The organism is Pirellulales bacterium (assembly GCA_035546535.1).
Taxonomy (GTDB): domain Bacteria; phylum Planctomycetota; class Planctomycetia; order Pirellulales; family JACPPG01; genus JACPPG01.
On record DASZWQ010000066.1, the window covers coordinates 1 to 99009 of the forward strand.

Genomic DNA, 99009 nt, shown 5'->3' on the forward strand with positions numbered 1-99009 from the left:
AACGGTCAATCTGGGGCCAGCGACGTTCGACGCCGCAACCTCGACGGCGACGTGGACGCTGAGCGCGCCCTACGCGCCGCTCGCGTCGGGCAGCTATCTGCTGGTTTTGAATGGCCACTCGGCCGATGCAGTGCACGATTCGTCCGGTACGCAGCTCGACGGAGCCTGGACGAATGGAACGAGTGTTTACCCTTCAGGAAATGGGACGCCCGGCACCGACTTTTCCTTCCGCTTCAACGTTCTTCCAGGCGACATCAACCAAGACGGGATCGCCAATAGTCAGGACCTGGCTCTGCTCAGTTCGCAATGGAACCAACCTGGTGCACCCCTGGCGGACACGAATGGCGACGGCATTATCAACACGCAGGACATTGCCACGGTCTCTGCGGCGTGGCTCAATCATCAGACCACGCCGGTCAATGTATTGGGGACAGCCGTGTCTCTGAATCCAGTGCCCGGCTCGATAACGTCCGACAAGACGGTCGCACTTTCGGCCCAGGTCGTGTCGAATCCCCAGAGCCTCATTAGCCCCAACGAAGGGACCGTGACCTTTTTCAGCGACAATGTGCCGCTTGGCACTGCCGCCGTTGTAGAGGGAACCGCCGATCTGGCGAACGTTTCCTTGCCGGTTGGCCAGCATACGATCTCGGCGGTGTATAGCGATGCCGGTGGAATCTTTGCCAGTAGCGCGACCGCCGCCATCGGGCCTGCGTCCACGATCGTCACGGCGGCCGGTGGTGGTGTCGCCGACGGTGATCCATCCATAGAGGCTCTCCTGCACGACGATCGCGGCGTTGCCGTCGATAGCCAAGGAAACGTCTACATCGCCGACACGCACAACGATCGCATTCGCCGGATCGATCATAGCACGGGCATTATCACGACCGTGGCCGGGACCGGCGACGAGGGATACGCGGGCGACAATGGCCTGGCTGTTCTTGCGCAATTAAATGCACCGAACGCCGTAGCCGTCGACGCTGCGGGCGATCTGTTTATTGCCGACGCCGGTAACGACGTGATTCGCAAAGTTGATCACGCGACGGGCATCATCACGACCATCGCCGGCACGGGCACTGCCGGCTTTAGCGGTGACAATGGGCCGGCGGTCGACGCGGACTTGGACTTCGCCTATGGAATCGGCAGTTCCTTCGCCAGTCCTACGCCTGCTGTCTTGGCGACGGATGCCGCGGGCGACGTTTTTATTCTGGACTTTAACAATGCTCGGATTCGTGAAGTGGATCATGCGACGGGAATCATCACCACGATCGCCGGAAATGGAACCCGGGGCGACACCGGTGATGGTCATCTGGCGACACAGGCCGAGATCGCTCCACTCGGCTTAGCGACGAACGCCGCGGGAGACGTGTTCTTCGCCGACGGAACCGGCGTCCGCAAGATCGATCATGCAACTGGGATCATCACCCGTGTTGTCGGCGGTGAGAGTGACGTGACTTCCGACTCGAGCTTTGCGGAAGCCGACACCATCGCGATCGACGCGGCCGGCAATCTATTCATTTCCGATTGGGCTGGATGGAGCATTCACGAAGTTGATCTTACCGCTGGCACCATGACAGTCGTTGCCGGCGGCGGAACCGAGACCAGTGACAACGTCTCGGCACTCGACTATCAATTGTCGTATCCGCTCAGCGTTGCCGTAAGTCCCGGCGGGGACCTGTTCATCGTTCAGTCCGGCTTCGCCGGGGTCAACAATGAAACGCCGACGAATAACTACTTGCGCGAGGTCAACCATGCCACCGGCCTGATCTCGACGATCGCCGGCGTTGGTTACAGCGGCGACACCGGCCCGGCTACCGACGCGGAATTGAACGCGCCGGGCGACGTTGCCATCGCCCCCAACGGCGATCTGCTGATTGCCGACACGGCGGACAACGTGATTCGCAAGGTCGATCACACGACTGGGATCATTACGACGATCGTCGGCACGGGCGCGCCAGGCGACAGCGGCGACAATGGTCCAGCAACCGCGGCCACGCTGCACGCACCCATCGCAATCGCCGTGGATGCGGCCGGTGATTTGTTCATTGCCGACGCTTTCAACCTGGCCATTCGCAAAGTCGACCACAGCACGGGCATCATAACGACGATCGCCACCACGTCCGAGACTCCGGGCTTTGTTGCCGCCTCGGCGGATGGCGATGTGTACTTTCCAGGAAATTTGAGCGTTTTGAAACTCGACCACACGACCGGCACCATTTCCACCGTCGCAGGAGGCGGGGCCAACAACGGCGATGGCGAACCGGCCACCCAGGCCCGAATTATTCCTGATGCCGTGGCGGTTGATCCGGCCGGAAATCTATTCATCGCCGACGCCAACGATTTCTGCATTCGCGAGGTCAACCACGCCACGGGTCTGATTACCACGGTCGGGCATGCCGCGGGTACGAGCATTGCGCTTGGGCCCGATGGGAATATCTTCGTCGCCAGCAGCATTGCCGGCAGCCAGGTCGTGGAGCTCAACCCGGTCACGGGGATCGCGACTCCCATTGTCGCCGATCACTTTGGCGCGCTCGGTGACAACGGGCCAGCGATTGATGCCAGCGTGTCCGTCGGTGGCGTCGCCGTGGACGCGGCGGGAAATCTGTTTATCGCCGATCCGCAGCACGATCGCGTGCGCGAGATTCTGAAGGGCGCGATCATCAACGTGACCGCGCCACTGCAAGTGGCAGCGGCGTCTCAGGCCGGAGATGAGGGAATCGCGCCGGTCAACTTAGCCGTCGATAGCCTGATGGCGTTCTCCGGTGAGCTGGCTATCGACGGTCAAGCGCCGGCCGCGCAAAGCCATCCGGCGGCGGCCTCGCTTGCCGCTTCGGCAATCGACGACGACCTGTTGGGGGTCATTGCATCCGCCAGAAGATCCGGCAGTAGCTGATAAGCGAAGTCAGAAGGCCTCCCGGCGGGATGCCGAGAGGCCTCTGGCGTGATTAGGCACCTAAGGGTCGATGAAATTACCGGCGTTCTTTTCTCGACGGCAGGCGCCTGTGAATCGTACGGCGCGTCGCGGTAGAATGCGCGCCGGGGGCAAAGGCGTTCGACAGGGGCAGGTCTGTGAGACGTTGCGCGTCGCTTAATGCCTTGTCTATCGTCCGGTCGCCCGCTGTGTTTGGCGGAAGAACTTTCGGAACCGGAATGAGGAGGCATGCCATGGACAGCTTGATTGCCGCGCGCTCGACGACGAATTTGACGAGGATCCGCAGGAGGGCGATTCGCCAACCTTGGTGCACAATGTTTGTGGCAGCGGCCATAGCCTTCGGCTCGGGCGGCATCAAAGTGGCGGCCGACGAATCGTCAGACGATCCGCAGGTTGACGACACGACGTTAGCGGCGCTCTTGGACGTGGCGCGCGAAGAGCTCGAAGCCGACGAGCTTTCGGAGAAGGAAATCCAGCTGCGTTTGAAGATTGTCGAGGATGTCGCCACGGTTAAGGCGTACTTTCCGCACGCCTATCGGGGCCGCCCCGAAATGCGCAATCCGAAGTACTGGACCCAGAATGCCGAGGGGAGCTACGTACCACGCCGAAAGCCTTCGGAAGCGATTCGCGATCTTTGGCGGACCACCAGTGGCATCCGTTGCCACAAGCTTTCGACGCTCGTGATGCTGAAGGGTTTGATCGATGTGGCCGACGACGAGCAACTGGCCGAATTGAACAACATGCTGCGAGACAAGGTCATTCCGAACGACCTGCCCCGGGAAGGATTCGGAACCTTGTTCGACGAGCCAGAGCCGCGCGAAGGGGACATCTTCCAGAACGACGAGTTCCTGCCCGGCGACAATGTATGGTTTTACAATCCGTACTTCGAGCAGCTAAGCGAAAAACTGCAGAGCAAGTACCGCGGCCAGGAAGGGCATCACGTGTTCTACATCGGCGGCGGGAAGGTCATGGATATGTACAGCCGCGAGCCGGTCTCGATCGAGGAATTTCGCGAGACCTTCCTGGAATGGGGGAGCGTGACGACAGTGGCCGACGATGAAGATCTGGAACCGAAGGCCGAGGACTTTCAGATCAAAGGAGTCCAGCGCGTGATTCTCGATGCCGATGAATCAGAATGAATCGTTGCCCAACGAACGAAGATGCAATGCGGTTTTCTGATTGTTTGCCGTGACTCGGTCAACACGGGGGCGTTCATGGACCAACCGATTCCCAACGTGTCTCGCTCTGACGTCGAGCGCATAGCCCGCCACGATTTCGGTCCAGCCGAGGCAGATCGGGCGATGGCGGTGTTGGACGAGTATCAATCAGAAAGCAGTGATCGATCCCGCGTGCAGCTGGCTGTCTTGAAGTTAGCGGCCGGCAATTTACAGCTTTTGCGCCGTCACATGGAAATCGCAAAGAACGATTATCGAGATGTGATTACCGCCGCGGAGTATCCGAGGTTCAGTCGCGAGATAGGTTTTAGCCCAGTCCCTGACTCGCTACGACAGGACGTCATTGACGACGACTGGCGCCAGTACGAGCATTGGCTGCGGCGATGACCGAGGCCCTCTTCGCTAAAACTCGATGTGCGTGACGCCGTCGACTTCGTCGAAGTGGCCGATCTTCAGCACCATGCCGCCCGAGCCGGGCATTTCGACGACGAAGGCCGGATCGCACACGACCACGGGGGGCGTTGCCACGGCCACCGCGACACTCGACAGATACGAAAGCGAGAGGGACAGCGCGATGAACCACGGAATCGTGCCCGCGGCCATCCGCACGAGCTGCTTTCGCTTGGCGCTTGAGACGTCGTTCTCGATGCAATACTGATCGATCACGTCGATGCGATCGAGCTCGCTGGTCAGGTCGAGCATCTGGTCAAAGCTGCAACCGTCGGTGCGGCACTTGCGATAGGTGTTGGCCGCCTTTAGCGCCAGCTTCCGGCGCTTGAATTCCAGGTGGGCCTGCAGTTTGTCGATGGCCCTTTGCTTGCGGGCCACGGCCAGCTTCATGATGCCGCGCGGGATTGCGAGACCAAGATTGGCGGTCGCCTCCACGGCCTGCATCGGTCGCCGATAGAGCGCCCGGCGACGATACGCGGCAAAGACCTCGGTTTGCACCTTCTCGACGGCCGCCATCAGATCGTCACGCGTCGTCAAAATCAGTTCGTCGCCGATTTCCACGCACAGCGGTTTCAGGTAATAAACCTTGGCCCCCTCTTTCATGGCGGGCCCGCTCAAGAATTCGTCGAGCCGGGTTTGCACCGACGCAGGAATCGTGTCCGTGATTTTGTCGAAGTCTTTTTGCTCGGTCACCGTAACGAAGAACTTTCCTTTCGGCAGGCGAATCGAAGCCTCGAACAGGTCGAACTCGCGCACCTGCGTGAAATCGTCGCGATGCTTCTTGACGACCGCGTCCCACCGCTTGTCCTTGGAGGCGAACGGCCGCGTCTCGCGGAGCATGGTCTCGGCCAGCGCCTTGTTCTCATCCTTCGGCGGCACCCAAACGGGCTTTCCGACCCAGGATCCGAACGGCTTGAGTTCTTGTTCCAGCGTGAACGGTTCGGCGGTCGCCGGATCCACGATCGAGGGAACGACGCGACGAGGGGCACTTCGCTGGGACACAGAGCGAGCAATGTTCCGAGGCATGTCAGGTCTCCGCAGAAAAGAGGCGACGCCAATGCCGAAGTTAGAAGTGTGCACCGTCAGGTGCATTCGCAGGTTATTGTCTCGAATCCGCCAACGGGTCGCAACATAATTTGCCGGGAGCATAGGCGTTTTCCCGCGAGATTCGATTCGCGCGCAAACCGTGTTTTCGCGCTTCCGAGTGGGACGCTAGCCACCTGACTTAGCGCGGGGGCGCCGCGTCCTTTCGTCTCATTTCGAACTGCTCGAACTGCGGTGGAAGCCTGACGGCACACGATTGCGGAGGGCAGCCGCGTTCAGTGTCCCAACAGCTGCAATTGGTAGCGCGAGGATAAGTCAGCGACCCATTCCGCGGAGTAGGTCACTCCGTATTTCGTGGCGAGCGCCTGGCGTGCTTCGGGATCATCGGATTCGGCCAGCTCGAGGAAATAGGCTTCGAAGCCAGCGGGTGAGATCACCTCGAGCAATCGCGCGGGAGCGGGGCCGGGATTCCAGAACGTGTGCATCAGTCCGCGCGGCTTGATCAGATAGCTGCCGGGCCCGGCGATGAACTCCCGGTCACCAACGCGCGCCCCGACGGTTCCCTCCAAGACGTAGGAGTATTCGTCTTCATTCTGGTGAACGTGCGGCAGCACCAATCGGCCGGGCTCGATCGGATGCTCGACGATGGCAAAGGCCCCGCCCGTATCCTGGCCCGACACTTTGAAGACGACCCCCATACCGCCGAGCGATACGGACCGCCCTTCACCTGGTTTCACGGACAAATGTGGAGCGCTCATCGCTTAGCCTCCCATGCGAGTTCATCGCTTTGCCCTGCTTGGATTATACCCGTGTGAACCACGACCAATGGGCACGGCTAGGACGCCGAGCGGCGCTTCGAGCAGTTCGTGTCGCGCAGGCACTTGACAGGCGATATACTGGGGCGAGACTTTCTGGGCAGGAGAATCATGTATGAATCCGAACAAGGCCTTGTGGGAAAAGGGAGACTTCACGCGCATCGCCGAGAGCATGCGCGAGAGCGGGGCGGCGCTCGCGGAAAGTTTTGGGATCACGCGCGGGTTGGCGATCCTCGACCTGGGCTGCGGCGACGGAACGACCGCGCTTCCTGCGGCGAAGCTGGGCGCGAAGGTATTGGGCGTGGATATCGCCCGCAACCTGGTCGAGGCCGGCAATCGGCGCGCTCAGGAGCAGGGGCTGGACAACTGCAAGTTTCAAGAGGGAGACGCCTGCGATCTCGGCGGGCTACCGGATCAGACATTCGATCTGACCGTGAGCATCTTCGGAGCGATGTTCGCGCCGAAGCCGTTTGACGTCGCGAAAGAGACCGTGCGCGTGACGCGGCCCGGCGGACGGATCATCATGGGTAACTGGATTCCCAACGATCCGACGCTCGTGGCGCAAATCTTGAAGATCTGTTCCGCGTTTACACCGCCGCCGCCCGAGGGCTTTGTTAGCCCCATGACGTGGGGCATTGAGAGCCACGTCGTCGAGCGCTTCGTCAGAGCGGGCATAAGCGCCGATCGCATTTCCTGCACGCCGGATACGTTCACCTTCAACTACGCAGGTTCGCCGGCGGCGTATGTCGAGGAGTTCCGAAGGTATTACGGCCCCACGATGAACGCTTTCGAAGCGGCGGAGAAAAACGGTCGGGCCGAGGAATTGCAGCGAGAACTCGAGGCGCTCTTTATCAGTCAGAACAGAAGCGGGCGCGCGGACAGGACGTCGATTCCGGCGACCTTTTTGCGCGTGACCGTCGCGCGGTGAATTCGCGCGCAGAATTACGGACGGACAATAAAAACGCCCCGCCGGTGAGGACGGGGCGTTGCGTTTGATTGCGATGGGGGTGCTCTTTCGCGTAGCGAACAAGCATGTTAAGCGCTGGCAATCATGGCCGCGAGACCTGCTTATGCGCCCTCACCCGAAGAGCATGCCACTTAAGCATGCTTATTCCGCCTGTCGGCGGAAACGGCATGGCACACATCTTTACGGCGAGGGCAGCAATCAGCTGCGCGCCGCGAGGGCTTTTTGCCGCTCGGGCACGTCGCGCACCAGGTTCCAGGCCAGGCCGAGCTTTTCCATCGCGACGATCGCGGCGTAAGTGATATCGAGTTCCCACCAGCGGTGCCCGTGACGGGCCATGCGCTGAAAGGCGTGGTGGTTGTTGTGCCAACCTTCGCCGTAGGCGAGCAAACCGACCCACCACAGGTTGCGGCTGTCGTCCGTGGTTTCGTAATTCCGGTAGCCCCACATGTGCGTGGCCGAATTCACGAACCAGGTGACGTGCAGCACGTACACCAGCCGCAGGAACATCCCGTACGCGACGAACGAGCAGGCCGTGTACAAATCCCAACCGAAATAGCCGACCGCGAACAAGGCGAAGCCCAGCACGAAATGCCAGACGATGAACGTCTTGTCGAGGAAGCGCATCACTGGGTCCTTGTACAGGTCGGGCGCGTAGCGCTGGATCAGTTGCCGATGATATTCGCCGCCGCGGTTGGGCGCGAGCCACAGCATGTGGCTCCACCAGAAGCCGTCGCGCGGCGAGTGCGGATCGCCTTCGTGGTCGCTGAATTCATGGTGCTTGCGGTGGACGGCCACCCACATGATGGCCGAGCCTTCGCCGGCCAGTCCACCGACGAACGCCAAAGCGCGGCGCACCCAGGGATAGGTGGAAAAGCTGCCGTGCGTCAGACAGCGATGGAAACCGAGCGTGATGCCGAAGACGCCGGTGATGAATCCGAGGATTAACGTCAGAGCCACGCCCTTCCAGGTGAAGCAGAACAGGGCGCCGATGGCCCCCAGGTGCAGGGCGCCGATCCACAGGATCACGGGCCAGTCGTAGCCGCGCTTCCAGCGATTGGCTTGCGATTCGATGGCCGCCGCTTCGCGCGCCACGCTCGAGCGACGCGCTTGCCCTGAACGAGCTCGGGCCTGATCACGCTTCTTCTTCAGTTTCCGTTTGTGCTTCAGTATCTCGACAGGTGTCACGGACGATTCCCCTTGAATGGTCTGTTGCGGGGCAGGCAGCCCGATGGCGTTTTGCGGCTCAATCGGTGCGGCCGCATCTTGTGGCCGCGCGATCCTACCTGCTTATTCGACGAATTCTAGGAAGGCTTCCGTTTGCGAGTGTCACGTCGCCGTCCGCCGAATGTAAAAGATTGGTAACAAGCGCCGTACATGTCGAAAAACAAAGATTTCCCGGCCCGCGCGGCGCGCAGAAATGCTCTTGACACCACTTTTGGGGAGGAACATGAGCAAGGCTTGAGCCACGGACCGACGTCTCGTCAGGCTGCATTACCGGCCGGAAGGGGCCGATGGCGGCGTCACGCGTGCGTTGCAACGCCGAGCACCAGCGGGTGCTCCAGCTCATAGAAGTCGCGATACTTCATGCGGATCGCCTGCTCGTGGCTGTTGCCCTCGAAGACGATCTCTTCGGCCCAAGTCAGCGACTCGTCGACGATCGTCTCCATGCCATGTTGCGATCCGAAAGGAGGCAACGCGCCGACTTCGCAATCACGGCAGAGTGCCGCGATTTCGTCTTCCGTGGCGAGCTCGATGTCGACCACGCCCATGGCCTGGCGCAATTTGTCCAAGTCGACGCGCGCCGAGGCGGGCACCACGATCAAGTAATAGCAGAATCCATGCGCCGCTTTGAGGACGACGCTCTTCGCGACCCAATCGCCCGAGACGTGTACTGCCTCGGCAACACGTTGAGCGCTGTATGCCGCCGGATGGTCGATGACGTGGAATGTCGCCTGATGTTCCCGCAAGTATTCTTGCACGTTCATGGTGCTCCCCTCCGACAACCAGGCACCCTTTCCCATGTGTCATTCTACCGAGTTGGGCGCCGGGCGTCCTTCGTGAAGTCGCCCGAAGCGGAGCTGTTACACCGAGAAACGCCTGTCCTTGTCGACACAGCCGACAAAAGGCATCGGCCGATGGTTGCGGGCGCGTAACCCGCGAAGACAATTTGCCAGGTGGACAGACCCGTAAACGAATCGGCCGGCGAGCCGGACCTCCGCGACGACCGCTCGGTGCAGCTGCAAAACCGGGCGCGTGGGCGCTCTTCGGGCCGGGCAGCACGCCCGATCCCCGTGGGGGAGCTACACCTGGAAGGTGTTCAAATGCTGCCGGGCGAGCACTTCTTCGACGGCCGTTTCCCAGATTTGGCGTATGGTGTCGTCCTGCAAAGTTGCCAGTTGCGGCGCCTTGCGCAGTTCGTCGGCGAACTTCTTCGGATTCCGAAAGATGGCTGGCGTCATGCTGCAGGGAATCACCTTGGCTTGCTCTTCCGCCCAGACGAAGACGGTGATCCGCTGGTCGATCGAAACCTTGTCGAGTGTATGTGCCATCTCAGATAAAATCCCAAAAGTATTGTCCGTAAAAGCCCCAGGGCGTGCGAGGCCGGGAATACTGACTCTACCCTCCGAAAGAAAAGAGTCCATACGGGTGGACCCGGGGGAGCCGGGGTTCGCCTGCACTTCCCCGTCACGACCCAACCGATCCGGCATACCCGGCATCGCCAGCCACGCACGACTATCGTAGCTTACCCCGCGCTTCGATGGGCCAGACGACTTCCAACCGCCCGTCACGAAAACCGTACAGCTCGTCATGAAAAACGGTCGTCAGATCGGCGTAGCCGGGGATCAATTCCAGTCGGTCGCCGATCTTCAAATCGCGGGCCGTGGGGCCTAATTCCAGTGTCCCGTGCTCGGCCGACAGGCCTTTTACGCGAATATCGTCGCGACCGGCCACCAGGGGCATGGTCAGTTCCATACTCAGTGATTTGCGACCCGCATCGATGATCGCCCGTTCGGGCGCCGGCCGGCTGACGACCGTCGTGAGCACGGTAAGGGCATACTGCAGGTCCGGTATGCGGCAGCGTTTGCGATAAAAGGCATCCATGAAAATGGCGCCGCCGGCCTGAATTTCGGTAATGCCCGGCTGTTCGATGGCGTACAGATACGAACCGGTGCCGCCGCAGGAGACGATCTCGCAGGGCAACCCGGCCCGGCGGATGGCGTCGGCCGTTTCGGTAAGGCTGCCCAGCGCCGCGCGAATGGCCGAGGCCTTTTCGTGCGCGTCACTGACCGTGAGCAGATGCCCTTCGTAGCCCATGATTCCCGCGAGCTCCAGGCCTGGGCTTTCCGCAATCTGACCGGCCAAGGCCAGAGTTGCCCGGCCGGGCAAGGTGCCCACGCGCGAGAGGCCGATATCGACCTCGATCATCGTGCGCAGTTTCAGGCCCGCCTGCGTCATGGCGTCCGAGAGCGGCGTTACCTGGTCCATGTGATCGACGCACACGATCGGGTCGGCGATGCGGCGTAGCTCGACCAGCCGCGCGACTTTGATCGGCCCCACGATCATGTTGGCGATCAAGATGTCGCTGATGCCGGCGGCCGCCATCACCTCGGCTTCGCCGAGCTTGGCGCAAGTAACGCCGATGGCGCCGGCAGCCAGCTCGCGCTGCGCAATGGCCGGAATCTTGTGTCCTTTCGAGTGCGGCCGCCAGGCGACGCCATGCGCCCGGCAGGCGGCCATGACCGCCTGGATATTTGCGTCCATCACATCCAGGTCGACACACAGTGCAGGCGTGTCGAGGGCATCTTTGGCGCAAGCGGCCAGCGCAGGCATTGGCTCCGTCATGCTCATCGGTGGGCACCTTCGTCGGGGGCTGCTGAGCGGGGAATACGCGAGGCAGGCTCGTGCAGGGCTGCGGGCGCCCTCTGATCTTAGAAAGGCCACCCCGAAAGTGCAAAAAGAAAGGTGCGGACATCGTCGAAGCAAGCAACGACCCGCCCCTCTCCAGTGTCACTGCTTCGGTCGACGGGGTGCCACGGGCTGGCTCGTCCGCCCGTGGCCCGTTACGGGTCCGCGCATTCCCGAGCTTGTTGACCCGCTTACCCCTTTTCCGCCGGAATCACGCGCAGTTCGCGCAGCTCCCCGTCCCGGATGACCTGCATCGGCCAGCCCATCCCGATCCGCTCTTGCGTGAGCACGGCGTGCAAGTCGTCGATGCTGGCAATCGACCGGCCAGCGAATTCGACGATCAAATCCCCTTCGGCCACGCCGGCCTGGGCCGCGGGGCCATTGGGCTCGACGCTCATCACCAGCACCGTGGTGTCCTGCAGGATGTCGTGCCGCCGCGCCAATTGCCTAGGCAGCTCGATATTCTGACCGGCCATGCCGATCACGCTGCGCCGCACGCGACCGTAGGCAATCAATTGCGTCGCTACCAGCCGGGCCGTGTTTACGGCAATGGCGAAGCAGATTCCCTGCGCCGGCAGGATCATCGCCGTGTTGACGCCGATCACTTCGCCGTGCGAATTGACCAAGGGGCCGCCCGAGTTACCGGGGTTCAGCGCCGCATCGGTCTGGATGATGTCGTCCATCAGGCGCCCGCTGCCGGCGCGCAGCGTCCGTCCTAGCGCACTTACGACGCCGGCGGTGACCGAGCAACTGAAGCCGAGCGGATTGCCGATCGCGATTGCCAGTTGGCCGACGCGAATCGCTTGCGAATCGCCCAGCGCCACGGCTGGCAGATCCGAGGCGTAGGCCCGAATCACGGCCAGGTCGCTGTCGGGATCGTCGCCGACGACGTCGGCGGCCACTTTCTGGCCGTCGGAAAACATCACGTGAACCTTGCTCGCTCCCGACACGACGTGGCTGTTGGTAACGATCAAGCCGTCGGGCGTAATAACAAATCCCGACCCGCTGCCGCCGCGTCCTTCGACATTCTGACCCTGGGTATTGCGCCGCGCATGCCGCACGTCGATTTTCACGACCGAGGGGCTGACCACTTCGGCGGCGCGTGTCACGGCTTGCGAATAAGCATCCAATAGCGCGTGATCGTCGACCGTCGTGCGCTTCGTCGGTATCGGCAAATAACCGGGAGTGTCTTCTTGACCCGTCCATTCCAAAAAGCTGGGCATCTGACTCCTCCGTTTCTTCTTCCTCCCTGCATGCGGCAAGCCCGAGCAGGGGGTTAAAAATGCTATGCGCGGTGGCAAGGTCCGGCAAGGAAGGCGCGATGTTGCGGCCGGCCGCCGCGCGTGGCTCGGCTGCGGCCCACGGGCTATCATGGCCGCAGACATGATGCGCCCGCCACAAACGGCGTGGGCGCACGACAACCCGGCGCGAATCAGCGGGAGTAGCAAAGCGATGACCGATGCATCACACGACGCGAACGGACGCCGACACTTCCTCAAGACGGCCGGCGTTGGCGCTGCTGCGCTAACGGCCGGTTTCACCGCCACGGCCCGTGGCTTTGCCGCCAATGAAACGATCACGGTCGGCCTGATTGGCTTCGGCGGTCGCTGCCGGCAACTGTACGGCGCGCTCAAACGTGTTCCCGGTGTCACGGTCAACGCCGTGTGCGACGTGTGGGACAAGAACTTGCAAGCAGGGCGCGAGGCCGCCGCCGAGGGGGCCTTTGCCACGAAGGATCATCGCGCTCTCTTGGATCGGAAAGATATCGACGCGGTGCTGATCGCCACGCCCGACCACTGGCACGTGCCGATCACGATCGACGCCTGTGCCGCCGGCAAAGACGTCTATGTCGAAAAACCATTGACGCACGAGCCGTCTGAAGGCGCGGCGGTGATCGAGGCCCAGAACCGGCACAAACGCATCGTCCAGGTCGGCACGCAGCAGCGCAGCATGCCGCAATTCCAGAAGGGTTTCGAGATCGTCCGCAGCGGCCAATTGGGCAAGATTCACAAAGTCCATCTGACCTGGAACCGCAACACGCCGCGCCATAATCCCAAGCCCGAGGATATCGATCCGGCCACGGTCGACTGGCAACGATTCCTCGGCGGCGCTCCCGAGCAGCCGTTCGATCCGTATCGCTTTCGCAATTGGCGCTGGTTCTGGGATTTCGGCGGCGGCATCCTCACGGATCTGATGGTTCACCACCAGGATATTGCCAACTGGTACTTGGAACTCGACGAGCCGGAGACGGCCGCGACGATTGGCGACCATTTTCAGGCGGCCGGCCTGTGGCAAACGCCCGACACGGTGCAGACCCTATTGCGTTATCCCGAGCAGGGCGTGCAGGTGTACTTCGAAGGGACGTTCTTCAACGCTCGCAACGCGGCCATGCTGGAATTCATGGGGAGCGAGGGAACGCTGTATCTCGATCGCGGCCGCTACGAGGTGATTCCCGAGCGGCGTAGCAAGCTCGAGGCCAGTGAGATGGTCATCGGCGAAGGGCCACGCGGCGCCGATTTTTACGGGCAGCCCGAGGGCGAGCTCTTGCACCTCACGAATTGGGTCGAGTGCATGCGCAGCCGCCAGAAGCCCAATGCTCCGGCCGAGGCCGGCGTGGTGGCCGTGAAGGGAGCGCACCTGGGCAACCGGGCGTTACGAAGTGGCCAGGTGGCCCGCTGGGATGCGGTTTAACCGGTTGCAATTCTGCAAAAATCCCGTGCGCCCGCGTGGTTTAAGCCTATCGGCCTGAACCGCCGCGCGCCGGCCGACCGTAGAAAGGCTAAAATGGCGAAGAGCCGCCCGGGGCGAGGGAGTGCCATGAAACCGTCGATGCCGAGCAAGGAGAAGGGCATGCAAAAGCCAATTGCTTTCACCGTGCTGGTTTGTGCCAGCCTGATCGCGCCGTGGACTGCTTACGGACAGGAGGAGTTGCCGGCGCCTCCGGCTGCGCCGTCGCGGCCTGCAGCGCCCCGACCCGCTCCGGCCGCAGCGCCGCGATCCGCGCCCGTTCCGGGTGCCGTGCGTCCCCCGCTGCGGCGACCGCTGACCGATGACGAACGAGCCCAGCGGCGCGAACGGTTGCTGAACCTGGGCGGCCAGGTGCTCAATTCGCTCGTGCCCGCCGATCCGAATGCGCCGGGCGCCGCGCCGATTGACATGGGTCGGCTCAATGGCGCGCTGGGCCCTCTGGTCACGGCGCTACTAGGCGGCGGACGGGACATCGAATCGCTGCGGATCGGCTTCGACCCGCAGGCGACGAACTTTGCCGAAGATCGGGCGCGATTGTCGTTCGACGCCTCTCTGCGCCGCACCGCCTGGGACGACGCTCCCAGTCGCATTAACGGCACCATCGGCGCGAACGTCGCGCAGCGGGATACCGGCGGGCTGGTGGCCGTGATCGACGGTCGCGTTCACATGCAAACATCGACCGTGGCTCTGGCCAACTATGCGCTAGTTGAATACAAGAAGCGTTCGGCAGAGCGCACCCCACAAGTCGCGCCCGCGCCGGCCGATGCCGTTGGTGCACCGGTTGGCGCTCCTGCGGCAAGTACCACGACTGATGAAATCTTCGGCCAACTGCTCGACGAGCGGCTGGCCCGCTTCGACCGCTTCGAATCGCTCGATGACGTGGCGGACATGCTGACGGCGATCTCGGGCTTGCGCCTGACGGCGGCCGATCAGCACATCGAACAGTTGCGCAACGCCGTGCGCGCGGAGAAAGACCCGGCCGCGCGGCAAGAACTGTCAGAACAACTGACCGCCACGCGTGCCGAGCGTGATCGCCTCTTGGACGTGCGCCCGCGCATCGAGCGCGGCTCAAACGGCGTTGTCCACACGATCTCGCTCGACATGATCGGATCGGAAATCTTCCCCGGTGCCGACCTGCGGCAGTTGGAATGCCGGATTCAAGAAAACGAGATCTGGATCCAAGCCTCGGGCGCGATGACGCGCTGGATGGAACTGTACCCGGTTTTCAAGCCACTCGTCATGGGCGTGCTGCAGCGCATCCAAAGCGGCGACCCGCGAGCGCTCGACGGCGTCCGTCCGTTCGTCGATGGCCCGATCGGCCAAGGCCGCGCGATCATCATTGGGCGACCGTAGGTTCGAGATCGCGCTAGTTCAGGTGACATCCAATGTCGCCCCTGCGGGGCTTGCGACGATTTTTTGGGGAATCGTCACCGTGGACTCGCGTCCACGGCTACACGACTCGGCCCCTTCGGGGCCAAATCCCTCGACAGGATGTCCGCAAGCTGATGCACAATTTTGGTTGCTGGGCTGGATTCTTTGACGCGTACGGCGTCATGAGATGCAGCGACGAGAGATCGCACTAGTTCTGCTCGCGATGTTTGCCGGCCAGGCGTAATTCTTTGATCGTCTTGTCGAGGCTGTGCTCAAGCACGCGCAAGCGAACCCGATGAGCCTGGATTTGTTCGGCAGTTTTCTCCACCGTTAAGTTTGGAATCTCTTTCTCAATCTTTTCAATTTGCAGTTCGAGAGTTTCCCGTTGGGCGACAAGAGCGTCGCGTAGCGCGCCCGCGTCCGCGATCTGGTCCTGCAACGCCAGCAGTTGTTGCTGGTACAAATCCAGCTCCCGTACCAGCAACGGAAGCCGCCGTACCTGATACGTTTTCGCTTGTTCCAGCCGCTCGAGTTCTTGCTGTTCTTCGATCAGCAATGCGGATTTCTCGAGATATTGCCGTAGGGACGGCTGGTTGCCCTCGCTCGTAAGCGTCGCCGTAGAGGCGTTGGCGCTCAGTTGCCGCGTCGCCGGTCCTACCATGATTTCGGCCTGCACGACTTTGCCGCGACGCACAATCGTGAGCCTGGTTTTTCCGGCCGATTCGTCGGCGCGGTCCAAGGCGCGCAGTGCCGTGTTGAAGTCAGGGACGTTTGATTCGTCGATGAGCACGATCGCGTCACCGACGCGCAGACCGGCCACCTTGGCGAGCGGGCCGGTCACGAGGACGACGAAAAGTCCCCCGCGATATTTCCTCAGCGGCGGACGCGCGTTGATTTGGTGCGCCTCGGCCACCGTGACCTGAACTCCCAGTCGCTCGGCAATGATCACTTTGGCCTGATCGCTGTCGACAGGCTTTTCGTCATCGATCGAACCCGCATCTCGTGCATCGCCCCGAGCCGCCCATGCGAGCAATAGAAAAGCGCATGTGAAAAGCGTCTTAGCCCGATCCATGGATTGCCCTCCGTTCGTCGTAGCGCTAGCGATCTGTAAGCTGGGCCGATCGTCAGGTGGCAACTGCATTTTAAAAACCTCGCCGCCCGCAAGGCAAATTCAGGGGCGGCGGGCAGGGTGAACCGCAAAGTCTGTAGCCGGCGCCTGCGATCTCGGAATCGGTAGGGTGCCCTGCGGGCACCGTGACCCAAAAACTTCGTTCGTGGTGCGCAAGAGCGCACCCTACGGTCTCGGCCGCAAGGTGGCCGCCTACAGAAGGTGGGAGGCCGATTTCCTGCGTTTCTCAGCGTTTTCTTGACTCCCGGTCCCTAAGGATTACACTCGCAGTTCCATGCATCTCCTGGTGAGTTTCGTGTAACGGGGGATGCACCTTCGCGGAGCAACGCCACTGAGCGTTTTCTAAAAGCCGGGCTTGCCAGGTCGTGGGTAGCGACCTTGCGCAGATTCTCACCGGCTGCCTTCCGTGCGCTCCCTCGCGGCGATATTTGTCGTCCCAACGCCGCGCTCGATGCGCGTCCTACTCGGAACTACAGAAAAGAGGCCAGCTAATGGACACAAAGAATATATATCTGCCCGCGGCGCTCTTCGCCGCCCTCATCTTCTCAGCTCATCCCGCGCAGGCGGTCACACTCAAGCCTGGCGATATCGTCGTCGCCGCAAATATCGGCGGCACGCCGCTTCCCAATGACGTCCTTGTTGTCGTCGATCCGACAACCGGCAACCGCACCATCTTGTCAGGTGGTACCGTCGGAACTGGTCCGGCGATCACTGGTGGGTATTCTATGTCGTTCGCGTCTGACGGAAGCTTGTTGCTTGCCGAAGGTGACGGGTTGATGCGCATTGATCCCGCGACGGGAAACCGAACGGTCATCAGCGGGAGCATCTCTGATTTCAACTTCCTCGGAACAGGGCCGACGAACGGCTGGTACAGCAGCGTGCAGTTTGGCAATCAGATCGTCCTCGGCGGTGGCGCCCTATTGTACGTCGATCCGACGACCGGCAATCGCACCAACGTGCTGGGCGGCGAATCGATCGCATCCAAGGACGTCATCGCAAGCGGAAACGATCTCATCGTCTCCTCGAGCGGCAGTTCGTTCAGTGGAATCGTCAAGTTCGACCCGGCGACAGGCACCCAGACAATCATCTCAGGCGGTGGGGTCGGCACAGGACCGGCGATCATCCTACCGACCGGAATCGTATTCGACGGATTGGGGAACATACTTGTGTCGACGATTCCCTCGTTGCCGTCGGGCGAGATCTTGCGGATCGATCCGCTCACCGGCGATCGCACGATCGTATCCGGAGGAGGGGGCGGCACAGGGCCAAGCCTCGGCGGCTTTGGTGATCAAATTGCCGTAGAACCAAACGGCATGATCCTGGCCGTAGACGGGGGCTACGCTAATCTCTTGCAAATCGACCCGACGACGGGCGACCGTACCATCCTATCGGGCCCCGGTTTCGGGACCGGTCCCGTCTGGCCTGCCACCGGTCTGGGCATTCCCTGTATCGTCGTGCCTAACGTCCCCGAGCCGTCGTCAATCGTGCTGCTGGCTTTCGGCGGCGCGGGGCTGGCGACCGCAGCGCGGCGCCGATCGCGTGCCGGCCGTCGACTAAGAAACGCAAAAGCCCCTATTTTGATCTTGGGGCTACTTGCCGTTGTCATCTTCGCATCTAGTCCCGCTCTGGCCGCGCCGCTCCAACCGGGTGACATCGTCGTCACCACCGAGTTCAACAGCACCGATCTTGGATTGATGATCGTTGATCCCGTGACCGGAGACCGCACGATCTTTTCCGACAACACCCATGGCACGGGTCCGGACTTTGTCGGGCCCGAGGGTGTGTCGGTTCTTCCCGACGGCAATCTGTTGGTCGGAGACGGGCACGTTGATCGATTTGGCCAGCGGACGAACCGTCTCATCGAGGTCGATCGAACGACCGGCGATCGCACCATCATTTCCGGCTCCGGGGTCGGCAGCGGTCCTGACTTCCAGACCGTCATCGGCGGGCTGAGTTATGGCAATTCGATTGTTGCCGTCGATCAAGGCCTCGACGCGCTTTTGAATGTCGATCCGGCCACCGGAAACCGCACGATCATTTCAGGTAGTGGTGTTGGGTCGGGGCCTGCGCTGTCGATTCCGGCGGGGACAGCAATCGTGGGCACCAGCGCGATCGTGGCGAATAACGTGACTAATCAACTCTTGTCCGTTGATCTGACCACCGGCAATCGCACGGTGCTTTCCGGACCCGGAGTAGGGACCGGGCCGGCCTTCGACTTGCCTAACGACGTGGTGCTGGGTGCGGCTGGCAACTTAATCGCGGACGACACGCAGGCGATATTTAGCGTCGATCCAGCGACCGGCAATCGCACGATCATTTCGAGTGCCACGGTTGGCTCAGGCCCGATTTGGGGAGGTCTTGATCCATGGGGAATCACGACCAAGGCCGATGGCACCATCCTCATGGCGGCGCTATTTTCAGGCGCGCTCTACACCATCGATCCGGTTACGGGCAATCGTACGATCCTCGCTGACGCGACCCACGGCACCGGGGCTAGTTTCGTGGCCGTGCTGGATCCGGTGGTCATTCCGAATGTGCCCGAGCCGTCGACGATTGCGCTCCTGGCCATCGGCGCGATGGGCGTCCTGGCCGCGGCTCGCCGCGCGAGACGATTGAAGCGGTAGTGTGCGCGTCGCTCAAAGCTCCAACGATCGGCAAAAATAGTCGCTTGGTACGCGTGGGCATGCCGGCGATTTTGCATCCCTCCGCCGCGCGCGTTATGCTTTGGGCCAACCTGCCTGCGGTTCCCGCCTTCCGAACATTCCCAAACGCCATCGGAGGTTTCGATGACCTTCCTTCGCACGCTTTCTGCTCTGGCACTGACTTTTGCGGCCCTGGCCTTGGCAACGATCACGTCGATCACCGGCGCGGCCGAGCCGGTGACGCTCGAAAACGTTGTCGCTCCCACCGCCAACACGCCGGACGAGCCGTTGGCGGGCTACTCGCTGGAGCGGGCGACGGCGTTTCTCGACTCGGCGGCGCTCGACTGGCAGAAGTCGCGCGGGTGCATGACGTGCCACACGAATTACGCGTTCCTGATGGCCCGGCCGGCGATCTCAGCCGATGCGCCGGCGCATTCAACGGTGCGCAAGTTCGCCGAGGAGTTGGTCACCGAGCGCTGGCCCGACAAGGGGCCGCGCTGGGACGCTGAAGTCGTGGCGACCGGCACCGTGCTGGCCTTTAACGATGCGGCAACTACGGGCAAGCTGCACCCGGTCACGCGGCAGGCGCTCGACAAGATGTGGACGCTGCAGCGCGACGACGGCGGGTGGACGTGGCTGAAGTGCGATTGGCCGCCCATGGAATCGGACGATCACTTTGGCGTATCGTTCGCCGCGATCGGCGCGGGCGTCGCCCCCGAAGGTTACGCGGATACGCCGGCGGCCAAGGCGGGGCTCGACAAGATTCGCGCGTACTACCGCGAGAATCCGCCGCCGACCTTGCATCACAAGGCGATGATGCTGTGGGCCGCGACCTATGTGCCCGACTTGCTGCCCGCGGCGCAGCGCCAAGCGTGCATCGCCGAGCTGCGCGCCCTGCAGCATGAAGACGGCGGCTGGGCCATCGCTTCGCTGGGCGACTGGAAGCGTGGCGACGGCTCGCCGCAAGACACCGCGACCAGCGACGGCTACGGCACCGGCTTCACGATTTACATTTTGCGCCGCGCCGGCGTGCCCGCCGACGATCCGCAGGTCGCCCGCGGCGTGGCCTGGCTGAAGAGCCATCAGCGCGACAGCGGCCGCTGGTTCTCGCGCTCGCTGCACGCCGACAGCAAGCATTACATTTCGCACGCGGGCACGGCCTTCGCCGTCATGGCGCTCGCGGCGTGCGACGCGGCGAAGTAGGTTGTTCGGGATGCTTACGCGACCGCGTGAGGTGTTCCCGGTAGTTGTTCCGTCTTAGACGCCAAAGGCGTCGAGGAGAATAGCCCAAGGCATTCAATGCTATGCGTCAGTTGGCGGGTTTCCTTGCGCGGGATTTGGCCCCGGAGGGGCCGAGGAGTGTAGCCGTGGACGTGAGTCCACGGTAACGGTTCCAAAAAAATCGTCGTAAGCCCCGACGGGGCGACGTTGAATGCTTCCTAAAATTGATGTCGCCCCGTCGGGGCTCCCGGCGTTTTATGCGACGTTTTTCCGTGGGCTTGCGCCCACGGCTACACGAATTCGCCCCTCCGGGGCTCGATGTCAATTACCGGAATCTCTCACGTTCATGTGAGCATGTCGCCCGATATCTCCCCCGTTCTGCATGGCCACGGCGAGCGTGGCCATGGCACCCAACCGCGCGGATCGCGGATCATTTCGCCCACGGGATGTGATATCCCTCCGCGTTGAGCGTGATGCGGTACAGGCTCTTGTCGACCGTGACATAGAGCGTGTGCGCGTCGGCGCCCGTGCCGAATTCACAATTGCTGGGTAAGCCCGTGGGCTGCGCTGCATCGGGCTGCGACGGGCCGGTGGCGATGTAGGCCAGCTCCTTGCCTTGCGGGTCGAGGACCAACAGGCCGGGGCGCTTAGCGCTGCGGGCCGTGAGATACAAGTTGCCGCGCGCGTCGACCGTCATGCCGTCGCAGCCGTCTTCCGCGCCAAAGTCGATGATCGTGCGGCGCGGTCCAGCGACCGCGCCGTTTGCGTCGAGCGGGAAAGCATAGACTTTCATCGCTCCCTTTTTCGGTTTCGGTCCGTCGGGCGAGATGCGGTCGCTGCCGTTATTCGTGTCGGCCACGTACAGCGTCTTTTGATCGGGGCTGATCGCGATGCCGTTGGGCTTTTCCACGTCGCGCGTCAGCTCGACCAGGTGGCCATCGGGATCGAGGCGGTAAACGGCCCGCGCCTCCAGCTCGCGCGGCTCGCTGCCCAGGTAGCGCGGGTCGGTGAAATAGATGCGGCCGCGCTCGTCGATCGTCAGATCGTTCGGCGCGTTGAAGCGTTTGCCCTCGAAGCGATCGACCAGCGTCGTTCGCTCTCCCGTTTTGACATCCCACCGCGACAAGCGGCGCCCGCCTTCGTCCGAACCTTCGCACGCCACGAGGCCACCGCGGGCGTCGAACGCGAGGCCATTCGCCTTGCCGCTGTCGGTGGTGAAGATGCTCGTTTTCTTGGTCGAGGGGTCGTAGCGCACGATCAGCCCACGGTCCGCCCCCTCGGGGATGTCGGTGAAATAGATGCTGCCATCGGGCGCCGCGGCAGGTCCCTCGGTCAAACTGCCCTGAATGGGGAGCGAGCGCGTGTAGAGAAGCTCGAGGCTGGCCCCGGCAGGCACGATCGTATTCTCGGCGGCGGACGATACTGGCGAATTTGTAACCGCTGTGGCGAAGATTGCGGCGGCGGTAAGCGCCGCGGGAATTTGATTTCGCATGACACATTTCCCCCCGGTGCGGTGTTGGATCGTTGGGTGATACCACGTGCGCCAGCTTGTGTCACGCGCGTGGTGAACCATGAACCCGCTGTGCCCCGGGTGGAAATTTGCACGCCCCCGTGCGGTTGTGTCTAATACGAACAGCCACCAGCGGCTGCCGGCCGCGAATAGAATTCTTGACCCGCCTCGTAAGCCCAAACGTTTTTATTGGGAGAGCCCGCCATGACTCGCGATCGTCACTCGTGCCCGGATTGTGACTCGGCCGACCGCATCGAAGCCATCTCGCCGGTGAACCGCCGAGATTTTTTGCGTACCGCGGGGGCCGTGGGAGCGGCCGCCAGCGTCGGTTCGCTTGGCTTGTGGACGCCCGATCGCGCGTTGGCCGCGGCGCCGGCGGTTTCGAGCGGCGCTACGCCGGAATCGCTCGTGAAGGTGCTGTACGAAATGCTCAAGCCCGAGCAGCGGTCGAAGGTCTGCTACGAATGGGATTACCAGGACCCGAAGCGCGGCCTGCTGCGGACGCACGTCGCCAACAATTGGAACATCAACGACCAGCAGATCAACGGCGACTTCTATACCGACGATCAAAGGGCCGTGATCCGTTCGATCTTCGAAGGGATCATCCAGCCCGAGTGGCACAAGCGGATCTACCAGCAGCTTTCGGACGATGCCGGCGGCTATGGCGAAGATCAAAGCCTGGCGATTTTCGGGACGCCGGGATCGGGCAAGTTCGAGTTCGTCATGACCGGCCGGCACATGACGCTGCGCTGCGACGGTGATTCGGCCGATAGCGTGGCCTTTGGCGGACCGATCTTCTACGGACACGCCGCCGACGGCTTTAACGAAAAGGCGGACCACCCGGGCAACGTCTTCTGGCCGCAGGCCGTGGCCGCCAACAAGGTTTACGCGATGATGGACGAGAAGCAGCGCAAAGCCGCGCTCGTTCAGAAGCTGCCCGCAGAGAACAAGGTCGGCTTCCGCGGCAATGCCGGTGGATTCCCGGGCATTCCGGTGACCGAGCTGTCGAGCGATCAGCGCGAAGAGCTGCAAAAAGTCCTGCAGGTTCTGGTCGAGCCGTACCGGCAGAGCGATCGCGATGAAGTGATCGCATGCCTCAAGGCGCAGGGCGGGCTCGACAAGTGCTCGCTGGCCTTCTACCAGGACGGCGACATCGGCAAGGACAGCGTGTGGGATTGCTGGCGCTTGGAAGGCCCGTCGTTCGTGTGGTATTTCCGCGGCGCTCCGCACGTCCACGTGTGGGTGAACGTAGCCAGCGACCCGTCGGTGAAATTGAACGCGTAGCGGCGCGCCCGTTGCTGACGCGCGTTGTAGGGTGCGCTGTGCGCACCGGACGCGTGTGTTCGCGCAAGTGCTCGGACGGGGGTGGTACGCGAATCCGCGAGTCTGGTGCTCGCAGAGCACCCTACGATCGGAACGTTGCTTTACCCGAGCGCCGCGACCAGCGTGGCGACGTAATCCCCCAGCTCGCGCAAAACCTGCTCGCGCGGCCTGGTTGCCGCCTCGGCCACGCGCCGCACCACGGCCGAGCCGACGATCAGTCCGTCGGCCACCGGCGCAAGCATGCGGACGTGCTCGGGCTGGCTGATGCCGAAGCCGACGCAGACGGGAAGGTCCGTCTCGCCGCGCAGCCAGCGCAGGTTGTCCAGCAAATCTTGCGGCAGCTCGGTGCGCTCGCCCGTGATGCCTGTCACCGAGACGTAATAGAGGAAACCGGTCGACGTCCTGGCGATGCGTAGCACGCGCTCGCGCGGCGTGGTGGGGGCGACGAGCTGGACGAGGCTGAAATCCTCGCCCCGGCAAATGCGCGCTAGCTCTTCCGATTCATCCGTGGGCAGATCGGGAACGATCATGCCGGCCATGCCCGCCGCGCGGGCGTCACGCACATAGGCGGCCGGGCCATGACGCAGGACGATGGCGTAACTGACCATGCTGACGACCGGCGCCGGCAGTTTCGGTTTTGCCTGCCCGACCGCCGCGAAAATTTGCGCGAGCTTGATCTTCTTATCCAGCGAGCGGGTGTAGGAAGCCTGGATCACGGGGCCGTCAGCGATCGGGTCGCTGTAGGGAATCCCCAGTTCGCACAAGTTCGCGCCACGCCGCATCATTTCGGCCAAGGCCTGGGTCGTGAATTCCAGGTCCGGATCGCCGGCGGTCACGAAGGGCATGAACGCCTTGCGCTTTTCTGTGCGAAGCTGGCGAAATAGATCGTCAATCGCGGACATTGATTCTCCGGCCAGTAAAACCAAGTTGGCGGCTGTGCCGCACGGACAACAGGTTGTCCGTGCCACGCGGAATTCCTTATAGCTGTCTCACGCGATCGATTCGCCGCGCAAGCGCGCGATCTCGAAAGCGTCTTTATCGCCGCGTCCCGACAAGCACGCCACGACGACCTGATCCTTCGGCCGCTGGCGCGCTTCTTCGATCGCCTTGGCAATGGCGTGCGAACTCTCGAGCGCCGGCAAGATCCCTTCGCTGCGGGCCAGCGTGTCGAATGCCGTCAGGGCCTCGCCGTCTTGCGCGAACGTGTAGCGAACGCGGCCCGAATCCTTCCAATAACTGTGCTCGGGACCCACGCCGGGATAATCGAGGCCTGCCGAGATCGAATGGACGTCGCTCGTCTGACCATCCTCGTCCTGCATGACGTAGCTATAGCTGCCGTGCAGCACGCCCGGCGCGCCGAACGACAGGGGCGCCGCGTGATCGCCCGGTTTTACCGACCGGCCGCCGGCCTCGACGCCCAGGAGTTCGACCGATTTGTGCTCGACGAACGGATAGAACATGCCGGCTGAATTGCTGCCTCCGCCGACGCACGCTACGACCAGGTCGGGCAGGCGGCCGAGTTGGGCCTGCGATTGCTCGATCGTTTCGCGGCCGATCACGGATTGGAAATCGCGCACGATCACGGGAAACGGATGCGGCCCCACGACCGACCCCAGGATGTAGTGGGTCGTCTCGACCGAGCTCATCCAGTCGCGCATGGCTTCATTGATCGCGTCGCGCAAGGTGCGCGAGCCGCTACTGACCGGCCGGACCTCGGCCCCCATCATCCGCATGTTGAAGACATTCAGCTTCTGCCGGCGAATGTCTTCTTCGCCCATGTATACGACGCAATCCAGCCCGAAATGGGCGCAGGCGGTGGCCGTGGCGACGCCATGCTGGCCGGCGCCGGTTTCCGCGATCACGCGCTTTTTGCCCATGCGAATGGTGAGCAGGGCCTGGCCCAGCGTGTTGTTGATCTTGTGCGCGCCGGTGTGATTCAGGTCTTCGCGCTTGAGATAAATCTGCGCGCCGCCGCACTGCTCGCTGAGCCGGGCCGCGTGATACAGCGGCGAGGGGCGACCGACGTAATTCTTGAACAAGTCGGCCAGCTCGGCCTGAAACTTGGCGTCCCGCTTCGCTTCCTCATACGCCGCGACAAGCTCTTCCAAGGCCCGCATGAGTGTCTCGGGCACGAAGCGGCCACCGAACGCTCCGAATCGTCCCGCTGCGTCGGGCACATGGGAACTGGCCGGACCGCTGGCCGATCGACCGGCGGCTGGAGTGGAAGCGGGCATGCGGAATCCTTGGAAGTTTTACGCGAGCATTGTCATTACCGGCTATCCGAGAACCCTCTCCCGCCGGGAGAGGGCAGGGTGAGGGCCGGGTATTTGGATAGGCTCTTTGGCGGGGCCGCGGCCACCGCCGAAACGTCGATTGTCAGCCGCCTGCCGCGAGGGGTCAAGGGTGGCTGCGCGCGCCCTGACCCGGCTAATGAGGCAACCGTGATCCTTGTTCGGCAGCCACCGGCAGCGCTACAATTGCTCTCCCTTGTTTCGTACCCTCCATAATCCTTCAGCGCTACGCATCGGCATCATGCCTGAATTGCCCGAAGTCGAAACCATGCGTCGCGGGATCGCGTCGATCGTCGGCGGAAAGATCGTGGCGGTCGAACGCTGCCGGCTGCGCGCACGCCCCATTCAGTTCACCCCTGCCGGCGGGAAATTCGATCGCCGCGTCCTTGACAAGAAAGTCATGGCTGTTGACCGGCTCGGCAAGCGTGTGGTGGTGCGGCTGGACGACGGAATCGCGCTGGTGTTCGAGCCGCGCATGACGGGGCTTGTGCTCTTGGCGGATCCTCCCTCGCGCGACCACTTGCGGCTGCGTATTCATCTGGAGAATCGCCGCGGCAAGCGACAGGAGCTTTTGTACTGGGACCAGCGAGGGCTGGGGTTGGTTCGCGCGCTCGATGAACAGGGCTTGGAAAAGCTGTACGGGCCCGAGCGGTTGGGGCCCGACGCTCTGACGATCTCGGTCGATCAAATGCGCGAGAACCTGGCCAAAAGCCGCCGCCCGATCAAAGTGGCTCTGCTCGATCAGCGAGCCGTGGCCGGGATCGGTAACCTGTACGCTTCCGAGATGTTGCACCTGGCCGGGATCCACCCGGCCCGGCCGTGCGCTCGCTTGCGGCCCGAAGATTGGCAGCGCTTGCACGCCAGCATGCTTAGCGTGCTGAACGCGGCGATTCGCTACGAAGGGTCGACCCTGTCCGACGGCACGTACCGCAACGCGCTCAATGAGCAGGGAGGCTATCAAAACCATCACCGGGTTTACGATCGGGCGGACAAACCGTGCCCCAAGTGCCGCGGCGCGATCGTGCGCATCGTGCAAGCGCAACGTTCAACGTTCTTTTGTCCGACGTGCCAGCCGAAGAAGGCGGCGGGGCGTTGACGGTGGCGAGCGGCAGGCCGATGGCCTATCGCCACGAGAACAAATACGTCCACAGATTTCGCAGATTCCACAGATTTGCGGAATGCAGAACGGCCAACCGCGTGAGGCGCAACGCTCCATGGGCCTCGATAACTCGTTTACTCTTATCTGCGAAAGCTGTGTAATCTGCGGATGGATTACTGAATTTATTCCGCGGGTCCCACGCTTACCCAAAATTGAATGGCCCTCGGTTACGGGAGCGATTTCCTAGAGCTAATCGATTCCAATTGAATCCAAAGTGGCTCATAGCGGGCTAGCACGTATTTCGCGTTTGTGCTGCTCCGATCGAGTCGTTCTAGGTACAGCTTGCGTTCTGCCTGAAGGTAATAAGCATGCCGATGTTCGTTCATCTCCCCAACGAGCGAGGGGAGGTTATGAACATGGTCGGCTTCGATCGCGCACTGTTCACAAGCGCCGCTGAGGGCTAGATCGCGTATCCGACACAAAGCGACCTCAAGAATCTCGATGTAGATTTGGTCTCGGTCGTTCATCAGATCGGACCCACAACAACAAGGCAATCTGCAAGAAGACCTTTAAAACGACCGCGCGGTGCTCGCTTCGGCCTTTTCCAGTTCTTCCACGGCCGCGAGGAGCCGCGCGCGGATTTCGTCCATGCGCCCCACGTCCGTCACTTTCTGGCCGGCAGCGTCCGTGACGTAGAAGACGTCGACGACCTGGTCCAGATACGTACCGATCTTGGCCACCGCAATCGACAGGCCCAGTTCGAACAAGGCGCGGGTGATCGTGTACAACAGTCCCATGCGGTCGGCTGCGAAGAACTCGATGACCGTAAAGCGGTCCGAGGTGCTGTTGTCGAAGCGCACCTGCGTCGGTAATGGGCTGAGCGCGAGCGGGCTTTGTTTGCTGCCCGGCCGCCACACGCGGCGAAACGCCGGGCGACTGTCGGCGGGGCTTTTCAGCGAGTTCTCGATCGCGCGCTCGATCTCGGCGATGCGGCCGGCCGGCGGCTCGTGCGCGAAATCAGGGTCGAGCACCCAGAAGCGGTCGAAAACCAGCCCGTCGGCCAGCGTGTTGATTTCGGCCGACAGGATTTGCAAACCCTGGCTGGCGAGCGCCCCGCACAGCTTGTGGAAAACGCCGGGCGTAATCGCTTCGTACGTGCCGATTTTGAATTCGACGGTGTGGGCGTCCTTCAGATATTGGGCTTGTACAGCGACATCTCCCGGGGCAAGTCGATGTAGTTGCTCGAAGTCGGTTAGGATCTGATCCAGCTCGGTTCTTTCCAGATAAGGCGCGGGGGCCGCGGCCAGTTGCCGGCCCCACCAGGTGCGATAGTCTTCGTCCTTGAGCCGGCCCAGGACGTCTTCGCGCCGCTGGCGTAAAACGTCTTCGTTGCGCAAGGCCGGCGCGTCGCCCGCCAGATGGACCATGACCGCGCGGTAGACTTCGGTCAGTACCTGCACCTTCCAACCGTTGAGCACGCCAGGGCCAACGGCCTCGAAGTCGGCCGCCGTAAGCACGAACAGCATTTGCAAGGCCTCGGGCGAGCCGACCTCGACCGCAAAGCGGACAATCAACTGCGGATCGCTCGTGTCGCGGCGAAACGCCAGGTGCGCCATCTGCAGATGCTTGTGTACGAGGAACTTGAGCGTTTCCGTGTCCGCCTCGGGCAAGCCCAGTCGCTGCCCGATTTTATCGGCAATGTCGCGGCCGACGTCGCTGTGGTCCTCGGGAAACCCTTTGCCCAGATCGTGGATCAACAGGGCCAGGTGCAAGAGCCACTTGCGTTTGATGCGCCGATAGACGCGTCCCAGCGGCCCTTTATCGTGCCAGAAATTCGTGGCCGCTTCGACGGCGCGCAGGCAATGCTCGTCGACCGTGTACTTGTGATATTCGTTGAATTGCAAGAGCGACCGGGCGTGCGTAAAGGCCGGAATGATGATCTCGAGCGCGCCCATCGCGTGCAGATTCCGCAATAGCTCGCCCAGCCGCGCCGGATGGTCCATCAGTGACAAGAAACGCGAGGCCACCTCGGGCGTGACTTCGTCCGGCAGGCTGGGCACCGCCTGGCGAATGGCCTCACTCGTGGCATGCGCGATCTGCTTATCGTACCGATTGGCTACGTCGGCCAGACGCAGGATCTGCGCCAAGTCGGTCCGCATTTGTTCCAGGCTGCGCGGATTGACCGACACGTAATTGCGGCTCACGCGAAAGTCGTGCTCGAACCGATGGCTGTAGAGCGGGCTCAGCACTTCCAGCCAGCCAGGAGCCGAGCGGGCGGTCGTCACGAAGCGCGAGACGATATTGCTCACGCCGCTGGTCATGCGAAAATATTCCTGCATGAACTGCTCGACCGGCAGCAGACCGGCCGAGCCTTCGTGGCCGCAAAACTGGGCCAGGCGCATTTGCTCGGCGCGGTCGAGCACGTCGCTCGACTTGCCGGCGTGGAAATGCATTTCGTTGCGAATCCGCAACAGGAACTCAGCCGCGCGGCGGATATGATCGTGGTCGGGGCGCGACAGCTCGCCCGCCAGCCGCAAGCCGTCGGGCTCTGTCACGCCATGCCGCGCGAAACCGACCCACCGTAATAGCTGTATGTCGCGCAAGCCTCCTTGCGAGCGTTTGATGTTCGGCTCGAGCAAATAGACGGTCTCGCCGTATTGCGAGCGTTCTTCGTGGCGGGCTTCGTCGATCTCGGCGATCAAGCGGCGAGCCCGGCGGCGCGTCTGCCGTTCGAAGCGATGGGCGAACTGCGTGTACAGGCCAACGCTGCCGGACAGGTAGCGCGATTCGATGAGCGACGTGCAGATCGTGGCGTCCTGGCGACCGAGCGCGCAGGCGTCGCGCACCGTGCGCACGCTTTGCCCCAGGTGCAGACCGACGTCGAACAGATCGCGCACCATGCGCTCGGCCAGCGGTGTCACGCGTCGGGTGGCGCCGGGTGAGTGCAGAATCATCAAGTCGACGTCGGAAAACGGCGCGACGTCCCGGCGGCCGTAGCCACCGTGCGGAACGAGGGCGATTTGCGTGCCCAGTCCGTGTGGACCGGCTTCGCCGATATCCGCAAGCGCCGCCTCGTAAAGTTCGAGGACGATCGTGTCGAACAGGTCGGTCATCGCCGCGCAGATTTGCGAACCGAAGGCCCCACGCGCGTGCCGCTGGCGGAGTTTCTCACGTCCTTCGACGAGCCGCTGCTTGCTGGCGAGAATGATAGGTCGCAATGTCAAACGCTCGATCAAATTAGCAACGAGGGTACTAGTGCTTTGTCAACACTGAGAATTATGGTTGGCAAAGCACGACCGCCGAACACGCAAGTGGTTCGGCGGCAAACAAATAGCTAGTGCTCTGCCGATCGGCCTCAACTCCAACTTTTAGCTGTAACAGAGCACTAGACCGCTTCTTCGCCAGTTTCGCCGGTCCGAATCCGCACGGTCTCGTCCAGGCTGACGACGAAGATTTTTCCATCGCCGATCTGACCCGTTTGCGCAGCCCGCATGATGGTGTCGATGGCCCGGCGGGCGCCGTCGTTGGGCACGACGATTTCGATCTTCACCTTGGGCACGAAATCGACGGTGTATTCCTGCCCGCGATACATTTCGGTATGCCCCTTCTGGCGCCCGAAGCCGCGGACCTCGGAAATCGTCATCCCCTGGATCCCTTCGGCGGCCAGCGCATTCTTGACATCCTCCAGCTTGAAGTGGCGGATGATTGCCTCGATTTTCTTCATCGCTCAACTCCTGGTTAGCCCCGCCCGCACCGCGCGGCGGTTGGATCGCGCCGCGCGGCCGGCCACAAATAAGTATTGGATTGCGGACGCTGGAATCAAATGAATATATAGCCTTCCTCGCCATGTTGGCTGAGGTCCAGGCCCTGGATTTCTTCGCGTTGCGAGACACGCAGTCCCATCGCGACGTCCAAGACCTTGAGAATGACAAACGTCCCTACGGCGGCCGCGACCCAAGTGACGCCTGCCGCGACGGCCTGGGCAAGGATGCCGGGATGAGCCATCGATGCCGGCGCGGCGCCGGCCTTCATTTCCTCCAGCAGGCCCAAGGGGACGGCTCCGCCACCGACAATTTTGGTGGCAAAAATGCCCGTCAGGAGAGCGCCGAGCGTGCCTCCCACGCCGTGTACGCCGAAGGCGTCGAGCGAGTCGTCATAGCCGAGCCTGGTCTTGAGCGTGGTACACGCCAGAAAGCAGATGACGCCGGCGGCGGCTCCCATGGCCAAGGCCGGCATCGGCTGCACGAAACCCGACGCGGGCGTAATACACACCAAGCCCGCCACGACTCCGGAGCAGGTCCCCAGGACGCTGGGCTTCGCGCGCGTGATCCATTCCATGACGGCCCAGGCCAGCCCCCCGGCCGCGGCGGCAAAATGCGTGGCGGTGAATGCGGCAGCGGCCTGTTCGGTCGCGGCCAGCGCGCTACCGGTGTTGAAGCCGAACCAACCGACCCATAGGAGCGCCGCCCCGGCCGTCGTGTACGTCAGGTTGTGTGGCGGCATCGGTTCGGCCTTGAAGCCCAGGCGTTTGCCCATCACTAGCGCGCAAACAAGCGCCGAAACGCCCGAGCTGATATGCACGACGGTCCCGCCGGCGAAGTCGAGGGCGCCGACCAGGGCGCCGTCAGTCTTCGTGCCGCCCGGAATATCCCAAGCCAGCAATCCGCCGTCCCATACCCAATGGCACAAGGGACAATAGATCAGCGTCCCCCACAGAATCATGAAGACGACCATGGTGCTGAACTTCATGCGCTCGGCGAAGGCACCGCAGATCAGGGCCGGCGTAATGATGAAGAACATGCCCTGGAACAGCATGTGCGTCAGGCGCGGGATCGTGCCCTCGACGGGATAGATGACGGCGCCGTCCTTTTCGAAGGGCTGCACGTTGCGCATGAACAGGAAGTCGGTATTGCCTATCCAGGGGTTGTAGTTCGCCTCACCCGGCACGCCGCCGAAGGCGAGCGAATAACCCCACAGAGCCCAGATCACGGTCATCAAGGCCATCAGGAAAACGCATTGCATCATGACGCTGAGCACATTCTTCTTACGAACCAGCCCGCAGTAGAAAAGGGCCAGGCCGGGCGCCGTCATCATCAGCACGAGCGCCGAGCTGACGAGCATCCAGGCGTGATCTCCCTTGTCGATCGGCTGTGGAGGAGGCTCGATGTGCGAGCTTTCCGGCGTTTCATTGATCACGGCCGGCACTTCGGCCGCGGCCTCGGGCGTGATGGCCGGCTGTGCGACCGCCTGCTCGACGACGACGGCTGCCAGCCAACACGCGCAAACGAGCGTCGCGAAGAACCTCGTTGCCAACATGCTACGCCCTCCCCGGTAAGGAACGTTCCAAGACGCCAGCCGAATAACCGGCCCCGGATCGTCCGCCTGAAATTCGAATTCCGTGTGTGATGGCTGGTGGGCGGTTGATTGCGACGGAATATAAGCAACCACAAGCGCGCTCACCCTGGCATTTGGCCTCCCCCCGACGAAAGCGCCCACAAGGTACCGAAGAGAAGCACGATTAGTAAAGCCGATCCTTGCGCCGGTAGTGGATGATCAGCGTGTGATGTCTCGGCCGAGCAAGGAGGTTCCCTCTACCTTCGGGAGAGGGTTAGGGTGAGGGTATTCGAGGTCGAATCTGATTCCGTTCCCCTCACCCCGGCCCTCTCCCGGAAGGGAGAGGGAGTTCACGGCGACCGGGTGACAGTTTCTCACCGGTTACGTGGGCGACTTTTGCCAGGGGACATCGGCACGACCGGCGGATTGATTCGTAGCCCGGGCCAGGACAAAGAGCAGATCGCTGAGCCGATTCAGGTACACAAGCAGCGTCGGACCGATTTGCTCCGTGGCCGCCAGGGTGACCAGGCGTCTCTCCGCGCGCCGACACACCGTGCGCGCCAGGTGCAAAAGCGCCGCTGCACGCGTACCACCCGGCAGAATGAATTGCCGCAAGGGAGCCAGCTGAGCTTCGTGGCGATCGATGGCCTGTTCCAGCGCCGCGATGCTGCCGGCGTTCAACATGGCCATGCTCTTCGCCTGGGGATCGGGCGTCGCCAGCTCCGCGCCCAGATCAAACAGTTCGTTTTGAATGCGCGCCACCAACAGGTCGATATCCGAGGGCAATGCCTCGGCGCGGGCAAGCCCCAGCACGGCGTTCAGCTCATCCACCGTCCCGTAGGCTTCGATCCGCGGCGCATCCTTGGGAACGCGCGGGCCGCCGAACAAACCTGTCTCGCCCGTGTCACCGGTCTTCGTATAAATCTTCATCTGCTTCTCCGAAAGATCGCGATGAGCGGCCAAGGTGCGGGGCCGGGGGCGCGCGTCTATAATCGGTCAAGCATCTTACCAAAGTGCCCCTCGATCCGGGAGAAAACCGCTTGAGTATCCGAGCTCGTTATCGCACGTCGACCATACGGCCGAAGCAGAACCTGCCAGGACGAATCGCGCTTGCGCTGCTCGTGGGTTGCGTCTGCGGCAGCCTGGTTCACGAACCTGCAAACGCTCAGGAATCGATCGAAGGAAAATTCCTGACCGGCGTTCAACAAGTGACCGACGGTTTCGTGAAGGCGGGTGAAGGCTATTTTTCGCCCGACGCCAAGGAGATCGTCTACCAGGCGGTGCCCAGGGATTACCCCTTCTACCAGATTTATCGCCAGTCGCTCGCCGGCGGCGCACCGCATCGCATCAGCACGGGGCGCGGCCGCACGACGTGCGCCTATTACCGGCCGGATGGCAAGAAGCTGATTTTCGCGTCGAGCCACCTTGACCCGCAACTCGAAAAAACCGAGGACGCCGAGCGACAACAACAAGCCGACGACGCCAAGACCGGACGCCGCCGGCGCTACGAGTGGAACTTCGACCCGTTCATGGACATCTTCGAGTCGAACCTCGACGGTGGCGAGTTACGGCAGTTGACCGATTCGCCCGGCTACGATGCCGAAGGATCGTATTCGCCCGACGGCAAGCAGATCGTGTTTTGCAGCACGCGCGACGGCGATCCGGACATTTACCTGATGAATGCCGACGGCTCGAACGTGCGGCAACTCACCAATGCCCCCGGCTATGACGGTGGGCCGTTCATCTCGCCTGACGGTAAGTGGGTGGTTTTCCGCAGCGACCGCGACAAGGAAGGCTTCTTGCAGATTTACGTCATCGGTATCGACGGCGCGCACGAGACGCCGCTGACCTCGAACCCGAATTCCGTGAACTGGGCTCCTTACTGGCATCCGGCAAAGCCGTATATCATCTGGACCGGCGCCGATCACACCGATCCTCAGGCCCGGCCGAACTACGATCTATGGCTGATGCGCTATGAGAAAAGAGACGGGCAGATCGCGCCCGGTCCGATCACGCGCGTCACCGACAATCCGACGGCCGACGTGTTGCCGGTGTTTTCGCCCGATGGTAATCGACTGATGTGGACGTCGAATCGCACCGCCGATCATGCCAGCCAGTTGTTCCTGGGGAGCTTTCGGCTGCCGGAATGAAGCGCGCGACGGAATCGCGCATCATGAATCGCGAGGGCTACGGCCTAACCTCGATTTTCATCTTGCCCAGCACTTGCGCAACCGGCAGAAAGCTGGCCAGGGCGGTGGATTCTTTCAGGTTCGTGGCGGCCAGCTTCAGATGCCCGGCGCCGATGCCGCCAAGGCCCAGCGTGCCATCCAGGCCGATCCATTGCCCGGCGATAAGAGCTTCGGTCCACATATGAAAGGCGAAAGCGTGCTCGGTCGGGACATAGACCAGGCCGACCGCGACGCGCGCCGGGATGCCACGGGCACGTAGTAGCGCCGCCAGCAAAACGGCATGTTCGGTGCAATCCCCTTCCAGACTCTGCGCCACTTCGGCGGCTGTGGCAAAGGTCTGCGAGTAATTCTTTTCGGCCACTTTGTCGTGAACGTAGCGCTCGAGCGCCACGGCGGTACGCCACGGATCCTGCTCGGCGCCGGCCGCGTCGCGCGCCATCGCGATAATCTTCGGATCGTCGCTTTGAATAAAGCTGTTGGGCTGCCGGTCATCGTCCGTAGGAGCAGTCCTCTCGGGCGAGTCCTTGGCCAAACCTCCCGGGCGGACAGCGCGCACCAGCACGTCGGCCGTATGCGCATCCACAGCGGTGACGCGTTGGCTGTCATCCGAAACGAAGACGGTCGCCGGGTCACCGCCGTCGAGGTGGACACGGTACACGATCTGTTTCGCGTGGTGCGGATCGGCCGGCGGCCGCGCCAGCCGCACCAGCGAGGACAGACCAAGGTCAAGCACCTGGGCGTCGGATTTGCGCAACGCCTCCTCTTTCGTGGTGCGATAAGCGACCTGATCGAGCCCCGTGACGACGGTCTTCAGCGTAACGCCGTCGGCATCGGTCCATTGAACGCCGTCGATCGGCTTGGCGCCCGGCAGCGTCGTGATTGTCTCGATGCGCAGCAGCTCGCGCTTTCCTTGAAGCAAGCTCGTCGACTCGAGCTGTTTGGCGCGTAGCTCGATTTTGCCGACCTGGTTAAAGACCGGCATCAAAGTCGACAGCGTACGCGATTCGCCAGGCTGCATGGGGCGCAGTCGCAGGCTTTCTTCGACGGCGAAATAGCCGCGCGCCTCGCGCGGCCACGGCATCGAGCTGCGGCGTTTCTGACCTCCCGAGCTGATCGTGATCTCGATCGTGCCATCGCCCACGCGGCCCGCGACGATGCCGGGCGTCGGGCCCATCTTCGTATCCGACGTGAAGCTCTGCACTTCGCCGGAGAGCGTTTCAACGACCGACATCTTCACTTCCGAGGTCGATTCCTCGCCGAAGCGCTTGACCGATAACCGCAAGGCCCCTTGGGCCTCGATCAAATCCGCTTGGCCGGGAAGCGCCTTCCAGCGCGTCACGGCGTAACCAAGCCGGGCACCGCCGAGGTAATACACGTCCCATTGTTCCTGCCCCACCAGCGCACTTAGCGACCTGGCGAGAGCATCGCTAGCGGGTTTGCCGTTGGCGGACTTTGCCGCCTCGGGCGCGGCGGGCTCCGCACCGTCGGTTTGCGGCGGCGGCCCGGAAATCGCCGTGCTACAACCACTCAAGGCCCATGCCAGCAGGGACGGAACGAACCACGACCTGACGGATTTCTGGATTCTTCGGCCGATCCGCGTACGATTCATCGTGGGCATAAGGGGAGTATGACTCGATCGGAGGGTACGCAGCCTCGGAGCGTCAAACCCGTCCGAATCGCGGTTCGTGTCGTAGCGACGGTGAGGCGCAGGGCACGGTGCCCTGCAAAACGATCCGAACGAAATATACTCAGCACGCGTACCGTAGTGGTAGCAGCCGAGAATGGTCGGGGGAGAAGGATTCCTCAGACGCGTGTAACGTTTGAATGTCGAGGGAGCTGATTGCAGCGCCCCGCCAGGACGTTACACCACAACTGACTGACAGAACGACTCAGGGAAGTCTTTTTTCACGCAGGTCCGCGTGAGAGAGGCTTCCTTTTTTTGTTGGCGTTTTCTTGTCGGTGTGGGCGACCGCCTGACAGAGTTTTTGGCGTACGAAACCTGGGACGAAGCCACATCCTTCACAACACGCACGTCTCACCAAGGAAGGCATGAATTCTTCGCAGCGCGGCCGGTCGATTGGGCAACCAAATTCAGGCCGGGTGCTAGACTAAATTTCGAGGAACCATTGCGCGACACGACATGGTCGGTCTCGTTTGAGTTTTCAGCCCTAGGGCCGTCCAGCGCAGGCGTTAAAGGACGCACAGGCGCTGGCCGGCAGCGGTTTTGCCTGTCAGTCGGATCGTACCGTTTCTGCCGCCGCCCGCGGGCCAGCGACCACGAAACCGCACCCGGGGGGCCTTGTGTGAGAAGTATGTGACCTAGTGTTTTTTGAGGATCGGTCTTTCGCCGGCCGCGTCAACGTATTGCTGCCCAAACAACTGACTCGGGACCCTTAGATCCATGGGCTTTTTGAAACGCTTCTTCCGCAATGTTTTCCGCGATGGCGCGGCGCCGACGGGCACCAGCAGCTTCGAGCAATTGAGCGAGGCCGACTTGGAAGCCCACCTGGGCGTTTCGCGCTATGGCAACTTCACGCTGACCGACGCCATCCGGCCGTCGTACGACTTGCAGGTCGTACCGCGGCAGGGCTACCGGCATGACGTGTATAACGATGCCGATAACCGTTGCTCGGTGCCGGTGCTGATGGGCGCCGCGTCGCGCGAGGAACTGTTCGAAGTCTTCATGGAGTTGCTCGATCCGCTCGGTTCGGAAGTCGACGTCGTGCTGGAAACGAGCCACAACCGCGAAGCACGCGGACACGTGGACCTGTACCGCGAGCACATCGACATGCCGGTGCTCAAGAGCATCCTGTGGGATTACGAAGACCTGCTGTTGAACGACGGCTGCGTCGGCATCGCCGTCTTGAACCCGGCGGTTCCGCAGGAAGTGCAATTCGACGAACACAAGCTGCTGATCGTCTACGGTGAAGACCTGACGCAGTTCGAGAACGTCTTCCGCGATCGCCAGGTTCCGTGCGACGACCAGATGAAGTTCATCACCGAAGCCGAGCACGTGCATTCGTCGAGCGACAACTACTTCCGCGAGTTCGAAGAATTGCGGACGCGGTTGGGCATGGACTCGATGTGCGACCAGGATGCTATTCCGGGCGTCGGTTAGGATTGGCCGGTGCCGAGGGTGAGACTGCAAACCCCTGGAGTCTGGCACAGGTGCGCTAGCCGCCTGTACGCATCGCAGCGCGAAAAAATTCTTAAACCGCTCGGCCGGCTGCGAGATCACTTCTGCCCGCTCAGCGATTCTAGCCAGGCCTGATCCTCGCGTAGCACTTCGAGCGTCTCTTCCAGCCCCACGAAGTGCCGACGGAAACGCAGCCAGCCCAGCCCGCCGACGACAACGGCCGCGACGACGAGGCCGGCAAACCATATCAACAGCCACGCCGTGCGATCGAGCCCCCACGTCCCGTCCAGGGCCGTAGCGGCAGCCACGACCAGGACTGGTAGCGAAACCAGCGCAAGTAGCCCTGCCACGGCGAGAGCGACCACCAATCGCCGCACGTCCCCCACGGCTACGCCCAATTCGAATCGGGCCAGTTGCCAACGAGCCGCGACGGCAGCGCGCAGCTCGTCGCGGAGCCGATGGATCTCGGCCACCGTGGGAGCAAACAGCGTTTCGTCTTGGTCGGCCATAATTGCTGGTGGTTAACGCGGTCGTCAGTCGGGACCGGGCCGGTCCCCCGAGGAGCGGAAATTGGTCCACACGTCGAGCAGATCCCCCAGGATCCGGCTCCGCGCCGAGGCGACGCCCCATTGAATCAGGTTCGTGGCCACGGATCGTGAAATCTGTCTTCCCGGGCGCATCGCGGCCAGCCACAGGCCGACCCCGAAAACCGTCCCCAGCGAAGCGATCGGAAATCGCCGCACGTACGTCTTCCAAGAGGTCAAGCGGCGCTGTTCGTGCTTGAGTGCGGCCAAGGTGGCACGGGTGGACGTGCGGGTGCGCGCGATCTCGGCGCGCAGTTGCCGCTTGCGAAACAGCACATCAGCATCTACGACGCGACGCACGGCCATGAGCGGCCTTCCCTTCCGGATCCAAGCGCAACGGCGGACGCCGTGCGTTCATTCCCTACCGCCGGAATATCCGGCCGCACAACCATCCGCAGGCGAGCGCCAACAGGACGCCAGGAGCCGGGTACTTGCGTACCATCTCCAGGACGGCCGACAGCCAATCGCCTGAGTTGCTGCGGCGCGCCTCGGCAAAGTTCTCGGCCGCCTGGTGGCGAACGTCTTGGTATTGCGACAGGGCGCGTTCAAGCTGCTCCTGGGCCGCGCGCAGCGCCTTTTCGGCCGCGCGCACTTCGGGGCGCTCGTCCAGCTTGCGACCTAGATTTTCGAAGGTTCCGGCAGCCGCCGGACGTGGTTCTGGGTGTGAATCGGTCATCGGTCGAGATCCCTCACTTTCTGGCGGACTCTCCGGGCGTTTGGTGCGGCGTGTGCCGGCTACGATCGCCTGTTTGAACGTAGCTTACAGGGGGAGGGGTCACAATCGACCGCCGGTGCCCGGGCGGGCTGCAAAAGCCGCATATTTGATGCCAAAGGAGCGGTTGTGTCGTCCTCCTGCGCAGGTGCGACGGGGCGGCGCGGATGGGCGCGCGGAGGCGTGGCTTCGTTGTGGGGGCAGGCCGCTTGGATACAATGCACTCGGCGGCGTAATCTCCTTTCACATGGCCGCATGCGAAGGCCTTTTCGGGAGCGCGCGCACGAATCGCGCGAGAACCACTCGTGGCCAAGTTCTTTCAAGATCCGCCGGTTCTGGCCAATCAATACGACGACGACCACGTGCTGCGCCGCTACCTGATGCGGCGGCTGCCGCGCGACGTGCTGGCCGAGATCGAGCCCGACCTGCACCGCTTCGGCGGGCGGGTCGTCACCGACATCCTGGCGATGGGCGAAGACGCGCACGCCCATGAACCCGAGCTCGTGCAATTCGACCCGTGGGGCCGCCGCATTGACCACATCGAAACCGCGCGCGGCTGGCAAGACCTGGAGCGCGTGAGCGCCGAAGAGGGGCTCGTGGCGATCGGCTACGAGCGGAAGCTCGGCCCGTTGTCGCGCATCTATCAGTACGCCAAGCTGTATCTGTTCAATCCTTCGTCGGCCACGTATTCCTGCCCACTGGCTATGAGCGACGGTGCGGCGCGGCTGATCGAGGTGATGCGCGACGAAGAGTTGAAGGCCGGCGCCTATCGCCGCCTGACCACGCGCGATCCGGCAACGTTCTGGACCAGCGGACAGTGGATGACCGAACGCACCGGCGGTTCGGACGTCGGCCGGACCGAGACCGTGGCCCGACACGAGGGCGGTCCCTGGTACCGACTGCATGGCACGAAATGGTTCACCTCGGCCACCACGTCGCAAATGACGATGACGCTGGCGCGGATCGAGGACGGGGCCGGTAAGTCAATCCCCGGCAGCCGCGGCTTGAGCCTGTTCTATCTCGAGACGCGCGGGTCCTCGGGCGAGCTGAATCACATCGTGATTCATCGCCTGAAAGACAAGCTCGGCACCCGCAGCTTGCCGACCGCCGAATTGAGCATGGAAGGCACACGAGCCAAGCTGATCGGCGAGCCCGGCGACGGCGTGCGGAACATCACAACGCTCGTGAACATCACGCGTTTGCACAACGTGATCGGCGCCGTCTCGGGCATGCGCCGTGGGCTGGCCTTGGCGCGAGACTATGCGCAGCGCCGCGAAGCGTTCGGCAAGTTCCTCATTGATCAGCCGCTGCACGTGGAAACTTTGGCCGACCTGGCGATCGAATTTCAGGCCGGCTTCCAACTCGCCTTCCGGGCACTCGATCTCTTGGGCAAGGAAGAATGCGGCGCGGCAAATAGCGACGAGTCGGCCGTGCTGCGGTTGCTCACTCCGCTGGCCAAGCTCTACACGGCGCGGCAGTCGGTGGCGAGCGCGAGTGAAGTGGTCGAAGGGTTTGGCGGCGCCGGCTACGTGGAAAACACCGGTTTCCCGCGCATTTTGCGCGATGCCCAGGTGCTGTCGATCTGGGAAGGGACCACGAACGTACTGAGCCTCGACGCGCTGCGGGCGATCGAAAAGAGCGACGCCTTCGGCCCGTACATGGCCGAGATCGACGAGCTTTTGGCCGGCATCACGCTCGACGAATTGAGCCCTGCCGTAATGCAAGCTCAGGACGCCGCCCGCCAAGTGCGCCAGTTTTTACCGGCGGCGCTTGCCGAAGGGCGCGATTTCCAGCAAGCCGGAGCGCGCTCGTTCGCGTTTAGCCTCGCGCGACTTATGGCCGCGGCGCTTTTGCTCGACGATGGGCAGTGGAATCTGCAGAACCACGGCGACGGGCGCGGCGTCGCCGTCGCTCGACGCTGGTGCGGGCGCAACCTCGCGCCGCTGGTCCATGCGGATCGTCAATGGCGAGCCGAGAGCGAGGCACTGGCGCGCGATTTGACGCTCACCGAGCGTCCGGCAGCTACGGCGCCGCGCAAGTCGTGAGCTCGGCGTTTCGAGCGCAGGCCATTCCTGCAGCCGCGCATCCCAGAACTTGGATCGAAAGTTGGAACTACTAGGAATCTCCCTATGAAAGCCGTGCAGATTTCTGCGTTCGGTCAGCCCTTGGAAGTGGCGCAATGCGTCGAGTTGCCCGATCCGGCCGCGCCGGCCGCAGGCCAGGCGATCGTGTCGCTCGAGGCGTCGCCGATCAATCCTTCGGATGTGCTGACGCTGTCGGCGCAATATGGGATTCTTCCGAAGTTGCCCGCGGTGCCGGGGAACGAGGGCGTGGGGCGCGTGCTGGAGGTGGCCGGCGACGTCAAGAACGTGAAGCCGGGCGATATCGTGCTCTTGCCTGCCGGCGCCGGTACCTGGCGCGAAAAGCTCGCGGTACCTGCCGCGCGATTGTTTCCCATGCCGCCCGGCGCGGACCGGCAGCAATTGTCGATGTTGACCGTCAATCCGCCGACGGCGCTACTTCTCTTGCGCGATATCGTGGACGTCAAGTCAGGCGAGTGGGTGATTCAAAACGCGGCCAACTCCGGCGTCGGCTCGTACCTGATCACGCTCGCCGGTTTGCGCGGCTTGAAAACCGTGAATGTCGTGCGGCGTGAGTCGCTCGTCGCGCCGCTCAAGCAACTGGGGGCCGATGTCGTGGTGGTCGATGGGCCTGATTTGCACAAGCGCGTGGCCGAGGCGACCGACAAAGCCGCGATCCGACTGGCGATCGATGCCATCGGCGGTGACGCGACGGCGCGCCTGGCGCACTGCGTGGCGCCCGGCGGCACGGTCGTGAATTACGGAGCGCTTTCCGGACAGCCGTGCCAGGTCGCGCAACAAGATTTGATCTTTCGCAATGTCACGTTGCGTGGCTTCTGGCTGGCCCACTGGTTCAACCAGGCGACGCCGGCCGATCAGATGGCCGTTTTCGCCGAATTGATCAAGCTCGTTGCGACCGGCAGGCTGAAGACCAACGTCGAGGCCACCTATCCGCTCTCGCGCATCAAGGATGCCCTGGCCCACGCCATGCAGGCCGGGCGCGATGGCAAGATCTTGCTCGTGCCAGGCTAGACGTTTCCTACCTGATCAAAGCAATGGCCACTCTGCGCGCCGTTCTCGTCATCGTCTGGGCTTCTCCTGCGACGATCCTGGGTCTCGTCGCGGGCTTGCTCGGCCTCGCGAGTGGCGGAAATATTTGCCGCCGCGGCCGGGTGCTGGAATGCTCGGGCGGCGCGGTGACGTGGCTGTTGCGTCATACGCCACTGGTGCGCGGAGCCGCGGCCCTCACGCTCGGGCACGTGGTTCTCGGCCTGGATCAGCAGGCACTCGAGGACACGCGCGAGCACGAACTTGTCCATGTCGCGCAGTACGAACGCTGGGGCCCGGCGTTCCTGCCGGCGTACGGCCTATGCGCGCTCGCCCTCTGGCTCACCGGACGGCAGCCTTATTGGGACAACCCCTTCGAACGCGAAGCGTATCGCCGCGCGCCGTAAACGCCCGGCGGCCGCCAGCGATAGTGTCCGCGTCAGGCGTTCTTCTTCTGATCCAGAGGCGCAAAGCGAATGAGCGTTGCGGGCGCATCAAGGCAAAACCGATTATTTGCCACGATCCATGGCACCTTTCGACGTTGCCATTTTTCCGGGAGGAGGCAAAAATATAACAGTGGCACGGCGCACAGGTCGTGCCGATGAGACGGCTCGCCAGCGTGGCGGACACTCCCGGCGAGCAGAGGAGAGCCAGGTATGGACCGAAGCCGCTCGCAGGCGTCTTTGTACCAATTCTTCTCCGGTTTGACCGAGTACGTGTTTCAAACGCGGCTCGGCGTCGCCGATCCTCCGTTGGTCGATTACATCTCGACCCTGCTGGCCCGGTTCACGCACACCGACGCCATTTACAAGATTCGCAGCCTCTCGGGCCGGCGGCTCGAGGAGGTGGCCACGATGCTCGTCGAGGCCGAAGCCCGTGCCGGTGACGCGCGCCGCGAGGTACATCGCCACATCGGCGACTTCACCCTCTTCTGGACCGGCGTGTATCCCGAGTTCCTCAAGCGCATGGAGCGCGAGGGACGCAGCGATCGATTGCTCGATTACCGGCAGCAGGGCAAGCGGGCGTACTATATTGCCAGCACCATCGAGCACGATGCCCACCGCAACGAGAACGAGATCCTCGAACGGCTGAGCCATGAGTTCGAGCTGTGCGCCTACGGTCTTGGCGAGTTGCGTCGGGAGTGGGAACGCCGCGAGCCCACGACGGGCGAGGATCGCCTCGGCCCGTTTCTGATCAATTGAGAAGCGGCCATTTCGCGACATTCCGCGAGGCTTTTGCCCGCCCCCGAGGTCGCAGCTAGCGACTGCTCTTGGAGATTCCGCCCCGGCTGGGCTACGATCGCTCTGGCTCGCGTGCGCGCCCTTTTGGGGACCCGTCGGGCACTAGGGCGCGCGAAGGATCGCGAGCACGGCGACAAGCAACAGCGAAACGGAATTCGATCATGACGAACCCCTTGCGCCTCGTGCTGGTGCTGCACCAGCATCAGCCGGTCGGCAATCTGGAAGCGGTCAACGAGGAGATTTATCGAGACAGCTATCTCCCTCTGTTGGAGACGCTCGCCGAATATCCCTCCTTGCCGGTGAACTTGCACGTCAGCGGTTCGCTCGTCGATTGGCTGTCCGCGCGGCATCCGGAGTACCTGCACCGGGTGCGCGAGCTGGTTACGGCCCAACGCATCGAGATCTTGGGCGGCGCTTATCACGATCCGATCCTGCCGATGCTCTCGCACACCGACCGGCGCGGGCAGATCGACACGTTCGGCCGCCGGCTAGGCCAACTGTGCGGTGTCCGCCCGCGCGGCATGTGGCTTGCCGAGCGGATTTGGGAACCTTCGATCGCGGCCGATATGGCCGCTTGCGACATCGAGCACACGGTGCTCGACGATTACCACTTTCACGCGGCCGGCCTCGCGAACGATCGCTTGCGTGGGTACTACTTGACCGAAGCGGCCGGACAACTCGTGGCCCTGTTTGCCGGCGACGAGCAGTTGCGCTACCTGATTCCGTTTGCCGAGCCGGAAGAAACGATCGCCTATCTGCGCGGGATCGCGCAGGCCACGCCGGGCGCCGTGATGGTTTACGCCGACGATGCCGAGAAGTTCGGCTCGTGGCCCGGCATGCGCGAGCGCGTGTACGAGCGGCAATGGCTGCGCCGCTTCCTGGCGGCGCTCACGGCCCATGCCGATTGGCTGCGCGTGACGACGCTGGGCGAAACGATCGATCACGTGCCCCCCTTGGGCAAGGTTTACGTGCCCGAGGGGAGCTACCGCGAAATGGATACCTGGTCGACGCTGTCGAGCGGAAGTTCTCGGCCGCAGGGCACCTGGCGCAATTTCCGCGTGAAGTATCCCGAAATCGACGAGATGTATTGCCGCATGTTGGCCGTCAGTCGGCGCTGCGAAGCGGCCGCCGCCGAAGCTGATGACGACCCGACGGTCGCCGTCGTGCGCGAGGCGCAGCAGGCTCTCTATCGCGCCCAGTGCGGCTGCGCGTATTGGCATGGCATCTTCGGCGGCGTCTACGTGCCGCACTTGCGCCAGGCGGTTTATCAAAACCTGATTGAGGCCGAAAAGCATCTCGACACCGCCGCCGGCCGCAGTGAGCCGTGGCTGTCGGCCACGATCGATGATTTCAATCTGGACGTCCACAAGGAATTACAGCTGGCCAATAGCAAGCTGTCACTTTTTCTCGCGCCGGAAGCCGGTGGCAGTCTGTACGAGCTTGACGTCCGTGAGACAGGCTCGAACTTACTGGCCACGCTAGCCAGACGCCCGGAACCGTACCACCCGCAGCCTTCCGCAACAGCGACAAGCGACAACGAAGCAACTACCCAGCCATTGGTCTATGACGCGCACTGCCGCAGAAGCCTGCTGGATCACTTTTTCGATGCCAGTGCCACGCTCGATGAGGTTGCCATGAATCGCGCGATCGAGCGTGGCGACTTCGTGCAGGGGCGCTACCGCGCGCGATTGCGCCGCACCGGCGAGGGCGTCTGCGCGCAGCTTGCGCGGGCGGGCCACCTGTGGGGACGCGGCGTTACGGTCACGAAGGAAGTTACGCTGTGGGCCGAGCGCGCCACGATGAACGTTCATTACGAGCTGACCGGGCTGCCGCCGGGGCAACCTTTGCAGTTCGCCATTGAGTTCAATTTTGCCGGCTTTCCGCCCGGCACCGCCGACCGTTACTTTGTCGACGCCCGTAACCAGGTGCTCTCGGACCTGGGGCGGCGCGTCGATCTGCCGGCTGCCCCTTCACTACGGCTGGTGGATCGTTGCCAGGGGCTCGATGTCAGCCTGGCCGTGTCCGAGCCGGCCGGCTTTTGGGCGTTCCCGATTCTCTCGACGAGCCGGTCGCAGCGCGGCCTCGAAACCATCCAGCAATCGGTCGCCGTCATGCCGCATTGGCGGATCGTCGGTGATGCGACGGGGCGCTTCGCTGTTGATTTGCAGTTGTCGGTCGTTACCTCGCCGGCTGGTTCCCATCCCGCGCTCGCGCTGCGCCCCGTGCCTCAACAGGCGGTCGCTGCCGCTGCGCCGCGGACGGCCGACAGTACGGTGCGGTACGTGATCGATTCGGCCCACGAGCAGATCGCTCCGAAATCGGCCACCGCGACACCGACGCGATATATGTACGGGCTGTAGGGCAGGCCTGACGAAAAGGCGGCGGCGGGCTTGAGAAGGCCCCGTAGCACGCGATAACTACCTCCGATTCTTGCCAGAACATCTGACAACGACACGCGTTACGCGAATTTCGCCTGCCGGCCTGAAACTCCTCGCGCGTGGCGGGGTTTAATCCGATGGCCGAAGCGCTCGGTCGTGCCGACAAACTCACGCGGCCAACGATTCGCTCCATGCGGTCCAATTCCGGGCCGAGCTGATCATTCATTTCGCACCCTCGAAAGGAGTTCGCTATGGCGTCCTCGCGGTGGCTCAAGGTTCTGGTCTTGGCGGTTCTGGTGGCGGTCGGCTCGCTGAATGCCGCTAGCGCGCAGCAGCGCGGCCGCGGTGGTTTCGGGGGGGCGATGGCGGGCGGCGATGGGCTGAGGATTCTGGCGATTCCGCCGGTCCAGGACGAATTGAAGTTGAACGCCGCGCAGAAGACCGCGGTGCGCGAAGCGACCGAAGAAATGCAGGCAACGTTCTCCGGCTTGCGCGACCTGTCGCAGGAGGAGCGCCGCGAGAAGATGCAGGAGCTGCAGCAGAAGACGAAGGACCTGCGGACGAAGGTCGAAGCCACGCTCGAGCCGGCACAAAAGGAACGTTTCAAGCAGCTCGTTCTGCAGCGTCGCGGTGCGTTCGGCGCGCTGCAAGATCCGGAAGTCGCCACGGCGCTGAAGCTCACCGACGACCAGAAGAAGAAGGTCGAGACCCTGGCCGAGGAATCGCGCCCCGGTCGCGGCCAAGGAGGTGGCGGCGGTGGCGGCGGCGATCGGGCCGCCATGCGCGAACGGTTCGCGGCCATGCAGAAGGAACGCAATGACAAGGCCCTGGCCATCCTGACCGCCGAGCAAAAGGCGGAGTTCGAGAAACTACAAGGCGCGAAGTTCAACTTCCCGGCCGGCGGTGGATTCCAGCCCGGCGCTTAGTCGATTTTCGCAGAACCTTTGCTCGCGGGGCCGGAACAGAGAATCCGGTCCTGGTCTGGATGGGCGGAGCTGCGGCACATGAAACGGCCGTAGCTCCGCCTTTATTTTTTGCCGCCGGCGCTGGCAATTGTCGGCCCCAATGGTTCCAATAGTCGGGCAACGCGACGTGACGAACAGTAAACGTAAGAGTCGGCAGTTCCGACTCGCTTCTCTACATACAAAAGGGTGCCTTCATGCGAGGTTTCCGGCCCGCTCTTCTCTCGGCTCTCACGTTCCTGGCAGCCTTGGCCTTGGAAAACCGTGCCGTCCGAGCGGCCGACGCGGCCGCGGCCACGCCGATCGGCAAGCGCGTTGCTTCGGTCGCACTACCGGATCATCACGGGCGCGACGTTTCGCTGTCCGACTTTCAAGAGAAGAAGGTCCTGGTGCTGGTGTTCCTCGGCACCGAATGCCCGCTGGCCAAGAGCTACGCGCTAAGGCTTAACGAGCTGGCGAAAGAATACGAGTCGCAAGGCGTGGCCTTCCTCGGCATCGATTCGAATCTGCAGGATTCGCTTTCGGATATCGCCGCGTTCGTCAAAGCCCATGATCTCGCCTTTCCGCTGCTCAAGGACCTGGGCAACAAGCTGGCCGACACGCTCGGCGCGCAGCGCACGCCCGAGGCCTTTCTGCTCGACGGCGAACGCGTCGTTCGCTATTGGGGGCGGATCGATGATCAGTACGGCTTCAAAACGGGCGCCGGCTACGTGAAGCCGAAGCTGAACGAACGCTCGCTGGCCCTCGCGATCGACGACGTGCTGGCCGGGCGGCCGGTCGCCAAGCCGATGACCAAGGCCGACGGTTGCTTGATCGGCCGCGTGAAACACGAGCCGCACGGCGAGGTCACGTACTCGAACCAGATCGCGCGGATCTTCAACGATCGCTGCGTCAGTTGCCACCGGCCGGGCGAGATCGCGCCCTTTGCCATGACGTCGTACGACGAAGTGCAGGGCTGGGCCGAGATGATCGGCGAGGTCGTGGCCGACGGGCGCATGCCGCCGTGGTTCGCCGATCCGCACTTCGGAAACTTCAAAAACGACCCCCGGGTGACCGACGACGAACGAAAGATGATCGCCACGTGGATCGCCAACGGCTGCCCCGAAGGGGACAAGAGCCAGTTGCCGGCGCCGCGCGAGTTTGCCGAAGGTTGGCAAATCGGCCAGCCGGACCAGATCGTCTACATGCAAGACGAACCGTTCCAGGTTCCCGCCGAGGGAACCGTCGAATACCAGTTCTTCACCGTCGACCCCGGCTGGACCGAGGACAAATGGGTGCAGGCCAGCGAATGCCGGCCGAGCAATCGAAGCGTCGTACATCACATCATTGTCTTCCCGCGACGCGAGGGGGATGACGATATGGGAGGTCGTGGCGGCCTGGCCGGCTACGCGCCCGGAACGCCTCCGCACGTGAATCCGCCGGGCACGGCCGTCTTCGTACCGGCCGGCTCGAAGCTGGTTTTCCAATTGCACTACACGCCTAACGGCTCGCCACAGAAGGATCGCAGCGCCGTGGCGATCAAGTTCGAAGACCCGAAGAACGTGAAGTGGCGCGTCGCCACGATCGGCGCCTCGAACGCCGCGTTTGCCATTCCGCCGCATGCGGATAATTACCCGGTGGAATCGCAGCAGAAATTCGGCAGCGACATCCAACTGCTGTCGCTCTTCCCGCACATGCACTTGCGCGGCAAGGCGTTCCACTACGAGGCCATCTATCCCGACGGGACGAAGGAAGTGCTGCTTGATGTGCCGCACTACGACTTCAATTGGCAAAACAGCTTCATTTTCGAAAAGATGAAGACACTGCCCAAGGGAACGACGCTGCACTGCCTCGCGCATTTCGACAATTCGGAGCACAACCTCGCGAATCCGAATCCGGACGAGACGGTGAAGTGGGGCGATCAAACCTGGGAAGAGATGATGATCGGCTGGTACGACATGGCCGTGCCGGTCGAGGCGTCGCTGGCCGAGGCCGTGCCCGAACGGGCCAACCGCCGCCGCAATCGCGACGGCGAAACGCGGCAAAAGCAGGAAGCCAAGCCCGAGGCCAAACCAGCCGACGGCGACGCGGAATAAGACGCCGTATGATTGCGCTTCGAACCGTGCATTCGCGCAGAGCGCGGATGGGTTGAACCGTCTCCCCTCAGGGGAGAGGGCTGGGTGAGCGGCGAGACGCTCACGAAAAATCTGCTCGGCGCTCAACGAGACGACCGAACTCGACAAGAATCAAAGTCGCGCGAAGCGAGACGCCCCTACCCTCCCCTAGCAGCCTGTTGAAGAACTCAACGGGCTGCGACATCGCAGGGATGGGATGGCAAAATGTCGACGTAAGTCGTTATTTTGCGAGCCGTGCGAAGCTTTGCTTCGCACTTGGCGAGGTTGAAAAAAGCCACGAGGGCTTTTTTCAACAGGCTGCTGGCCCCTCCCTGATAGGGCGGGGGATCAACGGCGCTGGACGCGCGCAATCGAGACTCTGCAGCGCGACCAAGCTTTCGGTGCAGCTGGCGTCTATGGCTGCTCCAGCAATCGCCGCTCGGGAAGCGTGAGAAACGACAACACGTCCGCCACGTCCTGCGAAGTTAGTCGTTGCTCGAGCCCCTCGGGCATGAGCGACTTGCCCGAGGCTTGCAGCTCTTCGATGTCAGCCCGCAGCACGACGTCGTCGGCGCCCTCGCCGCGACGTAGCGTAACGGCTTCGCCCGTGTCGCTGACGAGAATGCCTGCAAGCGCACGGCCGTCGCGTGTGATGAGTGAGTAGCTGAGAAAATCGGGCGCGACTTGCCGGCTGGGATCGAGGAGGTCACCGAGCAGCGTTTCCTTCGGCCGGCCGGCGACGCCTGAGATATCCGGTCCCACCTGCCGTCCGAACCCCAGGATCGTGTGACAGGTCGCGCAATGCTCCTTGAACAATTTCGCGCCATGCTCTCGGTTACCCGCTAGTTCGAGCGCCGGCCGATAGCGGGCCAGCACTTCGTCGCGGGGCGCGGGCGCGGACCTGGCAAATAGCTCCGCCGCTTGCGCTGCGATTTCCGCGTCGCGCGATTTTTCAAACGCTGCGCGCACCGCCGGATCGATCTCGGCCGCACGCACGACCTCGCGGGCGATGGCGTCGACAAACTCTCGGCTGGCAACGGTCGATTCGAGCGCCGACGAAGCGATCAGCCGGCGCCGGGCCGGTGTGAAACTGGCCCAGCCGTCGATCAATTCACGTACAAGCGCCCCGTCGCCGCGGCGGCAGATCGACGCGACCGCGGTATCCGCGGCTGGGCCCGTGGCCGAACCCGCCGCGAGCGGCGCCAACCGCGCGACCTGCTCCGACGAACCAACGTCCCCCACGACGCGCACGGCCAGCGACCGTAAATCGGTGCGGGCCGCTTCCGCGAATGCCTGGCCGAGGGCCGCATCAATGGTCGGCACGAGGCGAGGGTCGCGGCTGGGGTCCGCGGGCGATGCTTTGCCCGTCGCCGCCGTATGATGCCATGCCCGGGTCGCACCGGCGAGAACGGCCAACCGCCCCGACAGATTTTTTTCGGCACGGTCAGACGCGAGGAAATCCATGCAACTGCCGGCGTCGGACTCGTTCGGCACCACGGCCCAGCACTCGCCCAAGTACTCCAGCGTCTCGACCTGTTCGATCGAAGGATCGCCGAGCCAGGAAGAATTCTCCGCGGCTAGTCGCGCGATGAAGGGACCGGCTACGTCGGCAGCGCTGGCCGAGAGTGCGCGGACAATCCATGGCGCGTCCTTGACGCGGGCAAGCGCAACCAACGCGGGCAGCTTTTCTTCGGCCGGCAGATCGCCCACGGCGCGTGCCAGTTCGAACAGCACGCCGGCATCTTTTTCGGTTTCCGCCAGCCGGCAGGCAGCCTGCCGCAGCGCTTGCGCATTGCGCCAGCGCAGCGCGGCCAAAAGAACCGCCTGGCGACGAACGTCGGCTGCCGGATGCGCGAACGAGGCGAGCACGGCCGCATCGTCGAGCGCGCCGATCCCATCCAACGTTGAAAGGGCGTGCAGCGCGGCGCGCGCGTTGTCGCCTCGGGCAAGCTTCAGCAATTGTGAAGCGACACTGCGATCGCCGCGTTCAACCAACAAACGCTGCGCGGTGTCGCGCCGCCAGCCGTTGGTACTCGCGAGCTCAGCAACCAGCTCGGCCGTGCCGGCTCTGGCCAGGTTCGGAGCGGTCTGCCGTGCGCGGTCGCGGCGATGAACGCGCCAGATGCGACCATGCGCCACTCCTTCGCGCCAATCGACTTTGTTCCGCCACTCGCCGGTCACGAATTGCGGGTGCTCGACCCAGCGGCGATAGAAATCGGCGATGTACAGTGCGCCATCCGGTCCTGTGCAGGCGAACACGGGATGGAACCAGGAATCGCGGGCGGCGAGGAACTCCTTCCCCTGTTCAACGCGGTGTGATACGAACGTCGGCCCGACGGGCGCGAGCTTGCGCCGATGTACCAGGCTCGACAGCGATTCGCCGACGAAGGCGTCGCCCGCGTATTCGTCTCCTAGAGCGTCTCCGCGAAAGATCCCCAGGCCGGCCATGGCGTTGTAATGATTCGTCGATTCGCGATTGAACGTCTGCGGCCTGGGGCTGATCGGGAAGACTTCGCCCAGGTCGCTCGGATCGGCAAGGTTGTGTACGGCCGCGGCGGCCAGGTACGGATTGCGCGATACGTCGGCCTCGCTGAACATCACCTGCCGGATAGGGATCGTATTCCACGACAGAAATCGCCGGCCCGCGTCGTCGTGCGTCTGGCCGAACTGGCTTTGCCCCATCACGGCCTCGAATCGTTTGAAGTCTCGCGAGAAGCGAAAATCGCGCGTGCGAATCGAAACGCCACGATCGGCCGGCTCGTCGGGGCGGCGCACCACGCCGTCGCTACGGCCGTTGGCGCCGTAGATCCAATTGTCCAGTCCCCAGCACAAACCATTGGCGCGCAGCTGCTGATTCCCTTCGCCGAAGCCGGTGAAGACGACCCGCCGCTCGTCGGCCACGCCGTCGTGGTCCGTATCGCGTAAGAGCAAGAAATCCGGAGCGGCCGTAACCAACAGCCCTTCGCCGGTCGCGAGCACGCCATTGGGAAAATTCAGCTTGTCGGCGAACAGCGTTGCGCGCTCGTAGTGACCGTCGCCGTCGGCATCGACGAGTTTGCGGATCGTGCCCGACGCCGGACCGACGGGGTAATCGCGCATTTCGGCCACGTACATCGCCCCGTCGGCGTCCCAGCACATGGCCACCGGGCTTGTGACGTCGGGCTCGGCCGCGACGAGATCGATGGCCAGGTTCGCGTCGGCAAGCACAAACGTCGCCTGCTCCTGCTGCGGCGAGCGCGCCGTTTGAGGTGCGTCCTCGGCGCAACACGTCGCGCCGCCACCCAACAGTTGGGCGGCGGCGAGAAGAATGCTCCCGATCATTCGCGACTTTTGCATCACGCAGAGTCCTTGCCGAGCACTCGTTCCTGCCCGCCGGGCGAGCCCGGCGGCTAAATCCCCACTGACTACTTTCCAGAAATTAGATCACCGAGCATCACCAAGGCGGCATCGGCGATTCGTTCACCGGTTCCTGGCTCGGCATAGCTTTGATGCCCCATCCATGTTTGATAGCCCCCCAGCTCGTGCCCCTCGCGGTCGGGCAGGTAACCGATCCAGTCGTTGGCCAACTCGGCGATGAACGTGTTCTTGACCGGCGATCGCTTCTTGATGTCGACTCCCAGCGAAGTGAAATACTCCGCCGGCACGCCGACAATCGCCACGTCGCCGATTAACATCACTTGCACCCAGGTGTGCCGCTCCTTCCCCTGTTCGCCTTTCAATTCCAGCCGCTGCTGGCGAAAGACGTTGGCGATCGCGTCGGCGTGATCGGGCGCTCGCTTGCGGCAATAATTCAACACCTTGGCGTCTTCCGTTGCTTCGTCGAAGTGACGCACGCGAAACGTAAAGGGACGCCGCAGCGCCGCCAGATGCGTGACGGGGCGCGTTTCGGCTTTGGAGAGTGCGTCATTCACGGCTGTTTCGATCCGCGACATGGCTTCGGCGGCCGGGACGCCGGCGATATTGTGCGTCGAGCCGGAGGCGCCTTCCAGGAAACACACCGTCGCACCGAGCTTCTGTTCCAGGTCTTGCGCGGCTAGCCCGTAAAACGACGGCGAGCGCACGTTCGGCCGGATGGTGCCGATCGTGTGCGTCGAATGATTGAAGATCACGCCGCGCAGTTTGTCGGTCGCGTCGTAAAAGGCGAGCACCGGCAGTTGCGGATCGAAGGGACCCGTGGGCCGCACGGCGTCGTCACGCGAACCGATCCAATAGATCGTGTTGTCCGAGAGCAAGAGCCGGCTGTTGGCGCCGATGGTATTTTCCTCGCCGAGGTGGAAGGCGAAGCGGCAGCGCTCCGTGCGCCGCTCGTCGGCCAATTCCACCGCGCGAATGATCCCCTCGACCACGCTCTTGATGAATTCCGGTTCCGGACCATAGCCGTGTACGCGGATCGTGCTGGGGGCTGAGTGCGTATGTGTGGCGTTCACCAGCAGGTGATCGGGCGCGATTCCGCAGCGTCGCTCGATCTCCTTGGCGGCCGCCTGCACCATGGCATCGGTCACGAACAACACGTCGCAGGCCACGATGGCGAATTTGCCCCCGTCCGGATGCTCGAGCACGACGGCCACGGCCCGCAACTGCCCTTCCTGCCCCTGCACCTTGGCTCCGCCGATGCCGCCGGCCACGGTCATTTCGTCGGTGGCCGTAAACTCGGCCGTTCCTGTGCCCACCTTCAAGGCACTATGGTCCGCCGGTGCCGCGGCATGCAGCACGCCTGCCCAACCTACGGCAACGAGCGCGACCAATGCGGCGCGCACGAGCAGGCGAAGCGATGATCGGAGCAGTACACAACGATCTGGCAGCATCATCGGGAGCACCTTTTGTCGAGAAGCGGGCCGGGTGGGTTAATGCGGCGGGGAGTTTGCTGTCGGAAGCATGCTATCGCGGGACTGGTGACTATGATGAGCCACCGATTGCCGCTCGCCAAGAGGCCCCGGCTCGCTGGTTGTGGCCCGCCGCCCGCCTGATTTGCGCAGCTTCGCGTCACCGGGGATCGGCATCGAAGGGAAGACCGCGGATCGCGCCGGGCCGCATTGACCCTCGAAAACCCTTTCGCCTAGACTCCCGCGCCCGCGGACTGCGCCCACCGCCTGTCGAGGTCATTTCGTGTCGCTGCGCCGCACATGGATACTACTGCCGTTGGTTTTGGCGATCGTTGCGCCCGCTTTGCGCGCCGCGCCGCCCGTTGCGCCCGACGGTGAAGCCGGAGCTACGGTCAAGGATCCGCTCGTTAAGCGAACCACGGCGCTCGTGCCTGCAACCAGCAAACCCCACGACGCCCGCCGCGCCGAAGAAGCGATCACTGCGCAGGGCGGGCTCGTCGAGCGTGTGACTACGCCCGAAGGGCGAAAGCTAACGGCCGTGTACTGGACTGGCGGTGACGAAGGGCTGGAAAACCTGCTGGCTTTGCCCGACCTGCGCTGGCTCGACTTCACGCGCACCAAGATCACGGACGACGGGTTGACGATTGTCGGGCAGCTCACGCAATTAGAAGGGCTCAAGCTCAACCAAGACCGGATCACCGATGCCGGCCTGGCCCACCTGCGCTCGCTCACCAGGCTGGAAGCGCTGTCGCTGTTGGGCACAAAGATCACGATCGCGGGGCTCGATCATCTCACGCCACTCAACAAGCTGCGGATATTGAATCTCAATTGGACGCCGATCGGGGACGAGGGAGTGAAGAAAGTCGTCGCGCTGCAGCCGCAGCTCGAAGAGCTGTTTCTGTACGACACCAAAGTCACCGATGCGGGCCTGGTGCATCTGGCTCCCATGCATCGCTTGAAATCGCTGAAACTGACTTGGAACGAAATTACTGACGCGGGCCTGGTCCACTTGCTCAAGCTGCCGCGGCTGGAAATCCTGATCCTCAACGGCACGCAAGTGACCGACGAAGGCATGAAGCTGCTCAAGGCCATGCCGCAGCTCAAGCAGGTGTACCTGATCGAAACCGGCATCACCGACGAGGGGGCGCGCGAGCTGTCGAAGCTGTGGAACCTATCGCGGCTGGACCTGTCGAATACTCCGGTCACCGACGCCGGCATGGCCTACCTGGCGAACCTGACGCGCTTGGAAATGTTGCTGATCAACGGCACCGACGTGACGAGCGTCGGCCTGCAGGCCCTGGCGCCGCTCACGCACCTGGGCTTTCTCAGCGTGGCCGGCACGAAGATCGACGACGCGGCCATGCCCACGATCGGCCGCATGCGCGAACTGGAAGTTCTGAGCCTCGATGAAACCCCCATCACCGACGCGGGCTCGGCCGTGCTCGATCAACTGTCACACTTGCACGCGCTGAGCGTGCGCAACACGCAGATTTCCGCCGAGCGCATTGATGAATTGGCGCGCGATCGGCCGGAGATGGAGATTCTCAGGTAACCTCGGGGCGATCAGAACGCCCTTTCTTAGAACAAACCCGAGTCACAGAGCCCGGCTTCAGAGGATATGGACATACGACGCTCAAATCATCGTTTCCGATCGGAATGGCCGTCGAAATCCTGCGCGGCGATCGTCGTGATAGCGGTCATGGCGACATCGGCTCGCGGTGCCGATTGGCCTCAATTTCGCGGGCCGGACGGCCAAGGGCATTCGCCAGAACAAAACCTGCCGCTTACGTGGAGCGAGAACGAAAACGTGGCCTGGAAGACGCCACTAGCCGGGACGGGTTGGTCGTCACCGGTCATTCGCGGCCGCTTGATCTGGCTGACGACAACCATCGAACAAGAAGGATCCTTGCGGGCCATCTGCGTCGACGCGCTGACGGGTCAATTGTTGCGCGACGTGGAAGTATTTCGCAAAGCCGACCTGGGACCGATCAATCCGAAAAATACCCACGCCTCGCCCTCGCCGGTAATCGACGGCGATCGATTGTTCGTTCATTTCGGCGCGCATGGCACGGCGTGCCTGTCGCTGCGCGGAGAAATCCTGTGGCGCAACGAAGATATCAAGTACGACCATGCGCACGGCCCGGCAGGCTCCCCGGTCGTGTGGCGCGACCTGGTGATCGTGAATTGCGACGGCGCCGATACGCAGGCCGTCGTAGCTCTCGATCGGCAAACGGGACAGGTCCGCTGGCGCGCCCCGCGCGAAGGAAAGGTCGGCTATGCCACTCCCTTGATTGCCAAGGTCGATGGCGCCGATCAGCTCATCAGCCCGGGCGGCGGGCAGGTCACCGCGTACGCGCCAGCCACGGGGCAGGAAATCTGGCGCTTTCGCCACAGTGGCGACTCGATCGTGCTGCGACCGGTTGTCGATCACGGGCTGGTTTTCGTATCGAGCGGTTATGGCACGCTCGGTTTCTACGCGATCGACGCCAGGTCGCGCGGCGAGATCGCGACGGCCGACTGCGCCTGGACATTGCGCCGCGGCGTGCCGTTCGACCCGTCGCCACTCATCGTGGGCGACGAGTTGTACCTGGTCAGCGATCAAGGCGTGGTCAGTTGCCTGGATGCCAAGACCGGCAAGCAGCGCTGGCAATTGCGGCTGCGCGGCGCGTTCTCGGCTTCACCGCTGTTGGCCGAGGGACGGATCTACATCACCAGCGAAGAGGGCCTGACCACGGTGCTCGCTCCGGGCAAATCCGCCAAGAAGCTGGCCGAAAACCAGATCGACGGACGCGTCATGGCGTCGCTGGCCACTTCCGACAGCGCAATCTTCCTGCGCACCGATGCGGCGCTGTACCGACTGCAACTGGCGGGCGGATCGCCGGCGCCAAGTAAGCCAGTCGCTTCGCGCGACAAGCCGCGCGTAACGCCCGATCGGATAGCGCGTTGAAGTCGAGGTGGGTGCCGTGCTGTTCGCCGCAGGTGATAAGCATGCGACAATTTACGTTACGCCCGGATTCGCAGGCTTGCCCGGCAGCGGTGTCCCAACGAGAACCAACATGCTTATTCGCCTTCGGCGAAAAGGCATGGCACACGGGAAACAAGATGGGATCGGCGCTGCGTCGTTACGCGGGCGCTAGCTACGCTCCGCTCGATCCGCGCACCCATTGCACGCGCGGCTGGCCGCCGTCGCCGCGAAGGAATTCCGACACGTAGCGCAGCTTCTCGCGACGCTCGGGCACGGTGAAGTTGTCCCCCTTTTGCAGAATCGGCCGCTTTTCGTCGATGCCGCCGAAGGACCGCGCACCGGCCGCCTGGCAAGGGAACCAGTGCCCTTTGCCTTCGCCATCTTCGAGATAAAACTCGGGATAGCAATGCCCAGGTACCCACACGGTGCGCGCTGGCACGCCGATGTCGCGGCACAGCGCAATGAACAGTGACGTCAGCTCTTCGCAATCCCCCTTACCGTCATTGAGGGCGGCCAGCGCGCCGCGCAGGGGGCCATTCACGTACTTTACGTGCTCGCGGACCCAATCGTAGATCGCTTCGACTTTCTCCCACGCCCCCTCCTGGTCGGCCGTGATCTCTTTCGCCAGGGCGCGAATCTTGGGGTTCGTGGTTTCGATCTTCGGACTTTGCGCCAGATATTGCCGCACGCCGCGGGCCAGCTTCTTGGGGATGACGAATTCGTCGGTGTTCTTCGGCGGCAAAATGGTAAAGCGCGAAATCTCGAGCACCACCACCACGCGTGCCTTTTCATTGGCCGGGAGCAGCGGAATATTAACGACCATCTGCTTGATCGTGCCGCCACCCGCCTCACGATACTGGACCCGCTTGGCGGCAGGATCAAAATCCTCCTGCATTACGCGCACTTCCTGCTCGGGCCAGTCGATGGGTACCGGCGCGGTGCCGATCAGGTCCGTACACGGTTCACTGCCAGCTGTGATGATCATGCCGACTTCGTACTTGTTGACGAACTCCTGGCCGCGCTGCGGCCCTTTGTCGTCAACCTCGCCGAATTGAGCGCGCGCCGTCGCGCACGCGATGCCACAGAGCAAGGCGGCCAGGCAAGCGATACGCAATGGTCGCACCGTTGTGACTCCAACGACGGGAATGCGGCCTCCGCTGCCAGAAATGCTGAATACCGATCAGGCGGGGTTTTCACCCCGGGCATGACCTTTCTCTAGTGTACACTGCCGCCCGGAATGAACAGGGGCCGGCGAACCCTTAAAAATAGCCGGATGGCGACCGTCGGGCGGCACGACCGTCAGTCCACCAGCACATCCGCCAGGCGCGAAATGCCGACCACTTCCCGCAGGTTGATCCAGGCGCGGCCACGGTTGGGGCGGATGCCGTGCAAGCGGCAATCGAGTACGTACTTTTCTCGCGTCGTTTGCGTGTCGCGCAAGTCGTGGACGTCGACGCTTTGCAGTTCCAGGAAGTCGGCGCCAGCAGTCAACAGCCGGCCAAGCACGACATAATGGCTGGCCAGGTCGAGCACCACTTCGTGCCCGGCGAGTTGCGACCAGAGCGATTCTTCCGACTGCGACATGATGAACCAGGTTCCGGAACGATTGTCGTCGAGACAATGGCCGCTCGAAGAAGCACGATCGCCTCCTGCCCGGGCGATGGTGCTCGGCCCGCGGAGCGAATGCTAGCGTCCCCTTCAACGTTACCCGCTTGAGGCAAGGCAGGCAAACGGGGTATGGCGCCGGACGCCCGCCGTTCCCATGTGCAACAAGTTCGCATTGACGGCAGCCGTGGCATCCCGTACTGTTCCCGCCCAAATCATGTCTCGGCGAATCTGGCCTATTCTCACTTATTGCCTGTGGCCGCTGGCGCTGGTGCATGCTGACGATACTTCCTTGAAAGTATCGCCGCAGCCGGGCGTGGTACTGCTGCGCAATGGCCAGGTTCTCTCGGGCAAGGTGACCGAGGCGGGCGAAGAGTACTACGTAACGCTGCCGAGCGGTGAAATCCGCTTGAAGGCGAGCCAGGTAGAGCTCGTGTGCCGCGACTTGCGCGAGGGATACGAGCGAAAGCGCTCGCGCATCGATCCCGCGAAAGTCCAGGATCATCTTGACCTGGCCATGTGGTGCATTTGGCAAAAGCTGTTCGACGAGGCGTCGCGCGAAGTTGCCGAGGCCCGCTCGCTCAACGAACGCCATCCGCGCATCGTGCTCGTCGAGAGGCAGTTGAAACTGGCGCAGGAACAGCCACTGCACAACGATCATAAGGCCGACGCCGGCAACGGCCCCACGACCGAGGATCTTGACCGCCTGATGCGCGGAATGCCGCCCGGCACGATCGAAACGTTTGCCAACACGATTCAGCCGCTGTTGCTCAACACTTGCGCCAGCGGCGGCTGTCATGGGGCGCAGACCGAAAGCCAACTGCGGTTGCTGCGGACACAATTGGGTAAAACGTCGAGTCGGCGCTTCACCCAGCGCAATCTGCACGCAATCGTGGAACTGATCGACCGGTCGGACCCGCCGGCCAGCCCGATTTTGACGATTCCGGTCGGGCCGCATGGGAACGCCAAGGCGGCGATCTTCACGAACAAGGACGTGGCGCAGTATCGCCAGTTGGTGAATTGGGTGATGCGCGTCGCCAACGGCACGGCCGAGCAGCCCCAAACCGTGGAAAAACCCGACGATAATTTGCTGCAACAACTGCCACAGGCCGGCAAGCCAGCAGGCGCGGCGACGGCGCCGAATTCCCTGCTCACTGGCGAGACGGGCACGGCGGCTGGCGGCAAATCGCTTTCAACGGTGCCAAAACTCACGGACAAAAAACCTGTCCGGCGCGTGGTGACGGCGGCGCCCGAAACGCCCGAGGACCCGTTCGCCCCCGAGGCGTTCAACGCGAAGTACCATCCGCGCGACGATTAGCGGAGGTTGATCGCGCCGGCGCGGATGTGACGCAAGAACTCGCGGTTGCTTTCCAGCAATTCCTCTAGCGAGTCCATCTCAGCCATCGTCAGCCAATGGACGCTGGCTACCTCGGCCGGATTCGGAACGAGAGGCGCCGTGTGATCGAGGTCGGCCAGCCACCAGGCCAGCTCGACGCCCCATGGCGTGACACTCTGCCATAGGCGGCGTTGCGGTTCGACGGTTGCTCCCAATTCCTCGCGTAGTTCGCGCACCAGGGCGAGCTCTTCGCTTTCGGCTTCCTCGATACCACCGCCAGGGAAGCAGTATTTGCCGGGCGCCGCGATTCCCTCGGCGCGGCGAATGACCAATAGCGCCTCATCCCGCGTGATCACTGCCACGACACCGCGGCGAAGCGCCTTTTCAGACATGGTCGCCCAGAGCTTTTTCGCGAGCACACTTTTCGTCGGGCGAGAGGTGCAGAACCTCGTCCATGTGCAGCACCTTGAGGACGTCGAGAATAATGGTCGGAATCGAGTGTACGACGATCATGCCGCCGGCCTGGCGAAAGCGGCGATGGCACTTCAGCAGCCAGCCGACGCCGCGCGAGTCGAGGTAATCGGCTCCCGCCAGGCTGAGCACGAGTCGCTCGGCGTAGATATTATCGCCAAAGCGCACGGCCAAGGGTTCGTCTTCGGACATGAAGGCGCTTTGCGTGATGCGGCCCGAAGCATTGACGCTCTTTACAGGGCCGTCGTTGGACAATACTTCCAGGCGCATGGCCACACATTCTCCCTGCAGATAAGCTCTGCAATTCTGTCGCAGCAGGGTCACGCGTGCCGACTCATCTTGAGTCGCGCGAAGAGCCAGGAGGCCGCCTGGTTCAACCGGCCCGTAGCCGCTCCCCTATTAACCCTGGCTGGCAGTTCAGGCCCGATTATGGGCGCGCAAGCGAGCTTCGGTCCAGTATCCCTGTTTGGCAGCGACGAAACTGTCTCGGATCGAGCGGAATGCCGCGGTTGGACTGCCTTGACCTCGCAATCGAACAACTTCGGTTTATACGGTACAATTCGACAGGTCCGCGTGGAATCAGCCGGCGGACGCCCCCCGTCTGCCAACCGCGCGGGCACGGACGTTGGCCGTCGACGAGTTTTGTGCCCGCACTCCAGAGGCTCTTTGAGAATGGATCAGCAGCGTACGCCTGGCGGTCCGGCCGCCCCCCAGAAACCCCTCCCGCCGCGTCCCCGGCCAGCCGCCTTTTGGTTGATTTTGCCGCTCATCGTGACCGGCATGATGCTCGTGTTCTATTACACGGGCGAACAAAACAAGCGGTCGAAGATCAACTACGGCTTCTTCCTGGAAGAGCTAAAAAAGAACAACGTTGCGGAGGTGGTCGCCAACGGCGCCAGGATTCGCGGCACGTTCAAGAAGACTCCCGAGCTGCCGGCAGAGGAAACCGCCAAGAGTGGGCAAAAGGCGGCGGCGCTCAAGCAGGAGTTCTACACCGATCTACCCAGCGTGGGTACGGATCTCGACAAGCTGTTGTACGACAAGCTCGGCCCGCGCTATGCCGCCGAAGAAATTAACGACGGCACGGTCATGTTCATGCTGTTCTACCTCGGCATAACGGTGCTCTTGCTGGTCGTGATGTGGGCCATGTATCGCCGCGCGCGCGATCAGTTCATGGGAGGCGGCATCCTGGCGGGCTTCAGCAAGAGCCCTGCCAAGCGCTACGAACTAGGTAAGAAGCGCATCACCTTTGCCGACGTTGCCGGCCTGGAAGGGGTCAAGCAAGACTTGACCGAGGTCGTCGAATTCCTGAAGAACCCGCAGAAATTCCAGCGCCTCGGCGGACGCATCCCGAAGGGGACGCTGCTCATGGGGCCGCCCGGCACCGGCAAGACGCTATTGGCCAAGGCCGTGGCCGGCGAGGCAAACGTGCCGTTCTTCTCGATTTCGGGCTCGGAATTCATCCAGATGTTCGTGGGCGTTGGCGCCGGCCGCGTGCGCGACATGTTCAAGACCGCCAAAGAGTCGGCTCCCTGCATCCTGTTCATCGACGAAATCGATGCGGTCGGTCGTGTGCGCGGTGCAGGGCTCGGCGGCGGGCACGACGAACGCGAGCAGACGTTGAACCAGATCTTGAGCGAGATGGATGGTTTCAGCCCCAGCGAAGCCGTGATCGTGTTGGCCGCCACCAATCGCCCCGACGTGCTCGATCCGGCGCTCTTGCGGCCCGGTCGCTTCGACCGCCATGTCACGGTCGATCGGCCGAATCTCAAAGCGCGCATGGCGATCTTCAAGGTCCACTGCCGCGACGTCCCTTTGGCCGACGACGTCGACCTCGAGCGGCTGGCGGGCGGCACCGTTGGATTGACCGGCGCCGATATCCGCAACCTGGTCAACGAGGCGGCGCTGTGGGCGACGCGCAAAGGGACTGACAAGGTCACGATGGACGATTTCGAAGTCGCCCGCGATAAGATCCTGATGGGTCCCAAGCGCGAGGAAGTGCTCAGCGGCAAGGAAAAGGAAATGACCGCCTATCACGAATCGGGCCATGCGCTGTTGGCCTGGATCGTGCCCGGCGGCGATCGCCTGCACAAGGTGACGATCATTCCGCGTGGCCGCGCCTTGGGCGTGACGCAACTTTTGCCGGAGGAAGACCGACTGAACATCAGCGAAACCGAGTTGCACGCCCGGCTGGTATTCATGCTCGGCGGTCGGGCCGCGGAAAAGCTGATCTTCAACGAGTACAGCGCGGGGGCCGAAGACGACTTGAAACGGGCCACGCAACTGGCGCGGCGCATGGTCACTCACTGGGGCATGAGCGAGCGGCTGGGGCCCGTTGCGTATCGCACCAGCGAAGAACATCCGTTCCTGGGCAAGGAATTCCACGAGCAGCGCGAGTTCAGCGAGCACACGGCGCAAGTCATCGACGAAGAGGTTTCGCGCATCCTGCACGCAGCCGGCGATCGTGCGCGAGAACTGCTGGAGGCGCATCGCGACAAGCTCGACGCGATGGCCCGACAGCTCTGTGAACGCGAAATCCTGGACGAGAAAGAGATCGAGTCCATCATCGGCCCCTCGCCCAACCGCGCCGCGACCAACGGCCATGCGCCGCACAAGACGCCTGTCGAGCCGGTGAGTACCGATTACTCGGCCGGTGCTTGACGCACGTCGAAAGCGCATCATCCGGGTGCTGCGTCAGTTGACGATCGTGGGATGCCAGCCTGACGCCTGCGCGAGCATGTGACCGAGTCGCGCCCTCGCATGGGCGCGACCGCCGTGGCCGTGGCACCTCAGCGGAATTCTCTCGCCGCCGCGGCTTGCTTGACGAGATATCTATATGATATCATATTGATATACGTCACTACAGCAAAGGGGAGCAGATCCATGATCACGGAAAAGCAGCTTCGACCGACCAGCGGCTGGTATCCGCTGGTGATTTGCCTGGGACTCGTTGCCGGAGCGGTGGCGCTCTTCGTCGCTACCATCGCGACGCATCCGCGTGGCCCAGTCCCGGCTTGGCCCTTCCTGCTGGCGGCGCCCATGATCATTGCGGCATTCGTGATGTTGTTCGGATTTCAGGCCGTGGCGCCGAACAACGCGCGGGCATTGCTGCTATTCGGGGACTACCAGGGGTCGATCACGGAGTCGGGCTTTTACTGGGTCAATCCTTTCTTCTCCAAGAAAAAGATCTCGCTACGTGTGCGCAATTTTGAAACAGGTTCGATCATGACGCCCGAGACGAAGGACGCTGCCGGCAAAATCCTGCAAGGAAAGTCCCGCACCTCGGGCCGGCCGTCGAAGGTCAACGACCGCGACGGCAACCCTGTCGATATTTCGGCCGTGGTCGTGTGGAAGGTGGTCGATACGGCCGAGGCACTGTTCGAGGTCGACGATTACGAAGACTTCGTGGCCGTGCAAAGTGAAGCGGCGCTGCGCAGCCTGGCCAGCCGGCATCCCTACGACAGCGAAGAGCACGAAATCTCGCTGCGCAAGAATATCGTCGAAATCGGCGAACAATTACGGGCCGACATTCAGGAACGTTTGAACAAGGCGGGGGTCAGCGTCTTGGAAGCCCGCATCAGCCACCTGGCGTACGCTCCCGAGATTGCGGCGGCGATGCTCCAGCGGCAGCAGGCACAGGCGGTCGTGGCGGCGAGGACGAAAATCGTCGAAGGGGCGGTGGGAATGGTGCAGATGGCACTTGAGCACCTGTCGCGCGATAACGTTGTGGAACTCGACACCGAACGCCGCGCCGCCATGGTCTCGAATCTGCTGGTTGTGCTATGCAGCGATCGCCACACGCAGCCGGTCGTGAACACCGGCACGATCTATCACTGATCCGTATTCGACCGTAGTCGCGGCGCCTTCCAGTTTTGCATTGCTGTTGCGTTGATTAGGGCTGATCTTTCGAAAACCGACGGAGTGGCGCGTGTCGCGCGCAAGCTTTCTACTTCGCACCGATCCTCAGTTGCTCGAGGCTTTGCGCCGCTGGGCCGACGACGATTTGCGCAGCCTGAACGGCCAGATCGAATTCCTGCTGCGCAAGGCCTTGCGTGAGGCGGGTCGCACCAAGGACCCCGACGCGCGGGATAAGCGGCGTTAGCCGTCTCGGCCTGCCCTGGTCGTGTCGTTCAAGTTGGATTTGGCGATCTCCGTTCAGGAAGCTGGCACGGTGTGTTTGCCCTGCCTATCATGGTCGAAACCGCACCATGACCCGGCCGGCCGGAGTTTGCTCGCATGTCATATCGAAGTTGCTTTTTCGCGCGCGTCCCTTCCTTGTTGGCATTGCTCCTCCTCGGCGCGCTTGCCGGGACCGCGCTTGGCCAGGGACGCGATTACGTCGTCTCGCATTACACGAAGTTCGAGTATCGCATCCCCATGCGCGACGGGGTGAAGCTGTTCACGGCCGTCTACGTGCCGAAGGATCAATCGCAGCAGTATCCACTCTTGTTGTTGCGTACGCCGTACAGCGTGCGGCCCTACGGCGCGGATCAATACAAGAGCGACCTTGGTCCTAGCGCCGCCTTCGGCCAGCAAGGCTACATCTTCGTCTACCAGGACGTGCGCGGGCGGTGGATGTCCGAAGGGGAATTTCAACACGTGCGACCGTACATCGCCGACAAGAAGGGGCCGCAGGACGTCGACGAAACCAGTGACACGTGGGACACGATCGAATGGCTTACGAAGCACGTGCCCAACCACAACGGCCGCGTGGGCATGTACGGCATTTCCTACCCGGGCTTTTACACCTCGTGCGGCATGATCGATGCCCATCCGGCGCTCAAGGCCGTCTCGCCGCAGGCGCCCGTGGCCGACTGGTTCGTCGGCGACGATTGGCACCACAACGGCGCGTTCTTTCTGGCACATGCCTTCAGTTGGATGTCGTCCAACGATCGTATGCGTGACAAGCCGACGAAGAAATTCTCGTTCTCGTTCGATTACGGCACACCGGACGGTTATCAGTTCTTTATGAACTTTGGCCCACTGGCCGAGGCCAACAAGCGCCACTTCAAAGAGCCGATGCCGCACTGGGACGAAGTGATCTCACACCCGAACTACGACGAGTTTTGGAAAGCGCGCAACATTCGTCCGCACTTGAAGAACATCCGCCCGGCCGTGATGACCGTGGCCGGATGGTTCGACGCCGAGGATCTTTTCGGCACTTTGGAAACGTACAGGGCCGTCGAGGCGAGTAGCCCCAATATTCCCAACGTCCTGGTGATGGGACCGTGGCGCCACGGCGGGTGGGCACGCGACGCCGGAGACTCGCTGGGCGACGTGAACTTCAATTCCAAGACCGGCGAGTTCTACCGCGAAAAGATCGAGCTGCCGTTTTTCGAGTACCACCTGAAGAGCAAGGGCGAGTCCGTCCATCCCGAGGCCTGGGTTTTCGAGACCGGCACGAACCAGTGGCAAAAACACGACGCCTGGCCGCCGAAATCGGCGCAGCGACGTGCGCTGCACCTGGCGGCGAGCGGCCGGCTGTCCAACGATGCCCCGGCTGCGTCCGAGCCGGTCGACACGCACGACGCGTACGTCAGCGACCCGCACCGGCCCGTGCCGTTCATGCGCGGCACCTTTACGGGCATGCCCACGCGTTACATGCTCGAAGATCAGCGTTTCGCCGCGCAGCGTCCCGACGTGCTCGTGTACCAGACCGAGGCACTGGCGGATGATCTGCGCATCGCCGGCCCGATCGAGGTCGAATTGCACGTGGCCACGACGGGCACCGACGCGGATTTCGTCGTCAAGCTGATCGACGTTTATCCGGACGACTATCCCGACCCGGAGCCGAATCCTAGCGGCGTACGGATGGGCGGTTACCAGCAGATGGTGCGCGGGGACGTGATGCGCGGCCGCTACCGGGCGAGCTTCGAGAATCCGCAGCCCTTCAAGCCTGGCGAGCCGACGCTCGTCAAGTTCGTGATGCCTGACGTGTGCCATTCGTTCCGCAGCGGGCACCGAGTGATGGTCCAGGTGCAGAGCAGTTGGTTCCCGCTGGTGGACCGCAATCCGCAGACGTTCGTCGACATTTATCGCGCGCAGGATTCCGATTACCAGGCCGCGACGCAAAAGGTGTTTCGTTCGGCCGCGCGGCCATCGCGTGTAACGGTTTCGGTCGTTCCCTAGCAGGCATCCATCGTTCGGACGGTCGGCAGGCGCACTCGGAGTAGCCCGGCCGGCGCATCTTCTGTCCGATCGTTTTGCACAAAATGCGGTGACTTTGCCAATGTCCTTGGCGTGGCAGAGACGCCCTCGCAATGTGCGGATCTTGCCGATCGCGCCGATTTCGCACCTGCCGCCCTCTCGTGCATTTGGGAAGGTATGTTTATGCAAACATGCGTCTGACATGTTTAGTCACCGGGGCGCGAGAGTGTCCGCGACGCCAAAAACTGGTGGCCGGCGCACTCCGCCGTACAATGAGGAGCCGGCGGCAATTCAAGCGCGACAGGAAATCCGTGGGAGACGCGTTGCCATGATTCGAAATCTCTTGTGCCTGGCCATCTTTGCGTGGGCGTCGTGGGTACCGCCGTCGTGGGCCGTTGCCGCCGACGACGCGAAACCGTCGCCTGACGAAGCCGCCATTCGCAAGGCGATCGAATCGTACACGGACGCTTTCAACAAGGGTGACGCCGCCGCGGTGGCGAATCACTTTTCCGAGACCGGCGCCTACATCGATCCCATCACCGGCGAGCGCGAGGTTGGTCGTGAAGCGATCGCCAAGGCGCTCGCCGACCGATTCTCGCTGGGTCTCAAGCCGAAGCTAAGCGTCACGGTCGATTCGATCCGGCTGCTCGACGATAACGTCGCGATCGAGGAAGGCACCGCTACGATCATTACCAAGAAGTCCGGCCCGGAAGTAAGCACTTACGTCGCCATTCACGTGAAGAAGGACGGAAAGTGGCAATTGGACAGTGTTCGCGAGACTCTCCTGCCCGAGCCCGAGGCGGACGATTCGAGCCCGCTCGAAGAGCTCAGCTGGATGATCGGCCGGTGGGCCGACAAATCGGACGGGGCATCGGTCGAAACCGTGTGCAACTGGGCGCTGGACGGCGCTTTCATCACGCGATCGTTCACGATCGCGATCGAGGGACAGCCGCTGATGTCTGGCACGCAGATCATCGCCTGGGACGCGGCCAACAAGCGTATTCGTTCGTGGGTTTTCGACAGTGACGGCACCTTCGGCGAAGGTGCGTGGACCAAGGAAGAAGATCACTGGCGCATTCGTGCGACCAATACGCTGGCCGACGGCAGCAAAGCCACGGCTGTGCAAATCATCAAGAAAATCGACGACGACAGCTTCACCTTCGAATCGATCAGCCGACAAGTCGACGGCGAGCTCTTGCCCAACGTCGACCCGATCACGATCGTTCGCCAAACCAACGACTAACACCGCACGAGCGCAAGCCCGAGGGGGACCTTGATATGAGCAGGCTGGCAATCTCTCTGATGGCATTCTTGATGTTGGCGGCGCAGCCGGCCGAGTTGCTGGCGCGCGGCGGAGGCGGCGGGCGCAGCTTCGGAGGCGGCGGCGGAGGTCGCAGCTTCGGCGGTGGCGGAGGAGGGGGGCGCAGTTTCGGCGGAGGGGGCGGCAACTTCGGAGGCGGGCGCAGCTTTAGCGGAGGCGCCGGCAATTTCAGCAGCGCTGGCCGTACCTATGGCGCCGGCGGCGCGGGTACGCGTAATTTCGGCGGGGTGGGCGGCATCGGCGAGCATTCGCCGTCGATGAGCCGCAGCTCGTCGTTCAATCCTGGCGCGCACGGCACGGGCGGATATGCCGGACGCAGCTTCAGCGGCGCAACCGGCGCCGCTTACGGTGGACGCGGCGGAGAATTCGCCGCCGGCAATTTCAACCGTCCTTCGGCGGGCCAGCTGGGAAATTTCCTGGGCATGCAACAATCCGGCGGAGGGAACTTTGCCGGTGGTAATTTTGGTGGCGGGGGACGCGTGCCCGGAGGTTTCGGCGGTGGAGCAGGTAAAGGTCCGAGCGGTGGCGGCCTCGGCCCTGGTGGTGGCGGAAAAGGACCAGGGGGCGGAGGCGCAGGTCCCGGCGCTGGCGGCAAAGGTCCCGGCGCTGGCGGCAAAGGTCCGGGTGGTGGTGGGAAGGGACCGGGCGGTGGTGGAATCGCCGGTGGTGGAAAGGGACCGAATCAGGGTGGCGCGGGCAATCGCAATCCAGGAAATCGCAATCCCGGGAACCGCAACCCCGGCAATGTCACGCCGCAGCAACAGCAACACGCGCAGAACATCCGCAACAACATCCAGAACAACCACAACAACTGGTACGGCAATCACAACAACTGGTACGGCGGCGGCTGGTGGGGTAACCACGGCGGCGCGTGGAATCACGGTTGGAATTACTGGCATGGCTGGGGGCCCGGCTATTGGTGGGGCGGGCTCGGCGTGGGCGCTCTGACGGGCTTCCTGCTCGGTAGCTGGGGCACGCCGATGTACTACGGCTACGGCGCCGGCGGCAACGTCGCTTATCAGGACGATTCGGTGTACGTCAATGGTCAGTACGCCGGCACCCCCGAGGCCTACTACGACCAGGCCCAGCAAATCGCGCAGACGCCCGTGAGCGAGGATGCCCAGCAGGGCGATTGGATGCCCTTGGGCGTCTTTGCCGTCTCAAGTCGTGCGGACGATGACCATCCTGCGATGATGATGCAGTTGGCCGTGAGCAAGCAAGGAAACCTTGCCGGCATGTACTACAACACCTCCGACGACGTGGCCCTGCCGATTCAAGGCGCCGTCGATCAGAAGACGCAGCGTGCCGCGTGGACCGTCGGCGACAAGAAGAACACGGTGCTGGAGACGGGCATCTTCAACCTCACCAAGGAAGAGACGCCCGTGCTGGTGCATTTCGGCGACGAGAAAACGCAGAACTGGATGATGGTACGGCTGGACAAGCCGGAGTCGGCTTCGCAAGACGTCTTCGGCCCGCCCAGCGCCCAACCGCCACAGCAAGCGCCCGCGCCCGGCCCGGCGGCGCCGTCGGATTCGTAATCGCCATCAGTTCGATTCAGCCCGCACGGCCTCTTGGGTGTCCCTGGTGGCTCGTCTACCAGTGCCCTCGGACACGTATTCTCCGTGCCGCGCTTCACGGCCGATGCCTGTCGTAACCTCTTTGACACCCTCCGCAGCGCGCTAGACAATGTGCGCGTTCATCCAGTCGCGCGGAACGGCCCACGCCGACGTACGCGCGCTGGTCGCACCGCTTGCCCTTCCACGCTTCGTGCTTAGCACCAGGGAGTCACCCGTGTCTGATCCTCGCTATCCGTCGCTCTATCCGTCTGGTCCCGGCCGCTCGTACAGCCGGCGATCATTCCTCGCCACCACCGGTTCGCTGGCCGCCGCGGCCGTGTGGGCTTCGCGGGCCGAAGGCGCCGTGCGCCGCAACGTCGCCTTCTCCGATTATCCCTTCAAGCTCGGCGTCGCCTCGGGTGATCCGTCGCCCGATGGCCTGGTGCTATGGACGCGTCTGGCCCCCAAGCCGCTAGAGGGGGGCGGCATGCCTGCCGAGCCGGTCGAGGTCGATTGGCAAGTGGCCGCCGACGAACCATTCAGCAAAGTGGTGCGGCAAGGAAAGACGACGGCCACGCCCGACTGGGGCCACACCGTACACGTCGAGGTTGATGGGCTCGAGCCGGGGCGCTGGTACTGGTATCAGTTCAAGGTGGGCAGCGAAACGAGTCCCAAGGGGCGCACGCGCACCATGCCGCCGGCCGATGCCGCGGCGCCGCCACTGAAGTTTGCCTTCGCCTCGTGCCAGCATTTCGAGACCGGCTATTACACGGCCTATGAGCATATGCTCAAGGACGATCTCGACCTGGTGCTGCACCTGGGCGATTATATCTATGAGGGCGCGGCGCGCGACGATCGCGTGCGCAAGCACGTCGGCGGCAAGATTGAAACGCTGGACGATTATCGCAACCGTTACGCCCAGTATCGCGGCGATCCGGCGCTGCTGGCGATGCACGCCGCCGCACCGTGGATCGTGACCTGGGACGATCACGAAGTCGAAAACAACTATGCCGGCCCTTACCCCGAAGACTTGAAGGTCTCGCAGGCTGATTTCCTCAAGCGCCGGGCGCTGGCCTACCAGGCGTACTACGAAAACATGCCGCTAAGGCGTAGCGCACTGCCGCACGGCCCCGACATGCCGCTGTACCGCAAGCTCCCCTTCGGACGGTTGGCGAATTTCTACGTGCTCGACACGCGGCAGTACCGCACCGATCAGCCGTGTGGCGATGGACACAAGAAACCGGACGCCAGCGTGTACGATGAAAAAGCCGCGATCCTGGGCGATGCGCAGCGCAAATGGTTGCTCGATGGCTTGGGCTCTTCGCACGCCAAATGGAACGTTCTGGCCCAGCAGGTCATGGTCACGCGCATCGATTACGCCGCGGGGGACGTCGAAGTGCTCGACATGGATAAATGGGCGGGCTACGAGGCGGATCGCCGCCGGCTGCTCAATTTCCTGGCCGAGCGAAAACCCGCGAACCCGGTGGTCCTGACCGGTGACATTCATACGAATTGGGCCTGCGACATCACCACGGATTACAACAAGCAGGACGCAAAGAACGTCGGCGTGGAGTTCGTCGGCACCTCGATATCTTCGTCCGGCGACGGGCTGCGCACGCCGCGCAACACGGAAACGATTCTCAAGGAAAACCCTGCGGTGAAGCTGTACAACGCCCAGCGCGGTTACGTCCGCTGCACGGTGACGCCGCGCCAGTGGCGCACGGATTACCAGGTGGTGGAGTACGTCACGCGCAAGGGCGCGCCGGTGGAAACACTGGCCTCGTTCGTGGTCGAGGATGGTCAGCCGCGTGTGCAGAAAGCATAAGGGGCCGGGAATTTGACACTTCGACAGCGCCGTCAAATGCAATATCAGGCGCAATATCAGGCAAGGATCAATGAACCATGAACGCTCATGATGTCATCAAGTTTTCGCTCGATTCGGCGACGCACGTTGTTTCGCAGATGCTGGCCGATCTGAGCGATGCTGATTTGCTCCGCCGCCCGGCCCCTGGCTGCAATCACATCAACTGGCAAGTCGGGCATTGTCTGAATGGCGAGCATCAGCGGATGAGCAAAGAGCTGCCCGGCTCGGTGCCGCCGCTGCCGGCCGGCTTTGCCGAGAAGTATTCGGCCGACAACGCCAAGTCAGACGATCCGGCGGCTTTCTGCAAGAAGGAAGAATTAATGCGCGTTCACGCCGAGCTGCGAAAGGCCATCGTCGCGGCGCTCGACAAGTGCAGTGCCGCCGATCTCGACAAGCCTAGTGAAGGCTGGACGCCGACCCTGGGCGCGATGTTCGCGGGCATGGGCAGCCTGCACTGGCTGATGCACGTCGGCCAATGGACCGTCGTGCGTCGCGAGTTGGGCCGGCCACCGCTGTTCTAGACTGAAGCGCCGAACGAAGCATTCAGGAATCCCGGCAGACAACAGCGAAAGCCATCCACAGTGTTCATGCCGCCCGAGCGGCACCCGAAGGCATGAACACTGCGGATGCATTCCCATTCGCGACGCACAACAAAAAACCCCGCCGGCTCCCGAGATGGGAACCGGCGAGGTTGATGACTTCGGGCAGACAGCACTGGTGGACGAGCCACCCGTGGCCCCCTCTCGCGACCTCGACTAGTACATGTCGTGATCGCCGCCGTGGCCGCCCCCCTTCTTGCTGTCCTTCGGCTTCTCGGCGATCAGAGCGTCGCTGGTCAACAGCAACGTCGCCACGCTCGAAGCGTTCTGCAGCGCGGTACGCGTGACTTTGGTCGGGTCGATGATGCCGGCCTTCACCAGGTCTTCGTAGGTGTCGGTCGCTGCGTTGTACCCGTTGTTGCCCTTGGCCTCGAGCACGCGTTCGCAGACAATGCCGCCGTCCTGGCCGGCGTTCGAGGCGATCGTGGTCAGCGGGGCACGGGCCGCACGCAGGATGATGTTGTAACCCACCTCTTGATCGTGCGAGAGCCCTTCCAGTTTCACCGAACTGGCGGCCCGCAAGATCGCGACCCCGCCGCCCGGCAGGATGCCCTCTTCGACCGCGGCACGCGTGGCGTGCAGAGCGTCTTCGACGCGGGCCTTCTTCTCCTTCATTTCGCTTTCGGTCGCGGCGCCGACGTTGACCTTGGCCACGCCGCCGGCCAGCTTGGCCAGCCGTTCTTCGAGCTTCTCGCGATCGTAGTCGCTCGTCGAGTTCTCGATTTCGCGGCGAATCTGGTCGATGCGCGCCTTGATCTCGGAGCTTTTGCCGGCGCCTTCGATGATCGTCGTGTTGTCCTTGTCGATGACGATCTTCTTCGCACGGCCCAAGTCAGCGAGCTGCATGTTGTCGAGTTTGATGCCCAGGCTCTCGAACACCGCGGTACCGCCGGTGAGGATGGCAATGTCCTCGAGCATGGCCTTGCGGCGATCGCCGTAGCCGGGCGCCTTGACGGCCGCGCACTTGAACGTGCCGCGCAGCTTGTTGATCACGAGCGTGGCGAGCGCCTCGCCCTCGACGTCTTCGGATACGATCAACAGCGGCCGGCCGGCGTTGACCACCGCTTCCAGCACGGGGACCATTTCCTTGACGTTGGCGATCTTCTTTTCGTAGACCAGGATGTAGGCGTCTTCCAGGACGCATTCCATCTTCGTCGAATCGGTGATGAAGTACGGCGACAGGTAGCCGCGGTCGAACTGCATGCCCTCGACCCATTCGACCTCGGTCTTCAGGCTCTTACCTTCGTCGACCGTGATGACGCCGTCCTTGCCGACCTTTTCCATCGCTTCGGCCAACAGCTCACCGATCTCGGTGTCGTTGTTGCTGGCGACGGTTCCGACCTGAGCCATTTCTTTCTTGCTCTTGATCGAGATCGACATCTTCTTCAGCTTGTCGGTGATGTCCTCGACCGCCTTGTCGATCCCTTGCTTCATTTGCAGCGGGTTGACGCCGGCCACGACGGCCTTCAGGCCTTCGTTGAAGATGGCTTCCGCCAAGAGCGTCGCGGTCGTGGTGCCGTCCCCCGCGACGTCGCTCGTCTTCGAGGCGACTTCGCGCACCATGCGGGCGCCCATGTTCTCGTAGACGTCTTCCAGGTCGATCTCCTTGGCCACGGTCACACCGTCCTTGGTGACGGTGGGCGAGCCAAAACTCTTCTGCAAGATCACGTTGCGGCCCTTCGGACCCAGTGTGACCTTAACGGCCCGGGCCAGCTTCGAAACGCCGCGGCGAATGGCCTCGCGGGCTTCCTGGTCGAATGCAATGGTCTTTGCCATCAGTCGAAATCTCCTAAGCGATTTGAAAAGCCGGCCACGCGGATAGGGCCGCTTGTGTGAATTTGTTTTGCCTGCGGATCAGGCGCTCGCCCGACCCATGACGCTCGGCGCGCCGAAAATCCAGATCGGAGGTGGGCCTTACTCGATGACCGCCAAGATGTCGTCTTCGCGCATCAACAGCAGCTCTTGATCGCCGACCTTGAACTCGTCGCCAGCGTACGAGCTGAACAGGACGCGGTCGCCCACCTTGACCTGCAACTTGCCGCGGGTGCCGTCGTCCAACAGCTTGCCGTCACCGATGGCCACGATCGTGCCGCGGGCCGGCTTGTCCTTGGCGGAATCGGGCAGAACGATGCCCCCGGCGGTCCGCTCTTCCGACTCTTCGCGCTCGACCACCACGCGGTCGCCCAGCGGTTGCAACTTGATTTTGCTCGGGGTCTTCTTGTTCTTGGCCACTGTCGACATCGCTTGTTCGCCTCCGATATTTCTCGAACGGGAAGTCTGGGAAGTATGGCAACTCAAACGGCTGCCCGTTTACGGGGTGGGTAATCCAGGGCTGCCAATTGTGCGTATCCGTAGCGCAGTCGACCGCTGGAAACGCAATTGCCGGGCCAAGAACGCTCGCTTCGCTGTAAAGGACTAAATAGAAAAGGCTTATCGAGGACATCAGTGATTTGAAGGCCAATCCTCACGACCTAATCCGGCAGGCGGGCGGGCGTCTCGGCCGTAGGCCGCTGCCAGATTGGCAGGGGTGTCCGGACTCGGCCTGAGCGGGTCGCAATGGGATCAAATCATCCCGAACTGGCCGCTTCCTGGGCCCGTATCGGAACGGATGCCACGAGCTATCAAGTCACGGGTTCAGCTTCCCAACTCGTGACGACTGACTAGAATGCGTCGGCCGCACGGAGGCTTCCCGCAGCGGTAACGGCCAGCCCAATTCCCACCCGCCAGGTTTCCGCCATGACCCGCTTAGCGCTCGCCGCGGTTCTCGTCTGGGTTGCGATTCTGAGCACGATGTCCGTCGCGGCCGATGTAGCCGCCAAGGACCAACAGAAGTGGACTCAGCAGATCGCCACGATCAAGGCGGTGGGGAGCGAGGGGGCGGGCACGGCCCAGGCCCAGCAGGCTTGGAAGCAGCTTTCGCAGGCGGATGTGACCGCGATCTGGACGATTCTCTGGGCTCTCGACGATGCCAACCCGCTGGCCGCCAATTGGCTGCGGGCGTCGGTCGATGCGATCGCCGAACGCCAGTTACGCAATGGCGGCAAGCTGCCGAAAAACGATCTGGAAGTCTTCACGCTCGACACGAAGCACTCGCCGCGTGCCCGACGCCTGGCGTTCGATTGGCTGTGCCGCGCCGATACGACGGCGGCCGACCGGCTAATTCCCTCTATGCTCAACGATCCGGGGCTGGAATTCCGCCGCGATGCCGTGGCCCGCGTGATTGCCGAAGCCGAACAATACGAAACAGAGAAAAATCCGATCGCGCACGGGGAGTACAAAAAGGCCCTGACCTGGGCACGCGACCTCGACCAGGTGCAGCAGATCGTCAAAAAGCTGGAAGGGTATGGCGATAAGGTCGATCTGACGCGCCACTTTGGCTATCTCGTTAAGTGGAAGCTCATCGGCCCCTTCGATAACACCGACGAAAAAGGGTTCGACGTTCTCTATCCGCCCGAAGTCGGCGTCGACTACAAAGCCGAGTACGACGGGAAGTCGGGCAAGGTGAAGTGGATCGATTACACCAGCGAAGATCCGTACGGCAAAGTCGACTTGAACAAGGCACTCGAGAAGGCCAACGCGACGACGGGCTACGCGGCGGCTGAGTTCATGGCCGAAAAGCCGACGGACGTGGAAATCCGCCTCACCTCGACCAACGCCAACAAGATCTGGCTCAACGGCGAGCTACTCACGCGAAACAACGTCTATCACGCCGGCGAGCAAATGGACCAGTACATCGGCAAGGGAAAGATGAAGGCCGGTCGGAACATCATTCTCGTGAAGGTGCTGCAAAACCACCAAAAGGAAAGCTGGGCGCAAGATTGGAATTTCCAGTTGCGTGTGTGCGACGCATCGGGCACCGCCATCTTGTCGCAAGACCGCGTGGCCCGGGACCTGCGCAGGAGCGATCGATGATTCGCAACACGATTCAAACAGTACTACCGCTGGTGTGCGTGACGTTGACCGCGGGGGCCGATTGGCTGCACTTTCGCGGCTCGGACAATCGATCGGTCGCCACGACCGCGGCGCCTGTGGATTTGGCCAAGGACGAAGCGGGCGTCGAGCGCAACGTCGCCTGGAAGACGGCACTACCGGGGCGCGGCGTTTCCAGCCCGATTCTGGTCGGCGGCAAGCTGATCGTCACCGCCGCCAGCGGCTTCAACCAGGATCGGCTGCACGTCGTGTGCATCGACGCCGAGACCGGCGCCAAGGATTGGGAGCGGCAGTTCTGGGCCACCGGCCGTACTATGTGTCATCCCACCAGTTCGGTCGCGGCCAATACGCCGGCCAGCGATGGCAAGCGCATTTACGCCTTCTTTTCCTCGAACGATCTGGCCTGCCTCGATCTGGCGGGCAATCTGCTCTGGTACCGCGGGCTGACGCACGATTTTCCCACGGCCGCCAACGACGTTGGCATGTCGGCGTCGCCCATCGTGCTCGGCGATACCGTCGTCGTGCAGGTCGAGAACAAGGGAGATTCCTTCGCCGCCGGACTGGATGCCGAAACCGGCGCATCGCGCTGGCGCATTCCGCGGCCGGCCGAAATGAATTGGACCTCCCCCGCCGTGTGGCGCGGAAAGACCCGGGCCGAGGACCTGGTGTTGCTGCAATCTCCCACGCGCTTCACCGCGCACGATCCCCGCAGCGGCGAACAGGTGTGGAGCTATGAGGTGGCGTGCTCGACGATCCCCTCACCCGTCGCTGAAGGCGATACGATCTACGTCCCCTCGGGCGGGCTCACGGCCCTGCGTTACCAGCCCGAAGGCAAGGCCGCCGAAGTCGCCTGGACCACCAATGCGCTCGCGCCTGGCAATGCCAGCCCGGTCGTCGATCGGGGCCGGGTTTACACGATCAACGGCGCGGGCGTTCTGCTCTGCGGCGACGCCACGACCGGCGAAACCAAGTGGAAGCTGCGCTTGAAAGGACAATTCTGGGCCACGCCCGTGATCGCCGGCGACTATCTGTATATTTTCAATCAGGAAGGTGCCGCCCAGGTCGTGAAGCTGGGAGATACGTCGGGCGAGATCGTTGCCCGCGGCGATTTTGGCGAACCGATTTTTGGCTCGCCGATCATTGACGGCGGCGCCATCTACGTGCGCACCGACGGCCATTTGTGGAAGATCGCAGGGCATTAAGTCACGTGGAACCTTCTCCGCAGACGATCGAAGTCCGCCCTGCCGGTCCGCTTGCCGCCACCATCCGTCCGCCCGGCTCGAAGAGCATCACCAATCGCGCGCTCGTTTGCGCCGCGCTCGCCGAGGGTGAATCGACGCTGACCGGCTGCCTCGACAGCGAAGACACCCGCGTGATGGTTGCGGCGCTCGACAAGCTGGGCATTCGGATCACGGCCGACGCCACGCGACAAACTCTGCAAGTTCATGGCTGCGGCGGTCGCATCCCCGCGGCGTCCGGCGACCTGTACGTGGCCAATAGCGGCACCACGGTTCGCTTTCTGACGGCACTACTGACGCTTGGCCAGGGCACGTTTTGCCTCGACGGCACGCCGCGGATGCGCGAGCGACCGATCGAGGACTTACTAGCAGCGCTCCGTCAACTGGGCGCGGAAGTTGCGAGCGAGGCCGCGAATGGCTGCCCGCCGGTCGTCCTGCAAGCACACGGCTTGCCGGGCGGTCGGACAAACATTCGCGGCGACATCTCCAGCCAGTTCTTGAGCGGCCTCTTGATGGCCGCGCCATACGCGACCAAGCCGGTCGAGATCGTCGTCGACGGCACGCTCGTGTCGCAGCCGTACGTCCACATGACGCTCGGCGTCATGCATTCGTTCGGCGTTACCGTTGATCCGGGCGACCTGACGCGATTCGTCATTCCCAATGCCAGGCCGTACCGCGGTTTGGATTATGCGATCGAGCCTGATGCTTCGGCCGCCAGCTACTTCTGGGCCGCCGCAGCGATCGCCGGCGGGCAGGTCACGGTCGAGGGGCTCACGCGCGCCAGCCTGCAAGGAGACGTGGCCTTCGTCGATGTCTTGGGGCGGATGGGCTGTCGGGTCAGCGACTCGCCGCGCGGAATCACGGTGCAAGCAGCCGGCGAGCTCCGCGGGATCGACATCGACATGAACCCGATCAGCGATACCGTGCAAACGCTCGGCGCGGTCGCGCTTTTTGCCGAGGGGCCAACGACGATCTCGGGCGTGGCCCATATCCGGCATAAGGAGACCGACCGCATCGCGGCGCTGGCCACCGAACTGCGCAAGTTCGGCGCGACGGTCGACGAGCGGCCCGATGGATTGCGTATCGACCCGGCGCCACCGCACGCAGCCACGATCGACACGTACGACGATCATCGCATGGCCATGAGCATGGCGCTCGTGGGTTTGCGCGTTCCCGGCGTCATCATTCGCGATCCGGGCTGCACGGCGAAGACGTATCCGGGATTCTTCCGCGATCTGGGCCGTTTGAGATAGCTGTAGCGAATAGCGGACGCGATTTGCCGCCGCCCCTGTCCGTCAGTTGTCCGCTATACTTCGCTATCACTCCCGCGCGCAACCGGTGCAACCGGGCGGGGAGATCTCCGGACACTCCGTAACGACTCTATCCCCAGCTTGCCAATGATCTGGTACGCCCTGACGATTTTTTGGAGCGCGTTCCTGCTGTTCCTGGTGCAGCCGATCCTGGGCAAGCAGATTCTTCCCTGGTTCGGCGGCACGCCGGCCGTGTGGACCACCTGCCTGCTGTTCTTTCAGATGTTGCTTTTGGGTGGGTATTTGTACGCCCATGCAATCACGGCGTGGATCGCGCCCCGGGCCCAAGCCCTGCTGCACATCTCGCTGTTGGGAGCATCGCTGTGGTTTCTGCCGATCGTGGCCGATCCCGCGTATCGCGCGGCGGTCGAATCATCGCCGACCTGGCAGATCCTGGCACTACTGACCTTTACGATCGGCGCGCCGTATTTCCTGATTTCGGCGACGGGGCCGCTGCTGCAGGCCTGGTTCGCCAAAACGCACGTCGGTTCGCCTTATCGACTGTATGCGCTCTCGAACGTCGGCTCGCTGTTGGCGTTGCTCAGCTATCCCTTCGTGGTCGAGCCGCGTCTGAAACTGGGCGACCAGACGCACTACTGGTCATGGGGCTACGCGGCGTTTGCCGTTTTTTGCGCCCTGTGCGGCTACCAGTTACTGCGCAGCCAACGTCGCCACGCTGCGAGCCCATCCACGGAAGTGGCCGCCCCACCGCGAACGGTGGGAGCGAGTAGCTCCAACGGCCATCACGAATTCGAGCATCCGACGAGTTGGGGTTTAATGGCGCTCTGGCTGGGGCTGGCCGCCGGGGCGTCCGGCATGCTGATGGCCACGACGAACCAGATTTGCCAGGAAGTGGCGGTTGTACCCTTCCTGTGGATCCTGCCGCTGACTTTGTATCTGGTGTCGTTCATCATTTGTTTCGATAGTCCACGCTGGTACGACCGGCGCTTCTTTGTGCCGCTACTGATCATCACGATCGCGGCGACGGCCATCATGCTGTTTATCGGCGTCTCGGCTCCGTTGGTCGCGCAGATCGGCACGTATAGCGCTGCGTTGTTTGCCTGCGCGATGTCGTGCCACGGCGAGTTAGTACGCGCCCGGCCGCCGGCGCGCGATTTGACGCTCTTCTATTTGTGCGTGGCCAGCGGCGGAGCGCTGGGCGGGGTCTTCGTGGCCCTGGTGGCCCCGGCCATTTTCGACGGTTTGTGGGAGTTCCATGTGGCGCTGGTGGTTTGCCCCGCCTTGGTGCTGGCGGCCATGGTTCGCGAAGAAAACGTGCTGTATGTGCGCAACCGACCGACGGTGCTGGCGGCGGTGCTGCTCTTGGCCTTCTGTGCCTTGATCACGACCTTGGTCATTCACGTGCGCGAGTATCGCAAGGGCGTGCTCGTCGCAACGCGTAATTTCTATGGCGTAGTCCGGGTGCGCGACGCGTACGATCCATTCACCGAGTCCCCCGTTCGAAAGCTGCAGCACGGCACCATCTTGCACGGCATGCAATTGCTCGAAGGGGACATGCGGGTCTGGCCGACGACGTATTACGCACGGACCGCCGGCGTCGGGCTGGCCATCGAGCAACATCCACGTCGATTGGCAACCGACCCGGCGAATCGGAACTTGCGCATCGGCGTGATCGGATTGGGCGCCGGCACCGTCGCGGCACTGGCGCAGGCAGGCGACACGATTCGTTTCTACGACATCAACCCCGACGTCATTCGCATTGCCCAGGAGTACTTCTACTTCCTCGACGAAACGCAGGCCCATTGGACCGTCGAGCAGGGCGATGCCCGGCTGACACTGGAAAAGGAACTGGCCGAGAACGGGCCGCAGAACTTCGACGTGCTCGTGATGGACGCCTTCAGCAGCGACGCCATCCCCATGCACCTGATCACAACCGAGTGCGTGGAAATGTACTGGAAGCATCTTAAACCGGACGGAATCCTGGTCGTGAACACGTCGAATCGCAACGTCGACTTGGATCCGCTCGTCCTGGCCATGGCCGAAGCGTCGCATAAGGACGCCCGGCTTTGCGAGACGAACGAAGACCGGAATACGGGAATCTATTCGTCCACTTGGGCGCTAGTGACGAGCAATGAAGAGTTCCTCGGCAGCCTGCCCGTGTCGCAGTTCACGACGCTCATTCCGGATGCTGTGCAACCGGTCGTGTGGACCGACGATTACGGCAGCCTGTGGCAAGTACTGCGCAAATATGACAACTCCGAGATCGATGCCTGGATCGACGAACAAAAAGAATGGCTCAGGAGCTATTTGCCCTGGTCACGGGCTGACGAGGCCGAAGACAGCGAACCCGAGGCGGACGCCGAATGAGAGAACCGGTGCAAGGCGCGCAGTTCTGCAGGAATCGGTCGACGAAAGGGCAAGAAAAATGCGGAGGGGCACGCTACAGCGCGTGCTAACGAGCTCTCAACACGAACGAGTGGAGAACTCAGGCGCAGCCGGGGGTGCGGCGCGGCATGGATTGCAATAAGGCGTCGGCCCGCTCGAGCAAGCGGCTTGCATGGCTTGGCGAGCCCTCCGGGTCGGACGCGATCAGCGCGCCGCCACAGTGCTGGCATACCAGCCGCTTGCCCAAGTATTCGACGCGCACGTGCAAAGCACGCCCACACGTCGGACATTCTTGGACGAAGTAAACGCTTTTCGCCATTTTGGTATCTCCTTCTACCTCAGGCCCGCGCCCATTCTTGGACCTCCGTATCGTACCCGATGCAGCCGTGGTTTCAACGGAAAACGAGCTTACATTTCCGCCACCGCAAACTTCGATTTTTTTCTATACCGGCCGTTCGGGTTACGGTCAGGAAAGTAATCTAGAGACTTGCCGGGCGTAGCCGGGGTTCGCGCAATCTGTAGCATTCGGCGGGCCGGCTGGATGATCGTGAGGCACGGCAGCTAAGCCAGGCGGATATGGGAGATGCGATTCTCCAAGACCCATGCCAACCAGCTTTCCTGTTCTTCCGAAAGCTCGACTTCGGTCTGATTTTGGCTATCCAGCGGCGACACGAGCCGAATTGCCCCATCGTCATACCACCTTTGCGCCTGCGCCAGGTCGAGCCAATACTCGCCGGCCGCGGCTCCCGGCCGGTCCGGATCGGTGCGCGCGTCCATGAAATACGCCACCTCGTGCCGAAAGCGGTCCGGCATCACAAAAGGGGGTAGCTCGGGATGGTCGATTGCGTGGACCAGGACGGGCATGAAAAAGCCTCGGTTGTTACCCCCGAAGTGCTCTTGCTAGCAACCGATCGCTAGCGAGCGACCATGGGTTAATCGACGGGAGTGGGCTGCGGCCAAATTAGCACGCAAACCGAGCGGCGAACAGCAGAAACGTCGATGAACAGTAGGGCGGTAATTCCGCCCCCTGCGCGCGAGCTATGCTTTCCTTGGCAGCCCGTGGGGCGATGCGCGCCCCCGCGAACAGACCCCGTTTGACACGAATGGACAGCGTCATGATCCACCACCAGCGTGCTTGTTTGCTACTCGTCATGGCGGTGCTCGCGCCGGTCTTCGCGGCTGTGCCGGCAAGCGGGGCGCCGCGAAAAATTCTCCCCAGTTTCGACCAGGTCGAGGCCACGGTCGAAGGTTATTTTTCGCAGCAAGCGCGTCAATTGCCCGGCGAGATCATTTCGCGCTCCCAAGTCCGTGCCGTGCTCGACTTGCTACAGCGGCAAGGATGGAAGGTACCGCATCAGCAGGAGATCATCGACCGCGTGCTCGACGACTCGGACCCGTTGGTGCGCGAGCTGCGCACCAAGGACGGACGAAAGTTCGCGCGCCAGGTGTCGCACTTCCCGCAGGGCTATGATCGCCTGGATCGGCTGATTCGCATGCCCACCGGTAAGAGCATTCTGTGGCGCTCGGTACACACGCCTGATGGATACAAGCTCTTCGAGTATCTGACCACGGCGCCGGGCGGGAACGAGATGGGGAAGATGCTGATGAATTCTTCTTCGGGCCGCGATTTCAACAAGCCGACAGGCCGCGCCTATACCACCGACGGATTGATCCAGCTCTTGCGTCCGCGGTGGGAAGAGTCCTGGAACAACATTCGCCAGATTCAGGCCAAGGCGCTCGATCTGAACCCGAATCGCCCGTGAGCCGGCGTGATGGGGGCCACGCTCGCGTGCGGTCCTGAGCATGCGAAAGGTTGTTGAAGCAGCGTCTAGCGAACCTTGTTCGCCGATTCGATCAGCACCGTCTTTTCGGGCAGTCGCGTGAAATTTCCGACGCTGCGCGTCGCTTCGTTCGCGATGCGATCAACGACCTCCATGCCTTCGATCACTTCGCCGAACACGCAATAGCCGCATTGCTCCGGCGTGTCCCCCTGGTAATCGAGCGAGGGATTGTCGGCCACGTTGATGAAGAACTGTGCCGTGTCGCTATCGATCACGTCCGCCGATCGCGCCATGGCGATCGTGCCGCGCCGATTCGAGAGGCCGTTCTGGGCTTCGTTCCGCAAACTGTAGCGCCCGCGCTTTTCGCTCAAGTCTGGGCGGACGCCGCCAGCCAAGATCGTGAAGCCGGGTGTCACCTCGTGGAAGATGGTCTGCTGATAGAAACCGCTTTCGACTTGGGCCAGAAAGTTGTCGACCGTAAGCGGAGCTTTGTCGGCGTTCAAACGCAACTTGATCGGCCCCTGTGAAGTGTGGAGCACGACCACAGGGTTGGCGTCCGATCGCAGCGCACTGCCGATGTCGATCGCCGCGGCGGCGACCGGTGCGCCGGCATCGGCATCGGCGTCGGCGTCCGCGGTTTTTGTCCCCGACCGTTGGCAGCCGGCCAGTGCCCCCAGTAGACAACCCGTCACGATCCAAGGCCTCATATTGCTCACCATGGCCGAGTTGCAATTGGACATCGCGGAGCCTCAGAGTGGGTAAAAGCCGGAGGGCGATTGCCGGCGCTAGGCGCGCGGATTCTTTCCCGGCGCGGGACCATGATCTGGGGACCGTCGAATTCTGGCAAGGCCGTTTTCCACGGCCGATCCCCATCCTTTGGCACCGGGTTGCAAAGCCCCGGCAAGGACCGGTCCCAGAAAGCCCGGCCCCGCGCAAGCGGAAATGCAACCAGCGCTGCTGGCTTTTGGTACAATACACAGAGCCGTCAGGAGGCCAGGGCGCGGTGCTGGGGTCGTAAAGCTCGTGTTCAATCGCGGTTACACCATCGCTATCTTCGCCTTCTGGCTGGCCACGTCGGGCTGGCTGGTCAAGGAAAAGCTGCTGCCGCCGTTAATCGTCGGCGATCCTCCCACCTATGGCACGATCCTCGCGGCTGATCCGGAAGATCAATCGGTAGCCTGGGAAATCTTGCTGAACGGTCGGAGCCTGGGGGGCGCGGTCACCACGACCGAACACCTCGCCGACGGCATCAGCCAGTTGCGCTGCCGCGTCAGCTTGCAGGAGTTGCCGCTATCGGAACTGACTCCGGCGTGGCTAACCGCCTTCGTCAAAGTACTGGACACCTCGCGCCGCGACGGCGAGGCGATCATCGCGGTCGAATCAGAAACGATCATCGACATCGACCCTTTGAACCGCCCGCTCAACTTTTCGTCGGTTACCAAGATCGGTCCGCCCGAGCAGGGTAGTGGCCGTCGTTCGTTCATGTCGGGCGTGGAGTTCAACGTCGTCATGCGCGGCAAGATCGTCGGCGACCTGATGCAGGTCGCGATTCGCGCGGGCGAGTTGGAATACCATACGGAAATTAATTTGCCGGCCGACGCGCTGATCGGCGACGTCCTGTCGCCGCAAACGCGGCTGCCGGGTTTGCGGGTGGGACAGACCTGGACCGTGCCGATCTTCAGTCCATTTCGTCCGCCGAATTCTCCCGTCGAGGTCTTGCACGCCACGGTGGAGCGCAAGGATCCGATCCTGTGGCACGATCGCATCGTGCCGGCCCTGCTGGTGGTCTATCGCGGAGACCCCGGCCGCGGCCTGTCGAGTGATCAGGGGGCTCGCGCCCAGATGTGGGTAGATTACGAGGGCGAGGTCGTGAAGCAGGAAATCCATCTGCTCTCCTCGCGCATGACCTTCGTGCGTGTCCATCCTGACGAGCCGGCAGCGTGGAATTTGCTGCCGGACACGTCGGAACCACTGCGCGTCCCGCCGGCGGCAATGGACGAATCGCCTGTGGAAGACGTACCCAAAGACGCCTCTGCGGCGGATGCCCCTCCGGCCGACGACGCCGAGCCTTCGACGAATACCGCACCCGGAGCGCAGGCAGCACCCGAGGGCGCGCCATGATCGAATTCTGCAAGGTGAGCCGCAGCTACGGACGGAAACTGGCCGTGGCCGAGTTGGACCTGGTCATCGCCACCGGGGAGATCTTCGCCTTTCTGGGCCCCAACGGGGCGGGCAAGACAACGTCGATCAAGATGCTCGTGGGCCTCTTGCGCCCCAGCACCGGAACGGTGCGCGTATGCGGGTTCGACGTGGTCAGCGAATCGCGCGAGGCCAACAGCCGTGTCGGTTACATTCCCGACGAGCCCTATCTGTATGAGAAGCTCACCGGCCGTGAATTCCTGCAGTTCATTGCCGGCATGTACGGTTTGGACGAACGATCGGGCAGCGAGCGGATCGCCCGCGAGATCGCCCGCTTCGAGCTGGCGGACTTCGTTGACGATTTATGCGAGAGCTATTCGCACGGCATGAAGCAGCGCGTGGCGCTCGCCGCGGCGCTGTTGCACGATCCCGAGGTGCTGGTTCTCGACGAGCCCACGGTCGGGCTCGACCCGCGCACGATCCGGCTGGTGAAGGATCTGCTGCGGGCCCGCGCCGCGGCGGGGACGACCGTGTTCATGTCGACCCATTCGCTGTCGTTGGCCGAGGAGCTGGCCGACCGGATCGGCATCGTCGACCGTGGGCGTTTGCGCTGCCTCGGCACGCTGGACGAGCTGCGCGCGACGTCGGCGCAGGGCCGCTCATCGCTTGAACAACTCTTCCTGCAGTTGACGGCAGGCGACGCCGGCGCCGACGCATCGACCCCTGCGCGATACGGCGAGAAAGGCCCATGAGTGAGGCGGCCGACAATTCGTGGGATGCCGCCGTGCCGCCGGTCGCCGGCGTGGCCCCGCGGACGAAGCTACCGGACGTGGCCGCCGAGGCCGACGTCTTTTCGCGGCTGCGGCGCACTCTGTTGCGCAACGCCATTCGCCAGGCGCTGGCGGTGTCGCGGCTCCGAGCTTCGCTGGCCGCGATCCTGACGATCTTTCTCTGGGCGGGACTGTTCGTCCTCTTCGCCTTGGGCTTCCAGTTTCTCGACGACGCAATTCACGAGTCTTCCACGCACGACGAGACCGTGCGGGCCGTGTATAGCGTCTTTTTCGCTTCGTTGACGATCATGCTCATCATTTCCACGGGCATCATCATGTACAGCGGCATGTACCGCTCGGACGAAGCCACTTTCCTCCTGACGACCCCGGTCCGGCCACAACGCGTCTTCTTGCACAAGTTTCTGCAAGGGATGCTGTTCAGTAGCTGGGGGTTTTTGCTGCTGGGCAGCCCGATGCTCGTGGCCTATGGCTTCGTGGTCCACGCGCCGTGGCATTACTACCTGCTGCTATTGCCCTTCATGGGTTCCTTCGTCTGTATTCCAGGGGCGATCGGCGCCATCGCGTGCATGCTGGTGGTGCGCTTCCTGCCTACGAATCGCGTTCACGTCCTGGTGCTGTCGGCCGTGTTGGCGTTGGCCTTCGGCGCGGCGGTGGCCTGGTCCTTCGTGGGCGCGCAAAGCCATGAGCTGTTAACGCCGGATTGGTTTCTGGAAATGCTGTCGCGGTTGCGCACCAGCGAGAATCGGCTGCTGCCGAGCTGGTGGCTCAGCTCGGGCTTGCTGGAAGCAGCCCGCAGCGGCTGGCACGACGCCGCTGCGCGCGCCGCGCTTACCGAAAGCGTCATGTTTCTGGCGGTGATGATTTCTAACGCCCTGGTGCTTCACCAGATCGCCGTGTGGATGGCGGGAAAGGTGTACCGCGCCGGCTACAGCGCTTTGTGTGCCGAGCATTCAGTTCGCCGCAAATGCCGGCAGGCGTGGATCGATCGCATCTTCAGTATGTTTTTCGAGCCGTTCGGCACGCGCTTGCGATTGCTGATGATCAAAGATTTGCGGCTGTTTCGCCGCGATCCTGTGCAATGGTCGCAGTTTCTGATTTTCTTCGGCCTGCTCGCGCTCTATTTCCTGAACACGCGACGCCTGAGCTACGATGTCAACTACGTCACCTGGGTGAACATCATCAGCTTCCTCAACCTGGCCGTGGTCGGGTTGATTCTGTCGACATTTACCACGCGTTTCATCTTTCCGATGATCAGCCTGGAAGGGCGCCGGTTCTGGATCCTGGGGCGTCTGCCGGTGCGCCGGGATATGATCCTATGGAGCAAGTTCCTGTTTGCCGCGCTGGGGTCGCTCGTGCCTTGCATGACCTTGATCGTCCTCAGCGATCTCATGCTCGGCGTGTCGCAAGTCGTGATTTGGGTCCACATGCTGGCGTGCATGCTCTTGTGCTCGGGGCTGTCGGGCATTGCCGTGGGTTTAGGCGCTAAGATGCCGAACCTGCGCGAGGATTCGCCGGCCCGCATCGCCGCCGGCTTCGGCGGCACGTTGAATCTGGTACTTAGCGCGGCGTATATCGTGGCGCTGGTCGTGATTACCACGGTCCCCAGCCATTTCTACTTGCTGGCCCGGCAAGGGGGGAACCAGGCGCTGCAGCTTGACCCACAGCGGCAGTGGAACTGGTTAATCGCCGGCGTTTGCGGCGGTTTAATTCTAGGAATCGTAGTCACCGCGGCACCGCTGGTCATGGGCTTTCGAGCGTTTCGCAAGCTGGAAGCCTAAGGCGGTGCCATCGCGTATCGGGGGGCCGCTGGTGGCTTGCCCGCCAGTGCCGAATCCCCGCGGACGACACTGCATTTCCTTGACCCTTTTCGACCTATCGAGCCCGCTTATAATGCGTGGGTCTTGGCGTTTGGATGCGCCAGGGCCTTTCGGGTTAGCGCGGTCGCGGCTCCGTGGGCCGCCGGAGGAGAGATGACGACGATCAACGCTTCGAGCCGGATGCGAGTTGGCGCTGTCAGCTACCTGAACACCAAGCCGCTGGTCTACCAGTTCGACAGGTTTGCCCCGCAGGCCGAATTAGTGTTCGACGTGCCCGGCCGCCTGGCCGACGATTTGACCGCCGGGCGCCTGGATGTGGCGTTAATCCCTTCGGTCGAATACTTCCGCGACCCGAGCTATACGATGGTCTCGGACGCGTGCATTGCCTGTCGTGGGCCGGTTCTTTCGGTCAAGCTCTTCGCCCGCGTGCCGATTGCCGAGATTCGCTCGCTGGCATTAGACGAAGGCTCGCGCACCAGTGCCGTGCTGGTGCAGATTCTGCTGGCCAAGCGCTTTGGCGTACGCCCGCGCATCGAATCGCTGCCCGTCGAGTGCGGACTGGCCGATACGCAGGCCGATGCCGTGCTGCTGATTGGCGATCGGGCGATCTATTCGCCGCCAGGCTGGTTTGCCGCGGTGTGGGACGTAGGCGACGAATGGTGTCAATGGACCGGACTCCCCTTTGTTTTCGCCATGTGGGTGGCACGGGCCGGGTGCGATTTGCAGGAAATCGAGCAGGCGCTATCGCAATCGCGCGATGCCGGTTTGGCTCATCTGCCCGAGATCGCCGCGGCCGAGGCGGCCGCACTGGGGCTGACGCGACCGGAATGCCTGGCGTACCTGCGCGATCGGTTGCACTTTCAACTTGGCCCCGGCGAGCGCGAAGGACTGGCCCTCTATCGGCGCCTGGCTGAGGAAATGCAGTTGATCGATAGCCAGTCGCGCTATGCCGACGAAACCGCCAACTCGGCCCTCTCCTGAATTAACACTGGCTTGATTTAACCACTCGCTGGCGACGGAAATCTCGAGAGTCACTTCGTGGTAACTTCGATCTCCCAATTGCTGGATAAAGCCGTGGCCGGCGACCGCCTGTCGCCCGACGAGGGCTTGCGATTGCTCGAGTCGCGCGATCTGACGGCGCTAGGCCGCGCCGCCGACGCCGTCACGCGGCGGATGCATCCCGAGCGATACCGTACCTACAACATCGACCGCAACATCAACTACACCAACGTCTGCTCGGCGGTGTGCGATTTCTGCGCGTTCTACCGCAAGCCGAAAAGCCCCGAAGGGTACGTGCTCGATCGCGAAGTGTTGATGACCAAGATCCAGGAGACGGTCGACCTGGGGGGCGATCAGATCCTGATGCAGGGAGGAATGAATCCCGACCTGCCGATCGAGTGGTACGAAGAGCTGCTACGCGACATCCGGGCGCGATTCCCGCAGGTCAATATCCACGCCTTCAGCCCGCCCGAAATCCACGCATTGACCAAGGTAGCCAAGCTGCCACTACAAACGGTGCTCGAGCGATTGAAAGCCGCGGGCTTGGGAAGCCTGCCCGGCGGCGGGGCCGAGATCCTCGTCGATCGCGTCCGCAAGGCGATGACGCGCGGCAAAGTAATGACCGATGACTGGCTGAATGTCTGCCGGGTGTGGCATCAGATGGGGGGCCGCGGCTCGGCCACGATGATGTTTGGCCATCTCGAAACGCTGCCCGAGCGCATCGAACACCTGGAGCGGTTGCGCCAATTGCAGGACGAGACCGGCGGTTTTACCGCCTTTATCTGCTGGACGTTTCAGCCCGATCATACCGACATGAGCCATGTGCCTCGTGCGGGCGCCCACGAGTACTTGAAAGTGCAGGCCGTGGCGCGGCTGTATCTCGACAACATTCCGAATATTCAGTCGAGTTGGGTCACGCAAGGGCTGAAGATCGGCCAATTGGCCCTATGCTACGGGGCCAACGACATGGGCAGCCTGATGATCGAGGAAAACGTGGTGGCCTCGGCCGGTACGGTGCACTACCTGACGCTCGAGCAAATCCGCAATGCGATTCGCGAATTGGGTTACGAGCCGCGGCAGCGCAACGTGTATTACGAGTTGATCGACGAGCCCTCGGCGGATGTCCAACCGGCACTGGCGTAAGCTATGTTGTACTAGCTAGTTGCTTCCCCGATCGGCATATTCTGGAGATGCCGAATAACCGGCCTGGGAACGCTGCCGGCTTGTGACGTAGTGCGCGGCCTGCGAATAGCTTCCGACTCCGCTCCGCCGCTCGCAGGAACGAATCTGCCGTCGAATGGCGCAACCGCGGTAGCTGCCGGCTATGATCCACGTCGAGAATCTCACGAAGGTCTATGCCGATCTTCGCCGCGGCAAGTTCGTGGCGCTTCACGGCATCGGCTTCGAAGCCCTGGCGGGCGAAATCTTCGGCCTGCTCGGCCCCAACGGCGCCGGCAAGACCACCGCCCTGCGCGTGATCGGCACCATGCTGCGGCCGACGTCGGGCAAGGTCATCGTCAATGGGTTTGACGTATTGACGCAATCCTCGGAGGTCCGCCATCAGATCGGCTTCGTCTCGGCCAACACCGGCATGTACGACCGGATGACCGCCTGGGAAGTGGTCGAATATTTCGGCCGGCTGTTTGGCATCGCCGACGACGACTTACACGCCCGCATGGATCAGCTTTTCGAACGGCTGAAGATGAACGAGATCCGCGACGTGCTGGGCGCGAAGATGTCGACCGGTATGAAGCAAAAAGTATCGATCGCCCGCGCTTTGGTCCATGATCCGCCGGTGCTGATTTTCGACGAAGCCACGAACGGGCTCGACGTGCTGGCGGCCCGCGCCCTGCTCGACACCGTGGCCGAGCTGCGGCAGCAAGGAAAATGCATTGTCTTCTCGACGCACATCATGCGCGAGGCCGAAAAACTGTGCGATCGTCTGGCCATCGTGCATCGCGGCACGATCCTTACCTCGGGCACGCTCGAGGCGATCCGCGGCATCCACCAGGAGCACGACCTGGAAGAGCTGTTCTTCCGCCTGATTTCCGCCCACGACGCGGCGCACCCGCAACGCGTGGCCTCTTGATTCGAGGCCGCTCAGACATGAACTGGTCGAACGTCAAAGTCGTTTTTCTTCGCGAGGTCCGCGACCAGCTGCGCGATCGGCGCACGCTGTTCATGATTGCGGTCCTGCCCGTCGTGCTCTACCCGCTGTTGGGCATGAGCATGTTCCAGGTGACGCAGTTCGTGCGCGAGCAAACGACCAAGGTTCTGGTCGCCGGTGCTGATCGTTTACCGGCGTCGCCGGCCTTATTCGAAGATGGCCATTTCGCCGAGCGGTGGTTCCACGTCCCCGATTCGCACCTGGATGCGGTGGCGGACGAGAAGCAGGGGATCCACCATCAAGCCCGGCCCGCAAACCGCCACGTGTTGGCCGTGGATTTCCTCCCCGACGATCAGTTGGCCAAAAGCGATGTGGAGCAACGCGAGGCGTGGCGAGCGGCGCTGGATGCCGGGCAGTACGACGCGATTTTGTACTTCCCGCCGGAGTTCGCCGAACAGTTACGCGTCTTGAAAGAGACCGTGCATGCCGAGCGCGCCCAGGATGTCGAGTCGATCCCCATCGTCAAGGTGCCGCAACCCGAAGTGCTCTTCAGTACGGCCTCGGAGAAGTCGCAAGTCACGCTCAACCGGATGGAGCGAATCCTCGGTCGCTGGAGCGAAGAGCTAGGCCACGAAAACCTGACCGCCGGGCATATTCCGGAGAATGCCGCCACGCCGTTCAGTCTGGTCACCCGCGACCTGGCCGATAAGGGGCATCGCGACGCGGCGCTGTGGTCGAAGATATTGCCGTTCTTGCTGTTGATCTGGGCCTTGACCGGAGCGTTCTATCCGGCCGTCGACGTCTGCGCTGGCGAGAAAGAACGCGGTACACTGGAAACGTTGCTCTCCAGCCCTGCCGAGCGCATCGAAATCGTGTGGGGCAAACTGCTGACGGTCATGCTCTTCAGCATGGCCACCTCGGCGCTGAACCTGTTGAGCATGGGAATCACGGGCACGGCGCTGTTGAGCCAGTTACCCCGCTTTGGTCCTCCGCCTCCTTTGGCGCCTGTGTGGCTGTTGATCGCGCTCGTGCCCGTGTCGGCACTCTTTAGCGCGCTGTGCATGGCGCTGGCCAGCTTCGCGCGCAGCACCAAGGAAGGGCAGTACTACCTGATGCCGCTGGTGCTCGTCACATTGCCGCTGGTGATGCTGCCGATGTCGCCCGGCGTGGAATTGACGCTCGGCAACAGCTTGATTCCCGTGACCGGGGTGGTACTGCTGTTGCGGGCGATGCTCGAAGGAAACTATGGCCAGGCATTCGTCTATGGTCCGCCCGTGATCATGGCCACCCTGGCGTGCTGCCTGCTGGCGATCCGCTGGGCGGTCGAACAGTTCAATTCCGAGTCGGTGCTGTTCCGCGAAAGCGAGCGGCTCGACATTCGTCTCTGGTTCCGGCAACTGATGCACGATCGCGAAGACACCCCCACCGTGGCCGGCGCTGTGTTTTGCGGAGTGCTGATCCTGTTGATCCGCTTCTTCATGGGCTTTGCGCTACCGCAGCCACAGAACTTTGCCGAGATGGCGCGGCTGACGTTGGTCACGCAATTGGTCGTGGTGGCGACGCCGGCTTTGCTGATGACCATCATGCTGGCACGCAGCGCGCGGCAGACTCTGCTGTTGCGCGTGCCTGCGGCCGCGACAATTCCGGCTGCGATTCTGTTGGCGCTGGCCATCTATCCGATTGCCGGCTGGCTGACGGTGATCGTGCAGCAGTTGTACCCGCTGAATCCCTATCTGAAGGACGCTCTGGCCGGCTTGATGACCGATCGCCCCGAGCTGTGGAAGATGCTTCTGGTAATCGCGGTCACACCGGCCATCTGTGAAGAGTTGGCATTCCGCGGGTTCATCCTGTCAGGCCTGCGCCACCTGGGTCACAAGTGGCGGGCCATCGTCATCAGCAGCCTGCTCTTCGGCATCACGCACGCCGTGTTCCAGCAATCGATCGTAGCCTTCTTGCTGGGCCTGGTCGTCGGTTACATCGCCGTGCAAACCGGCAGTCTGCTGCCGGGCATGTTCTATCACGTCACGCACAACAGCCTGATGGTGCTGACGCTTGCCGTTACGGCCGAGTCGTTCGAGAAGTACCCGGCGCTCGGCTACTTGATGAAGAACGCCCCTGACGGCGAAGGTTATCTCGCCAATGGTTACACGGTCATCGCAGCCGGCCTGGTAGCGGTCGTGTTGCTCAACTGGTTCCGCCGCCTGCCGTACGCGAAAAGCGCCGAGGAATCGCTCGAAGAGGCGATCAAGCAGCACGCCAGCCAGGCGCCGATGGCGTAATCGCTCTAACGTAGGGTGCACTGCGTGCACCGGGACGCGTGTTGTTCTGGTGCACGCAGTACGCCCTACGTACGCGTCGCCGGCCCGTTACTCGTCACGCGGCGCCAGCGCAGCACGGCGTCGATCAGGATGATCAGCACCGCGGCGATCATGAACACCGTGAAGAAGATGTTCAGCGTCCCTTGCACGAGTAGCCGTGTGCTACTTTTTGCCATGCCATCCTGAATCATTTTCACGAAGGGCCCGTCGATCATCTGATAGCCGGCCGTCAGCGTCGACGCCAGCACGAACAGCATCGGCAGGATCGTCAACGGCGCATAGCGGCCACGACCAGCGTTGAACATCACGGTCGTTACGATCGTTAGCGCGATCACGGCCAGCATCTGGTTCGCGATGCCGAACATGGGCCAGATCGTCTCGATCGAACCGGTCCAGATCAGCCCGCCCCAGCCGGCCGTGACCAGGGCCGTGGAGATGACGGCACCGGGCAGCCAGTCGGTCCGATCGAACGGCTTGTAAATCTTGCCAAGCGCCTCCTGCAGCAAAAACCGCGCGATGCGCGTGCCGGTGTCGATCGTCGTGAGAATAAACAGCGCCTCGAACATGATCGCGAAGTGGTACCAGTACTTGATCACCGCCTCGAGGTTCACGGCCCCCCCCGCCACGCGGTGCATGGCCGTGGTGAAGATTTGCGACATGCCGACCGCCAGCGTCACGGCGCCGCCGGTGCGCCCGCGCAGGCTTTCGCCGCCGACCTGCCGCTCGATCTCGGGCAGGTTATCGGTCGAAGCGCCCAGTTCAGTGAGCTTGTCGGCATATTGTTCGACCTTGGACAGGTCGATGTTGATGGCCCAATAGTCTCCCTGCGGCAGCGAAGCGGCGGCCAGCAGCGCCACGATTCCGACCAGTCCCTCGATCAGCATCGCACCATAGCCGATCGTGCGCACGTGGCTTTCACGGGTGATCATCTTCGGCGTGGTGCCCGAGGACACGAGCGCATGAAAGCCCGAAACGGCGCCGCACATGATGCAGATGAAACAAAACGGAAAGATCGGGCCGTTGAAGTACGGACCGCCGCCCGAGGCAAAGAGCGGATTCACTTGCGGCGCTTCGAGCTTGGGGTTTGCCACGATCACGGCGCCCACCAAGAGCGCCACGGTGCCGATCTTCAAGAAGCTCGACAGGTAGTCGCGCGGGCATAACAGCAGCCACACCGGCAACACCGACGCGATGAAACCGTACAAGCAAATCGCCCAGATCGTCTGCTCGCGCGACAGCGAAAAATACGGCTCCAGCGCGGAGCCGGGGATCCAGTTACCGGCCACCGTGGCGGCCAGCGTGGCCGCGGCGCCGATCAGCGAGGCTTCGACAACGCGCCCTTTGCGAATCTTGTACATGTACAGACCGATCAACAGCGCGATCGGCACGGTGCAAGCGATCGTGAACGTGCCCCACGAACTGCCTGGCACGAACTGCTTCGCGCCGGCGGGCAGCGTCACTGTATTGCCCGAGTGCTGGAACACCTCGGCCGGCGGTTTCGCATCGGCATCCGCGGCGTGATCGACCGTGACGGTGAAACCTTCGCTGCGGGTCACCATCGCGCCACCGGTGTACGTGATCTTCGTACCGGCAGGCAATTGCGCGACATGGCGCCCGGCCGCGTCGGAGAGCTCGATCGCACCATCGCTTGGCGCTTCGAGCGTCGTTCCGGCCGCCAGCTTGATCTCCTCACCGCCGAGGGCCTTTACGACTACGACGCCGAGGCCCGAGAGCGCGATGACGACCACGAACAAAATGGTGAGCGAGGCCGTCGTCCCCGCAACCGGCCCGATTTCGGCCCGCGCGATCTCGGCCAGCGAACGTCCGCCGCGGCGCACGCTGGCGGCCAGGACCAACATGTCTTGCACGGCCCCGGCCAGGCACACGCCGACGATCAACCAGATCAGGCCCGGCAGGTACCCGAACTGGATGGCCAGCACGGGCCCGATCAAGGGGCCGGCTCCGCTAATGGCCGCGAAGTGGTGACCGAACAGCACCCACTTGTGCGTGGGGTGAAAATTCTGACCGTCGTTGAATTCAAAGGCCGGCGTGACCCGCGTATCGTCGAGCACCGCCACGCGCGCCGCGAGAAAGGCGCTGTAGTAGCGGTAGGCGATCGCCAGGATGCACAAAACGCCGATCATGATGGGCATGGCATGCATGGCGATTACCGTCGGAAGGCTAGGGGGCTGCATTTCGGAGAACACAAGGGAAGGATTCGGCCGAGTTCGCGCTTGATCGTGGCCGAATCTGCACGCCTGACGCTCGTGACGCCAGGCCGGCATCACACGATATCCAGACCATTGTCGGCCGACAAGTTCGATCGTAGTAGACCCCTTGGCGACAAGCCTTATAATTTGCTGCTTCTGAGACAGTCCTTCCTGCTCGACAGTAGTGCAGGATCGCGAGGCAGACGGTTGACACGCGGCCCGCTCGAATACAAACACCCTCGAACAGCAAACACCGTAAGGAGCGCAGCACCGTGGCTGAAAAGGTCGTGATCATTGGCAGTGGACCGGCCGGTTGGACCGCGGCGATTTACACCGCGCGGGCCAGCCTCGAACCGCTGGTCTTCGAGGGGGCCGTCACCGAGGAGAACCGCATCAGTGGGACGCTGCCGCTTGGGCAGTTGGCCCTGACGACCGAGGTGGAAAACTATCCCGGATTTCCCGCGGGGGACCTGGGCGGCTACCTCGATAATTCGATCGAAGCCAGCCGCCGCGGCCTGATGGCGCCGCACGAAAAAGAGGGCGTGAGCGGGCCGGAGCTGATGGAGCTGATGCGACAGCAGGCCGTGAACTTCGGCACCCGCATCGTGACCGACGATATTGTCGACGTCGACTTTACGCAGCGGCCGTTTCGCCTCACCGCTTCCAGCGGCCAGGTGTTTCACGCCCATGCCGTGATCGTCGCCACCGGGGCGCGGGCGAATTATTTGGGGCTGCCCTCGGAAGAGGCATACAAGAACCGCGGCGTCAGTGCTTGCGCCGTGTGCGACGGCGCTCTGCCGCGGTTTCGCAACAAGCCGCTGATCGTGGTTGGCGGCGGCGACTCGGCCGTTGAAGAGGGGACCTACCTGAGCAAGTTCGCCAGCCGTGTTCATCTGGTCCACCGCCGCGACGAACTGCGCGCTTCGAAAATTATGGCCGACCGCGCCAAGAACGATCCCAAGATCACGATCGAGTGGAACAGCGCCGTCGACGAGGTCTTGGGCGATCCGAAAGACGGTGTCACGGCCGTGCGCATCAAGAGCACCACCGACGGCACCAAACGCGAGATACCCGCCACGGGCATGTTCCTGGCGATCGGCCACACGCCGAATACAAAGTTCCTGGAAGGCAAGCTGGAACTTACGGCCAAGAAGTACATCAAGTGGACGGTTCCGTTTCGCACGAACACCAGCGTCGAAGGAGTTTTTGCCGCCGGCGACGTGGCCGACGACAATTACCGCCAGGCCGTCACGGCCGCCGGCAGCGGCTGCATGGCCGCGCTCGACGCCGAACGCTGGCTCGCCGCGCACGAATAGAACGGCGCGCACAAACAAGAAGACCGACTGTGCGACGGCGGCGCAGCGACAAATAACACGTCGCCGGCACAGGACTATTTAGCCGCGGTGCTGGCACCGCGTTCCACGGAGGGCATCGCATGGAAACAATCCGCGTCGCCGAGGCTCGGCAGCCGTCGACCGTCGGTCGTCAGGTCCGCCTGCAAGGTTGGGTTCGCACCCGCCGCGACAGCAAGGGGGGCTTCAGCTTCCTCGAACTGAACGACGGCTCGTCGCTGGCCAACGTCCAGGTCATCGCCGACGGGGCGCTCGCCAACTACGAAAGCGAAGTGAAGCACCTGGGCGCGGGCGCGAGCGTTACGATCGAGGGGCTCGTCAAGGCTTCGCCCGCCAAGGGGCAAGCCACCGAAGTGCAGGCCGAACGCGTCATCGTACATGGGCTGGCCGATCCCGAGACTTATCCGCTGCAAAAGAAGAATCACTCGTTCGAGTTTTTGCGCACGATCGGCCACCTGCGGCCGCGCACCAACACCTTTGGCGCCGTGACGCGCGTGCGCAACTGCGTCAGCCGCTCGATTCACAGCTTCTTCCAGGAGGAGGGCTTCCTGTACATCCAGGCGCCGATCATCACCGCCAGCGACTGCGAAGGAGCCGGCGAGATGTTCAAGGTTTCGACGCTCGACCTGGCGAAAGTGCCCAAGACGCCCGCCGGCGCCGTCGACTACGCGCAAGATTTTTTCGATCGGCCGGCGTTCCTCACCGTCAGTGGGCAATTACAGGCCGAGATCTTTGCCTGCTCGCTGGGAAAGGTGTACACATTCGGCCCCACGTTCCGCGCCGAGAACTCCAACACCTCGCGGCACCTGGCCGAATTCTGGATGATCGAGCCCGAGATGGCCTTCTTCGAACTGACGGACAACATGGCGCTGGCCGAGCGATTCCTGAAACGCATCTTCCGCGACGTGCTTGCCCAATGCCCTGAAGATATGGAGTTCTTCCGCGAACGCATCGACAAGACCGTGATCGAAACGTTGGAAGGGATCGTCTCGAGCGATTTCGTGCGGCTGTCGTATACCGAGGCGGTCGACATCTTGAAAGCGTCGGGCCAGCAATTCGAATTCCCTGTCGAGTGGGGAAGCGACTTGCAAGCCGAGCACGAGCGCTATCTGACCGAACAGAAATTCCAGAAGCCGGTCATCCTGTACGACTACCCGAAGCAGATCAAAGCCTTTTACATGCGGCTGAACGACGACGATCGCACGGTCCGCGCCATGGACGTGCTGGTGCCGAAGGTGGGCGAGATCATCGGCGGCAGCCAGCGCGAAGAACGGCTCGACGTGCTTACGCGCCGCATGCAGGAGCAAAAGCTCGACCCCGCCGCCTACTGGTGGTATACCGACCTGCGCCGCTATGGCACCGTGCCGCACTCGGGCTTCGGCCTCGGCCTGGAACGGATCGTGCAGTTCATCACCGGCATGGGCAATATCCGCGACGTGATCCCCTTCCCGCGCACGCCGGGGAGCGCCGAGTTTTAGATTTGGTAGGGTGCCCTTTGGGCACCGACAGCAGCAGGGTGCGCTGTGCGCACCGAGAGCACCAGAGTATTGCTAGCCTGGAACATGTATGCTGGTGCTCGCAGAGCACCCTACAAAAACCCTCTCCCTCGCAGGGAGAGGGCAGGGTGAGGGTAAAGGTAACCATCGCGCGTGAAATTATTCGTGGAGAAGCATCCCATGTTCCGAAGCTTCGGACTCATCTTGCTAGCTGCGGCGCTCGCGTTCTCTGCGCGTACGGCTCTCGCCGAGCCTGCGCACACCAAGGATGCCCTCGACAAGGTCAAGCACGCCGTCGACGACAAGCAGGCGGTGTTGCTCGACGTGCGCGAGCAAAAGGAATGGGACGCCGGTCACGTCCGCGGCGCGGTGCTGGTGCCGGTGGGGGACCTGGCCAAGAAATCGAAAGATCCGGCCTTTCTCACCGAGTTGGAAAAGAAAGTGCCGAAGGACAAGACCATTTATTGTCATTGCGCGCGCGGCGGCCGGGCCCTGGTCGCGGCCGAGGCGCTCGAGAAGCTGGGTTACAAGGACGTCCGCCCGCTCAAGCCCGGCTACAAGGACTTGATCGAAGCCGGTTTTCCGAAAGCAGAAACCAAGTAGCGAGCGATCCAGCAATGGCGAAGCAAACTGCGGCCAAGGCGACTGCGAAGAAGAAAGTCGTCAAGAAAAAGCCTGCTTCCGAATCGAGCAAGCCCCGCAAGAGCACATTAGGCAATGTGAGCGAGCCGATGTGCGACCTCACGCTCAATCCCGCAAAGCGCGCGCAGGCGGACAAAATGACGGCGTCGGTCAAAGATACGTTGCCGGCCGGCCTGTCGCAGCCGGCGCTGCGCGCCTTGGCCCGGGCCGGTTACACATCGGTCGCCCAACTGGCGCGGGTTGACGATGCCGAGCTCTTGAAGATGCACGGCTTTGGCCCGAAAGGTATCAAGACAATCCGCGCGGCCCTGGGGAGTAATGCGTGAGCATACGTCAATGAGCCGTGCTTCCGACGATATTTCTGTTGGCCAACGCATTAGGATTATTGACGGAATCTTTGTGGGCTTTGAAGCGATCGTCGAGTCCGTCGATCAAGCCACAGGCGAGATCGGGGCGGGAATTCACATCTTCGGAAAGGTGACACCGGTACAGCTCAAACGAGACGAAATTGAACCGAAAGCGTGAGATCGATTCCACTTCAAGACTTGGCTACTTCGCGGATACGACTTCGGGGGAAGCATCTGGTCAGCTCGGCGGTTAAAATACCGGCATGCGATACGGGATGGTCACTCGCCGCGATATTCTGCAGGTCGTCTTGGGCGGCGTCGTTCTCTTCTTGATGGCTGCGGCACTAGTCGCGGCCTGGTTGATGCAGCACCCACCGAAGCCACAGATCGTAGTTTATTCGACGGCGAGCGCTGCGGACGTCGATGCTCTGTTTGACCACCTGAGAAAGCCCGATCGAAAGGTTGGGCAGATTCCGAGTATTTGGATTGCCGCGCTATCGCGGCTCGAGGCGCTAGGGCCGGCAGCCGCGCCGTTCGGCGCGATCGAAAAGCTGGAGGCGTTCATCGCCACCGCGCCCGAGGGCGAAGCCAAGAAGGCTGCCGAGCGAGCGCTCGCTAAGATCAAGGGTCAAGCGTTCGTTCCATAGCAGCCCGCACGCCAGCAAAGGGAGCCGAGATGGCGGCGGGCGACGAGCGCCTTATTCAGCCAACAAAAACTCGATCAGCTTCACGGAGCTGTACAGTTCTGGCCCGTCGTGACCGCGTGAAGTCGCCCGCTCCGAACCCAACCCCTCGAGCAGCACGATCTCCGCGTTGCCGTTCAGCTTCTGATACCGGCGGCCAAGTTCCGCGGCATTGGCCTCGGTCGGCACCAGCGTGTCGTGATCGCCGTGCAGGTGCATGATCGTCACGCCCGCCTTTGCCAGTGGGGCCAGGTTGTCGATCGGGTTGAACTCGCTCGCTCGCTTTTCGAGTTCCGCGAGCGGCAGGTCGTAGCCCAGGTCTTTGGCCGGAACGCTGGCGACACTCGACAAGCCTGGGTAGGTGCGAAAGTCGATCGCCGGGCACATGCCCGCGATCCGGTCGACGCACGTCGGGTGGCGAAGCGCCCAGCCGTAGGCA

General features: G+C 62.8%; 81 protein-coding genes. 48 read left to right on the forward strand and 33 right to left on the reverse strand.

The annotated features are described in order from the left end of the window. Nucleotides 1-2890: Ig-like domain repeat protein (locus VHD36_08820; GenBank protein ID HVU87412.1), on the forward strand; the 2890-nt coding region annotated here is incomplete at its 5' end. Nucleotides 2891-2966: 76 nt separating this feature from the next. On the opposite strand, the gene VHD36_08825 is transcribed toward VHD36_08820, so the two are convergent. Further along, on the reverse strand, nucleotides 2967-3263 hold the full coding sequence (locus VHD36_08825) for a hypothetical protein (GenBank protein ID HVU87413.1): 297 nt from the start codon (nucleotides 3261-3263) through the stop codon (nucleotides 2967-2969). Here VHD36_08825 and VHD36_08830 point away from each other — a divergent pair. Both VHD36_08830 and VHD36_08835 read left to right on the forward strand, forming a co-directional pair. After that, the gene (locus tag VHD36_08830) at nucleotides 3250-4068 is read left to right on the forward strand and encodes a hypothetical protein (protein ID HVU87414.1); all 819 of its coding nucleotides are present in this window, start codon (nucleotides 3250-3252) and stop codon (nucleotides 4066-4068) included. The genes VHD36_08825 and VHD36_08830 overlap by 14 nt on opposite strands. Nucleotides 4069-4143: 75 nt before the next feature. Beyond that, nucleotides 4144-4491, forward strand: coding sequence for a hypothetical protein (locus tag VHD36_08835; GenBank protein ID HVU87415.1), 348 nt, complete (start codon nucleotides 4144-4146; stop codon nucleotides 4489-4491). A gap of 15 nt (nucleotides 4492-4506) precedes the next feature. Here VHD36_08835 and VHD36_08840 read toward each other — a convergent pair whose 3' ends face one another. Next, entirely contained in the window at nucleotides 4507-5580 is a 1074-nt protein-coding gene (locus VHD36_08840) for a hypothetical protein (protein HVU87416.1), read from the reverse strand. A 293-nt stretch (nucleotides 5581-5873) separates the two neighbouring features. Further along, nucleotides 5874-6356, reverse strand: coding sequence for a cupin domain-containing protein (locus VHD36_08845; GenBank protein ID HVU87417.1), 483 nt, complete (start codon nucleotides 6354-6356; stop codon nucleotides 5874-5876). 172 nt (nucleotides 6357-6528) lie between these two features. Between VHD36_08845 and VHD36_08850 the strand changes: the two genes are divergently transcribed. Next, nucleotides 6529-7341: a class I SAM-dependent methyltransferase gene (locus VHD36_08850; protein ID HVU87418.1), complete on the forward strand. Its 813-nt coding sequence runs from the start codon at nucleotides 6529-6531 to the stop codon at nucleotides 7339-7341. A 237-nt stretch (nucleotides 7342-7578) separates the two neighbouring features. On the opposite strand, the gene VHD36_08855 is transcribed toward VHD36_08850, so the two are convergent. From VHD36_08855 to VHD36_08875, 5 genes are all read right to left on the reverse strand, one after another. Continuing rightward, complete coding sequence (locus tag VHD36_08855) at nucleotides 7579-8565, reverse strand: fatty acid desaturase (protein HVU87419.1); 987 nt, start codon at nucleotides 8563-8565, stop codon at nucleotides 7579-7581. Nucleotides 8566-8900: 335 nt separating this feature from the next. After that, nucleotides 8901-9365, reverse strand: coding sequence for a YbaK/EbsC family protein (locus VHD36_08860; protein HVU87420.1), 465 nt, complete (start codon nucleotides 9363-9365; stop codon nucleotides 8901-8903). A 315-nt stretch (nucleotides 9366-9680) separates the two neighbouring features. Continuing rightward, on the reverse strand, nucleotides 9681-9929 hold the full coding sequence (locus tag VHD36_08865) for a hypothetical protein (GenBank protein ID HVU87421.1): 249 nt from the start codon (nucleotides 9927-9929) through the stop codon (nucleotides 9681-9683). Between the two features lie 184 nt (nucleotides 9930-10113). Then, nucleotides 10114-11229: a DSD1 family PLP-dependent enzyme gene (locus VHD36_08870; protein ID HVU87422.1), complete on the reverse strand. Its 1116-nt coding sequence runs from the start codon at nucleotides 11227-11229 to the stop codon at nucleotides 10114-10116. A 248-nt stretch (nucleotides 11230-11477) separates the two neighbouring features. Further along, nucleotides 11478-12509: a trypsin-like peptidase domain-containing protein gene (locus VHD36_08875; protein HVU87423.1), complete on the reverse strand. Its 1032-nt coding sequence runs from the start codon at nucleotides 12507-12509 to the stop codon at nucleotides 11478-11480. A 229-nt stretch (nucleotides 12510-12738) separates the two neighbouring features. Between VHD36_08875 and VHD36_08880 the strand changes: the two genes are divergently transcribed. Both VHD36_08880 and VHD36_08885 read left to right on the forward strand, forming a co-directional pair. After that, a complete protein-coding gene (locus VHD36_08880) occupies nucleotides 12739-13977 on the forward strand; it encodes a Gfo/Idh/MocA family oxidoreductase (protein ID HVU87424.1) in 1239 nt (412 codons plus the stop codon). Nucleotides 13978-14136: 159 nt separating this feature from the next. Then, nucleotides 14137-15387, forward strand: coding sequence for a hypothetical protein (locus VHD36_08885; protein HVU87425.1), 1251 nt, complete (start codon nucleotides 14137-14139; stop codon nucleotides 15385-15387). Nucleotides 15388-15613: 226 nt separating this feature from the next. Here the strand turns inward: VHD36_08885 and VHD36_08890 are convergent, their stop codons facing one another. Next, the gene (locus VHD36_08890; GenBank protein ID HVU87426.1) at nucleotides 15614-16477 is read right to left on the reverse strand and encodes a hypothetical protein; all 864 of its coding nucleotides are present in this window, start codon (nucleotides 16475-16477) and stop codon (nucleotides 15614-15616) included. A gap of 548 nt (nucleotides 16478-17025) precedes the next feature. Here VHD36_08890 and VHD36_08895 point away from each other — a divergent pair. Continuing rightward, a complete protein-coding gene (locus tag VHD36_08895; GenBank protein ID HVU87427.1) occupies nucleotides 17026-19158 on the forward strand; it encodes a PEP-CTERM sorting domain-containing protein in 2133 nt (710 codons plus the stop codon). A gap of 162 nt (nucleotides 19159-19320) precedes the next feature. Continuing rightward, nucleotides 19321-20379, forward strand: coding sequence for a prenyltransferase/squalene oxidase repeat-containing protein (locus VHD36_08900; protein HVU87428.1), 1059 nt, complete (start codon nucleotides 19321-19323; stop codon nucleotides 20377-20379). Nucleotides 20380-20827: 448 nt separating this feature from the next. Here VHD36_08900 and VHD36_08905 read toward each other — a convergent pair whose 3' ends face one another. Then, the gene (locus VHD36_08905; GenBank protein ID HVU87429.1) at nucleotides 20828-21889 is read right to left on the reverse strand and encodes an SMP-30/gluconolactonase/LRE family protein; all 1062 of its coding nucleotides are present in this window, start codon (nucleotides 21887-21889) and stop codon (nucleotides 20828-20830) included. Between the two features lie 222 nt (nucleotides 21890-22111). Between VHD36_08905 and VHD36_08910 the strand changes: the two genes are divergently transcribed. Further along, the gene (locus VHD36_08910) at nucleotides 22112-23191 is read left to right on the forward strand and encodes a DUF3500 domain-containing protein (GenBank protein HVU87430.1); all 1080 of its coding nucleotides are present in this window, start codon (nucleotides 22112-22114) and stop codon (nucleotides 23189-23191) included. A gap of 140 nt (nucleotides 23192-23331) precedes the next feature. Here the strand turns inward: VHD36_08910 and trpA are convergent, their stop codons facing one another. Both trpA and trpB read right to left on the reverse strand, forming a co-directional pair. Then, nucleotides 23332-24132, reverse strand: a complete 801-nt coding sequence (trpA, locus tag VHD36_08915) for a tryptophan synthase subunit alpha (protein HVU87431.1) — start codon at nucleotides 24130-24132, stop codon at nucleotides 23332-23334. Between the two features lie 87 nt (nucleotides 24133-24219). Continuing rightward, nucleotides 24220-25464, reverse strand: a complete 1245-nt coding sequence (gene trpB / locus VHD36_08920) for a tryptophan synthase subunit beta (protein ID HVU87432.1) — start codon at nucleotides 25462-25464, stop codon at nucleotides 24220-24222. A gap of 253 nt (nucleotides 25465-25717) precedes the next feature. Between trpB and mutM the strand changes: the two genes are divergently transcribed. Then, entirely contained in the window at nucleotides 25718-26617 is a 900-nt protein-coding gene (gene mutM / locus VHD36_08925) for a bifunctional DNA-formamidopyrimidine glycosylase/DNA-(apurinic or apyrimidinic site) lyase (protein ID HVU87433.1), read from the forward strand. Nucleotides 26618-27189: 572 nt separating this feature from the next. Here the strand turns inward: mutM and glnD are convergent. The 4 genes from glnD to VHD36_08945 form a co-directional block, all read right to left on the reverse strand. Continuing rightward, nucleotides 27190-29838, reverse strand: coding sequence for a [protein-PII] uridylyltransferase (gene glnD / locus VHD36_08930; GenBank protein HVU87434.1), 2649 nt, complete (start codon nucleotides 29836-29838; stop codon nucleotides 27190-27192). Nucleotides 29839-30005: 167 nt separating this feature from the next. Beyond that, nucleotides 30006-30344: a P-II family nitrogen regulator gene (locus VHD36_08935; GenBank protein HVU87435.1), complete on the reverse strand. Its 339-nt coding sequence runs from the start codon at nucleotides 30342-30344 to the stop codon at nucleotides 30006-30008. A gap of 95 nt (nucleotides 30345-30439) precedes the next feature. Then, entirely contained in the window at nucleotides 30440-31936 is a 1497-nt protein-coding gene (locus VHD36_08940) for an ammonium transporter (GenBank protein ID HVU87436.1), read from the reverse strand. 399 nt (nucleotides 31937-32335) lie between these two features. Beyond that, nucleotides 32336-32884, reverse strand: a complete 549-nt coding sequence (locus tag VHD36_08945; protein ID HVU87437.1) for a cob(I)yrinic acid a,c-diamide adenosyltransferase — start codon at nucleotides 32882-32884, stop codon at nucleotides 32336-32338. Between the two features lie 110 nt (nucleotides 32885-32994). On the opposite strand from VHD36_08945, the gene VHD36_08950 reads away from it, so the two are divergent. After that, nucleotides 32995-34104 (forward strand): biopolymer transporter Tol, encoded by a 1110-nt coding sequence (locus tag VHD36_08950; GenBank protein ID HVU87438.1) that lies wholly within the window; start codon nucleotides 32995-32997, stop codon nucleotides 34102-34104. Between the two features lie 37 nt (nucleotides 34105-34141). On the opposite strand, the gene VHD36_08955 is transcribed toward VHD36_08950, so the two are convergent. Next, complete coding sequence (locus tag VHD36_08955) at nucleotides 34142-35674, reverse strand: transglutaminase family protein (GenBank protein HVU87439.1); 1533 nt, start codon at nucleotides 35672-35674, stop codon at nucleotides 34142-34144. Nucleotides 35675-36544: 870 nt separating this feature from the next. Here VHD36_08955 and VHD36_08960 point away from each other — a divergent pair. Then, nucleotides 36545-37261 carry a hypothetical protein gene (locus VHD36_08960; GenBank protein HVU87440.1) on the forward strand — a complete coding sequence of 239 codons (717 nt, stop codon included), beginning with the start codon at nucleotides 36545-36547 and terminating at the stop codon, nucleotides 37259-37261. 116 nt (nucleotides 37262-37377) lie between these two features. On the opposite strand, the gene VHD36_08965 is transcribed toward VHD36_08960, so the two are convergent. Genes VHD36_08965 through VHD36_08975 form a run of 3 tightly spaced genes read right to left on the reverse strand, consistent with a single transcriptional unit; the run spans nucleotide 37378 to nucleotide 38539 of the window. Continuing rightward, nucleotides 37378-37788 (reverse strand): phage holin family protein, encoded by a 411-nt coding sequence (locus tag VHD36_08965; protein HVU87441.1) that lies wholly within the window; start codon nucleotides 37786-37788, stop codon nucleotides 37378-37380. A 24-nt stretch (nucleotides 37789-37812) separates the two neighbouring features. After that, the gene (locus VHD36_08970; GenBank protein ID HVU87442.1) at nucleotides 37813-38169 is read right to left on the reverse strand and encodes a hypothetical protein; all 357 of its coding nucleotides are present in this window, start codon (nucleotides 38167-38169) and stop codon (nucleotides 37813-37815) included. Nucleotides 38170-38224: 55 nt separating this feature from the next. Continuing rightward, nucleotides 38225-38539, reverse strand: a complete 315-nt coding sequence (locus tag VHD36_08975) for a hypothetical protein (GenBank protein ID HVU87443.1) — start codon at nucleotides 38537-38539, stop codon at nucleotides 38225-38227. A 341-nt stretch (nucleotides 38540-38880) separates the two neighbouring features. Between VHD36_08975 and VHD36_08980 the strand changes: the two genes are divergently transcribed. From VHD36_08980 to VHD36_09010, 7 genes are all read left to right on the forward strand, one after another. After that, on the forward strand, nucleotides 38881-40620 hold the full coding sequence (locus VHD36_08980; protein HVU87444.1) for an acyl-CoA dehydrogenase family protein: 1740 nt from the start codon (nucleotides 38881-38883) through the stop codon (nucleotides 40618-40620). Between the two features lie 84 nt (nucleotides 40621-40704). Further along, complete coding sequence (locus tag VHD36_08985) at nucleotides 40705-41688, forward strand: zinc-dependent alcohol dehydrogenase family protein (GenBank protein HVU87445.1); 984 nt, start codon at nucleotides 40705-40707, stop codon at nucleotides 41686-41688. Between the two features lie 23 nt (nucleotides 41689-41711). After that, a complete protein-coding gene (locus tag VHD36_08990; protein HVU87446.1) occupies nucleotides 41712-42110 on the forward strand; it encodes a hypothetical protein in 399 nt (132 codons plus the stop codon). Nucleotides 42111-42359: 249 nt separating this feature from the next. Further along, the gene (locus tag VHD36_08995) at nucleotides 42360-42905 is read left to right on the forward strand and encodes a hypothetical protein (GenBank protein HVU87447.1); all 546 of its coding nucleotides are present in this window, start codon (nucleotides 42360-42362) and stop codon (nucleotides 42903-42905) included. 200 nt (nucleotides 42906-43105) lie between these two features. Next, a complete protein-coding gene (locus tag VHD36_09000; GenBank protein ID HVU87448.1) occupies nucleotides 43106-45304 on the forward strand; it encodes an alpha-amylase/4-alpha-glucanotransferase domain-containing protein in 2199 nt (732 codons plus the stop codon). A gap of 269 nt (nucleotides 45305-45573) precedes the next feature. Then, a complete protein-coding gene (locus tag VHD36_09005; protein ID HVU87449.1) occupies nucleotides 45574-46248 on the forward strand; it encodes a hypothetical protein in 675 nt (224 codons plus the stop codon). A 233-nt stretch (nucleotides 46249-46481) separates the two neighbouring features. After that, nucleotides 46482-48359 (forward strand): redoxin domain-containing protein, encoded by a 1878-nt coding sequence (locus VHD36_09010; protein HVU87450.1) that lies wholly within the window; start codon nucleotides 46482-46484, stop codon nucleotides 48357-48359. Between the two features lie 432 nt (nucleotides 48360-48791). On the opposite strand, the gene VHD36_09015 is transcribed toward VHD36_09010, so the two are convergent. Together VHD36_09015 and VHD36_09020 are read right to left on the reverse strand one after the other, a co-directional pair. Continuing rightward, entirely contained in the window at nucleotides 48792-51713 is a 2922-nt protein-coding gene (locus tag VHD36_09015; GenBank protein HVU87451.1) for a PVC-type heme-binding CxxCH protein, read from the reverse strand. A 68-nt stretch (nucleotides 51714-51781) separates the two neighbouring features. Continuing rightward, nucleotides 51782-53185 (reverse strand): hypothetical protein, encoded by a 1404-nt coding sequence (locus VHD36_09020; GenBank protein HVU87452.1) that lies wholly within the window; start codon nucleotides 53183-53185, stop codon nucleotides 51782-51784. 298 nt (nucleotides 53186-53483) lie between these two features. On the opposite strand from VHD36_09020, the gene VHD36_09025 reads away from it, so the two are divergent. Both VHD36_09025 and VHD36_09030 read left to right on the forward strand, forming a co-directional pair. After that, nucleotides 53484-54752, forward strand: coding sequence for a hypothetical protein (locus VHD36_09025; GenBank protein ID HVU87453.1), 1269 nt, complete (start codon nucleotides 53484-53486; stop codon nucleotides 54750-54752). A gap of 147 nt (nucleotides 54753-54899) precedes the next feature. Continuing rightward, on the forward strand, nucleotides 54900-56147 hold the full coding sequence (locus VHD36_09030; GenBank protein HVU87454.1) for a PQQ-binding-like beta-propeller repeat protein: 1248 nt from the start codon (nucleotides 54900-54902) through the stop codon (nucleotides 56145-56147). Between the two features lie 190 nt (nucleotides 56148-56337). Here the strand turns inward: VHD36_09030 and VHD36_09035 are convergent, their stop codons facing one another. Then, complete coding sequence (locus tag VHD36_09035) at nucleotides 56338-57288, reverse strand: transglutaminase-like domain-containing protein (protein HVU87455.1); 951 nt, start codon at nucleotides 57286-57288, stop codon at nucleotides 56338-56340. 176 nt (nucleotides 57289-57464) lie between these two features. Next, nucleotides 57465-57749, reverse strand: coding sequence for a hypothetical protein (locus VHD36_09040; GenBank protein ID HVU87456.1), 285 nt, complete (start codon nucleotides 57747-57749; stop codon nucleotides 57465-57467). Between the two features lie 238 nt (nucleotides 57750-57987). Between VHD36_09040 and VHD36_09045 the strand changes: the two genes are divergently transcribed. Then, entirely contained in the window at nucleotides 57988-59088 is a 1101-nt protein-coding gene (locus VHD36_09045) for a hypothetical protein (protein HVU87457.1), read from the forward strand. Here the strand turns inward: VHD36_09045 and VHD36_09050 are convergent. Both VHD36_09050 and VHD36_09055 read right to left on the reverse strand, forming a co-directional pair. Next, nucleotides 59085-59498 (reverse strand): NUDIX domain-containing protein, encoded by a 414-nt coding sequence (locus tag VHD36_09050; GenBank protein HVU87458.1) that lies wholly within the window; start codon nucleotides 59496-59498, stop codon nucleotides 59085-59087. The genes VHD36_09045 and VHD36_09050 overlap by 4 nt on opposite strands. After that, the gene (locus VHD36_09055) at nucleotides 59491-59847 is read right to left on the reverse strand and encodes an STAS domain-containing protein (protein ID HVU87459.1); all 357 of its coding nucleotides are present in this window, start codon (nucleotides 59845-59847) and stop codon (nucleotides 59491-59493) included. The genes VHD36_09050 and VHD36_09055 overlap by 8 nt, the downstream gene beginning before the upstream one ends. Before the next feature lie 483 nt (nucleotides 59848-60330). On the opposite strand from VHD36_09055, the gene ftsH reads away from it, so the two are divergent. From ftsH to VHD36_09095, 8 genes are all read left to right on the forward strand, one after another. After that, complete coding sequence (gene ftsH, locus VHD36_09060) at nucleotides 60331-62238, forward strand: ATP-dependent zinc metalloprotease FtsH (GenBank protein HVU87460.1); 1908 nt, start codon at nucleotides 60331-60333, stop codon at nucleotides 62236-62238. A 222-nt stretch (nucleotides 62239-62460) separates the two neighbouring features. Further along, nucleotides 62461-63414 (forward strand): SPFH domain-containing protein, encoded by a 954-nt coding sequence (locus tag VHD36_09065; GenBank protein HVU87461.1) that lies wholly within the window; start codon nucleotides 62461-62463, stop codon nucleotides 63412-63414. Nucleotides 63415-63505: 91 nt separating this feature from the next. After that, the gene (locus VHD36_09070; GenBank protein HVU87462.1) at nucleotides 63506-63679 is read left to right on the forward strand and encodes a hypothetical protein; all 174 of its coding nucleotides are present in this window, start codon (nucleotides 63506-63508) and stop codon (nucleotides 63677-63679) included. 134 nt (nucleotides 63680-63813) lie between these two features. Beyond that, complete coding sequence (locus tag VHD36_09075) at nucleotides 63814-65706, forward strand: CocE/NonD family hydrolase (protein ID HVU87463.1); 1893 nt, start codon at nucleotides 63814-63816, stop codon at nucleotides 65704-65706. Between the two features lie 346 nt (nucleotides 65707-66052). Further along, the gene (locus VHD36_09080; protein HVU87464.1) at nucleotides 66053-66967 is read left to right on the forward strand and encodes an SgcJ/EcaC family oxidoreductase; all 915 of its coding nucleotides are present in this window, start codon (nucleotides 66053-66055) and stop codon (nucleotides 66965-66967) included. 35 nt (nucleotides 66968-67002) lie between these two features. Then, nucleotides 67003-68583, forward strand: coding sequence for a hypothetical protein (locus tag VHD36_09085; protein ID HVU87465.1), 1581 nt, complete (start codon nucleotides 67003-67005; stop codon nucleotides 68581-68583). Nucleotides 68584-68836: 253 nt separating this feature from the next. Then, nucleotides 68837-70426, forward strand: coding sequence for an alkaline phosphatase D family protein (locus VHD36_09090; protein HVU87466.1), 1590 nt, complete (start codon nucleotides 68837-68839; stop codon nucleotides 70424-70426). Nucleotides 70427-70503: 77 nt separating this feature from the next. Beyond that, the gene (locus tag VHD36_09095; protein HVU87467.1) at nucleotides 70504-70986 is read left to right on the forward strand and encodes a DinB family protein; all 483 of its coding nucleotides are present in this window, start codon (nucleotides 70504-70506) and stop codon (nucleotides 70984-70986) included. Nucleotides 70987-71220: 234 nt separating this feature from the next. Here VHD36_09095 and groL read toward each other — a convergent pair whose 3' ends face one another. Then, nucleotides 71221-72840 (reverse strand): chaperonin GroEL, encoded by a 1620-nt coding sequence (groL, locus tag VHD36_09100; protein HVU87468.1) that lies wholly within the window; start codon nucleotides 72838-72840, stop codon nucleotides 71221-71223. A gap of 138 nt (nucleotides 72841-72978) precedes the next feature. After that, complete coding sequence (gene groES / locus VHD36_09105; protein HVU87469.1) at nucleotides 72979-73305, reverse strand: co-chaperone GroES; 327 nt, start codon at nucleotides 73303-73305, stop codon at nucleotides 72979-72981. A gap of 495 nt (nucleotides 73306-73800) precedes the next feature. Here groES and VHD36_09110 point away from each other — a divergent pair, with 495 nt between their 5' ends. The 4 genes from VHD36_09110 to VHD36_09125 all read left to right on the forward strand — a co-directional run bounded on the left by VHD36_09110 (nucleotide 73801) and on the right by VHD36_09125 (nucleotide 79870). Then, nucleotides 73801-74976, forward strand: a complete 1176-nt coding sequence (locus VHD36_09110) for a hypothetical protein (protein HVU87470.1) — start codon at nucleotides 73801-73803, stop codon at nucleotides 74974-74976. Next, nucleotides 74973-76196 (forward strand): PQQ-binding-like beta-propeller repeat protein, encoded by a 1224-nt coding sequence (locus tag VHD36_09115; protein ID HVU87471.1) that lies wholly within the window; start codon nucleotides 74973-74975, stop codon nucleotides 76194-76196. The genes VHD36_09110 and VHD36_09115 overlap by 4 nt, the downstream gene beginning before the upstream one ends. A gap of 5 nt (nucleotides 76197-76201) precedes the next feature. Further along, nucleotides 76202-77485 carry a 3-phosphoshikimate 1-carboxyvinyltransferase gene (gene aroA, locus VHD36_09120; GenBank protein ID HVU87472.1) on the forward strand — a complete coding sequence of 428 codons (1284 nt, stop codon included), beginning with the start codon at nucleotides 76202-76204 and terminating at the stop codon, nucleotides 77483-77485. Between the two features lie 144 nt (nucleotides 77486-77629). Continuing rightward, entirely contained in the window at nucleotides 77630-79870 is a 2241-nt protein-coding gene (locus VHD36_09125; GenBank protein HVU87473.1) for a fused MFS/spermidine synthase, read from the forward strand. Between the two features lie 118 nt (nucleotides 79871-79988). On the opposite strand, the gene VHD36_09130 is transcribed toward VHD36_09125, so the two are convergent. Further along, entirely contained in the window at nucleotides 79989-80207 is a 219-nt protein-coding gene (locus tag VHD36_09130; GenBank protein ID HVU87474.1) for a hypothetical protein, read from the reverse strand. A 242-nt stretch (nucleotides 80208-80449) separates the two neighbouring features. Beyond that, nucleotides 80450-80752, reverse strand: a complete 303-nt coding sequence (locus VHD36_09135; protein ID HVU87475.1) for a hypothetical protein — start codon at nucleotides 80750-80752, stop codon at nucleotides 80450-80452. 251 nt (nucleotides 80753-81003) lie between these two features. On the opposite strand from VHD36_09135, the gene VHD36_09140 reads away from it, so the two are divergent. Next, on the forward strand, nucleotides 81004-81651 hold the full coding sequence (locus tag VHD36_09140; GenBank protein HVU87476.1) for a hypothetical protein: 648 nt from the start codon (nucleotides 81004-81006) through the stop codon (nucleotides 81649-81651). A 65-nt stretch (nucleotides 81652-81716) separates the two neighbouring features. Here VHD36_09140 and VHD36_09145 read toward each other — a convergent pair whose 3' ends face one another. Next, complete coding sequence (locus tag VHD36_09145) at nucleotides 81717-82409, reverse strand: peptidylprolyl isomerase (protein HVU87477.1); 693 nt, start codon at nucleotides 82407-82409, stop codon at nucleotides 81717-81719. A gap of 283 nt (nucleotides 82410-82692) precedes the next feature. Here VHD36_09145 and VHD36_09150 point away from each other — a divergent pair, with 283 nt between their 5' ends. The 7 genes from VHD36_09150 to VHD36_09180 all read left to right on the forward strand — a co-directional run bounded on the left by VHD36_09150 (nucleotide 82693) and on the right by VHD36_09180 (nucleotide 91801). Continuing rightward, nucleotides 82693-83790, forward strand: coding sequence for a hypothetical protein (locus VHD36_09150; protein HVU87478.1), 1098 nt, complete (start codon nucleotides 82693-82695; stop codon nucleotides 83788-83790). Next, a complete protein-coding gene (locus VHD36_09155; GenBank protein ID HVU87479.1) occupies nucleotides 83787-84560 on the forward strand; it encodes an ABC transporter ATP-binding protein in 774 nt (257 codons plus the stop codon). Before VHD36_09150 ends, VHD36_09155 begins: the two co-directional genes overlap by 4 nt. Beyond that, nucleotides 84557-86377 carry a hypothetical protein gene (locus VHD36_09160; protein ID HVU87480.1) on the forward strand — a complete coding sequence of 607 codons (1821 nt, stop codon included), beginning with the start codon at nucleotides 84557-84559 and terminating at the stop codon, nucleotides 86375-86377. Before VHD36_09155 ends, VHD36_09160 begins: the two co-directional genes overlap by 4 nt. Nucleotides 86378-86569: 192 nt before the next feature. Then, nucleotides 86570-87397: a menaquinone biosynthesis protein gene (locus VHD36_09165; GenBank protein ID HVU87481.1), complete on the forward strand. Its 828-nt coding sequence runs from the start codon at nucleotides 86570-86572 to the stop codon at nucleotides 87395-87397. Nucleotides 87398-87454: 57 nt separating this feature from the next. Then, nucleotides 87455-88558 (forward strand): cyclic dehypoxanthinyl futalosine synthase, encoded by a 1104-nt coding sequence (gene mqnC / locus VHD36_09170; protein HVU87482.1) that lies wholly within the window; start codon nucleotides 87455-87457, stop codon nucleotides 88556-88558. A 181-nt stretch (nucleotides 88559-88739) separates the two neighbouring features. Further along, nucleotides 88740-89504, forward strand: coding sequence for an ATP-binding cassette domain-containing protein (locus VHD36_09175; GenBank protein HVU87483.1), 765 nt, complete (start codon nucleotides 88740-88742; stop codon nucleotides 89502-89504). A 17-nt stretch (nucleotides 89505-89521) separates the two neighbouring features. Next, a complete protein-coding gene (locus tag VHD36_09180) occupies nucleotides 89522-91801 on the forward strand; it encodes an ABC transporter permease subunit/CPBP intramembrane protease (GenBank protein HVU87484.1) in 2280 nt (759 codons plus the stop codon). A 65-nt stretch (nucleotides 91802-91866) separates the two neighbouring features. Here VHD36_09180 and VHD36_09185 read toward each other — a convergent pair whose 3' ends face one another. Next, on the reverse strand, nucleotides 91867-94002 hold the full coding sequence (locus VHD36_09185) for a carbon starvation protein A (protein ID HVU87485.1): 2136 nt from the start codon (nucleotides 94000-94002) through the stop codon (nucleotides 91867-91869). Nucleotides 94003-94322: 320 nt separating this feature from the next. Between VHD36_09185 and VHD36_09190 the strand changes: the two genes are divergently transcribed. The 6 genes from VHD36_09190 (at nucleotide 94323) to VHD36_09215 (ending at nucleotide 98534) form a co-directional block, all read left to right on the forward strand. Then, a complete protein-coding gene (locus tag VHD36_09190) occupies nucleotides 94323-95366 on the forward strand; it encodes a thioredoxin-disulfide reductase (protein HVU87486.1) in 1044 nt (347 codons plus the stop codon). 119 nt (nucleotides 95367-95485) lie between these two features. After that, a complete protein-coding gene (gene asnS / locus VHD36_09195) occupies nucleotides 95486-96880 on the forward strand; it encodes an asparagine--tRNA ligase (GenBank protein ID HVU87487.1) in 1395 nt (464 codons plus the stop codon). A 198-nt stretch (nucleotides 96881-97078) separates the two neighbouring features. After that, complete coding sequence (locus tag VHD36_09200) at nucleotides 97079-97501, forward strand: rhodanese-like domain-containing protein (protein ID HVU87488.1); 423 nt, start codon at nucleotides 97079-97081, stop codon at nucleotides 97499-97501. Nucleotides 97502-97515: 14 nt separating this feature from the next. Continuing rightward, on the forward strand, nucleotides 97516-97866 hold the full coding sequence (locus VHD36_09205; GenBank protein ID HVU87489.1) for a helix-hairpin-helix domain-containing protein: 351 nt from the start codon (nucleotides 97516-97518) through the stop codon (nucleotides 97864-97866). 10 nt (nucleotides 97867-97876) lie between these two features. Beyond that, nucleotides 97877-98065, forward strand: a complete 189-nt coding sequence (locus VHD36_09210; GenBank protein HVU87490.1) for a KOW motif-containing protein — start codon at nucleotides 97877-97879, stop codon at nucleotides 98063-98065. A gap of 97 nt (nucleotides 98066-98162) precedes the next feature. Next, nucleotides 98163-98534, forward strand: coding sequence for a hypothetical protein (locus VHD36_09215; protein ID HVU87491.1), 372 nt, complete (start codon nucleotides 98163-98165; stop codon nucleotides 98532-98534). A 51-nt stretch (nucleotides 98535-98585) separates the two neighbouring features. Here VHD36_09215 and VHD36_09220 read toward each other — a convergent pair. Then, nucleotides 98586-99009: hypothetical protein (locus VHD36_09220; GenBank protein ID HVU87492.1), on the reverse strand; the 424-nt coding region annotated here is incomplete at its 5' end.

What these genes read in the sequence shown, in the direction of transcription:
- VHD36_08825 (HVU87413.1), bottom strand. Translation starts at nt 3,263, where the DNA reads ATGGCCGCTGCCACAAACATTGTGCACCAAGGTTGGCGAATCGCCCTC.
- VHD36_08835 (HVU87415.1), top strand. Translation starts at nt 4,144, where the DNA reads ATGGACCAACCGATTCCCAACGTGTCTCGCTCTGACGTCGAGCGCATA.
- VHD36_08840 (HVU87416.1), bottom strand. Translation starts at nt 5,580, where the DNA reads ATGCCTCGGAACATTGCTCGCTCTGTGTCCCAGCGAAGTGCCCCTCGT.
- VHD36_08845 (HVU87417.1), bottom strand. Translation starts at nt 6,356, where the DNA reads ATGAGCGCTCCACATTTGTCCGTGAAACCAGGTGAAGGGCGGTCCGTA.
- VHD36_08850 (HVU87418.1), top strand. Translation starts at nt 6,529, where the DNA reads ATGAATCCGAACAAGGCCTTGTGGGAAAAGGGAGACTTCACGCGCATC.
- VHD36_08860 (HVU87420.1), bottom strand. Translation starts at nt 9,365, where the DNA reads ATGAACGTGCAAGAATACTTGCGGGAACATCAGGCGACATTCCACGTC.
- VHD36_08865 (HVU87421.1), bottom strand. Translation starts at nt 9,929, where the DNA reads ATGGCACATACACTCGACAAGGTTTCGATCGACCAGCGGATCACCGTC.
- VHD36_08870 (HVU87422.1), bottom strand. Translation starts at nt 11,229, where the DNA reads ATGAGCATGACGGAGCCAATGCCTGCGCTGGCCGCTTGCGCCAAAGAT.
- VHD36_08875 (HVU87423.1), bottom strand. Translation starts at nt 12,509, where the DNA reads ATGCCCAGCTTTTTGGAATGGACGGGTCAAGAAGACACTCCCGGTTAT.
- VHD36_08880 (HVU87424.1), top strand. Translation starts at nt 12,739, where the DNA reads ATGACCGATGCATCACACGACGCGAACGGACGCCGACACTTCCTCAAG.
- VHD36_08885 (HVU87425.1), top strand. Translation starts at nt 14,137, where the DNA reads ATGCAAAAGCCAATTGCTTTCACCGTGCTGGTTTGTGCCAGCCTGATC.
- VHD36_08890 (HVU87426.1), bottom strand. Translation starts at nt 16,477, where the DNA reads ATGGATCGGGCTAAGACGCTTTTCACATGCGCTTTTCTATTGCTCGCA.
- VHD36_08895 (HVU87427.1), top strand. Translation starts at nt 17,026, where the DNA reads ATGGACACAAAGAATATATATCTGCCCGCGGCGCTCTTCGCCGCCCTC.
- VHD36_08900 (HVU87428.1), top strand. Translation starts at nt 19,321, where the DNA reads ATGACCTTCCTTCGCACGCTTTCTGCTCTGGCACTGACTTTTGCGGCC.
- VHD36_08905 (HVU87429.1), bottom strand. Translation starts at nt 21,889, where the DNA reads ATGCGAAATCAAATTCCCGCGGCGCTTACCGCCGCCGCAATCTTCGCC.
- VHD36_08910 (HVU87430.1), top strand. Translation starts at nt 22,112, where the DNA reads ATGACTCGCGATCGTCACTCGTGCCCGGATTGTGACTCGGCCGACCGC.
- trpA (HVU87431.1), bottom strand. Translation starts at nt 24,132, where the DNA reads ATGTCCGCGATTGACGATCTATTTCGCCAGCTTCGCACAGAAAAGCGC.
- trpB (HVU87432.1), bottom strand. Translation starts at nt 25,464, where the DNA reads ATGCCCGCTTCCACTCCAGCCGCCGGTCGATCGGCCAGCGGTCCGGCC.
- VHD36_08935 (HVU87435.1), bottom strand. Translation starts at nt 30,344, where the DNA reads ATGAAGAAAATCGAGGCAATCATCCGCCACTTCAAGCTGGAGGATGTC.
- VHD36_08940 (HVU87436.1), bottom strand. Translation starts at nt 31,936, where the DNA reads ATGTTGGCAACGAGGTTCTTCGCGACGCTCGTTTGCGCGTGTTGGCTG.
- VHD36_08945 (HVU87437.1), bottom strand. Translation starts at nt 32,884, where the DNA reads ATGAAGATTTATACGAAGACCGGTGACACGGGCGAGACAGGTTTGTTC.
- VHD36_08960 (HVU87440.1), top strand. Translation starts at nt 36,545, where the DNA reads ATGGGCTTTTTGAAACGCTTCTTCCGCAATGTTTTCCGCGATGGCGCG.
- VHD36_08965 (HVU87441.1), bottom strand. Translation starts at nt 37,788, where the DNA reads ATGGCCGACCAAGACGAAACGCTGTTTGCTCCCACGGTGGCCGAGATC.
- VHD36_08970 (HVU87442.1), bottom strand. Translation starts at nt 38,169, where the DNA reads ATGGCCGTGCGTCGCGTCGTAGATGCTGATGTGCTGTTTCGCAAGCGG.
- VHD36_08975 (HVU87443.1), bottom strand. Translation starts at nt 38,539, where the DNA reads ATGACCGATTCACACCCAGAACCACGTCCGGCGGCTGCCGGAACCTTC.
- VHD36_08985 (HVU87445.1), top strand. Translation starts at nt 40,705, where the DNA reads ATGAAAGCCGTGCAGATTTCTGCGTTCGGTCAGCCCTTGGAAGTGGCG.
- VHD36_08990 (HVU87446.1), top strand. Translation starts at nt 41,712, where the DNA reads ATGGCCACTCTGCGCGCCGTTCTCGTCATCGTCTGGGCTTCTCCTGCG.
- VHD36_08995 (HVU87447.1), top strand. Translation starts at nt 42,360, where the DNA reads ATGGACCGAAGCCGCTCGCAGGCGTCTTTGTACCAATTCTTCTCCGGT.
- VHD36_09000 (HVU87448.1), top strand. Translation starts at nt 43,106, where the DNA reads ATGACGAACCCCTTGCGCCTCGTGCTGGTGCTGCACCAGCATCAGCCG.
- VHD36_09005 (HVU87449.1), top strand. Translation starts at nt 45,574, where the DNA reads ATGGCGTCCTCGCGGTGGCTCAAGGTTCTGGTCTTGGCGGTTCTGGTG.
- VHD36_09010 (HVU87450.1), top strand. Translation starts at nt 46,482, where the DNA reads ATGCGAGGTTTCCGGCCCGCTCTTCTCTCGGCTCTCACGTTCCTGGCA.
- VHD36_09015 (HVU87451.1), bottom strand. Translation starts at nt 51,713, where the DNA reads ATGCAAAAGTCGCGAATGATCGGGAGCATTCTTCTCGCCGCCGCCCAA.
- VHD36_09020 (HVU87452.1), bottom strand. Translation starts at nt 53,185, where the DNA reads ATGATGCTGCCAGATCGTTGTGTACTGCTCCGATCATCGCTTCGCCTG.
- VHD36_09030 (HVU87454.1), top strand. Translation starts at nt 54,900, where the DNA reads ATGGCGACATCGGCTCGCGGTGCCGATTGGCCTCAATTTCGCGGGCCG.
- VHD36_09040 (HVU87456.1), bottom strand. Translation starts at nt 57,749, where the DNA reads ATGTCGCAGTCGGAAGAATCGCTCTGGTCGCAACTCGCCGGGCACGAA.
- VHD36_09045 (HVU87457.1), top strand. Translation starts at nt 57,988, where the DNA reads ATGTCTCGGCGAATCTGGCCTATTCTCACTTATTGCCTGTGGCCGCTG.
- VHD36_09050 (HVU87458.1), bottom strand. Translation starts at nt 59,498, where the DNA reads ATGTCTGAAAAGGCGCTTCGCCGCGGTGTCGTGGCAGTGATCACGCGG.
- VHD36_09055 (HVU87459.1), bottom strand. Translation starts at nt 59,847, where the DNA reads ATGCGCCTGGAAGTATTGTCCAACGACGGCCCTGTAAAGAGCGTCAAT.
- VHD36_09065 (HVU87461.1), top strand. Translation starts at nt 62,461, where the DNA reads ATGATCACGGAAAAGCAGCTTCGACCGACCAGCGGCTGGTATCCGCTG.
- VHD36_09075 (HVU87463.1), top strand. Translation starts at nt 63,814, where the DNA reads ATGTCATATCGAAGTTGCTTTTTCGCGCGCGTCCCTTCCTTGTTGGCA.
- VHD36_09080 (HVU87464.1), top strand. Translation starts at nt 66,053, where the DNA reads ATGATTCGAAATCTCTTGTGCCTGGCCATCTTTGCGTGGGCGTCGTGG.
- VHD36_09085 (HVU87465.1), top strand. Translation starts at nt 67,003, where the DNA reads ATGAGCAGGCTGGCAATCTCTCTGATGGCATTCTTGATGTTGGCGGCG.
- VHD36_09095 (HVU87467.1), top strand. Translation starts at nt 70,504, where the DNA reads ATGAACGCTCATGATGTCATCAAGTTTTCGCTCGATTCGGCGACGCAC.
- groL (HVU87468.1), bottom strand. Translation starts at nt 72,840, where the DNA reads ATGGCAAAGACCATTGCATTCGACCAGGAAGCCCGCGAGGCCATTCGC.
- groES (HVU87469.1), bottom strand. Translation starts at nt 73,305, where the DNA reads ATGTCGACAGTGGCCAAGAACAAGAAGACCCCGAGCAAAATCAAGTTG.
- VHD36_09110 (HVU87470.1), top strand. Translation starts at nt 73,801, where the DNA reads ATGACCCGCTTAGCGCTCGCCGCGGTTCTCGTCTGGGTTGCGATTCTG.
- VHD36_09115 (HVU87471.1), top strand. Translation starts at nt 74,973, where the DNA reads ATGATTCGCAACACGATTCAAACAGTACTACCGCTGGTGTGCGTGACG.
- VHD36_09125 (HVU87473.1), top strand. Translation starts at nt 77,630, where the DNA reads ATGATCTGGTACGCCCTGACGATTTTTTGGAGCGCGTTCCTGCTGTTC.
- VHD36_09130 (HVU87474.1), bottom strand. Translation starts at nt 80,207, where the DNA reads ATGGCGAAAAGCGTTTACTTCGTCCAAGAATGTCCGACGTGTGGGCGT.
- VHD36_09135 (HVU87475.1), bottom strand. Translation starts at nt 80,752, where the DNA reads ATGCCCGTCCTGGTCCACGCAATCGACCATCCCGAGCTACCCCCTTTT.
- VHD36_09140 (HVU87476.1), top strand. Translation starts at nt 81,004, where the DNA reads ATGATCCACCACCAGCGTGCTTGTTTGCTACTCGTCATGGCGGTGCTC.
- VHD36_09145 (HVU87477.1), bottom strand. Translation starts at nt 82,409, where the DNA reads ATGTCCAATTGCAACTCGGCCATGGTGAGCAATATGAGGCCTTGGATC.
- VHD36_09155 (HVU87479.1), top strand. Translation starts at nt 83,787, where the DNA reads ATGATCGAATTCTGCAAGGTGAGCCGCAGCTACGGACGGAAACTGGCC.
- VHD36_09160 (HVU87480.1), top strand. Translation starts at nt 84,557, where the DNA reads ATGAGTGAGGCGGCCGACAATTCGTGGGATGCCGCCGTGCCGCCGGTC.
- VHD36_09165 (HVU87481.1), top strand. Translation starts at nt 86,570, where the DNA reads ATGACGACGATCAACGCTTCGAGCCGGATGCGAGTTGGCGCTGTCAGC.
- VHD36_09175 (HVU87483.1), top strand. Translation starts at nt 88,740, where the DNA reads ATGATCCACGTCGAGAATCTCACGAAGGTCTATGCCGATCTTCGCCGC.
- VHD36_09180 (HVU87484.1), top strand. Translation starts at nt 89,522, where the DNA reads ATGAACTGGTCGAACGTCAAAGTCGTTTTTCTTCGCGAGGTCCGCGAC.
- VHD36_09185 (HVU87485.1), bottom strand. Translation starts at nt 94,002, where the DNA reads ATGCATGCCATGCCCATCATGATCGGCGTTTTGTGCATCCTGGCGATC.
- asnS (HVU87487.1), top strand. Translation starts at nt 95,486, where the DNA reads ATGGAAACAATCCGCGTCGCCGAGGCTCGGCAGCCGTCGACCGTCGGT.
- VHD36_09200 (HVU87488.1), top strand. Translation starts at nt 97,079, where the DNA reads ATGTTCCGAAGCTTCGGACTCATCTTGCTAGCTGCGGCGCTCGCGTTC.
- VHD36_09205 (HVU87489.1), top strand. Translation starts at nt 97,516, where the DNA reads ATGGCGAAGCAAACTGCGGCCAAGGCGACTGCGAAGAAGAAAGTCGTC.
- VHD36_09210 (HVU87490.1), top strand. Translation starts at nt 97,877, where the DNA reads ATGAGCCGTGCTTCCGACGATATTTCTGTTGGCCAACGCATTAGGATT.
- VHD36_09215 (HVU87491.1), top strand. Translation starts at nt 98,163, where the DNA reads ATGGTCACTCGCCGCGATATTCTGCAGGTCGTCTTGGGCGGCGTCGTT.